Origin of the sequence: Undibacterium sp. Ji22W (assembly GCF_049340305.1) — a bacterium.
Classification (GTDB): Bacteria; Pseudomonadota; Gammaproteobacteria; order Burkholderiales; family Burkholderiaceae_D; genus Undibacterium.
This window is the reverse complement of record NZ_JBMPOU010000004.1, coordinates 230,686-346,028: the sequence shown is the minus strand read 5'-3', so window position 1 is coordinate 346,028 and position 115,343 is coordinate 230,686. Positions and strand designations below refer to the sequence as shown.

Here is a 115,343-nt window from a genome sequence, read left to right as displayed (position 1 = left end):
TGTGCGGGATTTGTATGAAGGCGCACCTGCTGAGCGCTTGCTGTCTATGGTGACGATGATTTTTTCAATCGCACCGGCGATTGCGCCGATTTTAGGCGGCTGGGTTGTGTATCACTCCGACTGGCGCACGATTTTCTTATTATTGTTCGTTTATACGATCTTGCTCTTTATTGGCTGTTACCGCTATCTACCTGAATCACTGCCGGTTGAAAAGCGTCAGGCATTTAATGTGGATTTTTTGTGGACGAGTTATCGCTCCGTGTTTAAGTCGCCCGGCTTTCATTTTATGGCAGGTACGATAGCGTGTAATTTCGCTGGTTTATTTTTGTTTATTTCATCGGCCCCCGCGTTTATCACGCAGCATTTGAAACTCGATGCGCAAAGTTTTGGTTGGCAATTTATTCCTATGGTCGGTGGGATTTTCTTGGGCTCTTTGGCAGCTAATCGGTTGGCGGGGCGCCTCAAAATTGCCCGCCAAGTGGCGATAGGGTTTATGTTCATCATCAGTGCTGCGAGTGTGAACTTGTTATTTCACTTTTTCTTTCCTCCAATGCTGCCATGGTCAGTTGTACCCTTGTTCTTTTATGCTTTTGGGATGTCGATCGTATTCCCCGGAGTGACTTTGCTGGTATTGGAATTGTTCCCGCATATTCGCGGAATTGTGGCTTCATGCCAGTCGGCGTCGGTCACTTTGTTGAGTGCATTTGTGGCAGGTGTATTGGCGCCTGCACTTGATCATTCGGTGTTGTCCTTGGCGCTCGGACAGTTTGGATTCGCCGTGCTGGGCCTGTGTTTGTGGTATGCGGGCCGTGCTTATTATCGCTCGCGTAGCGATGCCGGACACCGTTAAATTGAAACCTTAGTCGAAAACTTAGTTGCAAATTCGTTAGCCTTGCCCACTCTTTAACATCATTACTAAGTTCTTGTTGACGCCATCCCCTCGCACTAATTGACTACATGGATTGTAGTCAATTAGTGACAATCAAAATTTCCCCTGCAGAAAAATTGTTACGTCATCAAGTTGTCATTTTTGCTGACTACACTGCGTGCTGTCGTTGGATCGCTGTGTTGGTTCAAGGCTTTAAACAAAGACTTGTATACCGTTTTTGCGGCAAGTTTTTATCTGTTGCAGCAAAAAACAATTTTTTAATTTTCAGGAAATAAAACTATGAAAAAATCAATTCTTGCACTGGCCGCTTTGTCTACATTAGGTGCATTTTCCAGCGCTGCTATGGCGCAAACATCTGTCACTGTCTACGGTATCGTTGACGCTGGCGTAGCTTACAAAGATGCAGGTGCAGGCAAGCTCACTTCTTTGGATAGTGGTTTGAATTCCACTTCACGCCTGGGTTTTAAAGGCACTGAAGCGTTGAGTGGCGGTTTAAAAGCAAACTTCAATTTGGAAATGGGTTTGAAAGCTGATACAGGCGCAAATGATGCTGCGTTGTTCGCACGTGGCGCATGGGTAGGTTTGTCTGGTGAAGATTTCGGTTCTGTGAACTTTGGTCGCCATAAGTCTTTGACTTACATCTACGGTGCACAAATTGATCCATTCATGGACGGTTTGTTGGGTAAGACAGATCTGATGTTCAAGATCAATAATGTTCGTGATAACTCTGTAACGTACACATCCAATAGCTTCAGTGGTTTCTCTGTTGCTGCACAATATGGTTTCGGCGAAAAAGCAGGCGATGCAACAGCAAATCGCGTGACTAGCGTTGCTGCTTCTTACATCAATGGTCCATTGAACGCGAACATCGTTTGGGATCAAATGAAAGATGCTAACGGTAATTTAGCGATCGGCGGCGAAAAATTGTTGGCTGGCGCTTCTTACGACTTGGGTAAAGATTTCTACGGTATCAAATTGAACGCGATGTACGAAGAAATCAAAGGCTCCACCAGCTTGACTAACTTGAAAGAAACCAAAGAACAGTTGTATGTTGTTGGTGGTTCTATCAAAGAAGGCGCAAGCACCTTCATCATCAGTTACACAGATTCCAACGTTAAAACTAGTGTAAATGCGAATTCAAATCGTATCGCTTTAGGTTATACCTACGATTTGTCTAAGCGCACGAACTTGTACGCTTCTGTTGCAAACGTAAAAAATGAAAAATCCGTTAAGACTTTGGCTGACCTGAACGGTGCAACTGCACGTCTGTTCAACTTTGGTATTCGTCATAAGTTTTAATGTTTCGCCTTTCATTCTTGGTGGTGTAGAACCAGAATTAGGCAATCATTAAATCAAGATGCCGCTCAGCAATTTGTTGAGCGGCATTTTTTCTATTCGCGCAGAAAAAATTGTCGATTCTGATTGTCGATGCTGCTTGATAGATTCATTGAGCGTAGTTTGTCCAATTTTGTCTCAAAATATTAAGAAAATGTAATTTGCCTTGTTGTCGACTTTTTTTGCTCTACAATGCAAGTTAATTGAACTTGTAAGCGAGGTGACATCATGAAAAAATTCCTTTTTGCATTATTAGCGTTGACTTGTTATTCAAATTTTGCAGCCGCGGGCGAAGTGAAGGTTAACTGGGGTAAATTAGATGACTTTACCGAAATTAATCCCGGACACGAAACAAAAGAGCATTTCCGTGAGCGCTTAACGAAAGAATTTGAAGACGTTTTTGCGGCATTGGCGAAAAAATTACCTGATGGTTATCAACTGACGGTCAATATCAGCGATATCGATCTGGCAGGCGATATTCGCCCTGGAGCTTCGTTCAGTGTGAGTCAGATTCGTATCATGCGTGAAATTTACTGGCCGCGTATGAACTTCAGTTATGAGTTAAAGAACGGTCAGCAAGAGGTGGTTGCGCAGGCGAAAGAAGAATTGCGTGACATGGATTACTTACATCGAATTCGAATTCCCTCTGGCAGAACGTCGTTTGAATATGAAGAAAAAATGCTTAATGACTGGTTTAAAAAGCAAGTGTTGGCAGGAGTTTTTCCCACAAATGATGTAAAAGCAGTTACTGCCAACAAATAAGCTTGCTTCATTGCACATAAGATTGATTTTTATCATGAAGGCTAAACCTGCTTCTGGTTTGGCCTTTTTTGTTCTCTGAATTTGCCAATTGGAGCGTTAGCCACGTAAAATGGCGCCTTCCCGAAATTAGCCACTTCGCACTTGCCGCAAGCAAAGGCTCAGTGTACTAATCCCTGTTTTAGCTCTTCAAATTATACTCATGTCTACAGAACAACCTCCTCATGGTGATGCACCAGTGTCAAGCGACGAACCACGTAAACAAATGTTTTACGATCCAACCGAATATCGGATTCGAAGCTTTGTCACTCGCGCTGGGCGCGTGTCAGAAGCACAGTCTAAAGCGATTGAGAATCTGGGACCGAAATTCATGATCCCTTATCAAAAAGCCGTTCTTGATATCGATACGGCATTTGGGCGCCATGCGCCAACGATTTTTGAAATCGGCTTTGGTATGGGTGAGACGAGTGCAAAAATTTCTGGCCTGATGCCTGAGAAGAATTTTATCGGTGTTGAAGTGCATACGCCGGGCGTTGGCAATTTATTGAAACTCGTTGAAGCTGATGGCTTGCAAAATCAACGCATTATTCAACATGATGCCTACGAAGTGTTGACGAATATGATTGCGCCAGAATCCTTAGCTGGCGTGCATGTATTTTTCCCTGATCCTTGGCATAAAGCGCGACACAATAAACGTCGTTTGATTCAAGGCCCATTAGTCGCTTTATTAGCGTCGCGCATTCGATCTGGTGGTTATATCCATTGCGCGACCGATTGGGAAGAATATGCGGTGCAAATGTTAGAAGTATTGGGCTCAGAGCCAAGTTTGCAAAACACGGCAGAAGGCTATGCTCCACGACCGGATTATCGTCCTGTGACTAAATTTGAAAACCGTGGTTTGAAATTAGGCCATGGTGTGTGGGATTTGGTGTTTGAGAAAAAATAAATCTCTTGGTTGAGTTGGCAGATAACGCCAACTTTGACGGAATTTTTTTGGAAAAAACGCAGAGTGATGAGAAAAGCTCTGCGTTTTTTATTTGTATTTTATCGTCCATGTTTTATCCTTATTTTTATCCTTATTTTTGTACTTATTTTTTGTCACTATCCTGACATCTAACATCTCTACAATCTGCCGACTATGGCAGACAATACTCAAACATCCGGTAAAAAAATTCTTCTTTTAAGTGTTTCCGCAGGCGCTGGGCATGCGCGGGCAGCGGAGGCGATACGCGCTTACGCCGCCATCGCAGATCCCACAAGCACGGTGATTCATCTGGATGTGATGGATTACGTGACCAGCGGATTTCGTCAGATTTATACCGATTTTTATCTCAAACTAGTGAATCATGCGCCGACGCTGTGGGGCTATTTGTATAATTTTACGAATGAAGTGAAGCGCGATAGTACGATAGAAAAATGGCGGCGCGGATTAGAGCGGTGGAATGCCAAAAAGCTGTTACGTGAGATTCAAGCCTTTCAAGCGGATGCGATAATCTGTACGCATTTCTTACCTGCGGAAATGTTATCTCGCCTGATTGCCAGACAAGAATTACCTTGTCCGGTGTGGGTGCAGGTCACGGATTTTGATTTGCATAGAATGTGGATACATGAAGGCATGGCCGGCTATTTTGCAGCGAATCAAGAAGTCGCATTTCGTATGCGCTCCCAAGGCATAGCCGACGAGCGTATTCACGTCACAGGTATTCCCATCATGCCCGTCTTTGCGCAAGCACCGGCGCGTGCAATTTGTGCTGCGGAGTTTGGTGTAGACCCCACAAAATTAACCATCATCTTAATGGCTGGTGGCGCGGGTCTAGGCCAGTTAGATCAGTTAGCAGCGCAGTTATTGCAGATGCGATTTGATCAGGCGGACGATGTGATTCCATTTCAATTAATTGTCTTGAGTGGAAAAAATACAAAAGCTTTACAAGCATTACAGACTCTGGCACTGACCTATCCGAAACGCCTATTTCCTATTGGTTTCACGTCACAAGTTGAACGATTGATGGCTTGCGCAGATTTGATCATTACAAAACCGGGTGGATTGACGACCTCAGAATGTCTCGCAATGGCATTGCCCATGATAGTGAATGCGCCGATACCCGGACAAGAAGAACGCAATGCAGATTACGTGATGGAACAGGGCGCGGCGCTTAAGGCGATCGATAGTCTGGCGTTGGAATTTCGCATCAGAGAATTGATTGCACATCCATCGCGACTTCATCATATGCGAGAACAGGCAAGAAGCCTTGGGCAGCCATACGCGGCGCAATCGGTATTTGAAATTGTGAGTGGGCACTTGTCATAATGCGGATTAACTAAGAAGGAAAATTCATGCAGAACGGTGGGAATCTCCGCAAGGAACTTGGTGACGAAGTTGGCAGAAAACTTAGCAGCGGCGTCAGCCATGCCATCGGTCACGCATTCAATTGGAAAGGCCTGCTGCTGACAATAGTGTGGGTCAGTGTGATGGCGGTGTTTTTTGCCGAGGTTGAAATACAGATCGAAGGTGGGGCAGGTTGGGCGACTAGCTTGCCGACCTGGCGTGTTGAGCAACACTGGTTACTTGACATCTTTTGGGGTGGACGCGCCATGACAGGCTACCATGCCTGGATGTTTCCGTTCATCGCGATGATCTTTCATTTACCATTTTTTTTCTTGCAAACTTGGAGCTGGAAACTGCAAGCGCGCGCTTTGGCCTGCATTATGTTGTTTTGGATTGTGGAAGATTTTTTGTGGTTTATCCTCAATCCGGCTTTTGGCTGGGCACGCTTTAATCCGCAAGACGTGTTTTGGCATAAGCACTGGTGGTGGGGCGCGCCGCAGGATTATTGGACATTTTCTGCGCTTGCTATGCTTTTCTTTTGGTGGTCGTTTCGATATCATTTTCGGCCCATTGACGAAAATTTATAGCGCGTGGATATCAATTTTCATAGCGAGAACTTGATCTGTTGCAGATAGGGCTTAGGTTCACAACGATTGCATTTGTTTTATTTGCAAAATGAGAGTAATTTGCCCGCTATTCTTGTTTATTTATGTGGAAATTGTATGCGTGCATTGCTGTCCCGTTTCGCCGTTGTGTGCTTGTCGTCTTCTCTCTCGTTTATTCCTCTCTCAAGCGCTGTTGCGCAGACTACGGCCGTAAATACTAACGCGACTAGTTATGCCGCGCAGAATCTGATTCCATATTCGCCCAAATTAAGCAAAGGACGGTTGGCGAATGGCTTGACTTACTATATCCAGAAAAATACCAAGCCCGAACAAAAAGCCGAATTGCGTTTGGTGATCAAGGCGGGATCAATTTTGGAAGATGAAGATCAGCTCGGCCTTGCGCATTTCACTGAGCACATGGCATTTAACGGCAGCAAACACTTTCATAAAAACGCTCTGATTTCTTATTTGGAATCAATCGGTGTGAAATTTGGTGCGGATTTAAATGCCTACACGAGCTTTGATGAAACCGTTTATATTTTGCCGATTCCTACTGATAAACCAGAAAATTTAAACAAGGCAATGTTGGTTCTGGTCGACTGGGCAAATGGCTTGCAATTGGATCATGCTGAAATCGATCGTGAACGCGGTGTTGTATTGGAAGAAGCGCGTTTGGGTAAAGGCGCAGCAGACCGATTGCAGAAACAAATTTTACCTAAGATCTTGCACGGATCTTTGTATGCTGATCGGTTACCTATCGGCAAAGAGGCGACCTTAAAGACTTTTTCTTACGATGCACTCAAACGCTTTTATCGCGATTGGTATCGTCCAGATTTAATGGCTGTCGTCGTCGTAGGCGATGTTGATCCGGCTAAGACCAAGACCTTAATTGAGAAAAATTTTGCCGGTTTGAAAAATCCGGTGAAACCGCGCACCAGGCCGATCGCCACAATTCTTTTACAAAATATAGCGGAGGTCGTGATCGCAACCGATAAGGAAGCGAATCTTTCTACCGTCAGTATTTCACAATCCCGCTACCTGCAAAAGAATGACGGTAAGTTTGGCAGCTATCGTGAGCGTCGCATACAGAGTTTTTTTAATGTCATGCTGAGTAATCGCTTGCGCGAATTAGCACAATTACCCGAACCACCATTCTTGGGTGGCGGTAGCGGGATTAATCCCTTAGTGGCCGATTATTACGAATTGAATTCTACAGCTGCGATTGGCAAAGCCGGTGTGCAGGCAGCGATTGAGGCCTTACTACAAGAAAATAAGCGCGCTGCACTGTATGGATTCAGCCCGGGCGAGTTTGCACGTGCCAAATCGAACTCTTTACGTAGTCTGGAAAATGCTTACAACGAGCGCGACAAAGCGCAATCGGGTGAATTGGCTGCGGAGTTTATCCGTAATTTCTTGGCAGGTGAAGCTATTCCCGGCGTCGATGCAGAATACGTTTTTCACAAAGAGATCGTGAATGGCATAAGTTTGGATGAAATCAATCAATTTGCAAAAGCGGTATTGATCAATCAGGCACCGAAATTGATCGTATACCAAGGAACGGATAAACCTGAACATACGCTGCCAAGCAGCGAGCAACTACTGGCGATGGTCAAACACGCAGAGCAAAAAGAGGTGATCGCCTATACAGAAAAAGAAGTCACCAAATCTTTATTTGATACTCCGCCACAAGCTGGAAGTATTGTCAGTGAAGTTAAAAATGTTCCCTTAGGCACTATCGAATGGACACTCAGTAATGGCGTCAAAGTTGTGTTGAAGCCGACCGATTTTCAAAGTGATCAAATATTATTGAGCGCGACTCGTGCTGGTGGAACGGCATTGATTCCCGATGCGGATTTTTTGCAGGCGCGTTATGCGACGACAGTTGTCGGAGTGATGGGTGTCAAAGATCTTGCACCGATAGAATTAAATAAATATCTGGCCGGAAAGAGCGCCAGCGTCTCAACCAATTTTGGTGAGAATTCAGAGGGGGTTGCTGGCTCTTCCAATAGGGCTGACTTAGAGACGATGTTGCAAGTGATGTACCTGGCAATGACCGCCCCGCGACGTGATCCTGCTTTGTTTCAATCCTTCGTCGGCAAGCAGCAAGATGCCTTGCGTAATCAGATGGCATCGCCATTTGCTGTGTTTCAAGAACAGTTTATTCAGACGACTTATCCGGCACATCCGCGCATCCCGGTATTGGCCAAACCAGAGCATATTGCGCAGCTCGATTTGGACCGCTTGATGGCGATCTATCACTCACGATTTTCCAGCGCCAAAGGATTTACGTTCTTCTTGGTCGGAAGTTTTGACGTCGAAAAAATCAAGCCGCTTTTACTCACTTATCTTGCCAGTTTGCCTACCTCGGATATCGAAGTAGGTGTGAAGGATCACGGCTTACGCCCGTATTCCGGCATTATTAAGAAGGATGTATATGTTGGCAAAGAACAGCAAAGCATGGTGACTTTGCAGATGCATGGCGAGCGTACGATGAGTATCACCGAACGCATGCGTTTTTCTGCCATGATAGAAGTTCTGCAACTGCGTCTCACTGCCAAAATGCGAGAAGAATTGGGCGCTGTATATAGCCCGCGGGTGACTTCCTCGACTAGACTCATTCCGTATCAAGGCTATTCCATCGTATTGGCTTTGCCGAGCGGACCTGAACACGTCGACAAATTACTGCGTAGCAGTTTTGCCCTGATCGCTCAAATGAAGGCAACGCCCGTAAGTGAAGATGAACTTAATAAGGTCAAAGAGAATTGGCTGAAAAATCGTAAAGAAGATTTGAAGACGAATAATTTCTGGTTATCGATATTAAGCAGCTCGCTACAGCATCATGAAGATCCTGCTCACATTTTTACATACGAAGACCGCGTCAAACATTTGACACCCAAAGATATTCAGGAAGCCGCCAAAATCTACTTAGATACAAATAACTACATACAAATAGTGATGTACCCCGAGAAGGCGCCGTAAATAGGTTGCGGAACTTTTTCCTTGGAATATTTTCTTACGAAATTGCGCCTTCTTTAGGTAGCGGATGACTGAATTAATAGGAAAGAATCTCATCATGAAATTAGTCAATCAATTTGCACTTGCTGTTGCGGTAACCGGAATAGCAGTCAGTTCAAGTTTTGTCGTGGCGCAAACCAAAGCGCCTGTCGGTAAAGCTTCGCCAAAGTCTTCACCAATGCCAAAAGCGACCATGGCGGATGTATTAAAAGCGTCGCAAGCAAGTGATTGGCGTCCTTTGAATCCAGAAAATACGCTCTATCTAGAAATGGAGAAAGGCCGCGTCGTGATTGAGCTGGCCCCCGAGTTTGCACCGAAGAATGTGGCTAATATCAAAGCCTTAGTCAAAGAGGGCTACTTTGATGGTTTAGCCATGATACGTTCGCACGATAACTATGTTGCTCAATGGGGTGATGCGAGTGAAAAGCGCGAATTTAAGAATGCCGCGAAAAAGGTGGAAGGCGAATTTACGGTCAAGTATCAGACGAGTTCGGCGTTTACCCGATTGCCAGATGTCGATGGCTATGCACCGCAAGTCGGACATGTAAATAGCTTTGCCGCCGCACGTGATCCCAAAACACAAACCACCTGGCTCACGCATTGTTATGGTGCAATCGGTGTGGCACGTGGCAATGAAACCGATAGCGGCAATGGCAGTTCTTTGTATGCAGTGACTGGCCACGCGCCGCGCAATCTGGATAGAAATATCACTGTCGTTGGTCGCGTGATGTATGGCATAGAACTACTTTCCAGCTTACCGCGTGGCACAGGTGCTTTAGGCTTTTACGAAAAAGCAGAAGAGCGTACCCCGATCAAGACTGTACGCCTCGCTGCCGATGTGCCTGAAGTTGAGCGGTCCAAGTTAGAAGTGTTTCGTACCGATACCACGAGTTTTCATGCAATGATAGAAGCGCAAAGAAATCGTGGCGGTGACTGGTATAAGTTCGCGGCAAATCATATCGAATTGTGCAACGTACCGATTCCGGTGCGAGTCGTCAAGTAAGGTCTTATAAGACTAAACAGCTTAATTGAGATGTCGTTTGGTATTTCGAAAAATATCTATGAATGTGCTAAATTGATTTCTGTTGCCTAATAAAACAAAGAAAAAATGACGATGATACCGATTCGTGAAATTGACCATTTAGTCCTACGTGTCGTTGATCTCGATCGCATGTTGCATTTTTACTGCAAAGTTCTTACTTGCACTATAGAACGTCGACAAGATGATATCGGTCTGGTGCAATTGCGGGCGGGGCGTTCTATGATTGATTTGATTCCAGTTGCGGGAAAATTAGGCCGTTTGGGCGGTGCAGCCGCAGGCAAAGAAGGCCGTAATCTTGATCACTTGTGTCTGCGGGTCGAGCCCTTCGATGAACAAAGTATCCGCCAACATTTGTTGGTCCATCGCATAGAAGCGGGGCCCATAGAATCGCGCTACGGAGCAGAGGGCGAAGGACCTTCGATTTATATTGCTGATCCTGAAGGAAATGTGGTCGAGTTGAAGGGCTCTCCAACATCTTGCTAACTAGGCGAAAGTGGATACTTGGTTTATAAAAGATTTCAGTTGCTTCCCATTTTTTTCTAGAAAACGTGGAGAAATCGGATTGATGAAGTGTTCGTTAAAGCCCTGGTATTGAAATTGTTTGCTTACGGTTTAGGCTTCTGTTAGCGTGTCTTGCTACGTCCTAAATGTAGGTATTGATCCATTTGTTCTCATTTGTGCATGTTAATCCAATCAACAGGGAGAAGAATATGAAAAGTTTAACGCTAACGTTGTTGCTAGTATCTGCCACCAGCGTGGCAGCTGATTTAGTTGTGCCTATGCATTTGGTCGATGAAAAAGGAATTGGTGTCAGTGTTGGAAAAGTGACTGTGACTGAATCTAAATATGGTTTGATTTTGACACCGGCGATGCAGGGTCTGAAACCAGGCCTGCATGGATTTCACGTTCATCAAGCTGGTAGTTGTGAACCTAAAGAAAAAGATGGCAAGATGGTCGCTGCAGGTGCCGCTGGTGGCCATTATGATCCGGCTAGCAGCAATGTTCATGGTACGCCGTGGGGCGATGGACACCTTGGTGATATGCCACCTTTGTATGTTGATGAAAGTGGCGTGGCAACGCAAGCAGTCCTGGCGCCAAGATTAAAGCTGAGTGATTTAGCGGGACGTTCAATTATGATCCACGCTGGTGGCGATAACCATGCGGATCATCCGGCCATGTTAGGCGGTGGTGGAGCCCGGGTTTCTTGTGGTGTGGTGAAGTAAGCGTTGATGATTTGTGAAAACGAAAAGCTAGCGAGTAAGCAGCAAATCATGATTTAATTTTCAAAAAATCGCCAGTGTGTTAATCCACTGGCTTTTTCTTATTTGAATTTTTTGCTTCAATTTATCTCAAGCAGCCACTAAGAAATCAATCACAATTTCACCCGGTTCACGTGAAATATATGCCATCTTGATTTTGTCGCCAAAATGATCGCCGATTTGATGGAGTAAAGGAATTGGGTCGTGATCATTGCAAAAACGCATGGTTTCACCGGGCATCAAAGCGGCCAAAGCACCAAAAATCGCAGCATGGCGGAAGCGCTTCGCAACGCCGCGTGCATCAAAAGCATAAATACCTGCATCGCCAATTGGGCGTGAGCAATCGTGTGACATAAAAGTTCTCTCTTAAAATAAAAACTGCAAAATGAAAACGTACTTGCCGTGGTGTAGAAATTGATGCAGCTATCGCGACTTGATTTGCGCTGATAATTTTTAGACGCTGGGCAACAGAAGTAAGATTAAGGTTAATTGCAGGCTAAGGCGAATACAAAGGAAGATGCCAGAGTGTTCCCTTGACGGACATCATTTTTTGGATAAAGTGATTGTCAGGAAACCAAGAAAAGCGAATTAATGTTAAATCAAGTTTATGTTACTTGACCCAAATCCAAGCTCGCCCCAAGATGTTGTTTGTTGATTTCTAAATATGTTTGACTGAATAGGCATATCGGGAATCAAGATCGATAAACAGTTAATTTCAATGATGGAGGAAATAATGAAGCAATATGGCGCAGAATTTTTTGGAACTTTTTGGCTAGTCTTTGGTGGTTGCGGTAGTGCGGTTTTGGCTGCTGGTTTTCCAGGTCTCGGTATTGGGTTTGTTGGCGTATCCTTAGCTTTTGGTTTGACAGTATTGACGATGGCCTATGCAATTGGTCACATCTCTGGTTGTCACTTAAACCCGGCGGTATCTGTCGGGTTGTGGGTCGGAGGTCGTTTCCCACTAAATCAATTACTGCCATATATCGTGGCACAAGTCGCGGGCGGTATCGCTGCTGGCGCGATTTTGTATTTAATTGCCAGCGGTGCACCAGGATTTGATGTCAGCAAAGGATTTGCATCGAACGGCTACGGTATGCATTCTCCGGGCGGCTATTCAATGATGGCGGCATTTTTGATCGAAGTTGTTTTGACGATGTTTTTCCTGATCGTGATTTTGGGTGCGACAGATAAACGTGCTCCTGCGGGTTTCGCACCGATTGCGATTGGATTATGTTTGACCTTGATTCACTTGATCAGTATTCCAGTAACGAACACTTCTGTGAACCCTGCACGTAGCACAGCGGTCGCGATTTTTGTTGGCGATTGGGCAGTCGCTCAGTTATGGATGTTCTGGCTGGCACCCATAGTTGGTGCGGTGTTGGGGGCGACCGTTTATCGTTTTATTGCTGTCGGTGATAATAAATAGTATCGCCGTTAGTTTATTTGGTCGTTTGTTAGGTTTGCCAATTGATTTGTGGTTTAGTTTGCTGACTTGACGAGCTGACTCAACGAGCCGACTCATATTGCGAACCGAACTCCTTAGAAAAAATCCACCATAAATTTGGTGGATTTTTTTTGTCCGCAAACTTTTCGTTGAACAATGAATCCTTAGTTACGCGTAAATTTCACTCCTAAACACTGGTTACGTGTAAGTTTGTCTGCGATTGATATTAAGGTACATCTCGCCTAATCAACAAAAAAGATGTGTTCTATTGGTTTTCCGAATAATTTACTAATCGTAAAAGCGAGTGGCAAGCTCGGATCATAACGACCAGTTTCAATCGCATTCACAGTTTGTCGTGATACTTCTAAGTGATCCGCTAAGGTCGCCTGGCTCCATTCCCTTTCTGTGCGTAACTCCTTGACGATATTTCTCATGATTCACGCTCCAGAAGAGTTTTGCGAACCAAAGTGATCAGTAGCCAGCTGCCCATGAAGATGCCGTAAATCACAAAACCACTTAGTTTTGGATAGCCTATTCCCTCCAGAAAGCCATAACTAAAGCTGAAGAAAACAGTGATACCACCAGCGATCGCGACCACTTCTAGTAGCCAAATGCGCAGATATTCATCTAGGCGTTGAAAATGGCGAATGATCGCCCAAAACGTACCGAGCGCGGGGATCGTGGGCGTGAGTACGAGCAGCGTGCGGACAAGGCCATCCTCCATTTTTTTTGCAAAGTAAATTGAGACAAAAAGCACGATGATATAGGTCAGTATGCTCAGACTTAATTCATGGCTATATTTTTTTGCATCGGCTTTATCTTTTTTAGAAAAATCTTTATTGAACATAAGTGCGTCCTTTTTAGCCAATGAATTGGCTAATGATTGGTGAAGTTTGCTTGAACTCTTTGAGCAGAAATTACGGAGTGGAAGCCAGCGTATTTGCTCAATATTCTCATTTTTGATTTACACCTATGAATCTGACTTGAGGTGTAAAGTATACTTGACATCATAAATGAATTGTTAGCGATGTCAAGCCTCCTTTACAAAAAAATGTAGTAACGATGCGGGCGTCAATTTCCATCTTTGGTGCATGGATTGTTTGAACAGAATCTTTTTGTTGGTGGCATAAAACGGTACAAGATCGAAATGGCATTCATTTTGCTTATCAAAAATGTGTTCGTCAGAAATACGACGAATACGAAAATAAGTTTTGTATTAATTGACATTACTAGTTCAAAACATCAAAATATTTCTCTATTCATAAGTAAAAATACTATTTTTCTTGTGAGTGAAATACGATGGAAGTTTGGCATTGCTAGTTTAAAAGTCTGGCGTAAGTGGATAGACGAAAAAACTAGATCAAGTGAGCTCTTTTGACTCATATAACTCATTATGCACGGGGAAAAGCATGTCGAATATCGCTGGAAAAGCCTATGCCATGAATGTGATTACACCAATTCGGTGGTACACAGTCTGGTTGAATAAATTGATTTTTTGGATCGCCCTAAAAAAGCCATCGACCTTACGCGGCTTGATTACTTTGTCGCTGATTCATTACGCACGTTGGGTAATTATTGGTAAAGATAAGTTTCCACACCTCGATCCACAGCAACCCAAAGAACAATTGAATTACTCGTATATGCTGTTCTTTAGTAATTTCAATGGAAGCTGGGATCAGTATGTCGATTCATTCACATTTGCCATACCTGGCGGCCTTGATTTGTTTTGGAAATGGAACATCCGCTATCCTAAATCGGTGCCCTTGACCCCATTTCACAACTACATTCGCTACAACCAAATTGAGACGGTGCATTACTACAACGCCTATCCACTGGCGGCGTCGAATGATGTGAAGAGCGCGAAAGCTGTGAAAGATGCCCTGATCGCTTTTCAGAAGCAAGCGCTGGATGCGAGTGATGAGGATTTCATGAAGCGATATAACGCCCTCGTACGTGGCTTGCAACACGATCTGGGAGATATGCATCCTACGCCAATTATTAGTATGTCGGCTTATCAAGTGCAACGTCGTGAGCGTTGGCACGATGGTCGCCTGAAAAAAGAAATTGCAGAGCAGGCCTTGAAAGAGAAAAATATCACGGTAATTGAGGGGGAACAACATGGGCGGTAATGTCAGCGGCAAGGCTTATGCTTTAACGATATTGTCACCAATTAAGAATGCGTACACGCAAGAAGAAATTGCTTATGCTGACGTGATTCGTGACCATCTACAAAATTGGAATTTCGAGAATAACAGCCCGATGGCGAAGGTCCCACAAACCTATTTGTGCAGGTTCTTTGTGCTCGATGACGTGTATACAGAATCGCAACCAACTGGTGGTGCCCTGGACACGTTTAGTGATTTTTTACCGGCTGTACCCGATTCTATCAGGCGCAATACAGTACCCAAAGAAGACCATTTGAAAAATCGTTATCTGGTGTTTTCCTGCAATTTTCACGGTGGTGAAAATGCTGATCTGGATGGTTATTTGCGCGGTATGTGGAATGCGATTAGTGATCGTGTTAAAGAACTTTGGCATTACTGTTACGGTTTTGAAAAAGTGAAAGATGCGGAAACTTTTATTTGCTATATGAAGCAATGTCAGATGGAAGCGTCTCTATTTTTCAACGGTTCAAACGATGAGTCATTGCCTGAGCAATTAAAGGCATTGTATTTGAAGCAGGAATTAGCCAAATTTGTGATTGATAATCAAGGGCTAGATGCCTCGCATATCAAGGTTAATCTTCAGGCATTCATGCAGCGCGTTGCGCCAACTAATCTGACCGCGCCAACTTGGGCTGCTGGTAAATATCGAATTTAAATAGGTGATTCTGTGACTAAACAATTAGATCTGACTGATATCCAAGGGAATGTGATTCGTGCGTATGGACGCTTTGGATATCCCGTTGCCCGTTATGTGTTTCTGAATATTCGCGAATCTCAAATCGCACGCGACTTTGTTGGTGCTGTGACTAAGCGCGTGACCAGTTCGGTGGAGTGGGGCGATGGTCCTGGACAAATAAAGCAACCGAATTGGACGGTGAATATTGCCTTTGCCTATCAAGGGTTGAAAGAACTTGATTTACCACGTTCCTCTTTAATTGGCTTCTCACACGAGTTTGTCGCCGGTATGAAAGACCGACGTGATATTTTGGGGGACGATGGCCCCAGCTCACCGGAAAACTGGGATCCAATTTGGGTGGGGAATCGTAAAACGCGTGAGCAAGATGTGCACATTTTTATTTCACTCAATGCCCGATTGCCGACTTTATTGGAAGAGAGTTATGCATGGTTAAAAGCACTGGTTGCCGAGCACAAAGATGGTGTCGTCATCCTCGGCGGGAATCGGGGTGACGATGGGGTACTGCTCGACTATCAGGATGTAAACGTGGTGATGGAAGATGGCAAACCAACCTCGAAAGAACATTTTGGATATACCGACGGCATCAGCGATCCAGTTTTTGAAGGAACGCCGAGTTATGATCTGAATGTGGAAGGGCGTGGTAAGCAAATGGAAGATGGTTCGTGGGCGCCACTTGCGACAGGTGAATTTTTACTTGGTCACATTGACGAGGCGCACGAATATCCACCTGCACCACAGCCAGTCTTGCTGTCGCGAAACGGTACCTATATGGTGTATCGTAAATTGCATGAAAACGTCGCGACTTTTGACGCCTATCTAGATGAACACGGTAAAAAATACCCGGGTGGTAAAGAATTGCTTGCCGCGAAATTTGTTGGACGTTGGCGTGATAATGGCGCGCCTTTGGTAAAAGCGCCAGATGCTGAAAGTAAGGCCAAATTTGATATGGCGTTGATGGGTTCGGATAAGGATGGTAAAGATAAGTTGCTGTGCGCCTTTACTTACGACGACGATATGAGTGGCGCTAAATGTCCGTTTAGCTCGCATATCCGCCGGATTAATCCCCGCGCTTCGTTAGAGATGATCAAGGGGCCAAAACCGGGTAGTATGATTTTTAATGAAGGTGCATTTGATACACCGGGTGCCTTGGTTAATCGTCGTCGTTTATTGCGGCGCGGATTGCCGTATGGTCAAGTCAAAGATCGTACGCGTGACGATGGCAATCACGGCATTATCATCATGATGCTCAATGCTGATATTAATCGGCAGTTTGAATTTGTCCAGCAACAATGGATCAATTACGGGAATGATTTTCAGGCCGGTAGCGATAAAGAAATCTTACTCGGCAATCATAGCGCCGACGAAAAGTTTCCGAGCAAAGCAGTATTGCAGGTTGATCCCAATAGTGATCAGACACCATATTTTTTGAGTAAAATTCCACGTCTGGTGGAAACGCGTGGTGGTGAATACTTCTTCATCCCAAGCTTGACGGCACTACGAATGATAGCGATGGGCGTGGTTGATCCTACTTAAGCTGCGTGGTGACATTGATCAATAGGGCTTAAGAACGGATCTATGTCACTGAAAGATAATGGTAGTGAAGATAAAGGCAATGAAGATAAAGGTAGTTGTGGTAGTTCAAAAAAGCGTAGATTTTTTCTGCGCTTTTTTCATTTTGAAGTGGACTTAAGTTGATAGCAGTCTATTCAAATTCTTCCGCTAAATTTTTCCATCCCTTAGTTTTGGCGAATTGACAGAATTCTTCGGGCGCTTCCAGCACGATCATTTTTCGTTCTTGCAAAGTGGGGTCAGTCGCTTCAAAGTCTGGACCAACATAGCCTACCGCGTGTAATTGCTTCATGATTTGTTGAATCAACACTTTGTCGCGAAAACTACCCGCTTCCATCGCCGCCACAAAATCAACAAAGACATCGATAATGCCATAACCTTCATCGTAGATACGTATGCCTTTGATGCTGTGCTCTTTAGCATTGGCGTCAATAGCCTTAAAACTGCCGCAAATTTGAATATCGGTATCGTTGCTCATCTGAGTATTTCCTCTTGAATGTTTTTATGAAAATGTGCGGAATAATTGCCATTGGCTTGGTTTTAAGATTATACCGATAGTCATCCATCAAACGAAATTTGCATCTTCCTCAAGGCATTTGCAGAGACGATTTCGAATTTGTACTTGTCGCAGGGAACTAATCAAAAGATTTGACTTCCAATTACAAGATTCTGATTGCGGCGATGTGAAATTTAGTTGAATTAAATTCATTAAAAATGCCCTTGGAATCTGCGCTCTAGATGTTTGTAGTCGCATGTGCATCTAGACATCTTTGCCCAATATAACAAGCTAACAAGCAAAACAACCACAAGGGAATACCGAGACTATGAAGATAACAAAATTACTACTCGCCAGCATGACACTTTGTGTTGCGAATGCCTACGCGCAAGAGGCTAGCGCTCCCGCGAGTCCAGCGGCAAGCGGTGCTGTGCCTGAAAAAGCAAAAGCGGTTGCAGCACAAAATGAACGCGTATTGCCGGCGGAATCGGCAGTACATTCTACCGGTCAAGTGACGATCAAAGGCAAAATAGTGCCTTACAAAGCAACAGCGGGTACACAACCAGTGTGGGATAAAGACGGGAAAGTCATCGCGTCTTTGTTCTACACATACTATCAGCGTAGCGATGTCAGCAATAAAGACAAACGTCCTTTGGTGATTTCTTTTAATGGCGGTCCAGGTTCTGCATCAGTGTGGATGCATGTGGCTTATACCGGTCCCAAAATGTTGAATATCGACGATGAAGGCTACCCAGTGCAGCCTTACGGTGTGCGCGATAATCCGCATTCAATTTTAGATGTCGCCGATATTGTGTACATTGATCCGGTAAATACTGGCTTTTCACGCATCCTCGATCCCAAAGCCGATCGTGCGCAATTCTTTGGTGTGAATGCCGATATTGCGTATTTGGCAGAGTGGCTCAATACCTTTGTTTCACGTAGTAGCCGTTGGAATTCGCCGAAGTATCTGATCGGTGAAAGCTATGGAACTGCACGTGTTTCTGGCTTGGCGAAGGAGCTGCAAAACAATCATTGGATGTATTTGAATGGCGTGATTTTGGTGTCACCAACGGGCTTGGGTATCAAGCGCGAGGGGCCAGTGAATGATGCGTTGAGCTTGCCTTACTATACTGCGACTGCATGGCATCATAAAGTGTTGCCAGCCGATTTGCAAAAGCGCGATCTGAATGATTTGTTGCCAGAAGTTGAAAATTTCACCTTGAATGAATTCATTCCCGCCTTGTCTAAAGGGGGATTTATTGATCCGGTACAAAGACAACACATCGCGGCAAAAGTCGCGCGTTATGCGGGTGTGTCCGAAACTGCGATCATGCAACATAATTTGGCGATGCCACCGTCCTTCTTCTGGAAGGAGCTCTTGCGTGGACGTGGCCAAACCGTCGGCCGTCTTGATTCGCGTTATCTCGGTATCGACCGTATGGATGCAGGCACTGGTCCTGATTACAACGCGGAGCTGACTTCCTGGCTGCATTCTTTTACACCAGCGATCAACCACTATTTGCGTGACGTGTTGAAATACAAAACCGATGTGAAGTACAACATGTTTGGCCCAGTGCATCCTTGGGACAACAGCAACGATCGTACCGGTGACAACTTACGTCTGGCGATGGCTGAAAATCCGTATATGCGCTTGATGGTGCAGTCTGGTTACTATGACGGCGCAACGAATTATTTTGATGCGAAATATACGATGTGGCAGATTGATCCTAGCGGCAAGATGAAAGATCGCATGGAATTCAAAGGCTATCGTAGTGGACACATGATGTATTTGCGCTCAGAAGATTTGGCTAGTTCAAATGAACACATTCGAGAATTCATCAAGAAAGCAACGCCAGCGAACGGACAGGCTGCGAAATATTGATTAGTTGGTCGCTTCAGTGTGATCTTGTAATTTTCAAGACATAAAAAAAGGGACTCAGTGATATTTGCTGAGTCCCTTTTTCATTGAGTCGGCGATCACGCCGACAATCTATCGCTCATTGTTCTCTTTTCTATTTTCTTTCTTATTTTCCGAGCTTTTTTCACGTTCTTGCCGTTCAACCTTAAAAGGCTGTGCTGCCTCACGTCTGACTTCCGGTGCAACAAATCGCGGTTCAGCCGCTCTGACTTCTTGACGTGGTTGCGGCATTTCGCGTTGTTGCGCTTGTGGACGTTCAACTTGACGTTCTGCTACACGTTCAGCCCGCTCAGGGCGTTCAAAACCACGTTCAGAACGGCGATCCACATTACGTTCGTTCATCGTTTCTACAGGACGGCTAACAGGCATCGCGGGGTTTGGGCTAGCTGACGTATTCGATGGAACAGGCATAGTACGGTACTCGCGTATCGGATCTTGTCGTGGCTGATTGATCGCGGCACGACTTGAGTCATCCGAGCGCTCGATGCTACGCTCGATGGTGCGCTCATTCGTACGCTCAATTGGTCGGTCGTTTGTACGCTCGATAGCGCGCTCACGTTGTACTTGGTTTGTAGGATCAAAACGTTCAGTACGAATCCGATTTTCATTTCGATCACGAGTCCGGTCTGCATTCATCTCTTCTGTCGTGCGGATACCAGAAGAATTCGTCACGGGAACTGGCGTTTGTACTGGCTGTGGAGATTGTGTAGCTTGCGCAGGTATGTTATTCACCACATTACGTGATTCGATTTGAGCCGGTCTGTCGAAGCGACTAGGATTGCCGTTGTAGCGATCATTCGTGGGGCTATTTAAACTGCTATTGTTCGCACGTGAGTTCGTTACTTGATTCGGCATCGTAGTCGGGCGATTATTTGATGTTCCGTCGCTTGCTTGAATCGATTCATTGCGATTGGCACTGTTCACCACCGAGCGCCCACGGAATTGATCATTCTCCTGCCAATTGCGTGGACGCGCATCGCCAAAACGATTATTCCGATCGGGTGTTAAGTTTGGTCCTTCATCATGCACTCGCATATTTTTTGCATCGGCTGGTTTGATGGAGGACGAAGCAGGAAATACATGCTCGCCGCGAATAAAAGTTTGAGTCGGTACGGAAGTGACGGCGTTGTGTACAAACTGGTTGCGATAGGCATGATGATCGTTATCAAACTGATTGCGCTCATTCCGGCCACCTCGATTGATCACCGTCGTTTTGTTGATGATCACCGTCTGATTCAGATTTTGAATGTAGCGAGTATTGCGTGTGTAATAGGGACGATAGACTTCGCCGGGCCCAAGTGGGAACCAAGCAACCGATGGCCCAAAGCTGTTGCGGCTTTGTATGTTGATACCAGCATTAATGCCACCACTTCCAACGCCGACAAAAGCAACTAAAGCAGGCGCATACACTGGACGCTGATGACGTTCAAAGCGGCCAGGTAACCAACCCCAGCGTTTACCGACAAACGCCCAGCGACCATAGTGATATGGTGCAAAACCCCAAGGTGAACGATCTACCCACGTCCAACCCCAAGGTGCTACCCAAACCCATTGACCATCGCGGTAGGGAGCCCAGCCAACCGAAATGCCACGTGGATACCAGATCGCACCGTATTCCATATGCGTTTCCCAAGCACCATATTCGTCTAATTGTTGATAGCCGACCATCTCGCGTGGAACGAATCGTGCGGAAAGAGAATTTTCCTCTGCGCGATCGCGATCCGCCGCCCATTGATCGAAAGTATCAAATGGCGGGACGCGCACAATTTGTGTGTGATTCAGATTGGTGCCAGCAAAGCGAGTTTGTTCCCCTGCGCGCAAACTCACCACATCGCGCTCACCTTGCGCAACGCCCAAGCCATGACGCACGATCACGGTCGTCGTATTGTCATCGTTCACATTAATCCGGTATTCGCCGGGTTCTCGGATGGACAAACGTAAATTAGGTGTGTTCACCTCAATATTTTCGTGCTCTTGCATGGCACGGACGCGCATCACAACCGTGCCTTGCGATACCTGAATTTGCGTATTGTCATCCGTTAGGCTGATAAAGCTGATGCGGGTGTGTTCTTGCAAACGTAAAGCATTGGCGCCGACTTGTAATTCTGCACGACCGTTATCCGCTACAAACACGCTGTCACCACTAGAGATTGGCCGATTGGCAATTAATGGACCCCAGATATTGCTGCCTGCATCAGCGAAACTGATACTGCCGAAAGCGTAACCAACTCGGGCAATCCGACCAGGTGGCTCATATTGATCGGTATTTTGCTCGTTGTTGGTCTGGCTTCCTGGAGGCGGGCTTTGAGCCCATACTGGATTTGCTAGCATGAGTGAACTCAATGCTAAAGCCGATAAATGGAAAATTGTTTTGCTGGGACGAAGCATATTCATGATGTTTCTTTCGGACATTTGAATAAATTGAAAGAGAGATTTGCGGTACCTGTCATGACTTAACGCGGCAAGGGCGGTTTTGGATGTCACAAAAATTTACAAAAACAAAAAATAATTTAGATTTGGTTTGGACTTAGCTGTAGGCTGATTCGAGCTTGACCTTCGCTTGCTTTGAACTTGCTGTGGGTTTGTTTAAACTGACACTAAGCCTCATTTTAGTGAATGGGATAAGACTTGGCGAAGGCTTTTACGCCTACTTACAATTCTTTAAAACCAATTTTAAGATTCACGCAAGCAATCAACGATCTTCATTCTGGCGGCGCGCCAGGCAGGAATGAAGCCGCCAATAAAACCCATGCCTAGTGCAAACAACAAGGTTTGCAATATGATGGTCGGCGTCATTTTGAATTGAAATGCTAATTCGCTAAAGGTTTGGAAGTTGGTCGTGGAAATATCGACAGTTTGCATCCAAGAGGCAGCGAATAGGCCGATAACACCACCCACTAGGGATAGCAACAGAGATTCGGCTAAGAAAGCAACGAGCACAGCACTACGGCGGAACCCCAATGCCCGTAGACTTCCGATTTCACCTATGCGTTGCGCGACTGCGGCAAACATCGTAATCATCGCGCCGACGATCGCGCCGATCGAAAAAATGATCGACAAACTCAGCCCCAGAATGCGGATAAAAGTGGTCAAGGCTTCACTTTGCTCCGCATAAAATTGCACTTCCGGTTTGGCATCAATTTGTAGGCGCGGATCATTGCTTATGGCTTTTTGTAAAGTCTCGGCAGCCGCGGCATCACTCAGGCGAAAAACGATGGTGGAATAAGCATTGCGACGGAAGGCCGCCATCATTTGTTCATTGTCGCCCCAAATTTCACTATCAAAACCGGTTTTGCCCGAATCAAAAATACCGACGACCACCCAGTCTCTTTGCGCAAAGCGTAAAGTTTCACCGAGGCTGGTACCGCGAAAACCTTGCGCAATCGAACGTCCGGCAATGATCTCTGAAGTACCGGGTCGAAACATTCTGCCTTGCACCATTTTTACTTGTGGCCGTAGTTCTAATCCTAATTCTGATGTGCCGCGAACTGTGACATTGCTGGGTTTGCCATTGCTGCGCTTAGGTAGGTTATTTAAGACGACGGGCTCTTTGCTGACCAAAGGCAAGCCTTGCCGATTGGTCGCAATGCCGGGAAGGTTGGCAATGATCGCGGCTTGATCCCGTGTGATACCGCTATTGATCTCAGCACCAGCGCCTTTGCGTAGCACCAAAATATTATCGGCTTGCCCAGTAGCGACTAAAGTCGCCCGTATTCCTTCACTCATCATTAATACGACGGTGAAGACGAAAATGACTAAGGCCATGCCGCCAGCAGTGAGTAGAGTGGTGACCCTTCTGACCCACAAATTGCGCGCAACATAAGAGAATGGAATAGCCTTCATGCAACGTGCCTCAATCCATTAACGATATTGATGCGGCTCATCTTCCATGCTGGCCAGGCCGCTGCAATCACGCCGACAATGACGCTGGCCAATAATTGCAGCGCCATCGTCGTATCGGAAACTCTGAATGCCGGAAACAGCGTGCCCACTGATTTAGCAAAGGCGGCGGCAATGGGTAAGGTTAATAATAGACCCGTCCCACCGCCGATTAAGGCGATGACCAAGCTCTCACCAAACAGGAGTTTGACGACAAACCCGGGAGAAAACCCCAAAGCCTTTAAGGTTGCGTATTCGGCCAGGCGTTCGCGTGCCGTCATGGTCATGGTATTGGCCATCACCGCCATGATGATAATGATGATGACAAAGCTAACTGCATTGACTGCGACCAAAATTGCTTCACTCATGGAAACAAAACCGAGCTGAAAAGCCTTTTCCGTTTCGGTCAGGGTTTCACCTAGCGAATTTTTAAACAGGGCATCAATACGCTCAGACACAATTGGCGCGTTATCCGGCTCGTTGATCCGCACCACATAAACACCGACATAGTCGGCACTGCGCTTTAGGCGTTTTCGATTTGATTCCGCGAGTAGTTGCCAATGAAAGAGGAGCTGAGATTCATCGGTCTTGGCGTCGACGCCATCCCAGATGCCGCGTAGCGTAAATATCCAGGTGCCCGGAAATATCGTGCCGCGAATGGGAATCTGGTCACCGATTTTCCAGCCATATTGGTTCGCCAATTTTCGCCCAACAATCGCGCCTTGTCGGTCCAAGATAAAGGCTTTCTTTTCTTCTTCTTTTAATACATATTCCGGGTACAGCGCTAAATAACTGGCAGGTTCAACCGCAAACTGGGGAAAGAAATTACGCTCGGTGATGTAGATGCCACCAAACCAATTCGACCAGCTGACTCCAGTCACGCCCTCTACATTTCGCAGACGTTCGCTGTAGCTAAGTGGTAAAGGGAAGGTCAATGAAATCGAATTGCGCGTAATCAAGCGCACGCTGGAAGTACCATCAACACCCGCATACCACGCATCGATAATCGTCCGCAGTAACCCAAACGCACAAATTGCCACGATCAGACCGACCATGGTCAACAGGGTGCGCAGTTTGTGGCGAAAGGCGTTCTTAAGCAGGAGTCGGAAGATGAACATAGTTTGCGCGTAATTGTCAGGGCTATAGCGACAGACTTGCTGGAGATGTCGGCACCGCATCGTTCACGGGCTCGTCCGGTACCAGCACCCCTTTTTCTAAGTGCACCAGTCGATGTGCTCGTGAAGCCGCTTTGGGATCATGTGTCACCATGATAATGGTTTTACCGAGAGAACGATGTAAGTCATCGAGTAAGTCCAAAACTTCACCGGCAGTGACGCGATCCAAATCGCCCGTTGGTTCATCTGCCACGATCAACGCTGGATCAGTGACCAAGGCGCGTGCAATGGCCACCCGTTGTTGCTGACCGCCAGAGAGTTCATTGGGGTAGTGATCCATGCGGTCAGTTAAACTCACCATCTCCAATGCCGCGTTGACGTGGGCTTTGCGTTGAGAACGAGAAAGATTAGTCAGCAATAAAGGTAGTTCGACGTTTTCGAAGGCATTCAATACCGGCATCAAATTGTAGAACTGAAAAATGAACCCTACATTGGCAGCACGCCAGTCGGCGAGCTGACCTTCACTCAGTTTTGCGATATTCACACCCGCGATTTCTATCGTGCCAGCGGTCGGCTTATCGATGCCGGCGATCAGATTTAACAACGTACTTTTGCCGGAGCCACTTGGTCCCATCAGTGCAAGAAATTCGGCTGTCTCAATATCTAGATTGACGCCTTCTAAGACGGGAATAATTTGACCACCACGCGTATAGGATTTATCTAAATCACGGATACGGATGATGGGTGGATTACTGGAGGGCGTAGTCGTATTCGCACTCATTTGGTTGCAACGCTAACTTTTTTGCCAGCCTCTAATTTGTCATTTGGTAGCAAGACTAATTTGTCACCGGATTGTAAATTCGCGGTGACTTCCTGATTGTCGCCAATTTTTCTACCCATACTGACATTGATCATTTCCAACTGATCGTCTTTTAACCGAAACACGACTTTCTTTCCTTGGCGCTCGATAACGGTTTTGGGATTGATGGCTAGTACCGGCTTTTGTTCCGCATCGGTGGCCGCTTGCGACAAGATGGTGACCTTGGCGCTCATCTCAGGCAGGATGCGCGGATCGAGTTTTTCAAAGCGTATCTTGGTCATGACTGTGGCCTTGGCGCGGTCAACGGTAGGAACGATGCCTGCGATATTTCCGCGAAACCGGCTATCAGGCAAAGCGTCTAAAGTGATCTCGACCGGCTGTCCGATTGTGGCTTTCGCAAGATTGCTTTCCGATACGTCGGCTTCCACTTCTAAGGTCGTCATATCGGCCATCGTGACGACCGCACCTTGGCTGCCAGCAGCGTTCGAGAAAGGCGTAATGATGTCGCCGACATTGGCGTTTTTATTTAACACGACACCATCAAATGGCGCGCGAATTTCTGTGAAATCTTGATTGACTTGTTGCACGCGTAATTGAGAGCGCGCCACCGCGACACTTGCCTGTGCCGACGTAACCGCCGCTTTGGCAGCATTGACGCGTTTGAGTGCCGCGTCCATCGCCTGAATAGAAATAAAACCTTGCGCTTGTAAGCCTTGCGCACGTTTCAAGTCGGCTTCGGCATTCACTAACTCGACATTTGATTGCGCCACCACTGCTTCCGTTTGACGCACATTGGCTTGTACTGCCGCAATTGCTGCTTGCACATCGCTGGCATCGAGCTTGGCGATGATTTCACCTTGTTTGACTTTGCTTCCTTCGCGCACGTTTAACCAGATCAGTCGTCCGGTTGCTTTACTCGCGACCGCAGCGCGGCGTTGTGCGACGACGTAGCCGGATGCGGTCAACTGTGCATATTGTTGTGAAGGATAGGTCGTAATCACCGAACTGACTTGCACTTCTTGCAGACGTGGTCGCAGCATGAAGGCAGCGAGGGCGCCTAGTAGAATCAAGATAATGAACCACTTGCCCCAATTCTTTTTCTTATTGGTAAAGGGGGAATTACGATCAATTTTCAATTGTTTTAGATTCGCGCCGGCGGCGGTGCCGGGGGAGGCATTTGCACCAAGATTGGCGCTGGAAGAAGTGGTGTCGTTCATGTTGTTTTCAGTAAGGTGAATTGTGAAGCACATGTGAACTGAACTTGATTTCCTTTCGGACGCTTTATCTTTTTTTAGGTGTTTCTTCTATCGCTGACCAAATCGTAATAAGACAGCGAAAAAAACGAATTCAAAAAAACAAATGAAAAACAAATGAAAAACGAAACGAAAAAAGGAAATCAATATATTCCGAGCATTCTAATCGAAAACTCTTCACCGACTTTAATTAATGTTTGCTGTGACTCGGCTTAATGATGCCTTCTGTTAAAGTCTGCGCGTTAAATAATTGCGCGCAATCTACTTGGTCAAAGCTATAGTGTTTTCCGCAGAAATCACAGTTGATATCAAGCTGATTCAATTCTGCGATCGCTGTGCTCACTTCGACTTCACCTAGCATCTTCAGCATGTCGCCTACTTTTTCGCGCGTACAATTGCAATGAAACTCCGGATGCACCGGTTCGAAAACGCGTAAAGTTTCTTCCCAAAATAAGCGCGTCATTAATGTTTCTATGTCCGTGCTCAAGAGTTCTTCTTGCTTGAGTGTGCTACCCAAAATTACGGCGCGATTCCAAGCTTCGGTTTCATCCTCGACGCTGCTCTCGGTGCCGCCATGTTTAGGCAATTTTTGCAGTAGGAGGCCACGTGCGACTTTGTCGTCGGCAGCTAACCAGAGTTTGGTATCGAGCTGCTCGGATCGCATCATATAGTTTTCGATAATGGTCGCGATTGATTCGCCGTCGAGCGGAACGATGCCTTGATATGCTTGCTGTCCCGGCATTTTGTCATTCGGATCTAATGTGATCACAAAACGTCCTTGACCACGACTATGCACTAAATCACTGAGCGTTGCATCGTCCTTGATGACAGCATCCGCTGCAAGTTTTGCGGTGGCGCGTAAACGCAATTGCGCATCACATTCAACGACCAATAATTTGATAGGGCCATCGCCGTGAATCTGCATCACCATCGTGCCATTAAATTTCAGATTCGCACTGAGTAAGGCTGCCGCTGCCAAGAGCTCACCGAGGATTGCTTTGACAGGGTGAGGATAAGCTTGGTGCGATAAAATTTCTTGCCAAGTATTCGGTAATTCGACTAATTCGCCGCGAACGCCAGCATGCTCAAACATAAATTTTTGTAGATTATCTTTCACTGTATTTCCTTGAAAAGCTTTAACGATTATTTTTGATAAATGGGATTGTCGCTGCAACGATGATTGTGCATGCACTCTTATAGCGACTACTCAGCGTCAATCCGCTTTAGTTGTGTTTTATATTCTTGCGCGCGACGAACATAGTTTTGCGTATTCGCCTGCATGTTGGCGATGGCTTCATCGCTCAATGTGCGAACCACTTTGGCAGGCGAGCCAACAATGAGACTATTATCTGGAAACTCTTTGCCTTCCGTGACTAAGGCACCCGCACCGACCAAACAATTTTTGCCGATTTTAGCGCCATTGAGAATTACCGCTTGAATGCCAATCAGACTACCTTCACCAATACTGCAACCGTGCAACATGGCTTGGTGGCCGACCGTGACGTTTTTACCGACCGTTAAGGGGAAGCCAGGATCGGTATGTAAAGTACAAGATTCTTGCAAATTGCTGTTTTCGCCGATGTGAATCAATTCGTTGTCGCCACGAATTACCGTGCCAAACCAAACACTAGCATACGCGTCGATTTGTACCTTGCCGATGACTTTTGCGCTATCGGTAATATAAGCGCTCGCATCAATTTGAGGAGAAATATCGCCTAACTGATAAATAGCCATGATTCTTCCGTAAAATAGAGGGATTAAGATAAATTAACAATTAGCCGCCATTTTACCGCTCAACGCATGAATTCACCGATACTTAGTCCTTTTTCTGATGCTGCTTTTATAAGTTTGAACATTCTTGATTTACGTCAGCTTGCTTTACATTGGCTCGCTGAACCTCACGCCAGAGCAAAGGCCGCGGGCGTGACAGCGATGCGACAAGCTTGGCTAGCAGGTGCATTGCAACTCAACAGGCAAGGGGATCTGCTCGCGCCAACGACGATACCTGGACGACCAGCTAAACCCGATCTGGTCGCTCCTTTGGAAGTAAAACGACGTTCAATGGCGACACCAGAAGGGCGTGCTAGCCTGATTCATGCGCTTGCCCATATCGAATTTAATGCGATTAATCTGGCTTTAGATGCGGTTTGGCGTTTTCCGGACATGCCCGAGGCCTATTATGTCGACTGGTTGCAAGTAGCACAGGAAGAAGCGTATCACTTTGGTTTGTTAGCCGATCATTTGCAGACTTTGGGCTATCAATACGGCGATTTTTCTGCGCATAATAGCTTGTGGGAATTAGCGGAAAAGACGCAGGCCGATGTGTTAGCAAGGATGGCATTAGTGCCGCGTACGATGGAGGCGCGCGGCTTGGATGCGACGCCTGCTTTGCGGGCTAAGTTGGCGCAAGTGAAGGATCAGGCCGCCGCAGAGATTTTAGATATTATTTTGCGTGATGAAATTGGGCATGTTGGGATTGGGAATCGTTGGTTCGCTTACTTGTGTGAACAACGACAGTTAGAACCCATCGCTTGTTTTGCTGCGCTGGCAAAGGAGTTTCGTGCGCCGCAATTGCGTGCGCCATTTAATGTGCCAGCAAGACTGGCGGCGGGATTCACGCAAGAAGAATTGCATGCGATGAAAATTGAATAATAAGGACGAAACTATGCATCAAAATAAGCAAGACAGTTTGAAGATGTGGCGGCAGCAGGCTAAAAGTCAGCGCGGAATCTGGGGTGTGTTTGCTGCGGTCATGTTGTCGTCACTTAGCCTATCGGCCTGCGGTTTGTTTTCTAAACCACTACCAGCGCCGTTGGCCGAACAACGTGTATTGAAAAAGAAGGTCGTGATGACGGGGTTTGCCGTTAATGTTCCGGCGCAGGTGCAAGATCTGGATGACGTCGCGCAAGGCTTTCCACGTGAATTATTAAGCAGGTTGGAGCGTTCTGGAAATTTTCTGGTGCGTCAATCTAAGGATTTGTTGTCCTACGATATGAAACAAGAGGTACCGACTGCAAAGTTGGTTAAACAGGTTGCCGCAGAAAATGATGCGCAATTTGTGATCTCTGGCGAAATCCGTAGTGCGGGTGTACGTAGCGACAAAAAATATTGGGGTTTGTGGGAAAACCGTAATCGTCATATCGAAATAGAATTGGTGATTTACGATGGGATGACCGGCGCTTTCATACAGCGCCATCACCTGTATCGCCCAGCTGAAGACGACAGCAAGATCGGTAGAGATAAGCCATTTGGCAGTGTGGCGTTTTATGCGACCAATTACGGCAAAGCTATTGATGCAGTATTGGCAGAATCAGTTGGCTGGATCCGAAAAGATCTGTCGGCTTTTCCCATGATCGCTAAGATCATACAAGTGAATGGTAAACGATTAGTAGTGGACGCTGGTACCACTTCCAGTTTGTTTGTTGAGGATGCAGGCTTAGTGGTTTCTGATTATGACGAATTGCCAGTGATCGGCTTGAGTGCGCTGCAGGCGCGACCACTACATTACGGAACGCCACAGGCGAGTATGGGTCGCATTAAGATCCAACAGACACAAATGCAGTTCGCTGTGGGTGAGCTTGAAGGCGAAAAAGAAATCGGTGGAGTGAAGGTCAAAGTCGGCGATTATGTTCGATTTGATGGCTTAATGCCCTAAAATTTCGGCTTTGCTATGTCATCTTAGCCAAAATTACGAAAAATTTTAGAAGCCTTGCGAAGAGAAATCTCGCAAGGCTTTTTTGTGTGTTGCAGCAATTTATCCGCGATAGGTTATAATAATCGAACGGTCGTACTATTTTTATCTAAAGGTTAACATCATGAAATCCAGCCGTTCTGAATTCGTTGCTCTGCGTGGTTTAAATATGCACGTACGCCACTGGGGAAGTCCCGATGCACCGAAGTTATTCATGGTGCATGGCTGGATGGATGTCGCAGCATCATTTCAATTCGTGGTTGATTGCCTTGCGCAAGATTGGCATGTGATTGCCCCTGATTGGCGCGGTTTTGGTTTGACCGAATATCCAGCGGTTGAGAGCTATTGGTTCCCTGATTACGTCGCAGATCTTGATGCGATCTTGTACCACTATTCGCCTGAACAGCCAGTTAATTTATTAGGACACAGCATGGGCGGCAATATCGCTATGATTTATGCTGGTGTCCGTCCGGAGCGCATCGCTAAGTTGATCAACCTAGAGGGTTTTGGGATGCCAATGACGCAGGCAAAACAAGCACCAGGACGTTATCGTAAATGGTTGGATGAATTGCGTGAAGTACCGACTTTGCGTCCGTATGCGAGCGCGGCAGAAGTTGCTGGTCGCTTGCAAAAAACCAATCCACGTTTGTCGGACGCTCGTGCAGAATTTTTGGCGCAGCATTGGGCAAAAGAAAACGCGCAAGCTCAGTGGGAATTGTTAGCCGATCCTGCGCATAAAAATTCCAGCCCTTTGCTGTATCACGTCGATGAAGTTTTGCAATGCTGGCAAAATATCGCAGCACCAGTGTTATGGGTGGAGGCCAATGATACTGACATCTGGCGCATGATAGGCTCCAAAGAAGAGGCGCGCGTTGAGATAGATCGACGCATGAAGTTCATCCCCAATATGCAAACGAAAGTTGTGATGGATGCCGGTCATATGTTGCATCATGATCAGCCGGAAGAATTGGCTGTGATGATAGAAGAATTTTTAGCTTAGTTTTATGCCGATGTTGGCTGAGGCGCATCTATTTGCGTCTCTTTAGGCCATATTCCACTCCGCAATCCGCTCTTGCAAATCATGGTCAGCCATTGCTTTCTTAACGATGCCTGACCATATCAGGTGGTATCAATGCTCATCAGAATATTGATGAAACGTTTATTCGTTACCTAACAGTCTTGCCTTCTTCAAACATCTTAAATCCATTCAGGTCTTAGCTGATGTCGGCGTTTGATCGACTATTTTTCGTTACGTTCGAAAAAATAGTTGGAACTTTTCCTCGCGTGAGTTGGAATAGCAATATGAAGCACATAATTCACACACCAAATTAATATTTCAACATAGTGCATGAGCGATTTAACATCGGATATTGAATTGATACGACAGATGCGTAATGGCGATCAGGCTGCCTTTGCAACTCTGTATCGCCGCCATCATCCTGCGTTGTATCGCTATGCGGTATTGCGTTGCGGTTCGGCTGCTGCGGCTGCGGATGTTGTACAGGATGCATTTATGGGGTTGATTAGTGGTCAATTTCATTACGATGCATTGAAGGGAAATTTATTATCTTTTTTGTTTGGTGTCTCCCGTAATCTGGCGATGAAATTTGACGCTATTAGCCGGCATCGATTCATGAACTCGGTCGAAGATGATGCCAATGATGAAGCGCACGAACCGGTTGAATTGGCGAGTGAAGAGTTGAATCCTTTAGACCGACTGTTGCATAACCAGATGGCGGAGGAGTTAAGAATCGCAATTGCCAATTTGGCGCCGCATTATCGTGATGTTTTGATTTTGTATGAATTGCAGGAGCTGTCTTATCTGGATATCGCTGATATTTGCCAGATTAATGTTGGCACGGTGAAATCACGATTATCGCGGGCGCGTTTGGCCTTAGCCGAACGATTGCAAGTTTATCGAAGTGTTGCGGCGTAAAAATGTAGAACAGTTCGCCCTTAGGATCGCCAAGAGAGAAAACACATGTTAGATGTAGAAGAAATTGAAACACGTTTAAAACCCAGTATTGCTGCCTTGAAGCAAGAACTGACGAATCTACGTGCCCCAACAAATGTAGAGGCGAATTTGCTGAAGGCTTTCGCGCAGCAACATCCGCCTGTGTCTTTGTGGCGCAGACTATTCGCGCAACCTTGGCAATGGAGCGGGGTGCTCGCGATGGCCTTTTTAGTCACCTTGGTATTTGTGCGACAACCTGGCATGAATTCCATGAATGGCGACGCTGAGTTGACTAGTGCCTTACATCTACAAACCCATCTACCTGCCGATGGTGAGCTGTATGAAGAGATTCCCTTTGTCGCTTTGGAAAGTGGCGAAACCATACTCAAGCAAGACAATATGCGCATCGTGCAAGCCCAGATTCCACACACCATGTTGGCATCGCTGGGCGTGCCTGTGAGTCCGCAGGCGGCAGGAGAATATTCGACTGCAGAAATGTTGGTGGGTGAAAATGACGAGTATCTAGCTTTACGTTTTATCCCGGGAGAATAGCAGCGAGTTACTAGCTGACACTGTTAGTCCCGGTTTTCATTGAATGATGTTGACAAAAAAATGAAGGAGCAATCGATGTTGAAATCAAAAAATAGCTTACTACTGTCCTTGCTGTCAGTGGTGTTGGCGACATTCCCTGTGTATGCAATGCAAGCGAATGAAGTGAAGTCCGATAAAATCTTTGTGTTAGAAACGACGAGCGTCGATAGCGATGCGCAGTCATCCGAGAAAAGCAAGGCGAAGACCGATGATAATAAGATGGATGTCAGACGTGAAGTGATTATCAATCGCTCAAATATGGGGCCTGACATGGCAGGCATGGGCTCGATGATGAACGGCGCGCAAATAGTCAGACTTGCGGAAAAAAACGTCAAGAATGCCCCATACAGTGCAGAAATTATCAATGAAACGCAGCAGAAACTGGCAGATGGTAATTTGATTTCAAACAAGATGAGTACCCATTCTTATAGAGATAGCCAAGGCCGCACACGAGAGGAAATTCGAGATAAGAAAGGGGAAGTGCGAGAGATCATTATTCAAGATCAAACCGATCGACGTGTGATTCTGAACCCGAAAACCAAGACAGCAATGGTGATCATGACGCGCTTTCATTTTTCCGGCAAAGACGGTGATAAGCTTCCACTGAATATTGTGACTGAGAATATTTCTAAGGGTAAAGACGGCAAAGATATGATAGAGCTGAAATTAGTCGCAGGCGATGACAAGAGTGGTGAACGCCATGTTATCGTGCGACGTATGGAAAAATCTGTGGATGGAAAAACCGTAGAAAGTAAATCGACTACTACCGATCAAGGCAAGACCGTGACCGTAGATGTGCGTGGACCAGAAATGGCACGTAACATTGAATTGAATGTGAACGGCGCGGTGCAGAACGCGATGCAGGGGGCGATGCTAGATCCAGGAATTGCGCGTATGTTCGGCGACGCTAAATGGGCAAGTAAGCGTCAGACCAAAGTATTGGGTAACAAGGAATTTGATGGTGTCAAAGCAGAAGGCAAGTTAGTCAGTTATGAGATTCCCGCTGGTGAGATCGGTAATACGAATCCAATTACTGTGTCGGATGAGACTTGGACTTCGCCTGAATTGCAAATCACCGTGTATTCCAAGCACAGTGATCCACGCACCGGTGATCGCATCTATCGCTTGAATAATCTTAAACGCGAGGAAGTCGCTGCGACGATGTTTACTATTCCAAGTGATTATAAGGTCAGGGATTTGAGTAAAGATCTTGGTAATAATCTTAAATTGGATTTGCGTGAAAAGTCAGATAAGGCGGAAAAAGTTGAACGCATCGAAAAAGAAGTGAAGATTGAAAAGAAATAAGGTTTATTGGTGAGTCGCGAAGCGAGGCTTGTCTCCGCAATTCTCGCGACTTCTTCTGGTTTTAAACGCAATCAGTATCAAATAAAGCGAATTGATCAAAGGTCAATTCGCTTTTTTGCTGAGTGCTTTCGTCCGTCACTAACTAGCACAGTGATGTCGATTTAACCAAACTCTCAAATTTCTATGCACTCCAATGGTGTACTGCACAATCTGAGTTAAACTCTTAGTTTGATCGATTTTCTGCAGCAGAGCATCCTTATGAGCACATCCAAATCCTACGGCTTCACCACAACCATTTTGCATAATGACCGTCAAAAAGAGATAGAGCACGGTTCACCCCATAAACCCATCCATACTTCAGTCACCTACGGCTATAAGAATGCGCGTGAATTGGCGGATGTTTTTCAGGGCAAGAAGCCCGGTTATCGCTATGGCCGTCAGGGTAATCCTACGGTATCTGCGTTGGAAGATAAGATCACCAAGATGGAAGATGGAATTGCCAGTTTGTGTTTTGCGACCGGCATGGCGGCTATTGGTGCAGTGTTCCAAGGTTTGTTGCGACAAGGCGATCATATTATCTCTTCGCGTTTTTTATTTGGAAATACGAATAGTGTGTGGCAAACCTGTGCCGAACAGGGCATAGCATTGTCACTAGTTGATGCTACTGATGTAGCTGAAATTGAAGCGGCGATCACTCCGACAACACGCATGGTGTTTGTCGAAACGATTGCCAATCCACGTACGCAGATCGCGGATCTCAAACGCATTGGCGACCTGTGTCAGCAACGCGGCATTTTGTATGTCGTCGACAATACGATGACGTCACCTTACTTGTTCCGTGCAAAGGCGGTTGGTGCTGGCTTGGTGATTAATTCTTTGACGAAGTCGATTGCAGGGCATGGTAATGTTTTGGGCGGTGCAATTACTGATACCGGTTTGTTTGACTGGGCTGCATATCCTCACATTGCCGTGAATTTTCGTAAGCTGGCGGGTACACAGCAGGGCATGGCGCAATTGCGTGCAAAAGCTCTACGAGATTTTGGCGCCTCACTGTCGCCCGAAGCTGCACATCAAATTGCGGTTGGCGCAGAAACGTTGGCCTTACGGATGGATAGAGAAAGTGCGAATGCATTGGCATTGGCGCGTTTGCTAGATGCTGATCCACGCGTTGCGGTCGTGCATTACCCTGGCCTAGCATCGCATCCTCAGCACGGCTTGGCAACGGAATTATTCCGAGCCTATGGTGCCTTGCTGAGTTTTGAATTGAAAGCTGAGATCGATTGTTTCGATTTTCTGAATCATTTAAGGTTGGCGATCAATGCGACTCATCTGGGCGATACCCGCACGCTTGTAATTCCGGTGGCACACACCATCTTCTTTGAAATGGGGCCAGAACGGCGAGCTGAAATGGGCATCGTCGATTCGCTTATCCGCGTATCAGTGGGGATCGAAGATACTGAAGATTTGCTGCAAGATTTTGCTAATGCACTGAATCAATATTAAGCAGTATTAAGCGGTATTAAGCAGTATTAAGCAGTATTAGGTGCCCGCCCTGAAATAATTCAAGAAGCCAACAATCCGACCAAGGAAATCCATGTCTATTTTGCCTTTAGCAATTCGTATGATGTCGCGCGACTGGCGTGCCGGTGAGCTGCGCTTCTTGCTAGTCGCTTTGATGGTCGCGGTTGCGTCCTTGTCATCGGTGGGTTTCTTTGTTGACCGTATGCGCAATGGCCTAAACCGTGACGCGCATCAGGTGTTGGGTGCTGATTTATTAGTTGTTTCGACTAAAAATATCGCCCCAGAGTGGAAGCAGCTTGCAGCAAAAATGGATTTGCAAACAGCGGAGACGGCCGTATTCCCCAGCATGGCTCTGGCGGGTGAAGATGACGCGGTAATGGCAAAACTGGTGACTCTGAAAGCGGTCACACAGGGCTATCCCTTGCGTGGCAGTTTGAAATTGCAGCGTGATAACAAAGAAGTGCCGACTTCCGCTATTCCGAGTCCCGGCACGGCATGGGTTGATCCCGCATTGCTCGGTAGCTTAAAAATCAAAATAGGCAGCAAGATTAACTTGGGTGAGCAGCAATTTACCGTTACCGAGAGTATTGCAGCGGAGCCGGATCGTGGCTCAGGTTTTTTAGGATTTTCACCGCGGGTCATGATTACAGAACAAGATCTGGCAGCGACTAAGCTGGTGCAAGATGGTTCGCGTGTTACCTATCGATTATTGTTGGCGGGCGATAAAAAAGCCGTTGAGAAATTTAAAGTCGAAATTGAGAACCAGATCAGCACGCAAGAGTTAAAAGGTGTGCGGGTCGAAACCATCGACAATGGCAACGAGCAAATGCGCACGACACTAGATCGCGCCGAGCAATTCCTTTCTATGGTTAGTATGTTGTCTGCCATGCTAGCTGCAGTGGCTGTAGCGATGGCAGCGCGTCGTTTTATGTTGCGTCATATTGATGCTTGCGCGATGTTGCGTTGTCTGGGGCTGACGCAAAATCAAGTGACCAGCATGTATTTGTTGGAATTTTTGATACTTGGCATCATCGGTAGTCTGGCAGGCGTAGCACTTGGATTTTTCAGCCATTTTGTATTGCTTGAATGGCTGGGGAAATTGGTCTCGAATGATTTGCCATCGGCGAGTTTTTTACCCGCTTGGCAAGGATTGGCAATAGGAATCTTGCTGCTGGTGGGATTTGCGATGCCGCCGATTTTGCAATTGCGCAATGTACCGCACAACCAAGTGATACGACGTGAACAGGAAGCGCCAAAGGCCATGACCCTGCTGACCTATGTGCTGGGTTTGGGAATTTTTATTGGCTTACTCCTGTGGCAAACTGGCGATGTTAAAGTGGGATTGCTGGTGGCGGCAGGTTTTGTGATCGGCTTACTTTTTTTCTCTTTGATCGCGTGGTTAAGTATTTTTGGGCTGAAACGAATGCGTACCAGCTTCGATTTTGCCGCTTGGCGTTTTGCGATCACGGCATTACAACGGCGTCCCGGCGCGACGGTGGTGCAAATTGTCTCGCTGTCTTTAGGTCTCATGGCGCTGTTGCTATTGACGGTAGTGCGCAGTGATTTGATCGCAGCATGGAAGCAATCAACACCCGCTGATGCGCCAAATCACTTTGTGATTAATATCCAACCTGACCAAAAAGGTGAAATTGCGAGACGCCTAGAGAGCTTCGCACAACCGCAGATTTATCCGATGATACGCGGTCGCCTAATTCAGATTAATGATCAAGTCCTAAAATCGAGCAGCTACAAGGAAGATCGTGCGAATGCTTTGGTTGAGCGTGAATTTAATCTTTCTACGATGAAGGATTTGCCCGCCCTGAACAAGATCGTTGCAGGTACTTGGTACAACGACGCAACGGCAAGCGAACCTGAAGCCTCTGTTGAAGAGGGTTTGGCGAAGACGCTCAAAGTTCAGTTGGGTGATCACATGGTGTTTGATATTGCAGGGCAAAAAGTGACAGCCAAAGTGACGAGTTTGCGTAAGTTGGATTGGGGCTCTATGCGGGTGAATTTCTTTGTGGTGATTAATCCTAAAGCAATGCAAAACATGCCACAAACCTTTATCACCGCTTTCCGTGTCCCTGACGATAAAAAGCAATTCACTAATCAACTGACACAAGAGTTCCCGAATCTCACCGTGATGGATGTCGGCGCAATACTCAAGCAATTGCAAGATATTTTGGATCAAGTAATTACCGCTGTAGAGTTCTTATTTTTATTCACTCTAGCGTCAGGCGTGTTGGTCTTATACGCAGCGCTAGCAGGTTCGCAAGATATTCGTATGCGGGAAGCGGCTTTGTTACGTGCCTTGGGGGCAACCCGCAGTCAATTGTCTCGTGCACAGTGGGTAGAATTTGTGCTGGTTGGTAGCCTTGCGGGCGCATTGGCTGCTTGCGGTGCGTTGGCAATCGGTTGGGCGATGGCGACGTTTGCGTTCAAGTTCGCCTGGACATTCTCCCCTTTAGTAATCGCCGCTGGTGTTGCTGTCGGCGCGGTGTGTGCCCTAGTCGGTGGCTGGCTAGGTTTGAGAAATGTATTGAGTCAACCGCCATTATTGTCCTTGCGGAATAGCTAGTCGGTGCGTCTTTGTTTTAGAAAATTTTGAGAAGTCAGGATGTAATGACGTATGGAAGCAGCAGAAGAAAAATCGAATCTCTATCAACTCATCGGTGGTGCCGATAAGCTTAGGGAGATGGTCGACCGCTTTTATGATTTGATGCAATTGGAAACTGAGTTTGCTGGTATCAATCAAATGCATCCACAGCCGAATGACAGTTCACGTGATAAATTGTTTTGGTTTTTATCTGGTTGGATGGGTGGACCTGATTTATACATATCGCAATTCGGGCACCCACGTTTGCGTGCTCGTCATTTGCCGTACGCAATCGGTATTGCAGAGCGCGATCAATGGCTGCGCTGCATGGCATGGGCGATGCAAGACGTGGGTATCGCCGAGCCATTACAGGAACATTTGATGAGTTCGTTTTATCAGACTGCAGATTGGATGCGCAATACGCCAGGTTGAAATCAGCAGGTACTCTGACATTTTCAAATCGCATTTTTGATCCACATTCTTGACCATTTCATTAGAAATTATTTATATGAGTTCAGTTCTTATCCGTGAAATTCAAGAAACCGATAATCCAGTAGTCGCCGCATTAATACGTACTGTGCTCACTGAGATGAAGGTTCCTAAAGTCGGATCTGCATTTGCTGATCCTTCCCTCGATTATATGTATCAGCATTATCAGCAAGATAAAGGTGCTTACTACGTGGTGGAAGTCGAAGGTGTCGTTTGTGCGGGCGGTGGTTTTGGCAGCCTGCCGGGCGCACCTGCGGAAGTTTGCGAGCTGCAGAAAATGTATATGCTGCCGCAAACGCGCGGTCTAGGGCTGGGACAGCAATTGATAGAGCGTTGCGTGACAGAGGCGAAAAAGCGAGGTTACACGCAATGTTATCTGGAGACGTTGCCTAACATGTTAGCTGCGCAAAAGCTGTATCAGAAGATGGGTTTTCAATACATCGATGCACCTATGGGTAGTACCGGACACAACGCCTGTCCAGTGTGGATGCTGCTGAAATTTTAAGAGTGAACGCGGGCGGTTTTGGGGCTTACTTGGAACTTCCTTGCAGCTTGCTTTGAACCTATTTGAAGCGTATTTGGAGCACCATTACGGAAGTAGCAATTGAAATTTTGCACCGTTATTCTCACTCAGATTCGATATGCGAATTTCACCGCAGCGGCCTTCATTGGTATGCCGCGCCACAACACTTTCGGCAAGGCGTAAGCTTAAGCCCGTACCTTCAGACGACACCGCGCTCGCTTGGCCGTGATTTTCTAGTAGCGCAGTAGGGTATCCTTCACCATCATCCTGTACGCAAATTTCTAGATAGTCAGGCGTTCTAATTGAGCCTTTTACACAAACGAATTCGGGTGGCTTAAATTGTTCGTTAGAAATGGTTTGGTATTGAGTGGGTTCTTGGAGTGTAATCTTCATCTCTTAACACTTGGCGAGGCAGACCTAAGCGTTAGCCACTTTATACGGAGTCAACAAGAGCTTGATCTTCCAATAAAATCTTATTATTTGCCACATTTTTAACTTTTTCCAAGTAAGATTAGCGCTCTCTTTATCTTCACTATTCAGCTAATTATCACCCATGCGCTTCATTCATACTTCCGACTGGCATCTCGGCCAAACTCTGCACAATTTTGATCGCAGCTACGAGCATCAAGCATTTTTAGATTGGCTGATTATCTGTTTGGTAAATGAACAAGCCGAGGCCTTGCTGATTTCAGGCGACATCTTCGACACCGCCAATCCTTCAGCGCTAGCGCAAAAACAGTTTTATCGATTTTTGCAGCAAGCCAAGCAACAGCTACCACATTTAAATATTGTCATCATCGCGGGTAACCATGATTCACCCGGTCGCTTAGAGGCACCAGCGCCTCTGTTGGAAGACATGGATGTCGCAGTGATTGGCTTCGTACCACGGTTACCCGATGGCAGCATCGATTTAGGGCGATTAGTTCTGCCATTGAAAAATGCTGCGGGTGAGATCAAAGCATGGTGCTTAGCGATACCGTTTTTGCGTCCTAGCGATGTGCCTAAATGTGAAGGCGAAGTCAAAGACCCCTACATGCAAGGCATCACGCTCTTGTATCAACAATGCTTGCAATATGCATTGACTCTGCGTCAACCCAATCAAGCCAATCAAGCCATAATTGCGCTCGGTCATTGCCACATGGTGGGTGGCGAGATCTCCGAAGAATCCGAACGCCGCATCGTGATCGGCGGTACGGAAGCTTTATCGGCGAGTATGTTTGATGCGAATGTCGCGTATGCCGCTTTAGGCCATTTACATCTAGCGCAAAAAGTCGGCAAGCAGGAACACCTGCGTTATTGCGGCAGCCCATTGCCTATGTCCTTTGCCGAGGTCGATTATCAACATCAAGTTCTGCGTGTGGATTTAGATCAAGACAAAGTCAGCGATATCACGCCCATCCTTGTGCCACGCGCAGTCGATTTGCTACGCGTACCAAAGCATGCCGCACCACTAGCGCAAGTCTTGGTGGCATTAACCGCCTTAGATTTGCCCAGTGATACGCCACTAGAACGCCAACCGTATCTTGAGGTGCGCGTCAGGCTAGATGCCCCTGAGCCAGGTTTGCGGGCAGCGATAGAAAACGCGATTGAAGGTAAGGCGCTGCGACTAGCCAAAATCGAAACCAGCTTTGCGGCAAGAAAAATCAGCGAGTCAGAAACCGTGACACTCACCGAACTAGAAAACTTGCAACCGGAAGATATCTTCCAACGCCTATACCAAAACAAATACCAAAACGAAGCGCCACCAGAACTACGCAGCGCTTTCACCGAACTCATGTTGGCCAATGATCGTGGTGACCTCGGCGACGAGGTGCAACCATGAGAATCTTAGCTCTACGCGGAAAAAATCTCGCCTCATTGGCAGGAGAATTCGAAGTCGATTTTGAACAAGAGCCGCTCAAGTCAGCTGGCCTATTTGCCATCAGTGGCGCAACAGGTGCAGGCAAAAGCACCTTGCTCGATGCGCTCTGCATGGCGCTGTATGAAAACACCCCACGCCTCATTAAAGCCGGCGGCAGTAAGACGCTACCCGATGGTAACGAACTGATCTCGCAACAAGATACTGGTAATTTACTACGTCGCGGCACAGGCGAAGGCTATGCCGAAGTCGATTTTGTCGGTTGCGATCAAGTCAGCTATCGCGCCCGTTGGAGCGTACGCCGTTCACGCAATAAAGCTACGGGTGGTTTGCAGCCAACAGCCATGACGCTACATCAATTGCCAGACCTAACGCCTATCGGCGGCAAAAAAACGGAGGTCAAAGCCGAAATAGAAAAACGCATAGGCCTCAAATTCGAACAATTCACCCGCGCCGTGCTACTCGCACAAAATGAATTCTCCAGCTTCTTAAAAGCGGAAGACAACGAACGCGGCGAATTATTAGAAACCCTCACAGGCAGCGCGATCTATAGCGAATTGTCCAAACGCGCCTTCGAGCGCGCCAAGCGCGAGCAACAAGACCTGCAACGCATACTCGATCGCCTAGATGATCAAAAGCCGCTGTCAGAAGAAGAGCGCACCCAGCTCGACATCAATCAACAAAACGCACTAGCGCAGCTACAAAAATTAGAAGAGCGCAAACTCGCCCTAGAACAAGCTCTGCGTTGGTTTGAACAAGATCAAAAGCTGCAACATGATAGCCAAATCGCACAAGAACAAGTCGAGCAAACACAGCAAGCATGGGCACAGTCGGCAGCAAGACAAGCACAGCTACAGCAAATTGAGAACGTCCAAGTTGCTCGTCCTTTACTAACGGAAACCGATCGCCTAAAAAGCAGCGTAGAGCAATGTCAGCAACAAATCATCAACGCCCAAGCACAACTCCAAAGCGCGCAGAGCAATAGCCAACAACAAGAGCAACAACAGCAAGCCGCCAAGCAGCAGCTACAAAAAGCCGAGCAAACTCAAGCGCAAGCCGCACCGCAACTAGACGCCGCCAAAGCGCTAGAAGCCGCTATCGCCACCATGCAACCCGCGCACGACGCGATGCAAGAAGCGCACGCCAAGTTGCAAGCAAAATGCAGCCAAACCCAAGAGCAGCAGCAAGCAAAGCAAGTCGACATCAACACCAACCAAAACTTATTGCAAGTCTGCACCACATGGTTGAGCGAGCACAGCGCCTTGCAAGTTTTAGCAGACGATTGGGCAAAATGGGAAGTCTTACTGCGTCAAGCCAAACAAGCGCAAGACGAGCTTCAGCATCTCACACAAAAGCACGCGCAACATGCGAGAGAGCAGCAAGCACAACAAGCGCAAATCGCAGACCTTAGTGAGCAACTGAGTCTAAGCCGAACGCAATTAGAAAAAGCCGAACAAGCACGCCAACAAAGCGCAGTGACATATTTGGAATCCAGTACTAAACTAAGCGCCCAGCTGCAACAAAAGCCAGCTCTAGAAAAACGCCGCGAACACTTAAGTAGCCTAGAGAAATTGGCGAACAACCGTGAAGAGCAGGGTGCACGTCTGCACAAAACGCAGCGCCAAATTCAAACTCTGCAAGACAGTCTCACTCAAACTAAGAACGAAGCGAAACAAGCGCAAGACAAATTACCGGCATTAATCGCAGCGCAAGAGCAAGCCGAACGTTCGCTCAAAATTGCTGAAAAGCGCTTTCCTAAAATCCGCCGAAGAGCTACGCGCCACCTTAGCGCCGGATCAAGCTTGCCCAGTCTGCGGTTCACACGAGCATCCCTACCGTAGCGATCAGCCGCATCCGCCAGAATTACATGCGATGCTGGAGCAATTGCAAGCGCAGGTACAACAACGCCGCCTAAGCACACAAGGCGCACAACAAGGATTCACCAGCAAAGACGCGTTGGCTACGAGCTTGCAAACACAGCTACAACAAACCCAGCAAGAAGTGGCGCAACAACAAGCGCAGGTCGCACAAACCCAAAGCGCGTGGCAAACGCATCCATTAGCGCAAGAGATCGCTGATCTAACGCCGGCAGAGAATGTATTGAACACATGGGTAGTCGAACAAACCACACAAGTACAAGAAACGTTGGCGAATATCACCGCTTTAGAAAACACCAACCGCACCGCCTTACAAAGCAAAGACAGCGCACAAGCCCACTATGAACAAGCAACGCGCACGCACAACGCCAATAAAGAAGCCCAACAAAATGCTCTTAACGCCTTGGAGCGCAGCAAAGCAGAACAAGCGCACACGCAAGAACAATGCACCCAATGCCAAACCAGACTCAACAGCTATTTAGAAGAACTCACACCAGCACTGCATGAGCTAGGCGACGGCGCAAGTAACTGGAAAGAGCAATGGCAAAACGCGCCCGAGCAATTCACCCAGCAATGCGCAGCACACGCCAAAGAATGGCTCAAACAAAGCAAGCAACGCGAAGCATGCAATCAGCGCGCAAGCAATTTGACCCTAGAGTTAAATAACCTCAGCGCTATCCTGCAACAAGCAGAACAAGAACAACAAAACAGCGCTCAAAGCTTAGCCGCCAGTGCGCAAGCACTACAACAAAAGCAAAGCGAGAGAAGCGCCTTATTGCGCATGCTCGCCGACTTATTCGCCGACCTAATTCAGCACACCACACCACAAACACAAAGAGCAGAATTCAGCCTAAAACAAATCGAAGCTCAATTCACGCATGCGATTAACGCTGCCAAACAAGCTGTCGATCTAGCCACCCAAAACCACAACGCCGCAGTGTTAGCCCACAGCCGCTGTACCGAAGCATTAGCACAAGCAACAGCACGACTAGCCGCGGAACAAAGCCTGCAAACAAACGCCGCAGTCGCGTTAGCAGACTGGTTAGCGGAGCACGGCGCAAGCCTAATGAGTGGAGAAGATTCTGCAGAAAATCCAGAAGCCCAACTACGCCAATTGCTAAGCTATGACACCGCGTGGATCACCAGCCAGCGCCATGCCTTGTTCGCCATCGCCAACGCCAGCCAACAAGCACAAACGCTAAACCAAGAGCGCCAACGCCTGTGCGCAGAACATCAAGCGCAACGCCCCGATGTACAAACAATCTTGGCACAAGACGAGTCAAAGAGAGATGACAATGCAGATGACAACGCAGACGCGAATGTGAATGAAAATTTAGATAGAGACGGTGAGCCAGACAATGATGCGATTGCAGAAGAAAACGCAACAGCATCATTCAGCACGCAACTAGCTCAAGCACTACAAACCCTGACAAAACAACGCAGCGAGGCACAAGCGCAAGCCAGCCAATTACAAACCGCCATCGCCCAAGACCAAGCCCGCCGCACGCAAGCTACAGACATCCTGAATCAACTAGAAACCCAAGAAGCCAAAAGCAAAATCTGGGAAACCCTAAACCAATTAATCGGTGCAGCCGACGGCAAAAAATTCCGCAACTACGCCCAGCAATACACGCTCGATGTCTTGATCGGCTACGCCAACCGCCACCTACACGAACTAGCCCGCCGCTACCGCCTACAACGCATCAACGACAGCCTAGCGCTCATGGTGATAGACCAAGACATGGGCGACGAAGCCCGCTCAGTCCACTCACTCTCAGGCGGCGAATCCTTCCTAGTTTCACTAGCCTTGGCGCTAGGCTTAGCCTCACTATCAAGCAAACGCGTACGCGTCGAATCCCTCTTCATAGACGAAGGTTTCGGCAGCCTAGACGCCGACACCCTACGCGTTGCGATGGACGCCCTAGACGGCCTACAAGCCATGGGCAGAAAAGTCGGCGTGATCTCGCATGTGCAGGAGATGACGGAAAGGATTGCGACTAAGGTGATGGTGGTTAGAGGGGCCGGAGGAAAGAGTTTGGTCAGTGTTACATAAAATGTTGTTTTTGATGAACGCGTCACTGAAAGCAAATCTCTCTAGTAGAAAGTACGCACCATCTTGCTGATTGCATATTGGATCGATGTGGGTTGGGATTGATAGAATCAATTTCAAATAGTTATCAAACTACAGTTATTAAAAATTTGAATTTCTCTAGAAATTCTTCACAAACTTTATGGAGGCTTTATGAGTTCAATTGGAAAAGGTTCGGAGTGGAAAAAATGGGATCTCCATTTTCACACGCCTTCATCACACGATTATGGTGATAAAAGCGTTACAAACGAAGAAATCATAGAGATATTGAATCAAGAAAATATTTCGGTTGTTGCTATCACTGACCATCATGTAATTGATGTTAAACGAATTCAGCAATTGCAAATTTTAGGGCGTGTACATGGAATAACTATCCTACCTGGTATCGAGTTTTTGTCGGATGCGCGAGGGAAAGATCCCATACATTTTATTGGGATTTTTCCCGAGAATGCGAATCTAGAATTTATTTGGGGACAATTAGAAAATAAAACTGGGATTTCAAAAATAAAGGGAGAGGGAAAAAGACCAGACGAAGTTTATTGTGATCTTGTTGATACCATTGAATTGGTTAAGACTTTGGGAGGTATAGATTCGCTTAAATTTGTTGAGTCAGAATTGCAGTATTTAAATGAAAAATTAACCAATGATTTGTTAGATATTCGCGAAAAGAGGATTCTAGCCACAATTGAAATTTTTGAGAAAAAACAAGAAATAAAGAAGTTCTATGATGAAATCAAATTTGAAATAGATTCTAGATTCAATTCGGCGAAAGTTTCGGGATTGAACATCGTGAGCTCATTAGCTGTAAAAAATGATTTTGAAGACGAATTACTAAAAAATATACAACAGAATAAATCGGGATCATTTTATGGTAAGGACGAAGGAAGGAATTTACTTCGTAACGAGATAATTTCAAATGTCAATTGGAATGAAAAGTCGAATGTAGAGAAATTTCTTCGCGAAATTATTTGTTATTTAGAATTTGATAAAAGGCCAATGAATATTGAGCCATATGAGCGAACATTCATAGACAATTTGGTGAAAAATCGGAAGGATTTTTATTCTTACTTATTCTCTCTTGAATATTTGCAATCGCATTATGATTTGCAACAAAATGGTAAAAGTTTGGAGCAATTGTCTCCAGGGGAAAAAGGAGCATTGCTATTAGTTTTTTACCTAATTCTGGATAAGGAAGACATACCGTTGATCATAGATCAACCCGAAGATAATTTAGATAATTACAGTGTTGCGCAAATTTTGGTTCCATACATCAAAGAGGCTAAGCGGAAGCGTCAGATAATAATCGTTACCCATAATCCGAATTTAGCGGTGGTATCGGATTCAGAACAGGTTATTAGAGTGAGTATCGATAAAAATGATGGAAATAGATTTTGTTGCGTATCTGGAGGAATTGATGAGAAAAATATCAATAATGCTGTTGTTGAGGTATTAGAGGGAACTATACCCGCCTTCAAAACTCGAAAAGATAAGTACTTTGGAAATTCTTAAAATCTGAAGCCACATAATTAATGGATGTTTAGCGTAATCTATTGCGCTTTGTAACATAGCGATATTGAAGCTTTAGATTTTACTTTTAAGATAAGAATTACATTTTGCGAGGATGCGTATTGAATCTGCACAAAACAGATTTTTCCAACTGATCCGCAGATCGATGGAGGTCATTCGTACAGTTTCGACAAAAAGTGCTTTAAGTGATGATACATCCGTCAAAGATGTAAAAACTCTTAAAGCCAAGGCGATCACGAACTAGAGCTATTTCAAGGCAAAAAAACCATGACCCATCAATACAAAACCCCAGGCGTCTACATCAACGAAGTCAACGCCTTCCCCAATTCCATCACTCCAGTCGCCACCGCCATCCCAGCCTTCATCGGCTATACACCCAAAGCAGAATACCAAGGCAAGTCCTACCTCAATACGCCACAGGTGATTTCTTCTTATGCTGAGTTTGCGGCGATCTATTTGCTGGATAATCCTGCGCCGCCAGCAGATCCGGCGAAGCAGTATCAGCCTGAGTATTATCTGGTCCCGCAAGCGCCGCATGTGCCGTTATCGAGTGTTGGGCATTATGTGAATGTTGGTGGCGTGGATTATGCGATCTTGCCTGATCCGAATACGCTTTATTACATGGTCAACAGCCTGCGCTTGTTTTTTCAAAATGGTGGCGGACGTGCCTACATCGTTTCGGTCGGCACCTATGGTGCGCCGAGTAAGACGCCTTTGTCTGATCCTAGCGTGCGACCTGTGAATGCGAATGTCTTGCTGTCTGATTTGACGACTGGCTTGGCGACTTTGAAAAAAGAGCAGGAACCGACGATGTATGTGTTTCCCGAGGCGACTTTGTTGTCCTTAGCGGAGAATGCGACCTTGATGCAAACGGCTTTGCTGCAGGCTTCAGAAATGCAAACAGCAGTGTGTATTTTTGATGTGATCGGTGGCGACTCTCCTGATCCCGTTTTGTACACCAATGACATAGAGAATTTCCGTAATGCGACTGGTAATCAGGGTTTGAATTATGGGGTTTGCTATTACCCATTTATCGGCACCACGACCATGCAAAGTGCTGAGATTGATTTTACGAATTTATGTGGTGGTGATGTCGCGCAATTGGCTGCGCTCTTAAATCCAGCATCGAATCCTAATCCCGCTGCGGCAGCTATTTTGAATGCGATACAAAATCCTCCAGCGAACCCAATGACCAATAGCCAGTTGCAAGCGGCGCTGTTGATCGCTAGTCCTAGCTATCAGCAAATCATCAATGCAGTGTTAGCCTATGCGAATATTTTGCCCGCGAGCGGGGCGATGGCGGGTGTGTATGCTGTGAACGATAATCAAGAGGGCGTGTGGAAGGCGCCTGCCAATACGAGCATCGTCGGTGCGGTGTCGTTGCCGATTCGTTTGACTGACTCGCAGCAGGAGAATTTGAATATAGATGCAGTGACAGGAAAATCGATCAATGCGATAAGGTTTTTTAATGGGCGAGGAATTTTGATTTGGGGCGCTCGTACACTGGATGGTAATAGTCAGGATTGGCGCTATATATCTGTTCGTCGTACAGCGACTTATCTTGAGCAGTCTATCAAGACCGCCATGCATGCTTATGTCTTTGAGCCAAACAATGCGGCGACTTGGAGTGCATTGACTGTCATGATCGAAAATTTCTTAAACAGCGTATGGCTAGCTGGCGGCTTGCAAGGTGCCAAGCCATCTGATGCGTTCGCGGTCAAATGCGGCCTGGGAGTCACCATGAGTGCGGACGATGTTTTAAACGGCATCATTCAAGTCAGTGTGATGGTCGCGATGGTACGTCCAGCCGAATTTATTGTTCTCAATTTCCAGCAGCAACAAACGCAAAGTTAAGCTTGGCGGGGGGGATGCTTTTGCGGTGAGAAAGAATACTGTTCTATACTTACATGAGATAAGTGCAGGTCACTTTAAAGGATACGTAGCAATGACAAAATTAAGGCTCTCAGTTTCTCTTTTCGCCGCCATATTTGCAGTAGGTGCGTTGGAAGTTTGTGCATTGCCTTCGAAGGCAATAATGCCTATTGCACTGACCGTGAATATGGCACCGCAGGTGAGTCCAACTCGTCATGATGGCCGAATTCAAATCGAAGACCTGCAAAAAATTGCGGGTCCACTTTGGCGCGGAAAATTGACTTACCTCGATTACAGTGCCAATACATTACGTAGTATTCCATCTAATTTATTAGTCACCGCGTCCAAAGAAGATTCCGCGATTTGGTTGTGGAGTTATGGCTACGACGATGAGCCCCATGCAAATGCCAAAGATGGCATTAAGCTGAGTGACGATGGGCGTCAGTTGGGTAAAGAAAATCTGGTTGAGCGGCGCATCACCGACAACGGCACATTGATTTTGATCACGAGTATGTCAGGCCAAGATGACAATCGACCCGCTCAATTCCGTTTTACTTACACGATCACTGACCATGCATTTACCCGACAAAAGGAAGTGAAGCTAGACAGCGGTGGTGATTATTTTGTGCGCCACACCTACGCTTGGACAAGATAAGACCAATTAGATTTTGAAATGTATTGGCGGCGATTGGACTTCAAACCGTGTTTGAAAAATGATCGTCAGTTTTGAGATGTCTTTTTATGTACCGCACAAAGCAAAAAGCCTCTTGATTTCTCAAGAGGCTTGAATACTTTTGGTGCGAGAGCCGGAATCGAAAATTCCGATATAAGCTTTTATATGTATTGATAATTTCCAATTTGAAATATTAGGTACCAACAAAAGTACCAACATTTGTAATTCTGAGGTCGGTTCGATTACGAATGTTTCTTTTTTAACATTTTCTTTATCATCTGGTTGTTTGATAAAAAGATATTTTGTTCCTTTTTGTTCATTTTCTTGTTTAGGTTGGAATCTTTGCAAGTAATATTAGCGTTTCTTAGTTTAGTGTAGTGGATCATGCGCTTTTTTCACACTTCGGATTGGCATCTCGGCCAAACCTTGCACAATTTTGATCGCAGCTATGAGCACCAAGCATTTCTGGATTGGCTGATTGTCTGCTTGGTTAAGGAGGAGGCCGAGGCCTTGCTGATTTCAGGTGACATCTTTGACACCGCCAATCCTTCAGCAGTAGCGCAAAAACAATTCTATCGATTCTTGCAGCTAGCCAAACAGCAGCTACCGCATTTGAATATCGTCATCATCGCGGGCAATCACGATTCGCCTGGCCGCTTAGAAGCACCCGCACCTTTGTTAGAGGAAATGGATGTCGCGGTGATCGGCTTCGTACCGCGTTTGCCCGATGGCAGCATTGATTTGGATCGCTTAGTTCTGCCTTTAAAAAATGCGGCAGGTGAGATCAAAGCATGGTGCTTAGCAATACCGTTCTTGCGCCCTAGCGATGTGCCTAAATGTGAAGGCGAAGTCAAAGACCCCTACATGCAAGGCATCACGCACTTGTATCAACAATGCTTGCAATACGCATTGAATCTGCGTCAACCTGATCAAGCCATAATTGCGCTCGGTCATTGCCACATGGTCGGTGGCGAGATATCCGAAGAATCCGAACGTCGCATCGTGATCGGCGGTACTGAGGCTTTGTCAGCGAGTATGTTTGATGCGAATGTCGCGTATGCCGCTTTAGGCCATTTGCATCTAGCGCAAAAAGTCGGTAAGCAGGAACACCTGCGTTATTGCGGTAGTCCATTGCCGATGTCCTTTGCCGAGGTCGATTATCAACATCAAGTGCTGCGTGTGGATTTGGACCAAGACAAAGTCAGCGACATCACAGCCATCTTCGTACCACGCGCAGTTGACTTGCTACGCATTCCTAAACAAGCCGCGCCGCTAGCGCAAGTCTTGGTGGCATTAACCGCATTGGATTTACCTAACGACACGCCGCTAGAACGCCAATCGTATGTTGAAGTACGCGTCAGACTCGATGCCCCCGAACCAGGTCTGCGTGCCGCGATAGAAAACGCGATTGAAGGTAAGGCGCTGCGACTAGCCAAAATCGAAACCAGCTTTGCGGCAAGAAAAATCAGCGAATCAGAAACCGTGACACTCACCGAACTAGAAAACCTGCAACCCGAAGATATCTTCCAGCGTCTGTACCAAAACAAATACCAGAACGAAGCACCAGCAGAATTGCGTAGCGCCTTCACCGAACTCATGCTAGCCAACGACAGCAGCGACGAGGTGCAGTCATGAGAATCTTAGCTCTACGCGGAAAAAATCTCGCCTCACTCGCCGGAGAATTCGAAGTCGATTTTGAACAAGAGCCGCTCAAATCAGCAGGCCTATTCGCCATCAGCGGCGCAACAGGTGCAGGCAAAAGCACCTTGCTCGATGCGCTGTGCATGGCGCTGTATGAAAATACCCCACGCCTGATCAAAGCCGGTGGCAGCAAGACACTACCCGACGGCAATGAACTGATCTCGCAACAAGACACTGGTAATTTACTACGTCGCGGCACAGGCGAAGGTTATGCTGAAGTCGATTTCGTCGGATGCGATCAAGTCAGCTATCGCGCCCGTTGGAGCGTACGCCGTTCTCGCAATAAAGCCACGGGCGGTTTGCAGCCAACAGCCATGACGCTGCATCAATTGCCAGACCTAACGCCTATCGGTGGCAAAAAAACGGAAGTCAAAGCAGAAATAGAAAAACGCATAGGACTCAAATTCGAACAATTCACCCGCGCTGTATTACTCGCGCAAAATGAATTTTCCAGTTTCTTAAAAGCCGAAGACAATGAACGTGGCGAATTATTAGAAACCCTGACAGACAGTGCGATCTACAGCGAATTATCCAAACGCGCCTTCGAACGCGCCAAGCGCGAGCAACAAGATCTGCAACGCATACTAGATCGCCTAGACGATCAAAAGCCCTTATCTGAAGAAGAGCGCACACAGCTTGATAGCGATCAACAAAACGCACTAGCGCAATTACAAAAACTAGAAGAGCGCAAACTCGCCTTAGAACAAGCCCTGCGTTGGTTTGAACAAGATCAAAAGCTGCAACATGATAGCCAGATCGCGCAAGAACAAGTCGAGCAAACACAGCAAGCATGGGTGCAATCGACAGCGAGACAAGCACAGCTACAGCAAATCGAGGAAGTCCAAATTGCACGTCCCTTGCTAACCGAAGCCGATCGTCTAAAAAACAGCGTAGAGCAATGTCAGCAACAAATTATCAACGCCCAAGCGCAACTCCAAAACGCGCAGAACAGTAGCCAACAACAAGAGCAACAACAGCAAGCCGCCAAACAGCAGCTACAAAAATCCGAACAAATCCAAGCGCAAGCCACACCGCAACTAGACGCCGCCAAAGCACTAGAAGCCGCCATCGCCACCATGCAACCTGCGCACGAAACAATGCAAGAAGCGCACGCCAAGTCGCAAGCAAAGTGCAGCCAAACGCAAGAACAGCAGCAAGCAAAGCAAGTCGACATCAACACCAATCAAAGTCAATTGCAAGTCTGCACTACATGGCTGAGCGAGCACAGCGCCTTGCAAGTCTTAGCAGACGATTGGACAAAATGGGAAATCTTGCTACGTCAAGCCAAACAAGCACAAGACGAGCTTCAGCACCTCACGCAGAAGCACGCGCAACATGCGAGCGAGCAGCAAACACAACAAGCGCAAATCGCAGAACTTAGCGAGCAACTGAGACTAAGCCAAACGCAATTAGAAAAAGCCGAACAAGCACGCCAACAAAGCGCAGCGGCATATCTGGAATCCAGCACCGAACTAAACGCCCAGCTGCAACAAAAGCCAGCTCTAGAAAAACGCCGCGAACACTTAAGCAGCCTAGAACAATTGGCGCACAACCGTGAAGACGAGAAAGCACGTCTGCATAAAACGCAGCAACAAATTCAGACGCTGCAAAGCAGTCTCACCCAAACGAAGAACGAAGCCAAACAAGCGCAAGACAAATTACCCGCATTAATCGCAGCGCAAGAGCAAGCCGAACGCTCGCTCAAAATTGCTGAAAGCGCTTTCCTAAAATCTGCCGAAGATCTACGCGCAACTTTAGCGCCGGATCAAGCTTGCCCAGTCTGCGGTTCGCACGAGCATCCATACCGTAGCGATCAGCCGCATGTGCCGGAGTTACCGCAGTTGCACGTAATGCTGGAGCAATTGCAAGCGCAGGTACAACAATGCCGCCTAAGCACACAAGGCACGCAACAAGAATTTAGCAGTAAAGACGCCTTGGCTACGAGCTTGCAAGCACAGCTACAACAAGCCCAGCAAGAAGAGGCGCAACATCAAGCGCAGGTCGCACAAACCCAAAGCGCGTGGCAAACGCATCCATTAGCGCAAGAGATCGCTGATCTAACGCCGGCAGAGAATGTATTGAACACATGGGTAGTCGAACAAACCACACAAGTACAAGAAACGTTGGCGAATTTCACTGCTTTAGAAAACGCCAACCGCACCGTCTTACAAAGCAAAGACAACGCACAAGCCCAATACGAACAAACCACGCGCACGCACAACGCCAATAAAGAAGCCCAACAAAATGCCCTCAATGCCGTAGAGCGCAGCAAAGCAGAACAAGCGCACACGCAAGAACAATGCACCCAAAGCCAAACCAGACTCAATACCTACTTAGAAGAACTCACTCCAGCACTGCATGAGCTAGGCGACGGTGCAAGTAATTGGGAAGAGCAATGGCAAAACGCACCCGAGCAGTTCACCCAGCAATGCGCAGCACACGCCAAAGAATGGCTCAAACAAAGCAAGCAACGCGAAGCCTGTAATCAGCGCGCAAGCAGTTTGACGCTAGAATTGAATAACCTCAGCGCTATCCTGCAACAAGCAGAGCAAGAACAGCAAAACAGCGCACAAAGCCTAGCAGCCAGCGCGCAAGCACTACAACAAAAACAAAACGAGAAAAGCGCCTTATTGCGCACGCTCGCCGACTTACTTGCTGACCTAATTCAGCACACCACACCACAAACACAAAAAGCAGAATTCAGCCTAAAACAAATCGAAGCTCAATTCACGCATGCGATTAACACCGCCAAACAAGCGGTAGATCTAGCCACCCAAAATCACAATGCGGCAGTGCTAGCCCACAGCCGCTGCACCGAAGCATTAGCGCAAGCAACAGCACGATTAGCCGCTGAACAAAGCCTGCAGGCAAACGCCGCAGCCGCGTTAACAAACTGGTTAGCCGATCATGGCACAAGCCTAGTGAGTGGAGAAGATCCTGCAGAAAATCCACAAGCCCAACTACGCCAATTACTAAGCTACGACGCCGCGTGGATCACCAGCGAACGCAATGCCTTACTCGCCATCGCCAACGCCAGCCAACAAGCACAAACGCTCAGCCAAGAACGCCAACGCCTGTGCGCAGAACACCAAGCGCAACGCCCCGATGTACAAACAATCTTGGTACAAGACGAGTCAAAGAGAGATGACAATGCAGATGACAACGTAGACGCGAATGTGAATGAAAATGTAGATGAAGATGGTGAGCCAGACAGTGATGCGATTGCAGAAGAAAACGCAACAGCATCATTCAGCATGCAACTAAGTCAAGCACTACAAACCCTAATAAAACAACGCAGCGAGTCACAAGCGCAAGTGAGCCAACTGCAAACCGCCATCGCCCAAGATCAAGTCCGCCGCACGCAAGCCGCCGACATCTTAAAGCAACTAGAAACCCAAGAAGCCAAAAGCAAAATCTGGGAAACTTTAAATCAGTTAATCGGTGCAGCCGACGGCAAAAAATTCCGCAACTACGCCCAGCAATACACGCTTGATGTCCTAATCGGTTACGCCAACCGCCACCTACACGAACTAGCCCGCCGCTACCGCCTACAACGCATCAACGACAGCCTAGCACTCATGGTGATAGACCAAGACATGGGCGACGAAGCCCGCTCAGTCCACTCACTCTCAGGCGGCGAATCCTTCCTGGTCTCACTAGCCCTAGCATTAGGCCTGGCATCACTCTCCAGCAAACGCGTACGCGTCGAATCTCTCTTCATAGACGAAGGCTTCGGCAGCTTAGACGCCGACACCCTACGCGTCGTCATGGACGCCCTAGATGGCCTCCAAGCCATGGGCAGAAAAGTCGGCGTGATCTCGCATGTGCAGGAGATGACGGAGAGGATTGCGACTAAGGTGATGGTGGTTAGAGGGGCTGGTGGTAAGAGTGTGGTTGATGTGGTTTAATTGAAAGTTAAAAAAAGACATTCTTTTTAATCGACAGATAAATATCCAAAAAATTGAATAATGCGACAAAAAATAAAACTTAAACAAGCCGACAATTTCGATTCTTGGGTTGCAGCTCGTGAAATGTCTGGCATGTTGGTCAAATATTTAGATGGGCAACCTCATGCTAAATCTATTGGAAATGAGCAAGGGATAAAAGGGTGGGATGATTTTGTCATTGAAGAATATGACGAGTCTTATACCTGTGTACAAGTTAAACGACAGGAAACCGATTTTAGTGAACATTCAGAAAATCGCAGAATAAGTCTATTCACTAAAGGGCAAAAAAAAGGCCAAGAACACGACTTGTCTGCCTTTGATGAAGCTATTCGCGATTTAGGAAAATTATATTCAACTCCTAATACCATTACTGGGAAAGAAAAGAAGTTCAGGCTTGAGATACCTGCTGCGCAAACAACAAGAATAAAGAAGGATATCGAATTGCGTCATTTCTATTCCTTATGTGAAAGGTGTCGAAATGAAACCACAACTGAGGCTAAATTGAAAGAGAATGCTGATGTCGCGGATGAAAAGATGTTTGGCTGGCTGACTACATGGTGTGAATTTCAAGATTGGGGACATATTCTTCGAACACTTAAAACACTGAGCTTGAGCTACACCTTTCTAGAGTCGGGCTTGAAAAATGCCATTGATCATGAGCTCGGTGCTTGGTTCAATCCTGCGGCCGACGCAAGACAAGCCATTTATCACTACATTCAAGACAATTCAACTGATACGGGGGCTGCAACGCCTAGATTGATATTAAGAAAATTAGCTGGTTTCCTTCGCCCTGACAAGTCTCGATGGTTGTATTACTCGCCTACGACGAATCCATTAAATTGGCAAGTTGCTGGTACCATCGATCATCACTCAGAAAGAGAACTACCTACTGAAACGGTTCCATTTCTCTGGAATACTCAGTCTGGATTAGCGCGGAGATTGCTAATTGGGGGCAATCTACCCGCTGGCAATTTAACGCGGCTTCAGCTTGCATTGTTACGTTTAGTCTTACATTTACCCAGTCCAGCACAAGTCTTTGTTTCGAATGCAGAAGCATATAAAGCCAAAGCAAATTGCGCCATCGCGGGAACGCTGGGCAGTGATATCGGGGACCTATTCGTTTCAATTGCCAACGACGACAGCACAATAAATCCATCAGACACGCATCCTTTAAACGGAGTAAGTGAAACGAATAATGAGAGCCAAAACCTCCATAACGAAATGGACGTTGTGACTTGGAAATTAGTGCAGGCAAAGGTGGGAGAGCAGATTTCTGCAATGTCAAGTGCTGGCGACTTACAACAAAATGTAAGTGAGCTCTGGCAAACTTGGTATGGACTAATTGAAAATAACACCATGCCATTCGGGAAGTTGATGCTTGATATGCTTTCTGTGCGTAGTGAGGGTGATCACGTTCAATCCTTGCTTCGAGTTGGGCCAGAAACGGTTGATTTAATGGCCGAATGTTTGTTACTACACCTAGTCATATCCGTTGCTTTGGATGGCAACGATGCGCAATACGATAAACTGAAAGACGGGTTAACGATAAGAACATTGGCTCTATCGTACTGGGGTGGGCCAGCAGGATCGGCTGGAGGGAGTCGTCAATTTATTACGGATGATTCTAACGATGAAGTAGCGACCTTGGTTGGTCAAGAACCTCATTCAATTTTAATTTTCTCTGGAGTTGCGACACCACCAAGTGAAATTTTTCCAGAATCATTGGCGGATGATCTTCAGGCAAAAGATAGTTTAGCGGCACCACGACGCCCCGATCTTATGATCACGAATTGCAGAACATTTAAGCAATTGCGTGCAAAAAATATGATTGAACCAATCAAAATGCATCTCAAGGACGAGCTGGAAAAGGTTCGAGAAAGTCGCGAAAAAAATATTCAGGGAATAAGAAAATGATAAATAACTCCAATCAAGTGCAAGACCTGTTGAACCAAATAGTTGAACGGGCTGGGCAACGTTTTTCAAGTGACATTCAAAGTTCTGAAGTGGAACAGGTGAGGGAGTTGGCTAGCTCTGAGCTTAAAAATTTCGGAGCGATATTTTTAAAACGTACATCAAATAATAGTGCAGGAAAACGCACGCTTCTTTTAGCTGTATTGCCCGATAGCGATGCTTTACCTTTGGCAATAAGATGGGCAGCAGAGGTTCGCTCTAGTTTGGCTGAACCAGAAACTGCAGATCTTTTTTTGTTTCTTCAAATACTAAACATCACCAATGACATTGCGGCACAAGTTGAAGCTGATGAGCAATTTTGTCGGAAGTATGTGATTCGTCCAAATGAAACAATAGCTTCAATGTTAGATCGGAGTTTTTTGGCACCAGTGTATACGCCACCGACTACCGCGGACTCTAGTACTGCACCAATTGCCGCACTTAGCGATCCTTTAGCCAAGGCATTTTCCGCAACCGCGCGAGACCATCCATGGTTTGATAGCGAGAATCAACAGGTATGGCGTTCAACACTTCTTTCCGGTGAGGCCGGAGCTGATATTGTAGAACAACTGGTAGCATTTTCTGGTCCAAACGAAATGACATCATCATGATTTTAAAGACAATTGAACTAAGTAATATTCGCCGCTTTGCACCAAACCAAAAAATTGAGTTTGGCCAAGGAGCGACCATATTGCTTGCACCTAACGGAACAGGAAAAACAGCAATTTTTGAGGCTATTGAACTCGCATTAACCGATCAGGTGAGTCGCCTTAAAAAAACCAACTTAAGCCCGCTTGTTCGAGATCAGCAAACTCAAGCAAAGGTGACGCTAGAGTTTGACGATTGGGCTAGAACTGTTTTACTAGATAAAAATGGTGATATTCATGAATCTGTTAAAGGAAAATTATCAAATATTTTTGGCAATATAAGTAGATTTGATTGGCCTTTTTTGTTGCGCTTGACACATCTACTTGATCAACGTGATCGTGATTGGTTCGTCCAACAAGCTGAATCTAAAGTGGCGGGCGAACAACTGGCTAAATTACCTCTAGGTAAAGATGCCGCACAAGTGAACGACGTCCTAAGTAGTGTGAAAACCAATATGACGAAAACGTGTAAAGCCGCAGATGAAAAACAAGAGCAAAAAAAGAAAGAGCGAGATGATTGGTTGGACCTTTTAAAGCAACGCGATTTGGCGACTCAGATCACAGATCGCCCACTTGTGCCAATGGCTGACCTGGGCTTACGTATCCGTACATTGTTTGCAGAGAGTAATTCGAATGCCTTAACGATTGATTATACGTCGTTGAGTTCGTTACAAGACTGGCGGGCCGAGCTTTTCGTTGAAAATGAGCGGACTCTGAAAAGCCTACAACAACGTATTGCTGAGTTAGCCACCGCAGCCGCCATTCCCTCAGAATTCGAGTTGGAAAAAGCTACGTTGGCAATTGCACGCGCGCAAGTCGAGAAAAGCATCAGTGAGCGAAAGAATCTTGAGGATGAACAAGCCAAATTGCTCCAACTTCAAAAAAAAGCCTCAGATAAAATCAGTGAAATCGCGCTACTAAAGAATGAAGTGGCTGAAAAAGTACGTAAGCTGCAATTGTTTAACGAAGCCAATGCTAAATTTCTGGAGAAGAAAAAAAATCTTGAATATGCGACTCTTGAGTTCAATGCTGCATCAGATGCCATTCTCCCACAACGAATGCTTGTTACTGAGTTGCGTGAAATTGAAAATTTACACAAAGTTTTTGATCACAGACGTGATGAACATATAAAATTTGAAAAAATAACTGGGGAAGTGCAACGCAATTTTCTCGAATGGAAAGACATTCAAGTCAAACTGAATCTATTAGCAGGCTCTTTGCAGCAGGCTAAGCGCGTCATGGAAGATTTGCAGATAAGAAGCAGGGAAAAAAATATTGCTGTAAATACACGCGAACTTGAATTGCAGCATGCACAAGCAAGCTTTCAAGCGATCACCGCAACCACGGACGCCATTCGCTCGGCCGTGAGTACTATTGCGAGTCAATTGCCGATAGAGCGTGGTGATTGTCCTGTCTGCCAAGCTGAATATGAAGCTGTGGAACTGCATGCCAGAATTGCACGAGTACTCGAAACGATGAATCCTGCTGTTGCTTTAGCGAGTAAGCAATTGAATGCGGCACAAACTTCTGCACAGACAGCAAAGACTGAAAGAATTGACATTGAAAATGAAATAAAAGCAGCTCAAGCGATACTCTTTCAAATTCAATCTCAGCAATTAGAGCTAACAACACGTATGGAATCTATACGGTCGATCCAATTATTTCGCGATCTCGAAATTGATGCTGCTGCAGATGTAATCGATATGCGCAGCGCCGAATTACATTCCATGCAAGAACAATTGCAGCGTGACTTAGCAAACGCACCTTTGTTAAAAAGTGCGGAGGACACCGCTGTCTCGGTTGGGGAATTGAACGCTAAAGAACAGCAACTACTAGATTTACAAACCAAACATACAACGTTGGTAGATGAATGCAATCTTGCGAAGATAAATATGGATGCCGTTAGCATCGATGTGAACCTACTACCACCTATCGAAACACTTTCAAAAGAATTGAGTGAGTTGGAGTCAATGCTGGCAGATGTCATAGTAAATCAAGAGTCTATAACGGCTAAGTTAAGAAATTGGGAAGCTGCCTTGTTGAATGCTGATGCAGTTATCACTCGAATAAATAGTAATGTTCAAGCTTCTAACGATATTCTGCAAAAAGTACAAGCGAAATGGTTAGTATTGTCGCTACTTGGCGAGCCATCTGTCTCTACTCTCGAAAACGAAATACAACGTATCAAGCTCGCACTTACAAATACTCAGATAACACAATCAGAACTGATTCAGATTGAAAAAGAATTGGCGCGATGGAGTAGTGCAGAATCATATCAACGTATCCAACAGCAGATTGAGTCTCAAAAGGCCGAGCGCAGTGAAAGCGAATATTCTACTTGGCTGGAAAACGAATGGTCGTTGGCAAAATCAAGCTCGCATCAGAAGAAAATACAAAAAGACACATTAGACACTTTTTCAGATAAGCTGAAAATTGAAATCGACAATATGGGCGGCAATGTAAAAGCGGTCGAGCCATATTGGCAAGCATTGCTAAAACGACTCGTAAGGGAGCCTAGATTTTCAGCGACCAATCTCGATTACACAAACAAAAATCGGAAATCACATGCAGCGGTAAAGGTGGTTTTAAATGGAGAAGATGTTCCCGTTGCAGATATCGCGAGCGAAGCGCAAATGACCGATATTCAGCTTTCATTCATGTTATCGATGGCCTTGGTGCATAGCTGGTCACCGTGGAAAGCATTGCTACTTGATGACCCCACACAACATCATGATTTGGTCCACGCCGCATCCGTTTTTGATGTCCTTCGAGACTATATTGTGGATCATGGTTTTCAAGTAGTCATTGCGACACATGATGCTCTACAAGCGCGGTTCTTTTTGAGAAAGCTTCAAAACGATGGTATTGACGCACGACTGTGGAGTTTACACCCTGGTGAAAATGGAGTTCAATCCAAGGAATTACTGCACACAAAATATGATTGATTTAGCGATTTGTTACCAATGAATGGGAGGCTATGAGTCAGTCCAAATTTATTTTTTTGCCATTTTCTTATTTTGATAAATATGGTCCATGCAACTTACCAACTCCAGATGAAGTATTGGCATCGGCAAGAAAAGGGATTGTAACGACATTAATACTTGATGCAAATGTTTGTCTCAATCTAACAAATTATGTGATTGGGCAAAAAGATTTGGTTAAGGAAATTGTTGCCCGTACTTTATTGCTTTCGATTGAACTTAGTAAACTTGATGTCGTTCCTTTTTTTGCATGTATGGAATTGGCTTGCATTCGAAATGCACCAATGCTAGACCATGAAAAATTATCAAGTTTTGCGAAAAATATAAAATTGGCACTTAATCAGAGTGAGGTTTCTCTGGGGTAAGGCGAGAAAGTATCTGACAAGTATGCGTCAATGGAAGAGTATTGTGATACTTCGATTGAACATATCTTACCTATGCTTCGATATGCATACGCTGCATTTTTAAAAATTCATGAGATAAGAAGCCGAGGGCATTTGAAAGGTCGGGCAATCAAAAATATCGTTGAATTTTCTGATTGGTGCGAATGTTTTGAATGCCATGTTCCAATTATTTTTCAAGCTGCATTCGCTTTATTCGGGGGGTGTAAGGATGCGCAAACAATTCTGACAGTCAAAAAGAATAAGACCCCGTTGGATGCCGCATGGGGAGCAGCGTGGGATACTTGGTATGTCTGGATGATACAGAGTTACTTGCCAACCCAACTAGTGGACGGCGTCTCACAACGATCGATCTTTGTTACAGATGATGCCGCTGCGGCTTTCATCGCTGGGAAGTGCACACCAAGAGCATCATTCTTGAATCATGGTCAACCTCTCTTATCTGCGTCGGAGCTAAGTTTAGACTTTCCATATTATTTCGATCGTATGGAGCTCTTAAAATCGATACTGAAGAAAAATTTACATAATCAAATGTCTAGGATCACTTCCAATCTAGGTGCGGAAAAAAATTGGGATGAAGATAAAGTCTGTGAGGAGATTAACCGGTTAGAATATGTTGTTACTTTGGACAGTTGACTCGTATCGAAGTCTGCGTAGCCAATGCAACGGACAGCGACTTTTCCTCATTATTTGGTCCTGGATCATCGATCATTGTTTGGTCATATTAGCCATCATGAGTAGTTACAATCATAAAATTATTCCAACGTTTGTTTTCGAAACTGGGAAGGCTTGCATTGATATTCAATAAAATAAATTTCCATGTAATCAGGATGCGACAAACGAGCTGATCATATTGTTTTCATAATTTGATTGATGCCACTAGATCTGTGAGTTGCACACAAAATTTTCAGGAGCTTGGCATCAAACTATTTCTTTTGTAAGCACGTAAAGCTGTCGCTTGTCTCCATTATTTCAGTATTGTTTCCATCACCGCAGCCCATTTTTCTGTCTTCATTTTGGGCTGCGGGCGCATTCTTCCACGGTGTAAGAAGCTACAGGGTGGAAGAATGCGCATTGAAAACTGGAAACTTTATTGGCCGTTTGGAGACAGGAGAAGTTGTGTGATTCTTGTGTGCAATCTGGGGGAAATGGATGTGATATTTACAGAAAACTGATGCGCTACGTGTGTGCAATTTTTGGAATGTTGTGATAACCAAATATGAAACCAGTGTGATCAAGTGTTAAACATGTGCGAGGCTTGTGTTCGTTTGTGTGACCCTTGTGTTCAACATGTGCAAAGCTTGTGTTCATTTGTGTTCATTTGTGTGACTCTTGTGTTCAACATGTGCAAAGCTTGTGTTCATTTGTGTGACTCTTGTGTTCAATTTGTGTGACTCTTGTGTTCAATATGTGCGAAGCTTGTGTTCAATTTGTGGAAATTTGTGTGATTTTATTCGATTGGTTCGGCGAGTAAGTCAATAATGTCGACTCCTAATGCATGCGCTAATTGTTCTAGTCCATCAATCGAAATATTTGTAATGCAGCGCTCTAGCTGTGAAACATATGTGCGATGAAAATCAGCAGCCTCTGCCATAAACTCTTGGCTCCAGCCTTTTTCTTTTCTCAGTCGTTTTAGATTACTAGCGATACGTTCGCGAGCATTGGGTAGTGGTTTTTTTCTTGCATTCATAGCTCGAAGATTGCACCTCTACTGTGTTTGTATCTACAGCATAAAACTCTACTGGTTTTAAATCTCATTTGATGCTATCTTTGTATGGACGCGATCTTTTGTGATTGAGCGAGAATCCAAGGAGAGAATTATGGCAAACGTTTTCAAAACACTCGGAATAACTATTCTGTCTTCACTTGCTATCCCAGTTGCGGGCCTATCTGGCTTGGGCGCGGTCGGCTCAGGCTTAGGATGGATTTTCTTCAAAAGCAACCGCACGACAGGGGTTGCAGAGTTTTTTCTGGTCTCGATAGCGATTTTTGCGCTGACTTTTCTATTTCTCGTGAAGCTCCAGAAAAACGCCAAGGAATTGGTGCAGAAGGTTAATCAAGAAAATCAGCTAGACTTGGATGCCTCGAATTTGCTTGGCTACCCAAGCCCTGTATTTCTCTCATTTGATTCGAGAAACCGAAAAATCGCTGTATGCAATTCTGTTGATGGTTCTTATCGACTTGAGGATTTGTCATATTTGATCCAGTGGCGTGTCGAATGGCGAATCAAGACTTCTACTGAAGCGACTGGGTTGGGGAATCAAATAAATGCGACAGGGATTCGCGCGCCATCCTTCGAACAAGTTGAGCGTAGGGCAGATTTTTGTCTCGTACTCACTGTAAAGGATGTCAGCAACCCCATCATGAAATTTTTCATGAGTGAACGTGCATGTAATGAGTGGCATGCGAGGCTCACAGCAATTTGCAACGGTTAGCAACGTTATTCTTTCGATCGTCAATGTTGTCGCAGTACCCCTTGATACTATGAAAGTTAGAAATCTGTTGTTCTACCTTTCGCTAGCAAATCCATGCGTTGGTAATGGCGCAATGCAGTCTTGATTTTCATGTCCTTTCAGCGTTGTGGATGATGAAGGTTGGACATCTATTCGATGCTAAGTTGACCGATTGTGCTTACGGAAATAGGCTTCGACGTAAGCAGAATGAACAGGGTATTAATCCTCTTTCATTGGGGTCATTTAAGCCCTATTTAAAGCCGTTTCGCGATTGGCGAGACAACGGCATCAATGCTATGCGCGTTGCACTCGACTCAGGCAAGAAAATTGTTGCACTGACCGCCGATGTTAGTTCGTTCTATCACGAACTTAACCCAGGATTTATGTTGGACTCGACTTTTTTCGCAGACCTTCTTGAGCTGAATTTGTCTGAGGAAGAGCTGAAACTTCATCGCCTTTTTATCCTGTCTTTGCAGGCGTGGGCGGCGAACACACCTTTGAAAAAGGGATTACCCGTTGGCCTTCCTGCATCGGGAGTGATTGCGAATGTGGCACTAGTAGAGCTCGACCGCATTATCGAGAGACAAGTGGTACCGTTATATTACGGACGTTACGTGGATGACATACTGCTGGTAATGGAGAACGGTTCAGATTTTTCTTCAACCAAACAGTTATGGGATTGGTTGTTTGCGCGTTCTGAGAACAAATTAGCCTGGGTTTCTTGTGATGAGAGCATCATATCTTTTCAGCCAGATTATCTCGTTCGGGATGGAAGCAAGGCTCACTTCGCCAATGCTAAGAATAAGGTGTTTATGTTGGCTGGTGACACGGGCAAGACTTTGATCGATGCGATCGCTCATCAAATTCACGAACGAGCTAGCGAGTGGCGTGCGATGCCACGACTTCCCCGCTCTGCTAGCCATGTTGGTACTGATCTATTAGCCGCAACACAGAGTGATGGTGAAGCTGCAGATAATCTGCGAAAAGCTGATGCGTTAACGATGCGTCGCGCAGGATTTGCGATCAAGTTACGTGACTTTGAAGCATATGAGCGTGATTTGCTTCCAGATGCTTGGAAAGATCATCGACGTGCTTTTTTTCGCGCTTTTATTCAGCATGTATTGGTGCTGCCACAGTTTTTTGATTTGGCTGTTTATTTGCCTCGAGTGATTCGTCTAGCGACTGCTTGCGAAGATTTTTGTGACCTGCGGAAAATTATTAATGCCGTGAGTACTCTTGTCAATTTAGTGAGTCAAGACTGCACCATCAGCGTGAAAGCATGCCCATCGGAAAACCAACCCTCTGATGATATGGCGATTTTGAAATGGAGAACGAAGTTATTTGAAAGCGTGCTCGAAAGCATTGTCGCCGCATTTCCACCGACCAATTTATCTAAGATTGGGAAGAGGGAATGGGAGAAGCATATGGCTGGATGGTGCGAGTCATTCATGCAAGGTGATGAATTTGAATGCGATCAATTCTCTGTGAAGGACTACCAACGTCAGCAAGCGCGTTTGTTTTCCTTTGATTTGGCGCATATGCCATTTCGTTTTATCGGCTTGCCATCGGAGTTAGTTGCACAGCGCGCTATTCCAGCAAAAAAGACGGTCAACACATGTGACCTCGCCACGAAATTATTGCCAGATACGGTCGTTGACGGTGTTCGGCAACTTGCAAGATGGATCAAGCTTAAGGAGTTTTCACAAGGGCTACTTTTTTCTACGCGGCCTTTTAACCTGGCGGAGTTATTTATTCTAAGTAAGGATGCCTATACTGAACTTGGGCAAGAATCGATGCGATCGGTCGTATTGGCGTTACGTGGCTTCAGCATCAACGAGAAATTTCCTTGTTTTGACAAGCATGGCGTATTGCAGATCCCAGATGGTGCCGCACCACGCCAGTATGGAATTGCTGTATCCAGCTGGAAGACGGACATGGATAGCTGGGTTGCTTCGATCATGCGTTCGTCGGACCCAGATGCGGAGCGCTATGCACGGCTTAACCATTTGCTAGATGGAGTGATTTCTCAGCCGCAGCGTAGTCGGTATTTTATTTTGCCAGAGTTGGCTTTGCCCGCCCATTGGTTTATCCGCATTGCCCGTAAGTTACAAGGGCGAGGTATTTCGTTAATTACTGGTATTGAATATTTGCATGCGAGTAAATCCAGAGTTCGTAATCAAGTTTGGGCGGCTTTGTCGCATGATGGTTTGGGTTTTCCATCGACAATGATTTACCGTCAAGACAAACAAAAGCCAGCACTGCACGAAGAACAAGAACTGCATCGCTTAGCTGGATTGGAGATGAAGCCTGAAATTGTTTGGAAGGATGGTGTTCCACCAATAATTCAGCACGGCAATTTTCTTTTCGCTTTACTTGTCTGTAGTGAGCTCACGAATATAAGCTATCGGGCTTTTTTGCAGGGGCGGGTGGATGCTCTATTTGTGCCAGAGTGGAATCCAGATACCGAAACCTTTAATTCTTTGGTTGAGTCCGCAGCGCTCGATGTGCATGCTTTTATCATCCAATGTAATGATCGGCAATATGGAGATAGTCGTATACGTGCGCCTTTCAAGGATATTTGGAGAAGGGATCTGTTGCGGGTAAAAGGTGGCGTGACGGATTACTGCGTAATCGGTGAGATTGATGTAGAAGCTCTTCGTAGATTTCAAAGCAGTAATCGATCAGGTAGTAAGCCGTTTAAGCCAGTGCCGGATGGATTTGCAATTAGTCATGATCGTAAGATGTTGCCGAACGTTGAATAGGATTCTTTGAAGTCATATGTGGAGAATTCAATATGTCGATGATAGACACATGATTCGTTGCTACGTATTTTGGTTGTCTTAACTGAGAAAATTTTGTAAATAGATTAGATTGGTCCTTGTATAAATGGTTAAGTTTTGTTATTTATAATTGATTTTGTATTTAATATGCAAAATATGGTGAATTATTTTGATGTTACTCACTTCAGTTAAACTCAAACCTCTTGTAAATAGTCATATTTAACGTATTATTGTATCAATTTACTTTAATTAGTTTTATTTAGTTATTTATGAATCTCTTCGACCTTGGCCAATCATTAAAAGAAGCCCGTATTCGCCAGCAGCTGACTCAAGGTGAGTTGGCTGAGCGTACTGGCGTAAGTTTGTCGAGTATTTCTGGTTTCGAGCGTGGCATTCTTGCTGAGATTGGAGTCGTTAAGTTATTGCAGCTATTTGCAGCGGTCGGACTTGAATTACATACGCGACCAGCAGGGCAACGGCGAACCTTGGATGATGCAAAACAAGAGCAACGAGTTGGTTTGGGGTTGCCGATTGTGATCCAGCAGGCTCCCAGCCAGTTTGTGGTTACCCGAGGAGAACGCTTATCGGTGACACCAACCAATACAACCAATCAAGGGAAACTAAATCTTCAGAAAGACTCAGTAGCCCGTCAACGTGTTCGCCATTCAAAAAAGCGTGAGCGCCATGAGTAGTTTATTGGACGTCTATGTACTGGATCGAATGGTCGGTGTGCTGAGTGATCATAGCGACCAGTATGTATTTAATTATTTGCCTGATACGCCGCCAGAATATTTAGTCTCATTGACGATGCCAGTGCGGCTAGAAAGCTATGTTTGGCAGCGGTCTTTATTTCCTTTTTTTCAGCAAAATTTGCCTGAGGGTTTCAAGAAGGATGCCATTCGTCAAACTCTTGGGCCGCATGCTGATGTAACAGATTGGGGCTTACTTGAATTGACGGGTACCAACGTCATTGGGCGCGTAAGAGTGGTGCCGCACGGTACCCGCATTACAACGGTACTTTCACATATTGAAGTGGCGGCGATTTTGGCGAGCGAAGATTCTCAATCGAGTCTGCTACGCTATTTGAATGAGGGCGTGCTTGAGGGCATTTCTGGTGTGATGCCTAAGGTGTTGAATTCCAGCATGAACGCTAAAGCGACGGTGTGGACTGATGACCTTATTTTAAAGACAGGGACACAAGAAATACTTGGGCTCGCAATCAATGAATAGCTTCAGTGAACTCTCAGCCCCTTACACAAAAGGCTTTAGTTACCCCAATGCGGAAACGATGTTTGCAGCCTACCAAAAAGAGTTATATCGATTCGATCAGTGCTATCGTCGATTTATGTACTCTAACGACGTGGTTGAGCTTAACGGCTGGACGTTTTTACAGACCTTGAAGACGTGGATGGGCGGTCAATATGCTTCAGTCATGTCCCAGCTTTCGTTGACATGGGGAAGCTTTGTGGCGGCTGACGATGGTTTGCTCACCAAATGGCAGTTGCAAGATAGTCGTAATCAACAGAATTTCTTCAACGATTACGTCAAGCCATATATCGATGGAGGAGCGAAGAATCGTGCTTTTGTTCTGATTAGTGATGCGCTTCGCTATGAAGTCGCGCAAGAAATATTGGCGCGTGCAGTTTCTACTAATCGGTTCAAAGCAAATTTGGATGGGGTACTAGGTGTACTTCCTTCTTATACTGCATTGGGGATGGCTGCGCTGTTGCCGCACAAACGCCTTGACTATAAGGCTACCGCAAATGCGGATGTATTGGTAGATGGCAAACCAACCGTATCCCTTGATCAACGCTCTGCGATTTTGCAAGGCCATGATGGGATCGCGATCAAATCTGATGAATTAGTCGCGATGGGTAAAGAAGCTGGACGTGACTTCGTACGACCCTATAAAGTTGTTTATCTCTACCACGACCAAATTGATGCGACTGGAGATAAACAGGCAACCGAGTCAGAGACTTTTAATGCGTGTCAGAAGGCGATCAATGAAATCGAGGCCGTAATTAAGTATGTGATCAATAACCTTAATGGTTCAGTCGTCTTCGTAACGGCGGATCATGGCTTTATTTATCAAGAAGAAGGCTTGGAGGCTGCGGACAAGAGCAGCTTGGATGAAAAACCAGCGGGAACACTGAAAGCAAAAAAACGATATTTATTAGGCGAGAACCTAGGCACATCGAACAAAGCGTGGTGTGGCAATACGAATGTGACAGCAGGTACCAATGAAGGCCTTGATTTCTGGGTTCCGAAGGGAGCCAATCGATTCCACTTTACTGGTGGAGCACGATTTGTTCACGGTGGTGCGATGTTGCAAGAGATCGTCGTACCCGTATTGACAGTACGTGTGACGGACAACGAAAAATCGAAAGTGCGACCAGTTGAGATTACTTTGTTAGGATCGATCAGAAAAATTGTCACGAATCGCCAAAAGTTTGAGTTCATTCAAACTGAGGCCGTGACGGATAAGATTTTGTCGAGAACAGCATTGATCTCATTGCGTGATCCCGAGGGAGATCGGTTAATTAGTAATGAGGCGTCGATCAGTTTTGATAGTTCTTCCAATCTGATGGATGAACGCAAAAAAACGGTAATGCTCACCGTGTTGGGCGGCACCTATGACAAGAATAAAGATTATGCATTGGTGATACGGGACGCCAACACGAAGGCGGAAATTGATCGCGTCAATTTCCGTATTGATCTCGCACTGAGTAACGATTTCTAAAGAATAGATAAGACCATGGACCAAACAGCTCAAGTTGACGCAATCGTAGACACAGCTATCAGCTTCCTGCTGAGCGTGTATCGGCATGCTGCTAGGCGCAAATAATAGGTATTTTTTTTCCTTGTTTGAGCCAAGATATCGGCAAATGCAAGCCCGCTTTCGTAATCGACTTTCGATGCGATATTGTCATAAACTCTTGAGTAGTTTTTGCGTGTCGACTCATTGATCGTGGCGTGGGATATTAAATTTATTGTTGGCCATAGATCCTCCAAAATACTATCCAGGCTCGCTTGGTTGTCTACATGTGTATTCATATATTTTCCTCGACTTTTCTTCTACGAAGAACTTTTAGCGTTGTTGGGTTTTAAAAGGTTCTTTATGCCCTCTAAATGGTTTTTTTGCTTCGCTTTGAACTCCGGTGTTCTGATCTCATTCTCTAGTTGGACATGCAAGTTGTTTTCTCTTTGCTGCTGGACCCGTTGAGTTTCTCGATTCTTAGCAATAGCCGAAGCGAATTCGGGCAGGAATTCATCCTCTTTTGCTGATTTGAATAGCGCAAGAATCCATGCCCGTTTTGAACGAATTTCCGCATGGTTTCCAGCTTGAATTTTCGTTAAAACGCCTGCGAGTTCATCAGCGATTTGCTGATGAATAGTGGGCGCAACGCTCTGAGAAAATTTCATGCTTACTTTTCTAAATATTGACTGATGGTGGCGAAGCATCGGATGTGAGAGGTCAAGTTCAATCGAATTCAATTTGTGATCGCTTGGAGTCTCATTCCCCTGACTTTTTACACCCTCATTTGGTTCAGTTGTTTTATTGAATGCAGATTCGGGTTGTTGTGTTTTCTTTTTTAAAAACTCTCCTTGAAAACTACTTTTATCGACGCCTTCACCATTGCTGGATTTGCCGTCGATGGTGGCTTCATCATTTACGATTTTCTTGGAAAATTTTTCGTTCAAATAAGGTATCCCACATAGCGGATGGAATGATGTAAGCCACTCCCACACCCCATTTTCCAATCGTTTTTTTCTTCGCACGAGGTACCCGTGCTGCTCTAGCTCTTTGATTATCTTTTTCGTTGAATCTCTTCCAAGATGGCTACTTTTTTCTGTCTTAAATCTTAATACTTCATGTAGTTTTGTCGCTGAAAAATCCCATGTGCTTGCCATAGAAAGTAGATGAATCGCGACTCCACGTGACGCGTAACTGAGCCTTTCATCGCGAATTAGTGAAAGGGGAATGCTCTTCCAAAATACTTTGTTTGAATCCGCTAAGTCGATTTTCATTTATCCGCTCCTTTATTCTTTTTTATCTCACGTTGCTGTGTTGATTTGCTCAAATACTCCTCGAGCTCATGTTGATAAAAACCAATCGCAGAACGTGGTGCAGGGCCTATCCTAACTAGGCGCGGGAACGTCTCGTCATTCTTGAGGCGCCGCCACATAGTTGCAGGACTCACGCCCAGTTTTTTTGCAGCTTCTTTCAGACGTACGATTTGATGATTCATTTAATTCTTCCTTTCAAAAAGATGAGTAATGCGAAGTCAATATCAATCAGCAGAGAATCAATATCAACATAAATTTTTTGTTTCAAATTGAAGGAGGTAGGATTGTTTTTCAGTGTTTTGACATCTAATAAAACTTCGAGTTTGGGTTGGGTCTTGGCTATGTGATTACAATAAAAATTACAGCGTCGAATTCAATTTTCTAACAAAACTTTTTGTAAAAAAATCAGAAAGTTGTTACGACAAAAAACTAACAAGCGGGGGAGTTAATAGTGGCGCCATTTCTTGAAAAATGAATATTGAGAAAAATGCGATTTTTTGCTGAAAATCCAAATTTAAAATATTTTTCATTTTTGTTGTATGAGTCCGACAATCACTCGTGAACCGTCGAAAATTGAAATTAATTTTCTGTGCAATTCGGAACCGCAATTGCGAACGACGGATGATTTTTTTGCTCGCGACACGATTTGTCGCAGATCCCCAATATTGTTCAAGCAATGTCGAGAATGAAGAAGCAGCTCAAGAGGGCTGTTAATTTCTTATTGATTAGTGTTGTTCTTCAACAAGACAGTTTCGTTAAACTTTGAAAATTTTCGGGAGACTTTATGTGCAGCAGAGGAAAGCAGATTTTATGTTTGTCAGGAATTTTGATTTTGTCTGGGTGTGCAACAACTGGCGTCAACTATCGCCCTATAGTTGACACCAAAAATATTGACATGAACAGATTTGAACTTGATCTAAGCGAATGTCGACAATTCGCATCGCAAACGTCAGGCGCTGCTGAGCGAGCCGCTGCGGGTGCAGTCGCTGGCGCTATTTTTGGCGCGCTTTTGGCTGCGGCGGCGGGAGCAAAATATGATCGAGGAAGTGTTGCTAGGGTAGGGGCCTTGAGTGGCGCAGTTGGCGGCGCTGCCGAAGGTGAAACTGATCAACGAAATATTATCCGTCGATGTCTTGGTGGTCGTGGTTATCTCGTTTTGCAATGAAGCAGTTTTGTCAGATTGAAATTTGGATAGGCTTAATTTAAATTTTCAATCTGACGCCCACCATCATACAGAGATCCGTAATTTATCCAGATAGTCGGCCCATCGCTGCATCATTTCACGCCGTGCTGGAAGATGGGCCGTCCTATTGTAAGCTCGGCCGTTTGGGTCGATGACCGCATGAGCGAGTTGATGTTCGATTAGATCCACTCGTTCGCCAAGGACTTCATCCATGATAGTTCTTGCCATTGCCCTAAAACCATGGCCGGTCATCGTGTTTTTGTCAAAACCGAGAGCGCGAAGCGCTGCATTGATCGTATTTTCACTCATGAACCGATCGTCCGTTCTGATACTTGGGAACACATATTTTCGATGTCCAGTTAACTTGTGCAGATCCTTGAGAATCGCCATGGCTTGGTGAGGCAACGGTACAATGTGTTCAATCCCCATTTTCATGCGCGGCCCTGGAATGCGCCAAACTGCATTTTCAAGATCAAATTCTGACCACTCAGCACCCCGCAATTCCCCTGGACGAACAAAAAATAAGGGCGATAATTTTAGCGCTGCGACCGCAAAAGGGTGGCCGGAATAACCATGGATGGCTCGTAACAAAACAGCCGCTTCTTTGGGCTCTGTGATTGCAGCATAGTTCGTTCGCTGAGGCTGGGAGAGCGCTCCTCTTAAGTCAACGGTGACGTCTCTTTCGGCCACACCAATAGCAACAGCATAGCGAAAAATCTGGCTACAAAGGCTTTTGACTCGATTTGCCGACTCGATTGCTCCGCGCGCCTCAATTTTTTGCACCGTGGTGAGTATATCTCGCGGATTCAGAGTCGAAATCGGTACTTTACCAATGTAAGGGAAGACGTGATTATTTAACCACGAGGTATTCTTTTTGTGAGTTTTTTCAGATTTTGTTGAATTAATCTTCGCGAGCCATTCATTGGCGACTTTTTCAAATGTAAATTCAGCCGACTTAACTCGATCCAGCTTCTCTTTCCGCTTATTCTCGCCAGGGTCAATATTCTCCGCCAATAGTTCTTTGGCTTCTTCTCGACGCTTTCGAGCTTTTAGTAGAGAAACCTCAGGATAGACACCAAGCGCGAGTGTTTTCTGCTTGTTCGCGAAGCGATAATTCAGTCGCCAGTATTTACCGGCGGCTTTTACCAGAAGAAAAAGCCCATGCCCGTCAGTATGTTTGTCTCCAGCGGGTGCGCCACTATGTTTGACATTGCGAATGAATGTGTCTGTGAGAGCCATGAAAACCCCTTTGTTGGTACCTGATTTGGGGGAGCTTCGAAGTACCAACAGAAATACCATCAAAATATTGAGATTTGATGATATCTGGTGAGACTGTTTTAGACAACAAAAAACCCACAATGCAGTTAAACATGTGGGTTAAGAGTCGATTTGATACTTGTTGATACAAGTAAATGGTGCCGAGAGCCGGAATCGAACCGGCACGCCTTGCGGCGCTGGATTTTGAGTCCAGTGCGTCTACCAGTTCCGCCATCTCGGCAACGCATGAACAGAATTATGACAGGATGATCCGATTATTGCAAGCACCTGATCGAAATTGCTGTTATATTTTACGGTTTCCTTCTTCAAAAATAGCTGTTTGCTTAAATTTTCGGCAAAATCAGTATTTTTACATTCCTGCTGTTTTTATCTTTTCTCGATCTTGCGATACAGCGTAAAGAATTCGTCTTTGTCGGCTGCGCGTTGGCCTTCCCATATCATTTCCCAATTACCCGGAAAATCTTTGTCGACAGGTTCTTTTGTTTTCGCTTGAAAACGACGATTGCCTTGGGTCAGTAACAGGTCACAATTTTGTTCATTGAATCCGGCGAAATGCACTTTACTGAAATAGCCGAAGGATGCGCGTTGCGATGCACCTAACTTGCTATCAATGCAGCGGTAGGGTGCAGTAATTTTTGCAGCCATGTCTTCGGCGACGACTGAGTAACTTACGCGATGATTGACCAACGGCAGCCATAAAGACATCAGTAGGAACCAGCATAAGATCACGCCGCCGCTAGATAAGACGACAGCACGCCACAGAACGGAGGGCTGACGTGAGATGCGCCAATAGACGATACGGAACCAGATGACCGTGATAACCAGTGCGATGATGAAGGTGAAGGCATTAAATGTTGGCGTGTAGCCAGGTGCCCAACTTAATACTTTGTGGCTGGTGCGAATTGGCCAGCCCGATTGAAACGCTATCCAGCCGAACCAGAATAAACTCGCTGCACCTGTCATCACCATCACGGCGAACCAATCAACGGCATTAATGGCACTACGCTTCATGGTCGGTAAGCCAAATGCGGCTAAGGTTGCTAGCGGTGGCAACAGCGGCAACAAGTAGCCTTCCTCATGCGTGCGGTTGAGCAGTGCTAGCAGGGAGACGCAGGCGAGAAAACACAGGGGTAATGAAATGTGTAAGGTGCGCTCCTGTTTGCGCCAGGCGTAAATTGCCCACGCGGCAAACGGCCAGGCAGGCCATGCGAACCAAATCCCATAGCGGAAGAAATGGATAATGTTTTCAAGAATGGGGAAACCAATTTGATGATAGTTCCATTCCATCCAACCTTGGTAGGGGGAGCTGGAAAATGGCTGGACTGTTTGTATGCTAAAGACCCACAAGCCAGTTGTGATCAACGTTAAAGGAAGGCTGATAAATAGTAATTGTGCACCTAATTTTTGTTGCCGGTAGGCGCTAAGTATTAATAGTGAAAGCAAGATGCCCAGCGGAATTACCCAGCCGCGCGTTAAGATCAATAGTCCTAAGGTTATACCAATTTTTACTGCGCTTATTTTTGTTGGCGTATCAAAAAATCTTACGCACAAGTAGAGGCAATAAGCGATTAAGGCGATGTGGAGCGAGCCGCTGCTAGTCGTATGACTTGGTAATAACAAACCTAAGCAGCCCAGATATATGAGTAGTGCGCCATCTGCCAGTGTACGTCCGAAATCGCGCGGTTCTGGTTGGCCGCCAAAGGCGAGTTTGAGCGGTTGTGCTTCGGCACGGCGACCCAGCAAATAGGTGGTGTACCAGACTGAGATAGAGCCCAATAAGAATGCGAGGCCAGTGGAAATTCGTGCCGCCATTGGGTCACCAATCAGGCCGCCGAACAATTTGATGCAGAGCGCGCCCAACCAAAATGCGAGGGGGCCTTCTTCGGGAACTGGTAAGCCGACCACATGCGGCCATAACCAGTCATTGAGTGTGCCGTGTGCCATCGTCCACATGACGCCAAAACCTGCGGCATCGGCACCTTTCCAAGGATCTCGACCAATCAGACCTGGCAGAATGTAGAGGAGGCAGAGCGCGAAAATGCTCCAGCGGGGAAGGGCAAGCGTAGCAGCGGCGGGGAGACGAACTGGCTTCATAGTTTTTTTATTAGATAAAACTTGATGATACAAAAAAGGCAGCCGTAGCTGCCTTTTTTCTTACCGCTTATGCGAATAAATCGATTATTGGTTAGAAATGGCTGTCTTAGAACCAACAGTACCAAATTTCTTACGGAATTTATCAACGCGACCAGCAGTATCAACAATTTTGTGTTTACCAGTGTAGAAAGGATGGGATTCCGCAGAAACCTCGATCTTTACTAATGGATATTCTTTACCTTCGAATTCAATCTTGTCACGTGTGTTGATTGTAGAACGTGTGATGAATTTGAAATCGTTAGATACATCGTGGAACAAAACTTCACGATAATTTGGGTGGATACCGTCTCTCATGCTTGCCTCAAAAAATAGTTTGGTAGCCAATACGCACTTCGGCGGTCGTCTTGCTTCTTGACCCGATTGCTTATCACTTGCCAGAGTTTAATCATATAAAAAGTTTCTTAGCGTTAAGCTAAGCCGGCAATTATACAATAAAATCATAGGATTGCACGATTTTGAGCTTGTTAGCGGGTTTCAGGAAAAAGTATGTCAACAAATATCCATGCAGGAATGAGTACGGTGCTTCACGCGGTTGAAGTGATCGGTGTGTTTGTCTTCGCCGGATCGGGATTGGTGGAAGCTAGGCGTAAGAAGATGGATCTGGTTGGGGTCTTTACTGTCGCGTTTATCACGGCTTTTGGTGGCGGAACGGTGCGAGATATTCTATTAGACCGGCGGCCTTTATTTTGGATAGAAAATTACGAATATCCGACGTTGGTGTTTATTTTTTGTTTGTTGGTTTCACCGTTTTTTCGACAACTGCGCCAGGTCGTTACTGAAAAAGTAATACTTTATGCAGATGCGCTTGGTTTGGGATTGTTTAGCATCGGTGGTACGTCTTTGGCCTATGAGATGCACATGCCTTTATTTGTCTGCGTGATGATGGGTGTGATTACAGGTATTTTTGGTGGTGTACTACGTGATGTCATCTGCAATGAAATTCCCATGGTATTTCGGCGTGGCCAGTTGTATGCCAGTTGCGCTTTTCTTGGCTCTTGGGCCTATTTGCTCTTGGCATTGCTCGGTGTTACTGAACTCAGTGCCGTATTAAGTGGCATTGCCTTGACCGTTATCCTAAGATTATTAGCGGTACGCTTCGATTGGAAGCTGCCAGGCTAGTTCTCGATTTCTTTGAGCTGGCAGGTTCAGTTCTTACCTGCCGTGCTGTATTTGAATTTCTTTATGATTTTAATAAGGGTGGTCGTGTCACCAATCCCGCCATTAATACATCAATCATGGTTTCTGCATGCGCAGACAGGTCATAAGCGCTAGGATCGATTAACCATTCATGCACCAGACCAACTAATAATCCATGATTGATCTGAACTGCGATAGCAATATCCGTATTGGCAGGCAATGCACCTTTTGCAACTGCCGCTTTGAAGATTTCGGCAATTTTGTCTATACACTCTGCGCGGCTTTCGCGCTCTTGAATAAATGATTGCATCTCTGCGGTTTTTTCGCAGCGATGAAAAATAATGTCGAACACCTTGGTTTGGCGTGGGTTAATGGTTACTTGACGTAGAAAATGCAGATTTAATCGACGTATAGTGGCAATGGGATCATCTATGGAGCTGCTCGTGATCTCCGTAAGTAAGGTTTCCATTGGCAAAAATGCGCGATCACATAGCGCGTGAAACAATTCCTTCTTGTCCTTAAAGTGCCAGTAAATAGCACCCCGAGTCATGCCTGCCGCCACCGCAACGTCATTTAAAGTCGTCTTAGATACACCTTTTTCGCAAAACACCTGCTCAGCCGCATTGAGCAAAGCCTCATAGGTTTGTTGGGTGTCTTCTTTGGTCTTTCTGACCATGATAAATGCTCCTTATGGACTTGGTGAATACGTCATCGTCGCGTTATTAATTTTTATTATATTTGACAAATTTATTGAATCAAAACTATACAAACATCCGTGTATGTATATAATAGCACACCGCGATTATCATTTAAAGAGGAAATTCATGAGCAAGATCAACAACAAACTATTGACAAGCAATCGTCACTCGACGGTTTTTCCATTTAAATTCAATAAGTTGGCTTTAGTGCTTGCATTGAGTTTGCCGTTTTTAGGCTTGACCGCTTGCAATAAGCAAGGTGGTGCCGGAGCACCAGGTATGGGCGCAATGCCACCGCCGGAAGTGAATGTAGTGACTTTGCAAGCGCGCAATTTACCAGTCGATTTTGAATACGTAGGGCAAACAGCCGGTATACGCGAGACGGAAGTTCGTGCCCGCATCAGCGGTATTGTCGAGCAGCGTGTGTACGAAGAAGGCACTAAAGTTAAAGCTGGACAAGTATTGTTTCAAATCGATCCGGGCGCGTATCAAACGCAATTGGCATCCGCCGAAGCGGCTTTAGGCGTGAGCGAAGCAAAGCTGAATCAGGCAAAACGTGAGTACGCGCGTCTAGCGCCATTGGCAACTGAAAAAGCGATCAGCCAACGTGAATACGACGACGCGAAATCCGCTTTGGAAATGGCTGAAGCGAGTTACAAACAGGTACGTGCACAGGTCAACGAAGCCAAATTAAATCTGGGCTACACCAAAGTAGTTGCACCGATTGCAGGTGTAAGCGGTGTCGCGACGAAACCGAATGGCAGCTTGGTGACACCAGCAGATAGTTTGCTGACGACGATCGTGCAAACTGATCCTATGTATGTCAATTTTAGTGTCAGCGAAGCCGACTATTTAAAATTGAACGCTGATCTAACGAGTGGCAAATTGCAATTGCCAGGAAAACGCGCTGGTAACGGCAGTATGGATTTTGATGTCAAAGTCAAAATGGCCGACGGAACGATTTTCCCAACGTCAGGCAAGATGAATTTCTTGAGCGAGAAAGTCAATACAACGACAGGTGGTTTTGATGCCCGTGCTCAGATTGCCAATCCCAATGGTGCTTTGCGCCCAGGCCAATTTGTACGCGTGATGTTGCAAGGTGGTACGCGTAAAGATGCGATCTCGGTGCCACAACGTGCGGTCATCGACAGCCCAATGGGCAAGATGGTATTTGGTGTTTCTCCTGATAATAAACTGGTGCCGCGTCCTGTTGAATTGGACGGCTGGTCACGTGGTGAATGGGTGGTCACTAAAGGATTGCAATCCGGCGAGCGCGTCTTGGTTGACGGCTTTATCAAAGCGCATGATCCAGGCATGACGGTGAAGCCAGTGGCAATTGATGCTAAAGCGCCAGCAGGTTCGCCAGCAACGTCGGCTCCATCAGCTTCAGCATCTGCAGCCAGTGCAAAATCCGCAGCGCATTAATCTTGCTTAACTATGCTGAGTTCGTTCCAGCATTTTCTGCAATTAGTGTTAGCCCAACAGGTTTTAAGGATAAATAATGTTTTCCAAATTTTTTATTAATCGACCGATCTTCGCGACCGTAGTGTCTCTGATTATCGTGATCGCCGGTTTAGCTGCCTTGCGCATCTTACCGATCTCGCGTTACCCCGAAATTTCACCCCCAGTGGTGAACGTGACGGCTTTTTATCCCGGTGCTTCAGCTGAAGTTCTGGAACGTACCGTGGCTGCGCCAATTGAAGAACAGATCAATGGCGTTGAACACATGTTGTATATGGATTCTGTCTCAGCTGCCGACGGTCGTGTTTCCATTAACGTGACTTTCGAAGTTGGTACGGATCTTGATATTGCGGCAGTCAATGTCAATAATCGAGTGCGACAAGCCGAGGCGAAGTTGCCGCAAGAGGTACGTCGTCAAGGTGTGACGGTGTCGAAAAGCTCGTCTAACTTTTTAGTCGTTGCGGCGATTTATTCTGAAGATAATCGCTACGACAGTTTGTACTTATCAAACTACGTGACGCAGAACGTACTAGATGCGATTAAGCGTATTCCAGGTACGACGAACGTGCAGGTATTCGGCGCTAAAGACTATGCGATGCGTATCTGGATGCGTCCTGATCGTATGGCGCAGTTAGGCGTGACAGTCAGTGATATTGCTAGTGCAGTGGGCGAACAAAATGCCCAATATGCGGCAGGTAAGATTGGTGCTCCACCGAATAATACGGAAGAATTGACCATGACTGTGACGGCAAAAGGTCGCTTACTGGAGCCATCTGAATTTGCGAATATCATTGTTAAATCGGCTAAAGGTGGCAGTACGATACGCCTGAGCGATGTCGCGCGCGTTGAGCTGGGTTCTAAAGATTACAATTTATATGGCCGGATTAATGGTCATCCATCTGCGAACATTGGTATCTTTTTGCAGACCGGCGCGAATGCCTTGGATACACGTAAGGCGGTTGAAAAGACTTTCCAGGAATTGAAAGCAAAATTCCCAGAAGGTATGACCTATGCGACACCATATGACACTACGCCTTTCGTTACTGAATCGATTTATGAAGTGTTGAAAACTTTGGCAGAAGCGATGGTCTTGGTGTTCATCGTAGTGTATGTATTCTTGCAAAGCTGGCGCGCGACGATTATTCCAACCTTAGCTGTACCAGTATCTTTGATCGGTACGATGGCTGGTTTGCATTTGCTCGGTTATAGCATTAACACACTGACGCTTTTCGGTATGGTGCTGGCGATTGGTATTGTGGTGGATGACGCGATTGTGGTCTTGGAAAACGTCGAACGTCTGATGAACGAAGAAGGCATGTCGCCGAAAGAAGCGGCGATTGAGGCCATGAATGAAGTGACTGGTCCAGTTATCGCGATTGTCTTGGTGTTGGTCGCCGCATTCGGCCCTATTGCTTTCTTAGGTGGTTTGGCCGGTGAGTTGTATCGCCAATTCTCAGTAACGATTTCTATTGCCGTTATTTTGTCGGGTATCGTTGCATTGACTTTGACTCCAGCACTTTGTGCAATTTTGCTGAAACCAGGTGCGGAAAATCATAATCGTTTCTTCGATTGGTTCAATCACGCATTTGCGAAATTGACTAAGCGCTATACCGCTGGTGTGACTTTCTTCTTAAAGCGTGCCGTGTTGGGCGTAAGTTTATTTGTCGGGATGATTGCTTTGGCTGGTTTGCTGTGGAAAACCGTACCAGGTGGTTTGGTGCCGGATGAAGATCAGGGTTATTTCATCGGTGCTGCAATTTTGCCAGAAGGTGCCTCTTTAGAGCGTACCAATATGATGGTAAAACAAATGGAAGCGGCACTGGAATCGAACAAAGATATCGATACGCGTTTTGCTTTGATCGGTCTCGATTTCTTGGGTGGTGGTGGTTTGAAATCATCCGCTGCAACGATGTTTTTCCCATTGCGTCCGTGGGAAGAACGTAGTAAGTCTGCGAAAGACTTGGTCGGTGAATCGTTTATGCGTACGGGTGGTATCAAAGAAGGTTTGCCTTTGTTCTTTAGTCCTCCAGCCATCCAAGGCTTAGGTCAAACCGGTGGTTTTGAATTTTATTTGCAAAATAAAGGCGAGGGTGGCGTGAAGCGCTTGGCAGGTTTATTGCCAGCCTTGATCGCAGAAGCCAATAAACAACCGGAATTAGCCGGCGTGAAAACCTTGTGGCAAGCAAATTCTCCACAACTGTTTGTTGATGTCGACAATGAAAAAGCGCGTTCTATGGGCGTGGTTTTGTCGGATGTCTACAATACTTTAGCGGCGACCTTGGGTAGCTACTATGTGAATGACTTCAACAAAAATGGTCGCGTCTATACAGTGCAGTTGCAAGCCGAAGGACAGTATCGTGCTAAGCCAGAAGACATCGGTAATTTGTATGTGCGTTCGACTAACGGTCAAATGATTCCTATTCGTGCGTTCACCACAACGAAGTTCATTACTGGTCCGGACTCTGTGCAACGTTTCAATGCTTTGCCTTCGATTAAATTGCTGGGCGATGCGAAACCAGGTTTCAGTTCTGGACAAGCTATCGCCGCGATGGAAAGAGCTGCAAAAGCGGTATTGCCAGCTGATGTGACTTACGATTGGGGCGGTGCATCGTTTCAGGAAAAACGTAGCAGCAATGCCGCTGGTCTGGCATTGGGTGCGGGTGTCTTAATGATTTTCTTGATTCTCGCTGCGCAATATGAAAAATGGTCTTTGCCATTCTCTGTTTTATTGGCAATGCCATTCGGTATTTTTGGTGCACTGTTAGCCGTCTATCTGCGTCACTTCAATAATGACGTGTACTTCCAGATTGGTCTCGTCACTTTGCTCGGCTTGTCGGCGAAGAATGCGATTTTGATTGTTGAATTTGCGGTCATGAAAGTACAAGAAGGTTATGCGCCTGTGGCGGCAGCATTGGAAGCAGCACGTTTACGTTTCCGGCCTATCTTGATGACGTCCTTGGCATTTATTTTAGGTGTTGTGCCATTGGCTTTCTCTAGTGGAGCGGGTGCGGCAGCACGTCAATCTCTGGGAACGGGTGTGTTAGGCGGTATGATCGCGGCGACATTCTTAGCGATTTTCTTAGTGCCTTTGTTCTTTAAATTAATTTACGACCGTCGTTTCAAAACTTTAGATACTGACTTTGATCATCCAGAACATCACTACGCCAACGATCCGTTTGACAGCCCGTTCAAAAAGCCTGCAGATGTGAAAGTTGCAGAGGTAAAAAAAGATGAAACTAGTAAAGAAAATAATGAGGTGAAATCATGAAATTAGGGAAGATTTTTCCTCGCTCAAGGCACTTGACCTTGTTGCCATTGGTGTTGAGTTTGAGCTTGGCGGGCTGTATTTCAGTCGGCCCAGATTATCAACGTCCGCAGTTGGATTTGCCGCAAACAACGGCTCCACAAACGGCAAAGCAAGTTGATCTAAAAAATTGGTGGAAAGGATTGAAAGATCCCGTTTTGGATCAATTGATCGCTGAATCGCTCCAGCAAAATCAAGACTTGTTGATCGCAACAGCACGTATCGACGAGGCAAAGGCGACGGCGGGCATCGCGATGTCAAATCGTTTCCCCACAGTCGATGCGACTTTGGCAGCTAGCCGGGCACGTACTAGCGAAAATTCTGGCAAGTTGCCAGCGAATGCTAATCCAGTCGCGAAGGATTATCAATTCGGATTAAGCGCTGCGTATGAGCTGGATTTATTTGGCAAATTAAGTCGCGCTGATGAAGCGGCTAAGGCACGCCTGTTAGCGCAGCAATCGACACGTGATGCAGTGCAAATCAGCTTGATCGCGAACGTTGCTCAGACCTACTTTTCGCTACGTGCTTTCGATGCGCAGTTGGCTTTTGCTGAGACAACGTTAAAGAGTCGTCAAGAAAATCTCACACTGCAACGCAAGCGCCACGCAGCCGGATCCATCGGTGATATCGATTTACACTACGCTGAATCTGAACTCGCTGCGGGTGAGATCGCATTTTCACAGGCAAAACAAGCACTGCGCAATGTGGAGTCGGCGTTAGCAGTATTAGCCGGACGATCACCAAAGCAGGTCATGAATCCAGATCTGCCGCGCGGATTGACGATACAAGAATTAGTGAAAAACATGCCCGCAGCGGCAGAGTTACCATCTGATTTGTTAGCTCGACGTCCAGACGTGATTGCGGCGGAACACGCATTGGTTGCAGCGAATGCTGATGTTGGGCAGGCGAAGTCCGCATATTATCCAAGCTTGCGTCTGACCACATCCTTAGGCCGTGAATCACGTGTATTGGAAGACTTATTTAGTCCAGCATCTTTGTTGTGGAATGTCGCGGCTAGTTTGGTGCAACCGGTATTTCGTGCCGGCGCAGTTGGTGCTGTGGTCGAAGGTGCAGAAGCGCGCAAAACTCAAGCATTAGGACAATACGTACAGACAGCTCAAAACGCTTTCCGCGATGTACACGATAGTCTGAATAATGCAGCGAGCAATGCAGAGATTGATGCTTCAACCCAGTCTCGTTTGACGGCGGTACGCGAGACGTATCGTTTGTCGAACCTGCGCTACCAAAGTGGTTATAGCGCTTATGTGGAAGTCTTGAATGCACAAAGAGATTTGATGCAGGCGGAGATTGCGGCGATTGATAGTCAACGTGCGAAGCTGAGTTCAGGTGTGGCTTTGTATAAGGCGGTTGGGGGTGGTTGGGGGCAGTAATCGTTTTTGTTTTTGGTTGTATTTGGAAAGCCGGACTGTTATAGGTTCGGCTTTTTTTCGTGGTTCTAATTTGTTTTCTGATGTGTTTATCGTTTACAGGTCGGGTGTGGACAATGAGCTACTGAGGAATTAGCTTTTGCCGATGAAATTTCAATTTGGAAATAATCTCACTACAACTTCAAAACTATCACCCAAAAAACAAAAAAGCCGAACATAAAGTCCGGCTTTCTCGTCTAAAGCAAACTAAGCATGAATAATAAAATTACCCACCACGACGCATCATCTCAAAAAACTCTGCGTTGTTCTTAGTTGCTTTCATCTTATCCAAGATGAATTCCATCGCCTCGATCTCGTCCATGCCGTATAAGAGCTTGCGCAAGATCCAGATTTTTTGAAGTTGATCAGGTTTAATCAAAAGTTCTTCGCGACGTGTGCCAGACTTGTTCAGGTTGATCGCTGGGTAAGTACGTTTCTCTGCTAAGCGACGTTCCAAATGCACTTCCATATTACCTGTGCCTTTGAATTCCTCGTAAATCACGTCATCCATACGGCTACCGGTTTCGATCAAGGCTGTCGCGATGATCGTTAAGGAGCCGCCTTCTTCTACATTGCGTGCTGCACCGAAGAAGCGTTTTGGACGTTGCAGGGCGTTGGCGTCGACACCACCTGTCAAGACTTTGCCTGAAGCAGGGATTACGGTGTTGTAAGCACGTGCCAAACGGGTGATGGAGTCTAACAAGATCACCACGTCTTTTTTCATTTCCACTAAACGCTTGGCTTTTTCCAAGACCATTTCAGCGACTTGTACGTGACGAGTTGCTGGTTCATCGAAAGTCGATGCAACCACTTCACCGCGCACGGAGCGCTGCATTTCAGTCACTTCTTCTGGACGTTCGTCGATCAGCAAAACGATCATCGTCACATCTGGGTGATTCGTCGTAATTGCATGGGCAATATGTTGCAACATGACCGACTTACCGGACTTTGGAGAGGCGACTAATAAACCGCGCTGACCTTTACCGATTGGCGCGATCAAATCAATGATACGACCTGTCGTGTTCTCTTCGCCACGCATGTCGCGTTCTAGCTGCAAGATTTTGTTCGGGTGCAGTGGTGTTAAGTTTTCAAACAAGATGCGGTGTTTGGACATCTCTGGCGCTTCGCCATTAACCTTGTCCACTTTCACCAGGGCGAAATAACGTTCGCCGTCCTTTGGTGTTCTTACTTCACCTTCAATCGAATCGCCGGTGTGTAGATTGAAACGGCGAATTTGAGACGGAGAGATATAAATATCGTCGGTGGATGCCATGTAGCTGGCATCGGGCGAGCGCAAAAAGCCAAAGCCGTCAGGCAAGACTTCGAGTGCACCATCGCCAAAAATTTGTTCGCCGCTTTTAGCGCGCTTTTTTAAAATCGCGAACATCAATTCTTGCTTACGCATACGCGCAGCATTATCGATATCGAGACCAATGGCCATTTCTAACAGTGCGGAGACGTGTAAGGCCTTTAATTCAGATAAATGCATGTTGTGAGTGTCCCGAGACGGGAAAGTGGGGTGGGGGAGTGAACAGAAGTGAAAAAACGAACTACTCGATGTTTATGTCAATACAGCTCGATTTCAAGAATCGGCTACTGCAATTTTTATTACCTGCTTAGTTGCTTGCTTAGTTACCTACTTAATCAGGTTCGCAATTTTAAGCGTTAATTCCGCTAATTGGGTGCTTATTGTAAGACTTAATTCAGGCGCTGTAAAAATATTTTTGTTACAGCCCCTGAAATACTTACTATTCTGGCGTATTTGCCTGTTCAAACTAGTCAGGCACGAGTCTACGATTGGATTAGACCTCGCTCAGCAGAAGTCTAAAGATCAAATGTTAGCATCGATAAAAGACGTCAATTGACCTTTTGCCAGTGCGCCGACTTTTTGCGCTGCTGCTTCGCCATTCTTGAACAAGATTAATGTTGGAATGCCACGGATACCAAATTTCGCTGGAATTGCTTGATTCGCATCAACGTCCATTTTGGCAATAGTGATTTTGCCATCATATTCTTTCGCCACTTCTTCCAAAATCGGCGCAATCATCTTGCAAGGGCCACACCATTCCGCCCAGAAGTCGACCAAGACTGGTTTGTCAGATTTCAATACATCGGCTTCGAAAGATGCATCGCTTACATAAATGATATTTGCGCTCATAGAATTCTCGTTATTCTGGTTAGTCTCTGAAAGAGGGGGATTTAAATAATTATTAAAGCAGGGTTTTGGATTTTGGGATGTTTTTGCGTATTTCAAGTGCCATTCAAAGTTAAGCTGGCACTAGCATACATGACATCAACAGCGATAAATAATACCCTATTTTTAAAAAAGTGGCTTATTTACTGTTTTTTGTGAAAAATTCCCTGAAATTGATAGATCGCGGTCAATTTTGCTTTCATGCTCGCATAAAATGCCAGCTTACTTTGATTTTGATTGAAACCTGACTATGGCGCGAACAATTCATCTGATTCCTGCATCATCGCAATTTTGGGCGCAGGTCGCGAAACAATTTTTGGTACTGCAGAAACAAAATGCGATGCCGACAGATTTGTTTGCGGCTGCGCCAGCGAATTCAAATAGGGACTTTTCGCATCAACGGGTGATCGTGCCAACTTTTGAACATGCGCACTTGCTAACGCGCGCGCTCAGTGCCGAAATCGGTGGTCATTTTATTCCACCTAAAATTCAAACGATGTTCGATTGGTTGGGAATGCAAGCACCTCTGGCTGCATCGGTCTCGGCCAATAGCGAGCGTTTGATGAGTTTGTACGCTGAATTGCGCCAGCATGCCTGGTTGAAGGCTTTGTTCGGTGCGCAGCGAAATACCGATTTACTGCCTCTGGCGCAAACTTTACTCACTTTGTCTGATGAATTAACACAAGTTTGGTTGCCGCAAGCCGCGAGCGGTACTAATGCAAGCAAGTTAGAACCCGTAAAGGTGCAGGCAATCTGGCACGAAGCTTTGGCACAATTAGCGTTGCCCGTGCAAAAAATCGTCTCGGATGAAACACAATTGGTTTGGACTTTATGGCAAAGCCAATTGGATCAGCGTGACAAAACAGTACAAGAATTCCAGCAAATGATGCGCTTGGCCGACGGTGCCAGCAGGGAATTATTTTGGATCGCACCGACTATGCCCGACGCAATAGAGCATGCATTTTTACAAGCTTATGAACAAATGCAACCAGTGCATATCTTTGGGATTGATTGGCGTAGCGATGCTTTACCGCCCTCAATGCGCGAAGCGTGGAGCATCTTGCCAGAAACATTGGCAGAGAGCCGCGTGAATTTGCAGGCGCCAGCTTTTGATTGGAGTCGCTTACATTTATGTGAAGTCAGTAGTTTGGAAGAAGAAGCTGAACAGGCAGCGCAATGCATTATTGAATGGCTGCAAGCTGGCAAACAAAAAATTGCAGTGATCGCACAAGATCGTGTAATTTCACGTCGCTTGCGGGCTTTATTGGAACGTGCGCAGATTTACGTGGCCGATGAAACTGGATGGAAGTTATCGACCACGCGCGCCGCGGCATGCCTGACTGCATGGTTTGAAGTGGTGGCGACACGCGCAGATACCATGGCTTTATTAGATTTTTTGAAGTCGCCATTTCTGACTTTGAATTCAGAATTCTTCAACATAGCGGAAAGAGATGCACCGTCAGATCAAGATGAAGTGCCTGATGCAAGCGCGCTTAAAGCCGATGTCGTGATGGAGATCGAACTCGCCTTACGCAGAAATAACGTCGTTGGAAACTGGGAAGCAGTGCTATCGGTGCTGGAACGGCAACCTCAGGCAAGAATCTGGATGGCGCAGGTCGCTCGACTCGCACACAGCTATGGCGCTAGTGCGGGCGCATCACGCCGTAGCTTGAAGGATTGGGCGCAGATCAGCATACAGACCTTCACTGAATTAAATATGCTCACACCGTTGCAAGAGGATCGCGCCGGTGCGCAGCTGGTGCAAATGCTGCAGGCACTTAATACGGATTGCCATGCGTTGGATATGCATTTTAGTTTTTCGGAATGGCGCGCATTCATTAATTTGCAAATGGAAGCAACTCCGTTCAAACAAGAACAAATTGACCAGCGCGTGTTGATGTTGCCACTGAACGGCGCTCGCTTAAGAAGTTTTGATGCCGTGTATTTGATCGGCGGTGATGCAAAGCATTTGCCGTCCAAGGCGCAAGAGACCTTATTTTTCACCAACGCCGTGCGGCGTGAATGTGGATTGGTTACGCGTGAAGAGAGACAGTTGCAACAATTGCGTGATTTCGCCGAATTGATTTTGTCGAATAATGAAGTCGTGTTGTCGTGGCAATCACAGATCAATGGCGAATTGAATGCACTAAGCCCTTGGATAGAACAAGTGAAACTTTATCTTGCGCGCCAGCAGCAAGCCACACTCGCCTCGAAGAAGTGTGTCATGAAGGTACATCAACTTACTTCCGAAAAAGTCATGCAGCCGCGGCCGGCTGCTGCGGAATTAATGCCAGCGACATTGTCTGCGAGTGGCTTGAGTAGTTTGATTGCCTGTCCATATCAATTTTTTGCAGGACGCATGCTTAGGTTGTCGGCGATTGATGAGTTATCCGATATGCCAGAAAAGCGTGATTATGGTGACTGGTTACATGCCATTTTGAAGACTTACCATGATCGATTGCTGTCCGATCAATTGTCATTGGCGGGTGATCGCGTAGGCTTACTGCAGATGATTTCTGATGCTTGGTTCGCCCGTGTTTTAAAACAGAGTCCCGCAGCTTTGGGCTATAGCATGCGCTGGCGTAAAGTGATTCCAGCCTATGTTGCATGGGCTAATCAGCGTGAGGCTGACGGATGGCAATTTGCATTTGGTGAAGTTTGGGCCGAAGCCCAATTAGCATGGGATGATGGACAAATTACACTGCGTGGTCGCATTGATAGAATTGATGAGCGTCCGTTAGAAAGTGGCGAAGTCGAGCGTGCCGTATTGGATTACAAGACTAAAAATAAAACGTCGCTCAGAGCACGCTTGAAAAATTTCGAAGATCACCAATTAGCATTTTATGGGTTGTTGCAAGCGAAAATTGAACACGCTGATGACAATGAAAACACGGTAGTACAAATTTTAGAACCGGTTGATACAGCAAACTACGTTGCTTTAGAAATCGAACGCGAAAAGACAGGCGATGTGGAAGCAGAAGATTATTCTCGATGGAAAAATGAACTTGAAGTGGCAATACAAAAAAATATGCGAGCGATACAACATGGTGCCGGTTTGCCAGCACAAGGCGTAGAAAGTGTTTGCCAGTATTGCGATGTGCGTGGTTTATGCCGCAAAGGAGCATGGTAATGAATCAACTCGCGAACGTGCATTTGAAGCCGGAATTAGATCAAACGACCAAGGCACAAGCGTATGAATTAAATGGGCAAGTGGTGGATGCGAGTAGTTTTACCGCAGCAGCCTGTGATCCGCATCGCTCCGTAGTGGTGGAAGCGTGTGCCGGTAGCGGCAAGACTTGGCTGCTAGTCGCTCGTATGCTGCGCCTTTTGCTTGACGGTGCAGAACCGGCCGAGCTACTAGCCATTACATTTACCCGCAAAGCGGCACAGGAAATGCGCCATCGTTTGATGGAATTGTTGACCGAATTAGCCTTGGCCGATGAAGTGGCGGCCAATACTTTGTTGCGTGAACGCGGTGTGCCGGAACATCAATTGGCAGCGAGTTTACCGCGTGCGCGTAACTTGTACGAAAATCTTTTGAGCAATCCACAAGGCTTGTCTATGGATACTTTTCATAGCTGGTTTGGGCGATTATTGCAGTTGGCACCATTGGCCTCCGGCGTGCCACATGGCTTTAATCTGGTTGAGTCGACTAGTAGTTTACAGCGCGAGGCATGGGGACAACTAATGCAGCGCGCAGGCTTGCAATCAGATTCTACCGACACAGACATTAAAGATACGAATATTAAAGATACGAATTCGCTTAAGCTAGAGTTGCTTTATCTCTATGATGAATTGGGCGATTTCAGCACGCAGTTGATGTTGGATGCGTTCTTGGATAAACGGGCTGAATGGTGGGCAGTAAGTCAGGATACATCTGCACAGACGGGTGGTCCTTTGGCGCAGTTACACGACTTGATGGGCGACGATGCGAGCAGCGATGCGCGCTTACGTTTGTGGCAGGATGAAGCCTTACTGGCACGCCTCCAAGATATTGGTATCTGTTTAGGCAAGGGCAGTCCCGAAAATCAAAAACGGGGTGTGGCCATAGAAACTGCATTGACCAATGCAAAACTGGCGATGCAGGCGAATGCTGGGCTCAGTGTCGAACTAAGTGTCGAACATTTCGCCGCATTAGCAAATGAATTCTATGGCAGCGATGGTACGAACCGCAAAAACCGTAAAACCAAAGCCTTGACGGCGGCAATCGCTGCCTGGTTGGGTGAAAACAATGAGTCTGCTTTTCACGATGAATGTAATGCCATCGCTGAAACCTTAAAAGTATTCGAGAGACGGAGTAAAGAAGCGTCGGTATTGCGTTTGAATCAAGCCTTGTTTGTAGTCGGACAAGCCTATGTTGAGTGCTATCAAACCTTGAAATCAGAACAGCGTATGCTCGATTTCGCTGACTTAGAATGGCAGGCCTATCGGTTGCTATCGAATGAAGAATTCGCAGCCTATTTGCATGGACGTCTTGATGCCCGATATAAGCATATTTTGCTGGATGAATTTCAAGATACCAATCCTTTGCAATGGAATATTGTCCGCGCTTGGCTTGACGCTTATGGTGCGGATACGAGCAGACCGACGGTGTTTATCGTCGGAGATCCGAAGCAATCGATTTACCGATTCCGGCGTGCCGATCCGCGCGTGTTCACTGCAGCACGTCAATTATTGGGGGAGCAGGGCGCTGTAATTTTGCGCACTAATCAAACTCGTCGCAATGCGCCTGCGATTGTCGAGGCTTTAAATAAAGCCATGATAGGAAATGCGATTTACTCCGATCAGACAACTGCAGCGACTTTTGCCGGGCATGTCATGCGCTTACCTTTGATTCGCGGAGACGAAGTGCGTACAGACAGCACAGAGGACTGTGATGCGCCATTTCCATTGCGAGATCCTCTGACTACGCCGGCGTTGGAGCAAGACGATCAACGCCGGTATCAAGAAGGGCAGCAGTTAGCACAAATACTGCTGCAATTGCGTAACGAAGCGGCGGAGCCATTTAAGTGGTCAGATGTGATGTTGTTGGTGAGACGGCGCAGCAATTTAAGTGCCTATGAAAGCGCTTTGCGTGAAGCCGGAATTCCATTCGTGTCGAGTCGGCGCGGTGGACTGTTACAGACTTTAGAAATTGCTGATCTGATCGCTTTACTTAATTTTTTAATGACGCCTGGCGACAACCGCTCCTTAGCGCATGTTCTTAAATCGCCGATGTTTGGTGCTTGTGACCAAGACTTAATTAAGCTCGCGCAGCGTGCGGAGAATGCTTGGTGGAAGCGTTTGTTGGCGCTCGATAAATCAGATTCGCCACACTTGCAACGAGCCGTGGATTTGTTGGCGGGTTGGATGCAAGCTGCACATGACTTACCTGTACATGACTTGCTTGATCGCATTTTGCATCAAGGTGAATTGGTTTGCCGCTATGCGCGAGCGTCTTCGGCGACCAATCGTCAACAAATTATTGGCAATATCACTGCATTCACCGAACTGGCTCTGAATATGGATGGTGGACGCTATCCGAGTTTGCCAAAGTTTATTGCTGCACTAAACGAATTTGACCGAGGTGCAGAAACCGATTCGCCGGATGAGTCGAGTGTCGCAAATGGATTGGATGCGGTCAGAATATTGACGATTCACAGTGCTAAGGGTTTGGAAGCGAAAATCGTGGCGATGCTAGATAGTAATCATAGCGATGCTGCCAAAGACAATATTGGTGTGTTGTGTTCCTGGCCCTTACAGCCGGGTGAACAAAAACACTTTTCTGTTTTCGGTAAAAAAGATGAGCGCGGCGCGGCACGTGATCGTTTGTTTGCAGCCGAAGAAGAGCAGGCAAAGCAAGAGAATTGGAATTTGCTGTATGTTGCCGCAACTCGCGCTAAGCAAGTTTTGATTGTTAGCGGGATCGCCAGTGATAAGGCGGCGGATGAGACTGGTGTGCAAGCAGCGAGTTGGTATCAACGTTTTAGCTATCTGGATGAGAGCGAGGTGTCGGCTAAAAAGAACTCTGCCGAGGCAGTAACTGGTATTGCGCAAGAAGAATTTATTCTGCATACATTCAATCCTCCGAACTTAGCTTTACCAGAATTAAAAACTGCACCTCTTATGTCAGAGGAGCAAATTGAGGGTGTGGCTTTGCATGCTTTAATGGAGCGTTTGACAAATAGGGTGCTCGATTGGCCGATTCAAATACCTTCCGCCGAAGTCGTCGCTAACTGGCTACCTTGTGCCCTGAGCGTGGCGAAAGTGGTGCGTGAGCAAGCGCAAACTATTTTGAATTCTGTTACTTTGAAACGATTCTTTCATCCGGAGGAGTTTGTTTTTGCACGGAATGAAATGGATATCGTGTATCAAGAACAAGTAATGCGACTTGATAGAATGGTCGCGTTGGATGATGAAGTCTGGATATTGGATTACAAGCGACAGTTATTAGCGTCGGAAAAAAATGACTATCTGCAACAATTGACTTCCTATGCCGCAGCACTGGCTCCACTTTATCCTATGAAAAAGTTAAAGCTGGCACTGATCTTGGCGGATGGACAATTTATTCCTATGAATTAATCCGATAAGCGCATGTAATTGACAAGAAAATCCCTTTATAATTAAAGAGTTTCCCTTTAGACTTCAGACTCTGCTTGATGCTTGACGACAAGCTCGGGTGTCTCAAGTTTACCGTCGAAGTTCACAGCCAAAGTTTTATAGATTTTTACAGATAGCCAAGATGATTTCCGAATTTGAATTACTCGCTGAAAAGATCAATCGCCTCGCTGAGATGACGCAGACTTTGCGTTTGGAAAATGCTGCGTTGCGTCGTGCGGCGGTCGACCTGGCCTCTGAAAACAAAGATTTGCGCGAACGTGTTCAAGAAGCGCACAGCAAAGTCGAAGCCATACTTGCCGCTCTACCAAATGACGATGAGAAGGATGTAGCATGAGTGAATCGAAGTCTATCCAGATTGATGTCTCGATCATGGGACAATCTTATAAGCTCGCTTGCAAAGAAGGTGAAGACCGTGCATTGCAAGAAGCGGCTGCATTTTTGAATGAAAAAATGTGTGCGATTCGTGATGCCTCCAAAGTTAAAGGCACCGACAGGATTGCGGTCATGGCGGCACTCGGAATGGCAATTGATTTGCTCTCTACTAAGGCGCATGATGGCCCATTGTCAGGTTTGAGCATGGGAGAAGTGAAACAAAAAATTCAAAATATGAATGAGACTTTGGATCGCGCCTTAACACCGCAAGAAAACCTATTTTAATTTTGCTCCTTATTGTTTAAAACAATCAAAAAAATCTGCAAAAACTAATGTGATTTTTTGGCGGAAGGAGTAAACTACGTACTCCTACCGTGTTCGCCAGTGCCATATATTCCTTGAACCATTTATGTGCATAGGCTTTGGAAATTGTTCAATGGTGTGAGCGTCGCTTATGTCCGATGAACCCGATTTGAACTGACCTTGGCCGACTTGAACCGCCGGGTTCAGGATGCCGGCATAGCGGCACTGGTGGGAACTTATTCTTGAAAAGCACTGATCGTTAATCGCGATTAGTGCTTTTTTTTTTTTGCATTGTTTTTGTGATGTATTCGCGTTTGATGACAGCGCAAAATTACCGTTGTGAGATTGTGCATCTTCTTAATAATTTGATTTATTTGTGATAATTTTCGAACAGGCGTTTTCGTTTACATGCTCCTTGCAACAAAGTTGTTGTTGGATGCACCTTCTTTTGCAAAAGCTTCCTACTTCGCCTTCCAACTTAGTTAAAGTCAACGCCATCGCGCTCGAATTCGGCAATCTTTCGAATACGAATGGGTTGTCTATTCAATTAGACCTGAGTCTGCTTGTTGAGGCTACTCTTTTGCCTGCATTGTCATATAAAAATATGAAAAATACTTGGCTCTTTTGGTTTATTATTTTATATATTTATTGGGCGAATATTAGTCTACGTAAAACTCGAGTTATTTTTACCGGTTTCTCGCGTCTTGAGCAGGCGACGCGATCTTTCATAAGGAAAAAGTATGACCAAGCAACGTTCAGTTGGAACTTCACAAAATGCAGTCATATCAGAGGTGATATTGCAGGAAGATTTAAACGATAGCGTCGTTAATGATGACAGGGGTGCGAGCTTGGAAAGTGATTTGATCTCGATCATGACGACTGGGGTTGAGATGTTGAAATTAGCAAGCAGCGAACGTCTGGCAGCCCAATTTGTCGATACGGTGTCATGGAATGTCGCCAATATGACGGGAACTGAATCTTTCAACCATGGCGCACTTTCTGGTGCACCGGTCAAATCAGGACTAGTTGGTAGCACGGCAGATACTGCTCCAGTGATTACTAACGCGGCGTTTACCGCCTATTACATGGAGAATTCACCAGGAACGATACTCGCACCAGAATTGCAGGTTAGTGACGCAGACGATACAACCTTGATCTCTGTCACGGTACGCATTAGTAGTGGCGCGTTAACGGGAGATCTTTTATCAGCTATAACGGCTGGTACGAACATTACCTCTACTTATGACAGCGTCAATGCAACTTTGCAGTTAACGGGTATAGATTCGCTGGCGCATTATCAGCAGGTGCTTCGCTCTGTAACTTATTCGTCCAATAGTGAAAACCCAACCAATTTTAATCTGAATACCACGCGCACCTTGACATGGCAATTGAACAGCAATGTGGAAGGATTCTCTGGGAGAGCTGACGTCGTGACCGGCGGTTTCCCTCGCTCTGTTGCGCTCAGTGACTTCAATGGCGATGGAAACTTGGATATGGTGGTGGCAAATGAATCCTCCAAATCGGTTTCTATATTGTTAGGAAATGGTAATGGCGGATTTGGTACGAAAACTGATTTTGCTGTGGGAGACGGCCCCGGATTCGTTTGTGTTGGTGATGTTAATGGTGATGGAAAACCCGACGTGGTAGTGGCCAACTACACTTCTAACAATGTATCTGTGATGCTTGGGGACGGTGCCGGGGGACTCGCTAGCAAGACGAATTTCTCTACCGGTAATGGTCCTCGTGCGATCGCCTTGGGTGATTTTAATGGCGATGGTAAGTTGGACATCGTTGCGACCAACTATGAGTCAACTACCGTCGCTGTCTTACTTGGTAATGGCGCTGGTAGTTTCGGCACTAAGACGACCTATACCGTGGGGAATTATCCCTCCGCGATTGCTGTTGCTGATTTCAATGGCGATGGTCGAGACGATATCGCCGCAGTAAACTATTCTGATTACGGGAACGTCGCAATATTACTCGCTAGTAATACGGGTGGTTTTGCAACCAAGACCAGTTTTAAAACGGGTTTTGGTGCCGCTGGCGTTGCTAAGGGCGACTTCAATGGTGACGGTAAGCTCGATCTTGCCGTCACCAATTATCAGGACAAGTCAGTGTCTATATTGCTCGGAGATGGCGCTGGAAGCTTTGGGCCCAAAGCGGATTTCCGGGTTGGAAATTATGTAGGATCTCCCGCAGTTGGGGATTTTAATCGTGACGGAAAATTAGACTTGGCGGTAGGCAACGAAGCTTCCAATCAGGTGTCTGTTCTATTTGGTAGCGGCGCCGGTAGCTTCGGTGGACGAACCGATTTGGTGATGGTTGGAAGTCCTTCGTCCGTCGCGGTGGGTGATCTCAATGGTGACGGGCGCCTAGATATTGCGGCTGCCTCCTACAATGCAAGTAAAGCTTCTGTGCTGCTCAATAGCACCAGTTTGCCAAGTGCTATCCATCAAACTACTATCGTCGTGACCGCGGCCAACGATGCTTCGCTTATTACTGGTGTCGATGTAGGCACGGTTATTGAGGCTGGTGGCGCCACGAATAGCCAGCCTGGTGTACCAATTGCTAGTGGCAATTTGACCTGTTCCGATATTGATAATTCCCCTAATACTTTTCAAGTGGTTTCTGCCGGTAATGTTAGCGCAGAAGAGCATGGGACTTTTACCATGACGGCGGGAGGCGATTGGTCATATTCGCTCAATAATAACGATGCTGCGGTGCAAGCGCTGAGAGTTGGCAGTGCACTTACTGATCATATAACTGTGGCGAGCCTGGACGGCACGCAAAAAGTGGTGACAATCACGATCAAAGGCAGCAACGATGCACCAATAGTTTATTCGCCTCTAGCCGATGTGATTCATGCGCAAAATACGCAATTAGATTTGCCAATAGGGTCGAATACTTTTTTTGATCCTGATCTCGGTGATGCATTGACCTATCAGGTAACACTAGCGAACGGTGCAGCATTGCCTGATTGGTTAACTTTTAACGCTAGCACAATGACGTTGAGTGGTACCCCAGCGAATGGAGATGTGGGGTCTAAGGATATTCAGATTACTGTGTCCGATACAGAAGGAGCATCTGTGTCGGAAGTTTTTACCTTAAGGATAATTAACGTCAATGATTCACCAATGGTAACGCTACCTTTGTCTGACGTGAGTGTTACCGAACATCAAGTATTCAATTTTGTGGTTCCTGCGAATACTTTTTCCGAAGTCGATGTGGGTGATGTGCTTACCTATCATGCTTCACTGCCTAACGGTGATCCATTGCCAGCGTGGTTAAATTTTGACTCGGCGACACGAACCTTCAGAGGCACACCAGGAAACGCCGAGATTGGTACGCTTGATATTATGGTATTCGTAACCGATACCGAAAATGGCTATGCCTCGGACACATTTAGAATTACGTTTAATAGCGTCAATGATTCACCGCTCGCAGTAGGCGCGCTGCCGAACGCGAGCGTGACTGAGGATTCTGCATTTCAGTACGCTGTGCCAGCGAATAGTTTTTCGGATGCGGACATCGGAGACGTATTGTCTTACAGTGCTTCGCTCGCCAACGGCAATCCACTCCCAGCCTGGTTGAGCTTCAATCCGATCGAACATACTTTTTATGGCATACCCGGCAACGAGTCAGTTGGAGTGACTGACATTAGAGTAATTGCGACTGATACATCTGGAGCTGCGGTATCTAGTGTGTTTGCACTGAGAGTGAACAATCTTAATGATTTTCCAGAACTCGTCACGCCTTTGGTCGACGTTGCGGCCAACGAAGATGTGGCATTTAATTTTGTCTTACCTGCGAATGCTTTTGCAGATGTCGACGTCGGCGACAGGCTGACCTACAGCGCTCAGATGGCAAATGGCAGCCCTTTGCCTGCTTGGATTTCGTTTAACCCAACCACGCTTACTTTTACCGGCACTGCATCTAATAGTGAGGTTGGAGAAGTCGCAATTCAGGTCACGGTCAGTGATCAATCAGGCGCCTCTACTTCTGACATATTTAGCATGGTCGTAAATAATGTGAACGATGCGCCGATAGTTTCCTCAGCTCTGCATGACATCATTCTGGACCAGAATAATAATTTTAGTTTGGTTGTTCCAAGCAGTACCTTTATCGATGAAGATTTGGGCGATGTTTTAAGCTACAGTGCAAAACTCGTGAATGGCAATAATTTGCCGACTTGGTTACATTTTTATTCGAATACAAATACATTTAGTGGGACGCCTGGAAATGAGGCTGTAGGGACAAACATCATTCAAGTGACAGCAATCGACAAAGAAGGCGCTTCTGTCACTAGTGTTTTTAATTTAAGCGTGCTCAACGTTAATGATGCACCAACGCTCAACCGGCCACTGGCAGACGTGTCCGCGACAGAACGTGAATCATTGAGTGTTGTCATCCCGCCCAATACTTTTTCAGATGTAGATGTGGTTGATGTACTCACATTCAATGCGATGCTTTCCAATGGTGACCCTTTACCGGCATGGTTGCGTTTTGATGCAAGTACCAAAAGCTTCAACGGCACACCGAACAATGACGATGTTGGAACAATTGATGTATTGGTGTTCGTCACCGATACGGCGAATACACACGCATCAGATATTTTTAGAATCACAGTCAACAATATCAACGATGCACCAACTGTCGCCATAGCAATTGCGGACGCTGTTGTGAATGAAGATGCAAACTTTTCTTATATTGTTTCATCGAATGCTTATTCAGATGTCGATGTCGGCGATACACTTACTTATAGCGCCCAGCTTGCGAATGGCAATGTCTTGCCAGCGTGGTTGAGTTTTAATCCTACAAACAAAACATTTAGTGGTACGCCGGGCAATAATGAAGTTGGCAGCCTTGATGTAAAAGTTATCGCAACGGATATAGCAGGTTCATCGGTGGCAGATATTTTTAATATTCGGGTCAATAATACGAATGATGTGCCGACGCTGATTATTCCATTAGGGGACGCTATCGCAACTGAAGATGCGAGCTTTATCTATGTTGTTCCATCAAATACCTACAACGATGTCGATGCTGGAGATGTACTGACTTATAACGCGCAGCTTGCGAACGGCAACGCTTTACCAACTTGGTTGAATTTCAATCCCACAACCAAAACGTTTAGTGGTACGCCGGGCAATAATGAAGTTGGTAAACTCGATGTAAAAGTCATTGCAACGGATATTGCTGGTTCGTCGGTATCCGACATTTTTGGTATCAAGATCAACAACACCAATGACACACCGATCCTCGTTTCTCCACTATCGGATGTCATTGCGACAGAAGACGCGAGCTTCACATATTCTGTCCCATCAAATGCATACGCAGATATAGATGCTGGCGATACGCTCACTTATAGTGCGCAGCTCGCCAATGGTAATGCACTACCAACATGGTTGAGTTTTATTCCGGCCACCAGAACGTTTAGCGGCACAGCAGGGAACAATGAAGTTGGCCGCTACGATGTAAAAGTGACGGCAACCGACTTCGCAGGTTCATCGGTATCAGACATCTTCAGTATTCAGGTTAACAACACCAACGATGCGCCTAGCCTCGCGATTCCTGTGCCTGATCAGATTGCGAACGTTGGTGGTTTATTTAATTATGCGATTCCTGCAAATACTTTCTTGGATGTGGACGCCGGTGACGCTCTGACCTATAGCGCGACACTCTCAGATGGTAAGCCTTTGCCAGCGTGGTTGAATTTTAATGCGACGACGGGTACTTTGAGCGGAACACCTTTGTCCTCAGATGCCGGTAGCCTCAGTGTCAAAATTAAAGCGGCTGACAAAGCGGGTGCAATTGCGACGGATAGTTTTGCAGTGACGGTGTTGTTTTCTGTTATCAATGGTTCAAGTGGGATCGATAATTTGCTAGGTAGCAATGCTGATGATCAAATCAACGGACTGGCTGGGAACGATAAACTTTCAGGATTGGATGGCAACGATACTTTGAATGGTGGTGCGGGTGTAGATGAAATGCGAGGCGGCAAAGGGGACGATATTTATATCGTCGATAATATCAGCGATGTGATTATCGAAAACGTGAATGAAGGTGCTGATTCGATTCAAACCACAGTAACTTACACCATGCCTGCTAACGTGGAAAAACTCATTTTGATGGATACTGCGGCAATCAATGCTAATGGTAATTCTGCAGATAATATTCTTATCGGAAATTCGGGCGTTAATACACTTACCGGTGGTGCAGGTAATGACTTTTTGGACGGTGCCGCAGGTTCGGATAAGCTCTATGGTGGTACGGGCAACGATACCTATGTGATAGATAATATCGGCGATCTCATTAGTGAGAATACTGGCGAAGGCTTGGATGTCGTGAATTCTTCAATCAGTTATACCTTGACCAATAATGTTGAAGTGTTGTTGCTGACAGGTAGTTTGACGACAAATGGCACGGGAAACGCTAGTCAGAATCTATTGATCGGAAATAGTGCTAATAATGTTTTGAATGGCGGGACTAGCAACGATTTGATGCAAGGTGCTGCTGGCGACGATACCTTAACTGATACCTCCGGTAATAATCTCTTTGATGGCGGCTTGGGCAATGATGTATTGACGGGCGGTACTGGTAAGGATTTGTTTATTGGTGGTCGGGGTAACGACACCATAAATACTAGCAGCGGTGCTGATGTGATCGTATTTAATCGTGGTGACGGGAAGGACATTATTAATGCCAGCACTGGCAAAGATAATACGATTTCATTGGGGCATGGAATTAAATACGCAGATTTGTTTTTCATGAAGAGTGTGAATGACTTGATCCTGCAGACAGGCACTGGTGAGCAGGTAACATTGAAGGATTGGTACCTCAGCATCAATAATCACAGCGTTGCAAAATTGCAGATTGTAATTGAGGGAACGAGTGATTACGTCAGCACATCAAACAATGTGTTGAATAATCATAAGATAGAGTTGTTCAATTTTGATGGATTGGTGACGGCTTTTGATCAGGCGCGGGCGGCTACGCCTGGTATGTCATCGTGGGCTCTATCGAATTCCCTATTGAATTTTTACACGAGTGGCAGTGATACCTCTGCTATCGGCGGTGATTTAACTTATCAATATGCGATGAACGGCAATTTATCAAATATAGCGATGAATCCCGCTTTGGTTTTACTCACGGGTACTGCATTTGGCGTCAATGGTCAAAATTTACAGCTCACATCAGCATTGATAGATGGATCACCAATCCTAGTGTAATTTATTGAGGGAAGTTTGGAGAAATCGGGTAGCTTGCTGCCCGATTTTTTTTGCGAAAAGTTAGTGAAGTAATGTGATTTTACGCGATTCTTGCGCGTCTTCTTTGATTGCTGAAAATCAAGAGAAAACTAAAATTCAATGATGTATTCTTCTTTTTGCTAACAGCGAGGTGTTATGAAACCGATTAAACTGTTAAAATAATCATGTTGGTGCTCGTGAGATGGTTCACATCTCGCAGTTCAACGGGAAGCAGGAGGTATTTTGCTCAGACAAAATTGCCCACCTGCGCTGCCCCCGCAACGGTCAAGCGGACGAGTCTTCACCGACTCCGCTTCTGTCACACAAGCCACTGGTCGCCTTGAACAAGCGACTGGGAAGGCGACAGAGGTAGTCTCCGCCAGCCCGGATACCGGCCAACGAGGTTGCATTACATTGCGCGCTTTAGCTCAAACGTAGTGCGTTGTTGCTTTCAGGCTGTCGGGGATGACAGGGAAAGCTGATCAAAATCTTTTGTTTCAATTCTTAACTTAGTTTTGTTGGCTGTGCTTATGCTAATCCTATTGTGCCCTTCATATCGGCTTGGGATGCGAGTATTCGCTTAACGCTTTTGAAGTGCATTTTGAAAATGCGCTTTGAAAACGCGCTATGAATAGCATGCTTTAAACAACATTCGCGTTGTTTAGAGTGAGCCTGCGCGCCTGTTTTAGTCAGCTATCTTGCTGGCAAACTGAGTCTAAAGAAACAGAAGATTTTTCTTTCGTAATTTTTGCAAAAATAATGAAAAAATCTGTTCTACACGCACGTGTTGTCGCCCTTGGTTTGACTGCATCAACTAGCTTACTTACACAACTTGCACAGACCGCACAAGCGCAAACACAAACTTCTATGGCTTTGCAAGACGTGGTGATTACCGCCAATCGGCTACCGACTAAAATCACCGATGTACTTGCTGATGTCACGGTGATTGATCGCAGCGAACTTGATTTGGTCGGCCAGGGTTCCTTGATGGATGTGTTGGCGACTCTACCTGGTGTGCAAATTTCTCGCAATGGTAGCTATCGTTCATCCAGTGGGGCGTTTCTGCGCGGGGCGAGCTCGTCACAAACCGTGATCTTGGTGGATGGCGTGCGCATAGGATCTGCTACCTCAGGCACACCCGCCTTAGAAAATCTTCCCTTGGAAAGAATTGAACGTATCGAAGTTTTGCGTGGTGCTGCATCTGCGCTGTATGGTTCGGATGCAGTCGGCGGTGTGATACAGATTTTTACGCGTGATGTCGAAAACAAACCTGTATTCAGCGCCAACGCTGGTATTGGTGGCGCAGGACAAAAACAGTTAGGTTTAGCTTTGCGAGGACGTGCTGGTGATCTTGGTTACAGCTTGGGTTGGTCGCGTGAAAAAGCTGATGGTATTTCGGTAGTTGAAAATTCTTTAGCTGCTTCATTTAATGCTGATCGTGATGGCTTTAGTGCGACCAGCGTTGATGCCAAGTTGCGCTATACCATTCATCCACAACACCAATTGCAAGTTAGTGCATTGCATAGCGATACTGATTATCAGTTCGACGGCTCGGCGTCCCCGAATCCGTTGAAATTGAATAAAACGAATACTGATGCGCGTGCGTATTCGACGTTGAACAATCTGTCGCTTAGTTGGCAAGCGCAATTCTTGCCAATCTGGACGTCCACGTTGACCGCGGGCGTGGCAGAAGATCAGTCTGTGAGTAAATATTTGCGCACGACGGACGGCGCGTTTGGCGGCAGCAATAAGTTCAACACGCGTCGTGATCAAGCCAGTTGGCAGAATGAGGTGAGTGTCGGCAAAGATGTTTTGTCGATACTGTTGGAACAGCGTCGTGATGAAGTGGATAGCAGTACCAACTATGCGGTAAGAGCGCGCGATATCAGCGCCGCATTAGTATCGTATGCATTGCGTGCAGATGATTGGAGCGCTTTGGCTATATTGCGCCATGATAAGAATTCTCAGTTCGGTGGCTTCACCAACTGGTCAATGTCTGCAGCTTATTTCCTCACACCAACCTGGCGCGCTGTGGCGAGCTCGGGCACAAGCTTTCAGGCACCTAGCTTTAATCAATTGTATTTCCCCGGCTTTGGCAATCCTGCGTTAACACCGCAGCAAAATCGTTCAAATGAAATTGGTCTGAAATATCGCCAAGATGTTTGGCATGCGGAAGCCACCGTGTATCAGAATGATGTTCGTGGGTTTATTAATCCATCGAATAACGTACAAAGTGCATTGGCGATTTTACGCGGCGTCACCTTAAGTACGGGCTGGAAGTTGGGTGCCGATCAACTCAGTGTTTCGTATGATTATGCTGACCCGCGCACCAAACCGAACAATTTACGTTTGTTGCGGATCGCCCGGCATGTCTTGAATTTACGTGCGCAGCATCAATGGCATGAAATGTCATTTTTCAGTGAATTGAAATATTCCAGTGACCGCGAAGACAATAATCAGAGTTTTAGTGGGCGCGATACGTTAGCAGCGTATAGCTTGTTGAATGTCGGTGCGAACTGGCAACTCAGCCCTCAGTTGGCAGTCTTAGTCCGTATCAATAATCTGACCGATAAACACTATGTCTTGGCGAATACTTATTCAACGCCAGGCCGCAATGCCTTTGCTTCTTTATCTTGGAAATATTGAAAATTATGCCGACTTCCATCGCGATTGCGCCTAGCGAATTGATATTAGGTGGCCAAAAGAGCGGTAAATCGGCAAGGGCGGAAATGTTGGCTGCTCATTGGCTACAAACCAGCGAACAGCATCAGGCCTTGTTTATTGCTACCGCACAGGCTTGGGATACCGAGATGCAAGTGCGGATTGCGCGCCATCAAGCTGACCGTGCGTTGCGCTTGCCGCAGATGCGCACGGTTGAAGAACCGCGTGCGATTGCCGAGGTAATCCGACAGCACAGTAAGCCTGAAACATTGATTGTGCTCGATTGCATCACGCTATGGCTTACAAACTGCATGATGCCTGTCGATCATGCAGCTCTAAGTGGTGAGGAATTAGATGCGGTAATGATGGATTTATTGACCGCATTACAAAGTGCACCGGGCCCGATCGTGTTAGTGAGTAATGAAATTGGGCTCGGCGTGATTCCCCTTGGTGTCGACGTCCGCACCTATGTGGACCAACTTGGCAAGTTTAATCAGGTACTCGCGGCGCAGGTGGCTCGAGTTTGTTGGATGCTTGCGGGCTTGTCCGTGATAGTAAAAGAGTCGGTGTGAAAGGAAAACTATGAAAATTTCTTGGGTTTATCGCGTCACAATTTACGTTCTTTGGACATTGTGCTCCGTTGCAAATGCAGCGTTGGCGATCGAGATTACCGACGATAGAAACGTCAGTGTGCAGTTCAAGCAGACGCCAATGCGTATCGTCAGTGTGTTGCCTTCATTGACTGAATCCGTCTGTGCCTTGGGGCATTGCCAGCGCTTGGTTGGTGTTGATCGGTATTCAAATTTTCCGACAAGTCTCGCAAGCTTGCCGCGCGTGGGTGGCAGTCTTGATCCGAGCATTGAAGCGATCGCTGCTTTGAAACCCGATGTCGTGCTGATGTCAGTGGCGTGTCGCGCCGCTGAGCGTTTGCAGGCCCTTGGCATTAAAGTGTTGGCGATGGAGCCTAAAAATCAAGCTGATGTCCATCGTATTTTATTGAAGTTGGGGCAGCTCTTGGAAGTGAATTCGGTCGAGACGATTTGGCAAGAAATGAATAGTGGCATCGATGCAGCAGCAAAGAGTTTGCCCGCATCTGTTAAAAAAATGCGCGTGTATTTTGAAGTGAGTAATGCTCCCTATGCCGCGGGAGAAAGTAGTTTTATCGGCGAAACTTTGCAACGCTTAGGTGCAGGTAATATCGTGTCTGCCTCCTTAGGACCATTTCCTAAGCTGAATCCGGAATTTATTGTGCGCGCTAATCCGGATGTGATCATGATTAGCGAACGGGGATTCGCCGCATTAGCCGCACGTCCAGGCTGGAATGCGATACGTGCGTTACGTGAAAATCGTGTGTGTGTTTACACTTCCGCAGAATCGGATGTTTTGGTACGTCCGGGGCCACGGATGGCAGACGCCGCATGGATTATGGCGAAGTGTTTGAAGAGCAAAGCATCATGATGATGGCGAGTCGCGTCTTGCCTCCCATTGGTGCCGTCGTGTGCCCTGCAGAGAGCACCGTAGAGAGCATTGTAGTCGGGATGATAGAGCCGAATGATAGTGTCATCGCAGTCCCCCAGCAGCGTGGAAAACTCTTGTTTGCGGTGATAATTTTGCTGTGTTTGAGCACTGGCTTACTGTTGCTAGGTTTAGGTGTCGGTAGTAATGGCTGGGAAAGTCTGACATCGATGTGGCAGCAATCATTAGCGATACAAATTGTCTGGGATATTCGCCTGCCCAGAACGCTAGGTGCATGGGCGGCTGGTGCTTTGCTGGGCTTATCGGGCGCTGTGGCGCAGGGCTTATTTCGTAATCCTTTGGCCGATCCCTATTTACTGGGCAGCGCTTCTGGCGCGGCGCTCGGTGTTTCTACGGCCTTGGTCTTATTTGGCGGTTCTCCATTTGCGACTGCGTGGATCGTAAGGATGGGTTTGACAGGAGCAGCCTTCGCGGGGGCGGTGCTAGCGGTATTTCTCACGCTGTTATTGGCGCGCGGCGTGCAGCATAGTTTGCGTTTGTTGTTGGCAGGTGTGATTGTTGGTGTCGTGTTGGGGGCGATCGGTTCTCTGGTAACAATGTTGCGGCCCGATATTGTGCAATCTATGCAGGCATTCATGCTCGGTAGCTCGGGCTATGTAGGATGGTCGGGTTGCGGATTGATGCTCGCAGTATGGCTGATTTGTCTGGTGGGCAGTGTGGCTTTGAGCCAGGTTTTGGATGGCTTATCTTTGGGCGAAGCGACTGCTGCTAGCTTGGGTTTGCCCTTGACGCAGATGCGTCTGGCCTTGGTCGTGATCATCGCTTTAAGCGCTGGCACGGCTGTCGCCCAGACGGGTTTGATTGTCTTCGTGGGTTTGGCTGCGCCGCATTTGGTGCGCTCAATCTTAAAAACTACGCATGCAGGTTTAATCATGTTGTCCAGTCTGGCTGGTGGTGCCTTGCTCAGTGCAGCAGATATTCTGAGCCGCTGGATGATCGCTCCGCAAGAATTGCCCGTCGGTGTGGTGACTGCGATTTTGGGCGGTGCTTATCTGCTGCGCTTGATGCATAAGCAAAGACGGTATAGCGAACATGCTTAGCAAACTCAATATGACATACCGGAAAAGGCACGGTCAATGAGTGCAAAGTCTATTGCAATCCATGCAGAAAGCGTGAGTGCCGAGTTGAATGGTAACGCGATTTTGTGTGAAGTCAGTGCCCAGATTCCGCGTGGCGCCTGGACCAGCATCGTTGGTCCGAACGGCGCGGGCAAATCCAGTTTACTCAAAGCATTGGCGGGATTGTTAGAACATCGCGGCAGCATCCATTTGTTGGGGCAATTGGCAAATACTATTCCACGACGCGAACGCGCTCGCTGTCTGTCATGGTTGGGACAAAGCCAGACCACGCCTGAAGACTTACGTGTGTGGGATGTCGTCATGCTAGGACGTTTACCGCATCAAGCTTGGCTCGCCGCGCCAGACGCAAAAGACCATGCTGCAGTCGAACGGGCACTGCATGCGACGCAGGCTTGGGAGTGGCGTGAACGGAGTTTAGGTCAATTATCTGGTGGCGAACGTCAACGCGTTTTACTGGCACGTGCTTTGGCAGTGGAGGCAGATATTTTTCTGATGGATGAACCCTTAGCTAATCTTGATCCGCCGCATCAGGCGGATTGGATGAGTTTGGTCAGGCAATTGGTTGTACAGGGAAAAACCGTGATCAGCGTATTGCATGAAATCTCGTTTGCTTTACAAGCTGATTATCTGCTGATCATGCAACAAGGCCAGCTGTATCATCAAGGCGCATGTGATGAGGTCAGCAGTCATCAGGCGCTGCGCGAAGTGTTTGATCACCGGATTGCGATTCATACGGTGCAAGGGCAGTGGATAGCATTGCCGCAGTAATAAAATTCAAATTTAAAACTAAAGAGGGAAACGACATCATGCAAATAGAAACGCCACCAGCAGAAAAACCATATGACAAACCACAAGGCGAGCGACGCGGTTTGATTATCGTAAATACAGGGGATGGTAAAGGTAAGAGTACCGCTGCTTTTGGCTTGGCATTACGGGCGCATGGACGAGGCAAATCGGTGAAGATTTTTCAATTCATGAAAGTACCGACGGCGCGTTTTGGCGAACATCGCATGTTTGAGCAATTGGGATTGGTGGTTGAAGGCTTAGGCGATGGTTTTAGTTGGAAAAGTCATGATCTAGATCATTCGGCGCAGTTAGCTCGTGATGGTTGGCAGAAAGCCAAGGCAGCAATCTTGAGTGGCGATTATTTTATGGTGACTTTGGATGAAATTACCTATCCCTTAATTTATGGCTGGTTACCGCTGGAAGATGTATTGGAAACTTTACGTGCCCGTCCGGTCGACGTGCACGTCGTTTTGACTGGACGTCGCGCACCACCTGAATTGATTGAACTGGCGGACACTGTGACCGAAATGACGCTGATCAAGCATGCATTTCGTGCAGGCATTCCGGCACAGCGTGGCATCGAAGATTAAGTTCAGAAAAACAGCATGCTGCTTGACTTCATTCTTCCCATTCCTCAACTGTGCCTGATCTTGGTGCAGGCAATCTTACTCAGTCTGATCGTGGATCAGATGCTGGGCGAACCCGTTGCCATCCTGCATCCGGTGGTGTGGATGGGACATTACTTGCATCGATGTGGGCTAATCCTGGCGCCGAAGGCGGAACAAACGACTCAGCGACCAACGATTAATTTTATCGCTGGCGCAATCGCGATTTTGCTACCAATGTTGCTACTGAGCTGGCTGGCTTGGTCTTTGCAGAAAACGATGAGTATGCTTGCTTGGTATTGGCAAGGTTTGATACTTGGCTGCCTGTTAAAACCTTGTTTGAGCTGGCGCATGTTGCGCGATGAGGTGAGGGCAGTAGAGACAGCGTTGCAGTCTTCTCTGGATGCGGGCAGAAATCAACTCGCGCGCTTAGTCAGTCGCGACGTGCGATGTTTAGAGGCGCATCAAGTACGCGAAAGTGCCATTGAAACTTTGGCTGAGAACTTGAATGATTCAGTGATTTCGCCCTTGTTGTGGTTTGTCTTGCTCGGTTTGCCAGGCGCGCTCATGTATCGCTTTGCAAATACGGCAGATGCAATGTGGGGCTATCGTGGTGAACGTGGTGGTCGTATATGGACCTGGGTTGGTAAATGTGCAGCACGTACAGACGATGTTTTGTCTTGGCCCGGTGCGCGTCTTACGTCACTGTTGATGTATGCGGTGGTCTGGCGTTGCCCTGATCGGCGTTTATTCAAAGAGGCTTGTGCAACAACTTCACCGAATGGCGGTTGGCCTATGGGTGCAATGGCCCTGTTATTGGATGTGCGTCTAAGCAAGCCTAATGTGTATGTACTGCATACCAATGGTGTGCAAGTTGAATCACATCATACAGAGCGGGCATTGGAAATTTGCCAGCGTACCGTGTGGCTGATTGCATTTGTTTGTGTTTGTGCTTGGCTTTGGATTTTTGTGTTGAACTTTGCAAAGACATTTGGTGCGCAAGATGTTTGATAGCGCATCGACGATGAATGCCCATCCTGCAAAGGTTCGGCGCATACATGGTGGTACCGATACTCACGGTAAACCACTGTTTGATTTTTCGACGAATAGCAATGCGCTAGGTCCATGCCCACCTGCTATGCGGATGATCCGAAACGCGGATTGTTCTGGCTATCCCGATCCAGAATATCAAGCCTTACGTGAATCTTTAGGTAGATGGCATGGAGTAGCGCCGCAAAGGATTTTAATTGCTGCTAGTGCCAGTGAATTTATTTATCGTATGTCGATTGCGTTTGCGATGCGGACAACACAAAATCGCAAGCAAGTTGATCAACAAGATCATTCTAAAACCGTGTGGATTCCACCGCATAGTTACGGTGATTATGCCTTAGCTGCACGCGCCGCTGGCTTGGGTTTTAGTGACGAATTTAGTGCCGCTGGCTTGATCTGGACTTGTGAGCCCGGCAGCCCCTTGGGGCAAAATCAAGCGGGTTTGACACAAATGTTGAATGCCTTGCCTGCGACCAGTCAATTAGTGCTCGATTGCGCCTACCAGCCATTGCGTTTGTCGAGCCAAGCTAGTGTCAGTGCCGAGCATTTGGCACGTTGCTGGCAAATGTTTACGCCAAATAAAGCGTTGGGTTTGACTGGGATACGCGGCGCTTATGTCGTTGCGCCACTGGATGCTGATGAATGGCAACAGACCTTGGAGCAATTAGCGCCATCTTGGGTATTGGGTGTACATGCAGTTGCGATGTTATCGAGCTGGAGTAGTGCACCAGTACAGGAATGGCTGAGTAATAGTTTAAGTAGCTTGCGTGATTGGAAGCGTAGACAGATAGCGATTTGCCAGGATCTGGGTTGGCAAGTTATTCCCAGTCATGCGAACTTTTTCTGTGCCATGCCGACGGAGTTGTTACAAGAAAATCGCAGAGATTTTTTGCATGACTTGCGCAATCGCGGTATTAAATTACGCCATGCTGAATCGTTTGGCTTACCGGCTTGTTTTCGGCTAGGCGTATTAAACCCACAGGCGCAAGATGCCTTACAGCGCGCGGTCCAAGAATTTTCTCCACGGTTTTTCTAATCGCATTGAATTTCATAATGAATTTCTAACTATCACCCCAGTTTCACCGAAAGGACACAATATGAGCGCGGTACATGAGAATAACTATCCTATGGACGATCTTGAACATGCTGGCTTACGACAAAGTTTGCAGCACAAAATAGACAACAAGACTAAACCGCTGGGCTCTTTGGGCCGGCTCGAAAAATTGGCTGTTCAGTTGGGCCTGATTTTAAAATCGGAGACACCTCGTTTGCAGCATCCACAAATGCTGGTATGCGCTGCAGATCATGGCATCGTGGCGCGTGGGGTATCGGCTTTTCCTAGCGATGTGACTTGGCAAATGGTGGCGAATTTTTTGGCTGGGGGGGCGGCGGTCAGCGTACTCGCGCGCCAACATGGTATTGCTTTGCATGTGATTGATTGTGGCGTCAAGCATGAATTTGCTGATATACCGGGTTTGATCAAACGTAAAGTTGCCCACGGCACGGCAGATTCTGTTACGCAACCTGCCATGAGCGACGCACAGTGTCAAAGAGCAATCAACAATGGTCGTGAAGTAGTCAGGTCTTTACCTGGTAACGCCGTACTCATCGGTGAGATGGGAATAGGAAATACCTCGTCCGCCGCATTGTTGTTAGCACGATTGGGTGACCTTGATATCGCCGATTGTACAGGTGCTGGCACCGGTCTTGATCATTTTGCAGTGGCACGCAAAGTCGAGACCTTGAGGCTGGCGTTAAAGCAACACGCGGGTGTCAACGATCCTCTTGAAGTGTTGGCATGCCTTGGTGGTTTTGAAATTGCAACCATGGTCGGCATCGTTTTGCAGGCGGCTAGTGAGAATCGCGTAATTATCGTCGATGGATTCATTGCTAGCGCTGCAGTGTTGGTTGCTAGCATGTTGGCACCTAAAGTCAAACAGCGTTGCGTGTTCGCCCACTGCTCTGCTGAGAGCGGACATCGCTTGATGCTAGATCAGTTGCGAGTGCATGCGCTGCTAGATCTAGGCTTGCGTCTGGGCGAAGGTTCTGGCGCTGCTTTGGCGTGGCCGCTGGTGCAATCAGCTAGCGATATTTTGTGTGATATGGCGAGCTTTGAAAGCGCGGGTGTTGCGCGTCGTGATTAAGGCAAACGAAGTCAGAAAATATCAAACTAGAAGAGATAATATGTTAAACCCCCTCCGTCATTATCTGTTGGCACTGCAATTTTTTACGCGCATTCCTGTCACGGGAAAGCTAGCGGTGTGGGTTGGCTATAGCCCTGAATTATTGCGTGCCAGCGCTGCGCATTTTCCAGGGATAGGTTACTTGGTTGGGGCGTGTGCGGCATTTTGTTTTTGGCTGACTGTTCAATTGTTGCCGATCCATAACGCAAGCAGTTTGATTGCCGCTGTGCTTAGTACCGTGATGACTGCGATGTTGACTGGAGCCTTTCATGAAGATGGTCTGGCAGACTTGGCGGATGGTTTGGGTGGGCATGTTAGTCGTGAAAAATCTCTAGAGATCATGAAAGATTCACGCATCGGCAGTTACGGAGCGATCGCTTTAATACTCGCGTTGATCTCCAAACTGGCACTGCTGAATTTGTTCGGGCAATTAAGTTTACCCAGTACCTTGATGGCGATATTTCTTGCTCATGTGGTGTCGCGTTGCATGCCCCTATTCATCATTCGATTCTTGCCGCATGTCGGTGATTCACCGCAATCTAAATCAAAACCTTTGGCCGATGCCATTAGCACGTCTGCGTTATGCTTTGCACTTGTCTGGTGTCTGTGTGCCTTTGCCTTAGTAGCGTGTTTTCATCCTGCCTGGAGTTGGTTGGGCGGATTGGTTGGTAGCTTGTTGGCATTGATTTGGATGCTGAATTTTTTGAAGCGACGTTTAGGTGGATTTACCGGTGATGCCCTCGGTGCTACCCAACAGCTGAGTGAAATTGCCTTCTATCTCGGGGTGCTATTTGCCTGGGGCTTTAATACTTAATATTTAATACTTAATATTCAATACCTAATATTCAATACTTCGTGCTTAGTACTTAACACCCAAGTCTTTATACGTGATGCAAAGGCAAGACCGATGACAAGTAAACTGTGGCTGGTGCGTCATGCACGACCAGAGGTGAATGAGGGAATATGCTATGGCCAAACTGACCTGGCGGCGGAGGGTCACGCAAATCACCTCGCCGCGATTCATTTAGCGGAGGCGTTAAATATTCAAAGTAACACGCGTTTTTTGGTCTATACCTCGGGTTTGCTAAGAACCCGACAATTGGCGCACGCACTGCAAGACTTAGTGCCAGATCTGAATATTCAGCAGGATTTACGTTTAAAGGAAATGCACTTTGGTCGTTGGGAAATGCAGGCTTGGAGTGACATCCCGAAGGAGCAAATTGATGCTTGGATTGATGATTTTGCGCAACATCGTTTCGGCGGTATAGAAAGCTGTCAGGATGTGCTGACTCGTGTGATTGCAGCTTATCAAGACATGCTGACTGTGTTGCGATTCAGTGCACAGTACGACAAGCAATGTCAAATCATCTGGATCACGCATGCCGGTGTGATTCGTGCTCTAAGTTACTATCTCGCTACAGGTAAGTCGACGATTACGCATGTCAATCAATGGCCGAAATCAGCACCGGGTTTTGGCGAATGGATACAATGTGCAATTGACATACATTAAGTCCCGACGCCAGCGTTTCGCTACAAAGCGTGAATAAAGATCAATCGCCATCGATGGAGATTGATAGTGAATAAGGCCGGTAAACACGATGAACTATTTAGCCCACATATATTTGGCGCGCCACAGCCACGACGCGATGCTCGGCGCTTTGTTGGGCGATTTTGTTAAAATGGACGGCGCATCGCAGTATCAATCTGAGATCGCACGGGAGATTTTGCTGCATCGTAAAATTGACAGCTACACCGACCAACATGCCATCACACAGCAAGCGCGCAGTTTGTTTGCCTCATCTCGTCGCCGCTATGCCGGTATCGCTTTAGATATTTTTTACGACCATTTGCTCGCACAGCATTGGCAGCACTATTCAGAGCAAAATTTACAGATATTCATTCAAGAGTTTTATCGTGAATTGCTAACACGCAGCACTTTATTTCCAAGTAATCTGGCGTACGCCGCGCCGCGCATGGTGGTACAAGATTGGCTGGGATCTTATACGGAGTTTGATGGCGTCAAGCTGGCGATTGATCGGGTCTCTACACGCTTATCGCGCAATGGCCATTTGTTGCGCGAAACTATCACCGATCTGCAACAAAATTACGATGAATTAAATCAAGGCTTCTTAAGCTTCTTTCCAGATTTGCAAAATTTTGTGACAGGGCAGCGCGCTGAATTGATCAGTCTCTGACAAACGAAGAAGCGACTGATGAGTGTAATTAGTGCATGCCTATTTTTATTAAATGATATTGCTTTGTTAAGCTTTTGATTGCCCACCAAAAACAATCGATTTGAAATTCGGCTACACTGGCCACTTAGTTCATTTTTCCCATGTGCAGACATCGGGAGTTCAGCCTGAAAGTTTTCATGACGACGATTTCAATTCCCCGCAGTCAACCTAGTTTGACCACCGTTTTGCTCGCAAGCGGATTTGTGTTGACCTTATCTATGGGGGTGCGGCATGGTTTTGGTTTTTGGTTGCAGCCGATCTCTCAAGAATATCACTGGACGCGCGAAACCTTCTCGATGGCGATTGCGATTCAAAACTTGATGTGGGGTGTGTTCGGGCCTTTCGCCGGGATGGCAGCCGATAAATTAGGCACTGCCAAAGTCATCGTCCTAGGTGCGGTCTTATTTGCGTTGGGTTTGTTGTGGATGGCATTGGTGAATCAACCCTTTGCATTTATCGCGGGCTCGGGTGTCTTGATTGGTGCTGCACTTGCTTGTACTACTTTCGGTGCGGTGAGTGGCATCATAGGGCGTACTGCACCCGAGGCAAAACGCTCGTGGGCGTTTGGTATGTCATCGGCTGCCAGCTCTTTCGGTCAATTTTTTATGATGCCAGTTGATCAGCAATTGATACAACATGCAGGCTGGCAAAACGCCTTGTACGTATTGGCGGCATTGATGTTGATTGTGATGTTACCGATGGCTTGGAAGTTACGTGAGCCCACTCGCGCTGTCGATACCGGGCCACAACAAAGTACCATGGAAGCCGTACGTGAAGCGTTCTCCCACAAACCATTCTTGCTTTTATTGGCTGGCTATTTCGTGTGCGGATTTCAATTGGTTTTTATCGGTATGAACATGCCTGCATATTTAAAAGATAAAGGCATCATCGATCCAAGTGTTGCGGTGATTGCCTTATCGTTGATTGGTTTATTTAATATTTTCGGATCGTATGGTGCCGGTAAACTCGGTGGGTTATTTCCTAAGCGTTACCTCTTATCCAGCATTTATCTTAGTCGCAGTATCGTGATTGCCTTGTTTGTACTTGCGCCAATTAGTACTTACAGCGTCTATGTTTTTGCCGCAGCAATCGGCTTGCTGTGGTTGTCGACCGTGCCGCTCACCAACGGCGTAATCGCAGGTATTTTTGGTTTGAAATATCTTTCCATGTTATCTGGCTTTGTGTTCTTCTCCCACCAGTTAGGCAGTTTCATCGGTGCCTGGTTGGGCGGCTATATGTACACCAAGAATGGAAACTACGATGCGGTTTGGGTGGTCGTTGTTGGACTTGGTATTTTTGCGACTTTGATTAATTTGCCGATCAACGAAAGTGCGATTGCACGTGAACAAAAGTTACCGCTCGCTGCATAAATTCTGAGGATTTGTCGATAGAATTGAGTATATGAAATCATTCTTGACCATGCGCCAACTACTAATATCGCTGTTGATTGCGGCGATATTGGCTTTGGTGTTTTTGGCGTATTTGCAGCCCGCGTTTATAGTCGATCTGGCGAACCGTTACGTATTTTGTTAGACGTCCAAGTGGGCGCTATTTTCGGTCAACAATCGGTATCGTATTTAAAAAATAAGTTAAATTGAATTTTTTGAACTAATCCGCTATCTTGCTCTTCTTGTAGGGATTAACGCCACATCGAACGTCCAGGGAAGATATGCAATCGCACGCTGCTATCATGGTACATACCTCAAAAATTCTTGCAGTTCTCGCGATATTTTCTTGCGTAGCTTGTAATCGAAATCAATCTGAATCTTCCACTACATCGAAACTAGCTGTGAATACGCAAAACGATATGCGGGCCTATCTTGCTAGCCCCGAATATAAGAAGAGCGTGCGGGAAAAGCTGGCGCTGATGGAAAAGGAAGAGCAAGTGCTTGAAGACGCTGACTGGTTCGGTAAAACAGGCTTATCTGATTCCATTGAGCGAGAATTGCCACGTTACCTCAGGCGCGAGTATGGAATGTCTATCTTTGATAAAGATGCATTGAAAGCCGACCATTTGACATATTTGGGCGTGTTTCCAGAAGGTTCAAATTCGCATCATTTTTGGCGTATTCATGATGGTGCAAAAGAGGCGCACTACGCCTACGTGACAATCTCTGCAAACGGCGATGAATCACTTGGCTGGGGAAGCAGATTGCCACCAGCACTGAAGTGATATGACATTCGATTCTTGTCCACAATTTCCTCTTCGATGCTTGCGCAGCAAGCCTTATTTCGACTAACCCCAAGTCAAGCGCCATGACAAAATATTTGATCCCTTGGAAATCCCTATTAATAGCGCCGCTGGCTAGCATGCCTATGATTGTCATTGGAGGGCTGGGCAGTTCAGACGCTGGCATTGCTTCAGATTTTACTTGGGGAATTGTTTTCGCTATTTCTGTGGGACTTCCATTCACTTATTTCGGTATAGCGGTCGTCGGTGTCCCGGTCTATTTGATACTGTGCAAATTCGGGCTACTGCGAAGTTGGATTTTTGGCGCCATTGGTGCACTGATTCCGCTGGTGATATTCGCTACTGCCGCGCCATTTCGCACCAGTTTGATGGCGCTGGTTGCCGGAGCGGGCGTTGGTGTTACTGCCTATTTTCTACTTCCTGTGCAGGTCAAATCGGTGAATAGCAATGAAATGAAGGCGATGGCTAAAACCTGAGTTGAAGTATTCTGTGATTTTCTTCGCTACTTAGCTGCTTACATGTCATTCCTCATTTATTGAGAAACGTCGTTGTATAGTGGAGTCTATTATTCTGATTAAGGAGAGTCGTATGAGAAAACTGAAAATCATCGAACATATCTCGCTGGATGGTGTCATTCAACATTCTGCCGATGGCGACAATTTTGCCTATAGTGATTGGACTGCGCCGTACCGTAGTCCAGCAGGGAGAGAGGCCATGCTTGCGGCTTATGGCAGCGGGCTTGATCTGCTGCTCGGTCGTCACACCTACGATATATGGTCAGGTTTTTGGCCTAAAGCGCCGAGTAATCCTATGGGTGATCTCTTAAATGCAGCAACAAAATATGTCGTTACCCATCATCCGGATACTCTTGAGTGGGGGCCAGTCGAAGGAATTGGGCCAGATATTGTTGCAGATGTTCAAGGTATCAAAGCGCAAGACGGTCCAGATCTGGTTCTGTCCGGAAGTTCCACGTTGACCTCGACTCTGCTTGAACATGGTCTGGTGGATGAGCTTCTGTTGGCGGTTTATCCGGTGTTGCTGGGCACAGGGAAGCGCATCTTTGCGGAGGGCACTCCCCCTTGCTCATTTGAACTCGTCAGCACTCAGGCATTCCCGTCCGGCATCATCTTCACCACCTACAAGTTATCAGGCACTTTAAAGACAGCTTAATTTTCCTGTATGAGCTGTTTATCGTCAGCATCAAAAGAGGTGAAGTGACTTACAGCAAGTTCGACACCTATTATCCGAACGGGGGTCGCGATGTGGTAGGCGCGTGCAATTACAGCGCTTCTTCAATAAACTAATTCATGCATTTAATTATGTCGATGGCATCAAACAAACGCAAAGCTTTCCCGCCAGTGTGACCACTGCAGTGTTATTAAAAGAAGTGTTAACCATGTTTGTCTGGCAGTTCTCAGTACAACACACGGTCATCAACGGCGGTGCTTATAATCAGGCTGCTTTCGTCCCGAATGCATCCACGCTGATGTATGCACCACCAATAAATAAAGCATCCAGTCAGTGGACACCAGCCGACATTCTCGCCTGTATGCCCTCTCAAACTGACACCTATCCGGCAG

Annotated in this window: 93 protein-coding genes, 1 tRNA gene, 1 other RNA gene and 1 riboswitch (2 of these 96 only partly in view); of the genes, 72 read left to right on the top strand and 23 right to left on the bottom strand. The window is 46.4% G+C overall.

Features of this window, described 5'->3' with window-relative positions; genetic code table 11:
• From ACO0KW_RS19050 to sodC, 10 genes are all read left to right on the top strand, one after another.
• A protein-coding gene (locus tag ACO0KW_RS19050) for a multidrug effflux MFS transporter (protein ID WP_423054941.1) crosses the window boundary here: on the top strand, nt 1–850 show its 3' portion. It extends 368 nt beyond the left edge of the window; only the last 850 of its 1,218 coding nucleotides appear in the window; its start codon lies beyond the left edge, outside the window; it ends in the stop codon at nt 848–850.
• A gap of 318 nt (nt 851–1,168) precedes the next feature.
• Complete coding sequence (locus tag ACO0KW_RS19045; protein ID WP_423054940.1) at nt 1,169–2,188, top strand: porin; 1,020 nt, start codon at nt 1,169–1,171, stop codon at nt 2,186–2,188.
• 264 nt (nt 2,189–2,452) lie between these two features.
• Nucleotides 2,453–2,986 carry a DUF3016 domain-containing protein gene (locus ACO0KW_RS19040; RefSeq protein WP_423054939.1) on the top strand — a complete coding sequence of 178 codons (534 nt, stop codon included), beginning with the start codon at nt 2,453–2,455 and terminating at the stop codon, nt 2,984–2,986.
• Nucleotides 2,987–3,248: 262 nt separating this feature from the next.
• Nucleotides 3,249–3,929, top strand: coding sequence for a tRNA (guanosine(46)-N7)-methyltransferase TrmB (gene trmB / locus ACO0KW_RS19035; RefSeq protein WP_423054997.1), 681 nt, complete (start codon nt 3,249–3,251; stop codon nt 3,927–3,929).
• A 192-nt stretch (nt 3,930–4,121) separates the two neighbouring features.
• The gene (locus ACO0KW_RS19030; RefSeq protein ID WP_423054938.1) at nt 4,122–5,291 is read left to right on the top strand and encodes an MGDG synthase family glycosyltransferase; all 1,170 of its coding nucleotides are present in this window, start codon (nt 4,122–4,124) and stop codon (nt 5,289–5,291) included.
• Nucleotides 5,292–5,452: 161 nt separating this feature from the next.
• Nucleotides 5,453–5,896 carry a hypothetical protein gene (locus ACO0KW_RS19025; RefSeq protein WP_423054996.1) on the top strand — a complete coding sequence of 148 codons (444 nt, stop codon included), beginning with the start codon at nt 5,453–5,455 and terminating at the stop codon, nt 5,894–5,896.
• Between the two features lie 135 nt (nt 5,897–6,031).
• Entirely contained in the window at nt 6,032–8,893 is a 2,862-nt protein-coding gene (locus ACO0KW_RS19020; RefSeq protein ID WP_423054937.1) for a M16 family metallopeptidase, read from the top strand.
• A gap of 94 nt (nt 8,894–8,987) precedes the next feature.
• Nucleotides 8,988–9,932 (top strand): peptidylprolyl isomerase, encoded by a 945-nt coding sequence (locus ACO0KW_RS19015; protein ID WP_423054936.1) that lies wholly within the window; start codon nt 8,988–8,990, stop codon nt 9,930–9,932.
• A 111-nt stretch (nt 9,933–10,043) separates the two neighbouring features.
• The gene (locus ACO0KW_RS19010; protein ID WP_423054995.1) at nt 10,044–10,454 is read left to right on the top strand and encodes a VOC family protein; all 411 of its coding nucleotides are present in this window, start codon (nt 10,044–10,046) and stop codon (nt 10,452–10,454) included.
• A 227-nt stretch (nt 10,455–10,681) separates the two neighbouring features.
• Nucleotides 10,682–11,194, top strand: a complete 513-nt coding sequence (gene sodC / locus ACO0KW_RS19005) for a superoxide dismutase [Cu-Zn] SodC (protein WP_423054935.1) — start codon at nt 10,682–10,684, stop codon at nt 11,192–11,194.
• 126 nt (nt 11,195–11,320) lie between these two features.
• On the opposite strand, the gene ACO0KW_RS19000 is transcribed toward sodC, so the two are convergent.
• Nucleotides 11,321–11,584 carry a DUF2249 domain-containing protein gene (locus ACO0KW_RS19000; RefSeq protein ID WP_423054934.1) on the bottom strand — a complete coding sequence of 88 codons (264 nt, stop codon included), beginning with the start codon at nt 11,582–11,584 and terminating at the stop codon, nt 11,321–11,323.
• A gap of 379 nt (nt 11,585–11,963) precedes the next feature.
• On the opposite strand from ACO0KW_RS19000, the gene aqpZ reads away from it, so the two are divergent.
• Nucleotides 11,964–12,656, top strand: coding sequence for an aquaporin Z (gene aqpZ / locus ACO0KW_RS18995; RefSeq protein ID WP_423054933.1), 693 nt, complete (start codon nt 11,964–11,966; stop codon nt 12,654–12,656).
• Nucleotides 12,657–12,916: 260 nt separating this feature from the next.
• Here the strand turns inward: aqpZ and ACO0KW_RS18990 are convergent, their stop codons facing one another.
• Together ACO0KW_RS18990 and ACO0KW_RS18985 are read right to left on the bottom strand one after the other, a co-directional pair.
• Complete coding sequence (locus ACO0KW_RS18990) at nt 12,917–13,108, bottom strand: helix-turn-helix transcriptional regulator (protein WP_423054932.1); 192 nt, start codon at nt 13,106–13,108, stop codon at nt 12,917–12,919.
• A complete protein-coding gene (locus ACO0KW_RS18985; protein ID WP_423054931.1) occupies nt 13,105–13,521 on the bottom strand; it encodes a hypothetical protein in 417 nt (138 codons plus the stop codon). The genes ACO0KW_RS18990 and ACO0KW_RS18985 overlap by 4 nt, the downstream gene beginning before the upstream one ends.
• Before the next feature lie 562 nt (nt 13,522–14,083).
• On the opposite strand from ACO0KW_RS18985, the gene ACO0KW_RS18980 reads away from it, so the two are divergent.
• The 3 genes from ACO0KW_RS18980 to ACO0KW_RS18970 are packed head-to-tail and all read left to right on the top strand — an operon-like array spanning nt 14,084 to nt 17,069.
• Nucleotides 14,084–14,803, top strand: coding sequence for a hypothetical protein (locus ACO0KW_RS18980; protein ID WP_423054930.1), 720 nt, complete (start codon nt 14,084–14,086; stop codon nt 14,801–14,803).
• A complete protein-coding gene (locus tag ACO0KW_RS18975; protein ID WP_423054929.1) occupies nt 14,793–15,494 on the top strand; it encodes a hypothetical protein in 702 nt (233 codons plus the stop codon). Before ACO0KW_RS18980 ends, ACO0KW_RS18975 begins: the two co-directional genes overlap by 11 nt.
• 12 nt (nt 15,495–15,506) lie before the next feature.
• Nucleotides 15,507–17,069, top strand: a complete 1,563-nt coding sequence (locus ACO0KW_RS18970; protein ID WP_423054928.1) for a Dyp-type peroxidase — start codon at nt 15,507–15,509, stop codon at nt 17,067–17,069.
• A 169-nt stretch (nt 17,070–17,238) separates the two neighbouring features.
• Here ACO0KW_RS18970 and ACO0KW_RS18965 read toward each other — a convergent pair whose 3' ends face one another.
• On the bottom strand, nt 17,239–17,583 hold the full coding sequence (locus ACO0KW_RS18965; RefSeq protein ID WP_423054927.1) for a hypothetical protein: 345 nt from the start codon (nt 17,581–17,583) through the stop codon (nt 17,239–17,241).
• 346 nt (nt 17,584–17,929) lie between these two features.
• On the opposite strand from ACO0KW_RS18965, the gene ACO0KW_RS18960 reads away from it, so the two are divergent.
• Nucleotides 17,930–19,483: a S10 family peptidase gene (locus ACO0KW_RS18960; protein WP_423054926.1), complete on the top strand. Its 1,554-nt coding sequence runs from the start codon at nt 17,930–17,932 to the stop codon at nt 19,481–19,483.
• Nucleotides 19,484–19,591: 108 nt separating this feature from the next.
• Here ACO0KW_RS18960 and ACO0KW_RS18955 read toward each other — a convergent pair whose 3' ends face one another.
• The 7 genes from ACO0KW_RS18955 to ACO0KW_RS18925 form a co-directional block, all read right to left on the bottom strand.
• Nucleotides 19,592–21,913, bottom strand: a complete 2,322-nt coding sequence (locus ACO0KW_RS18955; RefSeq protein ID WP_423054925.1) for a DUF6600 domain-containing protein — start codon at nt 21,911–21,913, stop codon at nt 19,592–19,594.
• 279 nt (nt 21,914–22,192) lie between these two features.
• Complete coding sequence (locus tag ACO0KW_RS18950) at nt 22,193–23,362, bottom strand: ABC transporter permease (RefSeq protein ID WP_423054924.1); 1,170 nt, start codon at nt 23,360–23,362, stop codon at nt 22,193–22,195.
• Nucleotides 23,359–24,516, bottom strand: a complete 1,158-nt coding sequence (locus ACO0KW_RS18945; protein ID WP_423054923.1) for an ABC transporter permease — start codon at nt 24,514–24,516, stop codon at nt 23,359–23,361. Before ACO0KW_RS18945 ends, ACO0KW_RS18950 begins: the two co-directional genes overlap by 4 nt.
• A 22-nt stretch (nt 24,517–24,538) precedes the next feature.
• Nucleotides 24,539–25,294 carry an ABC transporter ATP-binding protein gene (locus tag ACO0KW_RS18940; protein WP_423054922.1) on the bottom strand — a complete coding sequence of 252 codons (756 nt, stop codon included), beginning with the start codon at nt 25,292–25,294 and terminating at the stop codon, nt 24,539–24,541.
• Nucleotides 25,291–26,550 (bottom strand): efflux RND transporter periplasmic adaptor subunit, encoded by a 1,260-nt coding sequence (locus ACO0KW_RS18935; protein ID WP_423054921.1) that lies wholly within the window; start codon nt 26,548–26,550, stop codon nt 25,291–25,293. Before ACO0KW_RS18935 ends, ACO0KW_RS18940 begins: the two co-directional genes overlap by 4 nt.
• Nucleotides 26,551–26,776: 226 nt before the next feature.
• The gene (gene hslO, locus ACO0KW_RS18930) at nt 26,777–27,703 is read right to left on the bottom strand and encodes an Hsp33 family molecular chaperone HslO (RefSeq protein ID WP_423054920.1); all 927 of its coding nucleotides are present in this window, start codon (nt 27,701–27,703) and stop codon (nt 26,777–26,779) included.
• Nucleotides 27,704–27,789: 86 nt separating this feature from the next.
• A complete protein-coding gene (locus tag ACO0KW_RS18925; RefSeq protein WP_423054919.1) occupies nt 27,790–28,320 on the bottom strand; it encodes a gamma carbonic anhydrase family protein in 531 nt (176 codons plus the stop codon).
• Between the two features lie 66 nt (nt 28,321–28,386).
• Between ACO0KW_RS18925 and ACO0KW_RS18920 the strand changes: the two genes are divergently transcribed.
• The 10 genes from ACO0KW_RS18920 to ACO0KW_RS18875 all read left to right on the top strand — a co-directional run bounded on the left by ACO0KW_RS18920 (nt 28,387) and on the right by ACO0KW_RS18875 (nt 39,238).
• Nucleotides 28,387–29,238, top strand: a complete 852-nt coding sequence (locus tag ACO0KW_RS18920) for a ferritin-like domain-containing protein (protein ID WP_423054918.1) — start codon at nt 28,387–28,389, stop codon at nt 29,236–29,238.
• A 13-nt stretch (nt 29,239–29,251) separates the two neighbouring features.
• On the top strand, nt 29,252–30,241 hold the full coding sequence (locus ACO0KW_RS18915; protein ID WP_423054917.1) for a flagella assembly protein FlgT middle domain-containing protein: 990 nt from the start codon (nt 29,252–29,254) through the stop codon (nt 30,239–30,241).
• Nucleotides 30,242–30,401: 160 nt separating this feature from the next.
• The gene (locus ACO0KW_RS18910; RefSeq protein ID WP_423054916.1) at nt 30,402–31,277 is read left to right on the top strand and encodes an alpha/beta fold hydrolase; all 876 of its coding nucleotides are present in this window, start codon (nt 30,402–30,404) and stop codon (nt 31,275–31,277) included.
• A gap of 348 nt (nt 31,278–31,625) precedes the next feature.
• Nucleotides 31,626–32,213 (top strand): RNA polymerase sigma factor, encoded by a 588-nt coding sequence (locus tag ACO0KW_RS18905; RefSeq protein ID WP_423054915.1) that lies wholly within the window; start codon nt 31,626–31,628, stop codon nt 32,211–32,213.
• A gap of 45 nt (nt 32,214–32,258) precedes the next feature.
• Nucleotides 32,259–32,783: a hypothetical protein gene (locus ACO0KW_RS18900; protein ID WP_423054914.1), complete on the top strand. Its 525-nt coding sequence runs from the start codon at nt 32,259–32,261 to the stop codon at nt 32,781–32,783.
• A gap of 75 nt (nt 32,784–32,858) precedes the next feature.
• On the top strand, nt 32,859–34,127 hold the full coding sequence (locus ACO0KW_RS18895; RefSeq protein WP_423054913.1) for a hypothetical protein: 1,269 nt from the start codon (nt 32,859–32,861) through the stop codon (nt 34,125–34,127).
• Nucleotides 34,128–34,385: 258 nt separating this feature from the next.
• Nucleotides 34,386–35,630, top strand: a complete 1,245-nt coding sequence (locus ACO0KW_RS18890) for a cystathionine gamma-synthase family protein (protein ID WP_423054912.1) — start codon at nt 34,386–34,388, stop codon at nt 35,628–35,630.
• Nucleotides 35,631–35,721: 91 nt separating this feature from the next.
• Nucleotides 35,722–38,226 carry an ABC transporter permease gene (locus tag ACO0KW_RS18885; RefSeq protein WP_423054911.1) on the top strand — a complete coding sequence of 835 codons (2,505 nt, stop codon included), beginning with the start codon at nt 35,722–35,724 and terminating at the stop codon, nt 38,224–38,226.
• Between the two features lie 51 nt (nt 38,227–38,277).
• Nucleotides 38,278–38,676: a group II truncated hemoglobin gene (locus ACO0KW_RS18880; RefSeq protein WP_423054910.1), complete on the top strand. Its 399-nt coding sequence runs from the start codon at nt 38,278–38,280 to the stop codon at nt 38,674–38,676.
• 76 nt (nt 38,677–38,752) lie between these two features.
• Nucleotides 38,753–39,238 carry a GNAT family N-acetyltransferase gene (locus ACO0KW_RS18875; protein ID WP_423054909.1) on the top strand — a complete coding sequence of 162 codons (486 nt, stop codon included), beginning with the start codon at nt 38,753–38,755 and terminating at the stop codon, nt 39,236–39,238.
• Nucleotides 39,239–39,322: 84 nt separating this feature from the next.
• On the opposite strand, the gene ACO0KW_RS18870 is transcribed toward ACO0KW_RS18875, so the two are convergent.
• Nucleotides 39,323–39,649, bottom strand: coding sequence for an ATP-binding protein (locus ACO0KW_RS18870; RefSeq protein ID WP_423054908.1), 327 nt, complete (start codon nt 39,647–39,649; stop codon nt 39,323–39,325).
• A gap of 160 nt (nt 39,650–39,809) precedes the next feature.
• On the opposite strand from ACO0KW_RS18870, the gene ACO0KW_RS18865 reads away from it, so the two are divergent.
• From ACO0KW_RS18865 to ACO0KW_RS18840, 6 genes are all read left to right on the top strand, one after another.
• A complete protein-coding gene (locus ACO0KW_RS18865) occupies nt 39,810–41,078 on the top strand; it encodes an exonuclease SbcCD subunit D C-terminal domain-containing protein (RefSeq protein ID WP_423054907.1) in 1,269 nt (422 codons plus the stop codon).
• Nucleotides 41,075–42,955 carry an ATP-binding protein gene (locus ACO0KW_RS18860; protein ID WP_423054906.1) on the top strand — a complete coding sequence of 627 codons (1,881 nt, stop codon included), beginning with the start codon at nt 41,075–41,077 and terminating at the stop codon, nt 42,953–42,955. Before ACO0KW_RS18865 ends, ACO0KW_RS18860 begins: the two co-directional genes overlap by 4 nt.
• Complete coding sequence (locus ACO0KW_RS18855; RefSeq protein ID WP_423054905.1) at nt 42,852–45,044, top strand: SbcC/MukB-like Walker B domain-containing protein; 2,193 nt, start codon at nt 42,852–42,854, stop codon at nt 45,042–45,044. Before ACO0KW_RS18860 ends, ACO0KW_RS18855 begins: the two co-directional genes overlap by 104 nt.
• A 189-nt stretch (nt 45,045–45,233) precedes the next feature.
• On the top strand, nt 45,234–46,589 hold the full coding sequence (locus ACO0KW_RS18850; RefSeq protein ID WP_423054904.1) for an AAA family ATPase: 1,356 nt from the start codon (nt 45,234–45,236) through the stop codon (nt 46,587–46,589).
• Between the two features lie 285 nt (nt 46,590–46,874).
• Nucleotides 46,875–48,461 carry a phage tail sheath family protein gene (locus ACO0KW_RS18845; RefSeq protein ID WP_423054903.1) on the top strand — a complete coding sequence of 529 codons (1,587 nt, stop codon included), beginning with the start codon at nt 46,875–46,877 and terminating at the stop codon, nt 48,459–48,461.
• 91 nt (nt 48,462–48,552) lie between these two features.
• Nucleotides 48,553–49,134, top strand: a complete 582-nt coding sequence (locus tag ACO0KW_RS18840; RefSeq protein ID WP_423054902.1) for a hypothetical protein — start codon at nt 48,553–48,555, stop codon at nt 49,132–49,134.
• 120 nt (nt 49,135–49,254) lie between these two features.
• Here the strand turns inward: ACO0KW_RS18840 and ACO0KW_RS18835 are convergent, their stop codons facing one another.
• On the bottom strand, nt 49,255–49,500 hold the full coding sequence (locus ACO0KW_RS18835) for a hypothetical protein (RefSeq protein ID WP_423054901.1): 246 nt from the start codon (nt 49,498–49,500) through the stop codon (nt 49,255–49,257).
• Between the two features lie 36 nt (nt 49,501–49,536).
• On the opposite strand from ACO0KW_RS18835, the gene ACO0KW_RS18830 reads away from it, so the two are divergent.
• The 7 genes from ACO0KW_RS18830 to ACO0KW_RS18800 are packed head-to-tail and all read left to right on the top strand — an operon-like array spanning nt 49,537 to nt 61,415.
• On the top strand, nt 49,537–50,787 hold the full coding sequence (locus ACO0KW_RS18830) for an exonuclease SbcCD subunit D C-terminal domain-containing protein (protein ID WP_423054900.1): 1,251 nt from the start codon (nt 49,537–49,539) through the stop codon (nt 50,785–50,787).
• Entirely contained in the window at nt 50,784–54,761 is a 3,978-nt protein-coding gene (locus tag ACO0KW_RS18825) for an AAA family ATPase (RefSeq protein ID WP_423054899.1), read from the top strand. The genes ACO0KW_RS18830 and ACO0KW_RS18825 overlap by 4 nt, the downstream gene beginning before the upstream one ends.
• Before the next feature lie 60 nt (nt 54,762–54,821).
• Nucleotides 54,822–56,714 carry an ABC-three component system protein gene (locus ACO0KW_RS18820; protein WP_423054898.1) on the top strand — a complete coding sequence of 631 codons (1,893 nt, stop codon included), beginning with the start codon at nt 54,822–54,824 and terminating at the stop codon, nt 56,712–56,714.
• Entirely contained in the window at nt 56,711–57,361 is a 651-nt protein-coding gene (locus ACO0KW_RS18815) for an ABC-three component system middle component 1 (protein WP_423054897.1), read from the top strand. Before ACO0KW_RS18820 ends, ACO0KW_RS18815 begins: the two co-directional genes overlap by 4 nt.
• Nucleotides 57,358–60,342, top strand: coding sequence for an AAA family ATPase (locus tag ACO0KW_RS18810; RefSeq protein ID WP_423054896.1), 2,985 nt, complete (start codon nt 57,358–57,360; stop codon nt 60,340–60,342). The genes ACO0KW_RS18815 and ACO0KW_RS18810 overlap by 4 nt, the downstream gene beginning before the upstream one ends.
• Before the next feature lie 32 nt (nt 60,343–60,374).
• Entirely contained in the window at nt 60,375–60,743 is a 369-nt protein-coding gene (locus ACO0KW_RS18805; RefSeq protein ID WP_423054895.1) for a hypothetical protein, read from the top strand.
• Between the two features lie 30 nt (nt 60,744–60,773).
• Nucleotides 60,774–61,415 carry a hypothetical protein gene (locus tag ACO0KW_RS18800; RefSeq protein WP_423054894.1) on the top strand — a complete coding sequence of 214 codons (642 nt, stop codon included), beginning with the start codon at nt 60,774–60,776 and terminating at the stop codon, nt 61,413–61,415.
• An 814-nt stretch (nt 61,416–62,229) separates the two neighbouring features.
• On the opposite strand, the gene ACO0KW_RS18795 is transcribed toward ACO0KW_RS18800, so the two are convergent.
• Nucleotides 62,230–62,469: a helix-turn-helix domain-containing protein gene (locus ACO0KW_RS18795; RefSeq protein WP_423054893.1), complete on the bottom strand. Its 240-nt coding sequence runs from the start codon at nt 62,467–62,469 to the stop codon at nt 62,230–62,232.
• Nucleotides 62,470–62,569: 100 nt separating this feature from the next.
• On the opposite strand from ACO0KW_RS18795, the gene ACO0KW_RS18790 reads away from it, so the two are divergent.
• The 5 genes from ACO0KW_RS18790 to pglZ all read left to right on the top strand — a co-directional run bounded on the left by ACO0KW_RS18790 (nt 62,570) and on the right by pglZ (nt 68,752).
• Complete coding sequence (locus tag ACO0KW_RS18790; RefSeq protein ID WP_423054892.1) at nt 62,570–63,214, top strand: hypothetical protein; 645 nt, start codon at nt 62,570–62,572, stop codon at nt 63,212–63,214.
• 104 nt (nt 63,215–63,318) lie between these two features.
• Nucleotides 63,319–65,994 carry an RNA-directed DNA polymerase gene (locus tag ACO0KW_RS18785; protein ID WP_423054891.1) on the top strand — a complete coding sequence of 892 codons (2,676 nt, stop codon included), beginning with the start codon at nt 63,319–63,321 and terminating at the stop codon, nt 65,992–65,994.
• A 287-nt stretch (nt 65,995–66,281) separates the two neighbouring features.
• Nucleotides 66,282–66,704: a helix-turn-helix domain-containing protein gene (locus ACO0KW_RS18780; RefSeq protein WP_423054890.1), complete on the top strand. Its 423-nt coding sequence runs from the start codon at nt 66,282–66,284 to the stop codon at nt 66,702–66,704.
• Nucleotides 66,697–67,242: a HipA N-terminal domain-containing protein gene (locus tag ACO0KW_RS18775; protein WP_423054889.1), complete on the top strand. Its 546-nt coding sequence runs from the start codon at nt 66,697–66,699 to the stop codon at nt 67,240–67,242. Before ACO0KW_RS18780 ends, ACO0KW_RS18775 begins: the two co-directional genes overlap by 8 nt.
• The gene (gene pglZ, locus ACO0KW_RS18770; protein WP_423054888.1) at nt 67,235–68,752 is read left to right on the top strand and encodes a BREX-1 system phosphatase PglZ type A; all 1,518 of its coding nucleotides are present in this window, start codon (nt 67,235–67,237) and stop codon (nt 68,750–68,752) included. Before ACO0KW_RS18775 ends, pglZ begins: the two co-directional genes overlap by 8 nt.
• Before the next feature lie 335 nt (nt 68,753–69,087).
• Here pglZ and ACO0KW_RS18765 read toward each other — a convergent pair whose 3' ends face one another.
• A complete protein-coding gene (locus tag ACO0KW_RS18765; protein ID WP_423054887.1) occupies nt 69,088–70,041 on the bottom strand; it encodes a hypothetical protein in 954 nt (317 codons plus the stop codon).
• Nucleotides 70,038–70,262 (bottom strand): helix-turn-helix transcriptional regulator, encoded by a 225-nt coding sequence (locus ACO0KW_RS18760; protein ID WP_423054886.1) that lies wholly within the window; start codon nt 70,260–70,262, stop codon nt 70,038–70,040. Before ACO0KW_RS18760 ends, ACO0KW_RS18765 begins: the two co-directional genes overlap by 4 nt.
• A 713-nt stretch (nt 70,263–70,975) precedes the next feature.
• Here ACO0KW_RS18760 and ACO0KW_RS18755 point away from each other — a divergent pair.
• Complete coding sequence (locus ACO0KW_RS18755) at nt 70,976–71,245, top strand: hypothetical protein (protein WP_423054885.1); 270 nt, start codon at nt 70,976–70,978, stop codon at nt 71,243–71,245.
• Nucleotides 71,246–71,308: 63 nt separating this feature from the next.
• Here ACO0KW_RS18755 and ACO0KW_RS18750 read toward each other — a convergent pair whose 3' ends face one another.
• From ACO0KW_RS18750 to ACO0KW_RS18735, 4 genes are all read right to left on the bottom strand, one after another.
• Nucleotides 71,309–72,502 carry a tyrosine-type recombinase/integrase gene (locus ACO0KW_RS18750; protein WP_423054884.1) on the bottom strand — a complete coding sequence of 398 codons (1,194 nt, stop codon included), beginning with the start codon at nt 72,500–72,502 and terminating at the stop codon, nt 71,309–71,311.
• A gap of 174 nt (nt 72,503–72,676) precedes the next feature.
• Nucleotides 72,677–72,761: transfer RNA gene (locus tag ACO0KW_RS18745), tRNA-Leu, on the bottom strand.
• 146 nt (nt 72,762–72,907) lie between these two features.
• The gene (locus ACO0KW_RS18740) at nt 72,908–74,635 is read right to left on the bottom strand and encodes an ArnT family glycosyltransferase (protein WP_423054883.1); all 1,728 of its coding nucleotides are present in this window, start codon (nt 74,633–74,635) and stop codon (nt 72,908–72,910) included.
• A gap of 84 nt (nt 74,636–74,719) precedes the next feature.
• Nucleotides 74,720–74,989, bottom strand: a complete 270-nt coding sequence (locus ACO0KW_RS18735) for a type B 50S ribosomal protein L31 (RefSeq protein WP_314862035.1) — start codon at nt 74,987–74,989, stop codon at nt 74,720–74,722.
• A 192-nt stretch (nt 74,990–75,181) separates the two neighbouring features.
• Here ACO0KW_RS18735 and ACO0KW_RS18730 point away from each other — a divergent pair, with 192 nt between their 5' ends.
• Nucleotides 75,182–75,814 carry a trimeric intracellular cation channel family protein gene (locus ACO0KW_RS18730; protein WP_423054882.1) on the top strand — a complete coding sequence of 211 codons (633 nt, stop codon included), beginning with the start codon at nt 75,182–75,184 and terminating at the stop codon, nt 75,812–75,814.
• Nucleotides 75,815–75,875: 61 nt separating this feature from the next.
• Here ACO0KW_RS18730 and ACO0KW_RS18725 read toward each other — a convergent pair whose 3' ends face one another.
• Nucleotides 75,876–76,508, bottom strand: coding sequence for a TetR family transcriptional regulator (locus tag ACO0KW_RS18725; RefSeq protein ID WP_423054881.1), 633 nt, complete (start codon nt 76,506–76,508; stop codon nt 75,876–75,878).
• Between the two features lie 148 nt (nt 76,509–76,656).
• Between ACO0KW_RS18725 and ACO0KW_RS18720 the strand changes: the two genes are divergently transcribed.
• From ACO0KW_RS18720 to ACO0KW_RS18710, 3 genes are all read left to right on the top strand, one after another.
• Nucleotides 76,657–77,955, top strand: a complete 1,299-nt coding sequence (locus tag ACO0KW_RS18720) for an efflux RND transporter periplasmic adaptor subunit (RefSeq protein ID WP_423054880.1) — start codon at nt 76,657–76,659, stop codon at nt 77,953–77,955.
• Nucleotides 77,956–78,031: 76 nt separating this feature from the next.
• Nucleotides 78,032–81,259 carry an efflux RND transporter permease subunit gene (locus tag ACO0KW_RS18715; RefSeq protein ID WP_423054879.1) on the top strand — a complete coding sequence of 1,076 codons (3,228 nt, stop codon included), beginning with the start codon at nt 78,032–78,034 and terminating at the stop codon, nt 81,257–81,259.
• Nucleotides 81,256–82,686, top strand: coding sequence for an efflux transporter outer membrane subunit (locus ACO0KW_RS18710; protein WP_423054878.1), 1,431 nt, complete (start codon nt 81,256–81,258; stop codon nt 82,684–82,686). The genes ACO0KW_RS18715 and ACO0KW_RS18710 overlap by 4 nt, the downstream gene beginning before the upstream one ends.
• 262 nt (nt 82,687–82,948) lie before the next feature.
• Here the strand turns inward: ACO0KW_RS18710 and rho are convergent, their stop codons facing one another.
• Together rho and trxA are read right to left on the bottom strand one after the other, a co-directional pair.
• The gene (rho, locus tag ACO0KW_RS18705) at nt 82,949–84,211 is read right to left on the bottom strand and encodes a transcription termination factor Rho (protein ID WP_423054877.1); all 1,263 of its coding nucleotides are present in this window, start codon (nt 84,209–84,211) and stop codon (nt 82,949–82,951) included.
• Between the two features lie 342 nt (nt 84,212–84,553).
• On the bottom strand, nt 84,554–84,976 hold the full coding sequence (gene trxA, locus ACO0KW_RS18700; RefSeq protein ID WP_423054876.1) for a thioredoxin TrxA: 423 nt from the start codon (nt 84,974–84,976) through the stop codon (nt 84,554–84,556).
• Between the two features lie 190 nt (nt 84,977–85,166).
• On the opposite strand from trxA, the gene ACO0KW_RS18695 reads away from it, so the two are divergent.
• The 24 genes from ACO0KW_RS18695 to ACO0KW_RS18580 all read left to right on the top strand — a co-directional run.
• Nucleotides 85,167–88,046, top strand: coding sequence for a PD-(D/E)XK nuclease family protein (locus ACO0KW_RS18695; RefSeq protein WP_423054875.1), 2,880 nt, complete (start codon nt 85,167–85,169; stop codon nt 88,044–88,046).
• Nucleotides 88,046–91,477, top strand: coding sequence for a UvrD-helicase domain-containing protein (locus ACO0KW_RS18690; RefSeq protein ID WP_423054874.1), 3,432 nt, complete (start codon nt 88,046–88,048; stop codon nt 91,475–91,477). Before ACO0KW_RS18695 ends, ACO0KW_RS18690 begins: the two co-directional genes overlap by 1 nt.
• Before the next feature lie 160 nt (nt 91,478–91,637).
• The gene (locus ACO0KW_RS18685) at nt 91,638–91,850 is read left to right on the top strand and encodes a DUF904 domain-containing protein (protein ID WP_423054873.1); all 213 of its coding nucleotides are present in this window, start codon (nt 91,638–91,640) and stop codon (nt 91,848–91,850) included.
• Complete coding sequence (locus ACO0KW_RS18680) at nt 91,847–92,173, top strand: cell division protein ZapA (protein WP_423054872.1); 327 nt, start codon at nt 91,847–91,849, stop codon at nt 92,171–92,173. The genes ACO0KW_RS18685 and ACO0KW_RS18680 overlap by 4 nt, the downstream gene beginning before the upstream one ends.
• 78 nt (nt 92,174–92,251) lie before the next feature.
• Nucleotides 92,252–92,430: non-coding RNA, 6S RNA (gene ssrS / locus ACO0KW_RS18675), on the top strand.
• Nucleotides 92,431–92,931: 501 nt separating this feature from the next.
• Complete coding sequence (locus ACO0KW_RS18670) at nt 92,932–99,420, top strand: putative Ig domain-containing protein (RefSeq protein ID WP_423054871.1); 6,489 nt, start codon at nt 92,932–92,934, stop codon at nt 99,418–99,420.
• Between the two features lie 190 nt (nt 99,421–99,610).
• A riboswitch (cobalamin riboswitch) is annotated at nt 99,611–99,852 on the top strand.
• A gap of 345 nt (nt 99,853–100,197) precedes the next feature.
• Nucleotides 100,198–102,084, top strand: coding sequence for a TonB-dependent receptor domain-containing protein (locus ACO0KW_RS18665; protein ID WP_423054870.1), 1,887 nt, complete (start codon nt 100,198–100,200; stop codon nt 102,082–102,084).
• Between the two features lie 5 nt (nt 102,085–102,089).
• Complete coding sequence (locus ACO0KW_RS18660) at nt 102,090–102,671, top strand: bifunctional adenosylcobinamide kinase/adenosylcobinamide-phosphate guanylyltransferase (protein ID WP_423054869.1); 582 nt, start codon at nt 102,090–102,092, stop codon at nt 102,669–102,671.
• A 10-nt stretch (nt 102,672–102,681) separates the two neighbouring features.
• The gene (locus tag ACO0KW_RS18655) at nt 102,682–103,557 is read left to right on the top strand and encodes an ABC transporter substrate-binding protein (RefSeq protein WP_423054868.1); all 876 of its coding nucleotides are present in this window, start codon (nt 102,682–102,684) and stop codon (nt 103,555–103,557) included.
• An 80-nt stretch (nt 103,558–103,637) separates the two neighbouring features.
• Nucleotides 103,638–104,675, top strand: coding sequence for a FecCD family ABC transporter permease (locus tag ACO0KW_RS18650; RefSeq protein ID WP_423054994.1), 1,038 nt, complete (start codon nt 103,638–103,640; stop codon nt 104,673–104,675).
• A 36-nt stretch (nt 104,676–104,711) separates the two neighbouring features.
• On the top strand, nt 104,712–105,482 hold the full coding sequence (locus ACO0KW_RS18645; RefSeq protein WP_423054867.1) for an ABC transporter ATP-binding protein: 771 nt from the start codon (nt 104,712–104,714) through the stop codon (nt 105,480–105,482).
• Nucleotides 105,483–105,520: 38 nt separating this feature from the next.
• Nucleotides 105,521–106,090, top strand: a complete 570-nt coding sequence (gene cobO / locus ACO0KW_RS18640) for a cob(I)yrinic acid a,c-diamide adenosyltransferase (protein WP_423054866.1) — start codon at nt 105,521–105,523, stop codon at nt 106,088–106,090.
• Nucleotides 106,091–106,105: 15 nt separating this feature from the next.
• On the top strand, nt 106,106–107,116 hold the full coding sequence (cbiB, locus tag ACO0KW_RS18635) for an adenosylcobinamide-phosphate synthase CbiB (protein WP_423054865.1): 1,011 nt from the start codon (nt 106,106–106,108) through the stop codon (nt 107,114–107,116).
• Nucleotides 107,109–108,191 (top strand): aminotransferase class I/II-fold pyridoxal phosphate-dependent enzyme, encoded by a 1,083-nt coding sequence (locus ACO0KW_RS18630; RefSeq protein WP_423054864.1) that lies wholly within the window; start codon nt 107,109–107,111, stop codon nt 108,189–108,191. The genes cbiB and ACO0KW_RS18630 overlap by 8 nt, the downstream gene beginning before the upstream one ends.
• Nucleotides 108,192–108,252: 61 nt before the next feature.
• Nucleotides 108,253–109,299 carry a nicotinate-nucleotide--dimethylbenzimidazole phosphoribosyltransferase gene (gene cobT, locus ACO0KW_RS18625; RefSeq protein WP_423054863.1) on the top strand — a complete coding sequence of 349 codons (1,047 nt, stop codon included), beginning with the start codon at nt 108,253–108,255 and terminating at the stop codon, nt 109,297–109,299.
• 40 nt (nt 109,300–109,339) lie between these two features.
• The gene (locus tag ACO0KW_RS18620; protein ID WP_423054862.1) at nt 109,340–110,152 is read left to right on the top strand and encodes an adenosylcobinamide-GDP ribazoletransferase; all 813 of its coding nucleotides are present in this window, start codon (nt 109,340–109,342) and stop codon (nt 110,150–110,152) included.
• Nucleotides 110,153–110,245: 93 nt separating this feature from the next.
• Nucleotides 110,246–110,848 (top strand): histidine phosphatase family protein, encoded by a 603-nt coding sequence (locus ACO0KW_RS18615; RefSeq protein WP_423054861.1) that lies wholly within the window; start codon nt 110,246–110,248, stop codon nt 110,846–110,848.
• A gap of 88 nt (nt 110,849–110,936) precedes the next feature.
• Nucleotides 110,937–111,533, top strand: coding sequence for an ACP phosphodiesterase (locus tag ACO0KW_RS18610; protein ID WP_423054860.1), 597 nt, complete (start codon nt 110,937–110,939; stop codon nt 111,531–111,533).
• 176 nt (nt 111,534–111,709) lie between these two features.
• A complete protein-coding gene (locus ACO0KW_RS18605; protein ID WP_423054859.1) occupies nt 111,710–112,942 on the top strand; it encodes an MFS transporter in 1,233 nt (410 codons plus the stop codon).
• Between the two features lie 31 nt (nt 112,943–112,973).
• Entirely contained in the window at nt 112,974–113,105 is a 132-nt protein-coding gene (locus ACO0KW_RS18600; RefSeq protein ID WP_423054858.1) for a hypothetical protein, read from the top strand.
• A 256-nt stretch (nt 113,106–113,361) separates the two neighbouring features.
• Nucleotides 113,362–113,745, top strand: coding sequence for a hypothetical protein (locus ACO0KW_RS18595; RefSeq protein ID WP_423054857.1), 384 nt, complete (start codon nt 113,362–113,364; stop codon nt 113,743–113,745).
• An 83-nt stretch (nt 113,746–113,828) separates the two neighbouring features.
• Nucleotides 113,829–114,239, top strand: coding sequence for a hypothetical protein (locus ACO0KW_RS18590; protein WP_423054856.1), 411 nt, complete (start codon nt 113,829–113,831; stop codon nt 114,237–114,239).
• Nucleotides 114,240–114,351: 112 nt separating this feature from the next.
• On the top strand, nt 114,352–114,933 hold the full coding sequence (locus tag ACO0KW_RS18585; protein ID WP_423054855.1) for a dihydrofolate reductase family protein: 582 nt from the start codon (nt 114,352–114,354) through the stop codon (nt 114,931–114,933).
• Nucleotides 114,934–115,036: 103 nt separating this feature from the next.
• Nucleotides 115,037–115,343: the beginning of a hypothetical protein gene (locus ACO0KW_RS18580; RefSeq protein WP_423054854.1), read on the top strand. The gene runs 350 nt beyond the window's last position; 307 of the gene's 657 nt are visible here — the first part of the coding sequence; it begins with the start codon at nt 115,037–115,039; the stop codon falls past the right edge of the window.

Bases quoted from the DNA above. Each gene is read 5' to 3' on its own strand.
- ACO0KW_RS18710 (WP_423054878.1), top strand. From the start codon at position 81,256: ATGAAATTAGGGAAGATTTTTCCTCGCTCAAGGCACTTGACCTTGTTG.
- ACO0KW_RS19025 (WP_423054996.1), top strand. From the start codon at position 5,453: ATGGCGGTGTTTTTTGCCGAGGTTGAAATACAGATCGAAGGTGGGGCA.
- ACO0KW_RS18865 (WP_423054907.1), top strand. From the start codon at position 39,810: ATGCGCTTCATTCATACTTCCGACTGGCATCTCGGCCAAACTCTGCAC.
- ACO0KW_RS19020 (WP_423054937.1), top strand. From the start codon at position 6,032: ATGCGTGCATTGCTGTCCCGTTTCGCCGTTGTGTGCTTGTCGTCTTCT.
- ACO0KW_RS18685 (WP_423054873.1), top strand. From the start codon at position 91,638: ATGATTTCCGAATTTGAATTACTCGCTGAAAAGATCAATCGCCTCGCT.
- ACO0KW_RS18960 (WP_423054926.1), top strand. From the start codon at position 17,930: ATGAAGATAACAAAATTACTACTCGCCAGCATGACACTTTGTGTTGCG.
- ACO0KW_RS18825 (WP_423054899.1), top strand. From the start codon at position 50,784: ATGAGAATCTTAGCTCTACGCGGAAAAAATCTCGCCTCACTCGCCGGA.
- ACO0KW_RS18940 (WP_423054922.1), bottom strand. From the start codon at position 25,294: ATGAGTGCGAATACGACTACGCCCTCCAGTAATCCACCCATCATCCGT.
- rho (WP_423054877.1), bottom strand. From the start codon at position 84,211: ATGCATTTATCTGAATTAAAGGCCTTACACGTCTCCGCACTGTTAGAA.
- ACO0KW_RS18905 (WP_423054915.1), top strand. From the start codon at position 31,626: ATGAGCGATTTAACATCGGATATTGAATTGATACGACAGATGCGTAAT.
- ACO0KW_RS19000 (WP_423054934.1), bottom strand. From the start codon at position 11,584: ATGTCACACGATTGCTCACGCCCAATTGGCGATGCAGGTATTTATGCT.
- ACO0KW_RS18630 (WP_423054864.1), top strand. From the start codon at position 107,109: ATGTTTGATAGCGCATCGACGATGAATGCCCATCCTGCAAAGGTTCGG.
- ACO0KW_RS18610 (WP_423054860.1), top strand. From the start codon at position 110,937: ATGAACTATTTAGCCCACATATATTTGGCGCGCCACAGCCACGACGCG.
- ACO0KW_RS18875 (WP_423054909.1), top strand. From the start codon at position 38,753: ATGAGTTCAGTTCTTATCCGTGAAATTCAAGAAACCGATAATCCAGTA.
- ACO0KW_RS18810 (WP_423054896.1), top strand. From the start codon at position 57,358: ATGATTTTAAAGACAATTGAACTAAGTAATATTCGCCGCTTTGCACCA.
- ACO0KW_RS18645 (WP_423054867.1), top strand. From the start codon at position 104,712: ATGAGTGCAAAGTCTATTGCAATCCATGCAGAAAGCGTGAGTGCCGAG.
- ACO0KW_RS18795 (WP_423054893.1), bottom strand. From the start codon at position 62,469: ATGAATGCAAGAAAAAAACCACTACCCAATGCTCGCGAACGTATCGCT.
- ACO0KW_RS18605 (WP_423054859.1), top strand. From the start codon at position 111,710: ATGACGACGATTTCAATTCCCCGCAGTCAACCTAGTTTGACCACCGTT.
- ACO0KW_RS18910 (WP_423054916.1), top strand. From the start codon at position 30,402: ATGAAATCCAGCCGTTCTGAATTCGTTGCTCTGCGTGGTTTAAATATG.
- ACO0KW_RS18670 (WP_423054871.1), top strand. From the start codon at position 92,932: ATGACCAAGCAACGTTCAGTTGGAACTTCACAAAATGCAGTCATATCA.
- ACO0KW_RS18895 (WP_423054913.1), top strand. From the start codon at position 32,859: ATGTTGAAATCAAAAAATAGCTTACTACTGTCCTTGCTGTCAGTGGTG.
- ACO0KW_RS18620 (WP_423054862.1), top strand. From the start codon at position 109,340: ATGTTAAACCCCCTCCGTCATTATCTGTTGGCACTGCAATTTTTTACG.
- ACO0KW_RS18720 (WP_423054880.1), top strand. From the start codon at position 76,657: ATGAGCAAGATCAACAACAAACTATTGACAAGCAATCGTCACTCGACG.
- ACO0KW_RS18780 (WP_423054890.1), top strand. From the start codon at position 66,282: ATGAATCTCTTCGACCTTGGCCAATCATTAAAAGAAGCCCGTATTCGC.
- ACO0KW_RS18920 (WP_423054918.1), top strand. From the start codon at position 28,387: ATGAATTCACCGATACTTAGTCCTTTTTCTGATGCTGCTTTTATAAGT.
- ACO0KW_RS18820 (WP_423054898.1), top strand. From the start codon at position 54,822: ATGCGACAAAAAATAAAACTTAAACAAGCCGACAATTTCGATTCTTGG.
- ACO0KW_RS18785 (WP_423054891.1), top strand. From the start codon at position 63,319: ATGGCGCAATGCAGTCTTGATTTTCATGTCCTTTCAGCGTTGTGGATG.
- ACO0KW_RS18880 (WP_423054910.1), top strand. From the start codon at position 38,278: ATGGAAGCAGCAGAAGAAAAATCGAATCTCTATCAACTCATCGGTGGT.
- ACO0KW_RS18695 (WP_423054875.1), top strand. From the start codon at position 85,167: ATGGCGCGAACAATTCATCTGATTCCTGCATCATCGCAATTTTGGGCG.
- ACO0KW_RS18690 (WP_423054874.1), top strand. From the start codon at position 88,046: ATGAATCAACTCGCGAACGTGCATTTGAAGCCGGAATTAGATCAAACG.
- cobO (WP_423054866.1), top strand. From the start codon at position 105,521: ATGCAAATAGAAACGCCACCAGCAGAAAAACCATATGACAAACCACAA.
- ACO0KW_RS18955 (WP_423054925.1), bottom strand. From the start codon at position 21,913: ATGAATATGCTTCGTCCCAGCAAAACAATTTTCCATTTATCGGCTTTA.
- ACO0KW_RS18715 (WP_423054879.1), top strand. From the start codon at position 78,032: ATGTTTTCCAAATTTTTTATTAATCGACCGATCTTCGCGACCGTAGTG.
- ACO0KW_RS18725 (WP_423054881.1), bottom strand. From the start codon at position 76,508: ATGGTCAGAAAGACCAAAGAAGACACCCAACAAACCTATGAGGCTTTG.
- ACO0KW_RS18840 (WP_423054902.1), top strand. From the start codon at position 48,553: ATGACAAAATTAAGGCTCTCAGTTTCTCTTTTCGCCGCCATATTTGCA.
- ACO0KW_RS18935 (WP_423054921.1), bottom strand. From the start codon at position 26,550: ATGAACGACACCACTTCTTCCAGCGCCAATCTTGGTGCAAATGCCTCC.
- cbiB (WP_423054865.1), top strand. From the start codon at position 106,106: ATGCTGCTTGACTTCATTCTTCCCATTCCTCAACTGTGCCTGATCTTG.
- ACO0KW_RS18965 (WP_423054927.1), bottom strand. From the start codon at position 17,583: ATGAGCAACGATACCGATATTCAAATTTGCGGCAGTTTTAAGGCTATT.
- ACO0KW_RS18600 (WP_423054858.1), top strand. From the start codon at position 112,974: ATGAAATCATTCTTGACCATGCGCCAACTACTAATATCGCTGTTGATT.
- ACO0KW_RS18915 (WP_423054917.1), top strand. From the start codon at position 29,252: ATGCATCAAAATAAGCAAGACAGTTTGAAGATGTGGCGGCAGCAGGCT.
- ACO0KW_RS18665 (WP_423054870.1), top strand. From the start codon at position 100,198: ATGAAAAAATCTGTTCTACACGCACGTGTTGTCGCCCTTGGTTTGACT.
- ACO0KW_RS19015 (WP_423054936.1), top strand. From the start codon at position 8,988: ATGAAATTAGTCAATCAATTTGCACTTGCTGTTGCGGTAACCGGAATA.
- ACO0KW_RS18805 (WP_423054895.1), top strand. From the start codon at position 60,375: ATGAGTCAGTCCAAATTTATTTTTTTGCCATTTTCTTATTTTGATAAA.
- ACO0KW_RS18655 (WP_423054868.1), top strand. From the start codon at position 102,682: ATGAAAATTTCTTGGGTTTATCGCGTCACAATTTACGTTCTTTGGACA.
- ACO0KW_RS18950 (WP_423054924.1), bottom strand. From the start codon at position 23,362: ATGAAGGCTATTCCATTCTCTTATGTTGCGCGCAATTTGTGGGTCAGA.
- ACO0KW_RS18975 (WP_423054929.1), top strand. From the start codon at position 14,793: ATGGGCGGTAATGTCAGCGGCAAGGCTTATGCTTTAACGATATTGTCA.
- ACO0KW_RS18830 (WP_423054900.1), top strand. From the start codon at position 49,537: ATGCGCTTTTTTCACACTTCGGATTGGCATCTCGGCCAAACCTTGCAC.
- ACO0KW_RS18870 (WP_423054908.1), bottom strand. From the start codon at position 39,649: ATGAAGATTACACTCCAAGAACCCACTCAATACCAAACCATTTCTAAC.
- ACO0KW_RS18985 (WP_423054931.1), bottom strand. From the start codon at position 13,521: ATGTTCAATAAAGATTTTTCTAAAAAAGATAAAGCCGATGCAAAAAAA.
- ACO0KW_RS19045 (WP_423054940.1), top strand. From the start codon at position 1,169: ATGAAAAAATCAATTCTTGCACTGGCCGCTTTGTCTACATTAGGTGCA.
- ACO0KW_RS18760 (WP_423054886.1), bottom strand. From the start codon at position 70,262: ATGAATCATCAAATCGTACGTCTGAAAGAAGCTGCAAAAAAACTGGGC.
- ACO0KW_RS18990 (WP_423054932.1), bottom strand. From the start codon at position 13,108: ATGAGAAATATCGTCAAGGAGTTACGCACAGAAAGGGAATGGAGCCAG.
- ACO0KW_RS18815 (WP_423054897.1), top strand. From the start codon at position 56,711: ATGATAAATAACTCCAATCAAGTGCAAGACCTGTTGAACCAAATAGTT.
- ACO0KW_RS18945 (WP_423054923.1), bottom strand. From the start codon at position 24,516: ATGTTCATCTTCCGACTCCTGCTTAAGAACGCCTTTCGCCACAAACTG.
- ACO0KW_RS18775 (WP_423054889.1), top strand. From the start codon at position 66,697: ATGAGTAGTTTATTGGACGTCTATGTACTGGATCGAATGGTCGGTGTG.
- ACO0KW_RS18765 (WP_423054887.1), bottom strand. From the start codon at position 70,041: ATGAAAATCGACTTAGCGGATTCAAACAAAGTATTTTGGAAGAGCATT.
- ACO0KW_RS18850 (WP_423054904.1), top strand. From the start codon at position 45,234: ATGAGTTCAATTGGAAAAGGTTCGGAGTGGAAAAAATGGGATCTCCAT.
- ACO0KW_RS18800 (WP_423054894.1), top strand. From the start codon at position 60,774: ATGGAAGAGTATTGTGATACTTCGATTGAACATATCTTACCTATGCTT.
- ACO0KW_RS19030 (WP_423054938.1), top strand. From the start codon at position 4,122: ATGGCAGACAATACTCAAACATCCGGTAAAAAAATTCTTCTTTTAAGT.
- ACO0KW_RS18750 (WP_423054884.1), bottom strand. From the start codon at position 72,502: ATGGCTCTCACAGACACATTCATTCGCAATGTCAAACATAGTGGCGCA.
- ACO0KW_RS18755 (WP_423054885.1), top strand. From the start codon at position 70,976: ATGAACAGATTTGAACTTGATCTAAGCGAATGTCGACAATTCGCATCG.
- ACO0KW_RS18740 (WP_423054883.1), bottom strand. From the start codon at position 74,635: ATGAAGCCAGTTCGTCTCCCCGCCGCTGCTACGCTTGCCCTTCCCCGC.
- ACO0KW_RS18660 (WP_423054869.1), top strand. From the start codon at position 102,090: ATGCCGACTTCCATCGCGATTGCGCCTAGCGAATTGATATTAGGTGGC.
- ACO0KW_RS18980 (WP_423054930.1), top strand. From the start codon at position 14,084: ATGTCGAATATCGCTGGAAAAGCCTATGCCATGAATGTGATTACACCA.
- ACO0KW_RS18615 (WP_423054861.1), top strand. From the start codon at position 110,246: ATGACAAGTAAACTGTGGCTGGTGCGTCATGCACGACCAGAGGTGAAT.
- ACO0KW_RS18650 (WP_423054994.1), top strand. From the start codon at position 103,638: ATGATAGAGCCGAATGATAGTGTCATCGCAGTCCCCCAGCAGCGTGGA.
- ACO0KW_RS18730 (WP_423054882.1), top strand. From the start codon at position 75,182: ATGTCAACAAATATCCATGCAGGAATGAGTACGGTGCTTCACGCGGTT.
- ACO0KW_RS19040 (WP_423054939.1), top strand. From the start codon at position 2,453: ATGAAAAAATTCCTTTTTGCATTATTAGCGTTGACTTGTTATTCAAAT.
- cobT (WP_423054863.1), top strand. From the start codon at position 108,253: ATGAGCGCGGTACATGAGAATAACTATCCTATGGACGATCTTGAACAT.
- ACO0KW_RS18890 (WP_423054912.1), top strand. From the start codon at position 34,386: ATGAGCACATCCAAATCCTACGGCTTCACCACAACCATTTTGCATAAT.
- ACO0KW_RS18900 (WP_423054914.1), top strand. From the start codon at position 32,259: ATGTTAGATGTAGAAGAAATTGAAACACGTTTAAAACCCAGTATTGCT.
- ACO0KW_RS18585 (WP_423054855.1), top strand. From the start codon at position 114,352: ATGAGAAAACTGAAAATCATCGAACATATCTCGCTGGATGGTGTCATT.
- sodC (WP_423054935.1), top strand. From the start codon at position 10,682: ATGAAAAGTTTAACGCTAACGTTGTTGCTAGTATCTGCCACCAGCGTG.
- ACO0KW_RS18735 (WP_314862035.1), bottom strand. From the start codon at position 74,989: ATGAGAGACGGTATCCACCCAAATTATCGTGAAGTTTTGTTCCACGAT.
- ACO0KW_RS18885 (WP_423054911.1), top strand. From the start codon at position 35,722: ATGTCTATTTTGCCTTTAGCAATTCGTATGATGTCGCGCGACTGGCGT.
- trmB (WP_423054997.1), top strand. From the start codon at position 3,249: ATGTTTTACGATCCAACCGAATATCGGATTCGAAGCTTTGTCACTCGC.
- ACO0KW_RS18680 (WP_423054872.1), top strand. From the start codon at position 91,847: ATGAGTGAATCGAAGTCTATCCAGATTGATGTCTCGATCATGGGACAA.
- pglZ (WP_423054888.1), top strand. From the start codon at position 67,235: ATGAATAGCTTCAGTGAACTCTCAGCCCCTTACACAAAAGGCTTTAGT.
- ACO0KW_RS19010 (WP_423054995.1), top strand. From the start codon at position 10,044: ATGATACCGATTCGTGAAATTGACCATTTAGTCCTACGTGTCGTTGAT.
- ACO0KW_RS18860 (WP_423054906.1), top strand. From the start codon at position 41,075: ATGAGAATCTTAGCTCTACGCGGAAAAAATCTCGCCTCATTGGCAGGA.
- ACO0KW_RS18590 (WP_423054856.1), top strand. From the start codon at position 113,829: ATGACAAAATATTTGATCCCTTGGAAATCCCTATTAATAGCGCCGCTG.
- ACO0KW_RS18845 (WP_423054903.1), top strand. From the start codon at position 46,875: ATGACCCATCAATACAAAACCCCAGGCGTCTACATCAACGAAGTCAAC.
- ACO0KW_RS18925 (WP_423054919.1), bottom strand. From the start codon at position 28,320: ATGGCTATTTATCAGTTAGGCGATATTTCTCCTCAAATTGATGCGAGC.
- aqpZ (WP_423054933.1), top strand. From the start codon at position 11,964: ATGAAGCAATATGGCGCAGAATTTTTTGGAACTTTTTGGCTAGTCTTT.